This is a genomic window from Streptomyces sp. NPDC111802, from assembly GCF_055634335.1.
Genome location: NZ_JBVKCZ010000021.1, coordinates 1 through 115,343, shown reverse-complemented (window position 1 = coordinate 115,343; position 115,343 = coordinate 1). Strand labels below are relative to the sequence as shown.

At 70.7% G+C, this 115,343-nt stretch carries 93 protein-coding genes and 6 pseudogenes (1 of these 99 running past the window's edge); 55 read left to right on the top strand and 44 right to left on the bottom strand.

What is annotated here, in order from left to right; genetic code table 11:
• The 5 genes and pseudogenes from ACZ7NC_RS23870 to ACZ7NC_RS23850 form a co-directional block, all read left to right on the top strand.
• Nucleotides 1-269 carry the 3' portion of a ricin-type beta-trefoil lectin domain protein gene (locus tag ACZ7NC_RS23870; protein ID WP_471491042.1) on the top strand. 841 nt of this gene lie to the left of the window's left edge, so 269 of the gene's 1,110 nt are visible here — the last part of the coding sequence; the start codon falls outside the window, past its left edge; it ends in the stop codon at nt 267-269.
• A 228-nt stretch (nt 270-497) separates the two neighbouring features.
• Complete coding sequence (locus tag ACZ7NC_RS23865; protein WP_471491041.1) at nt 498-2,477, top strand: glycoside hydrolase family 31 protein; 1,980 nt, start codon at nt 498-500, stop codon at nt 2,475-2,477.
• Nucleotides 2,474-3,235: a beta-L-arabinofuranosidase domain-containing protein gene (locus ACZ7NC_RS23860; RefSeq protein WP_471491118.1), complete on the top strand. Its 762-nt coding sequence runs from the start codon at nt 2,474-2,476 to the stop codon at nt 3,233-3,235. The genes ACZ7NC_RS23865 and ACZ7NC_RS23860 overlap by 4 nt, the downstream gene beginning before the upstream one ends.
• Nucleotides 3,127-3,408, top strand: a pseudogene (locus tag ACZ7NC_RS23855) (beta-L-arabinofuranosidase domain-containing protein); the annotation flags it as partial. The gene ACZ7NC_RS23860 and the pseudogene ACZ7NC_RS23855, both read left to right, overlap by 109 nt.
• 64 nt (nt 3,409-3,472) lie before the next feature.
• Entirely contained in the window at nt 3,473-3,649 is a 177-nt protein-coding gene (locus ACZ7NC_RS23850; protein ID WP_471491123.1) for a hypothetical protein, read from the top strand.
• A 345-nt stretch (nt 3,650-3,994) separates the two neighbouring features.
• Here ACZ7NC_RS23850 and ACZ7NC_RS23845 read toward each other — a convergent pair whose 3' ends face one another.
• Both ACZ7NC_RS23845 and ACZ7NC_RS23840 read right to left on the bottom strand, forming a co-directional pair.
• Entirely contained in the window at nt 3,995-4,717 is a 723-nt protein-coding gene (locus tag ACZ7NC_RS23845; protein ID WP_471491040.1) for a FadR/GntR family transcriptional regulator, read from the bottom strand.
• A pseudogene (locus tag ACZ7NC_RS23840) lies at nt 4,708-4,883 on the bottom strand (aldo/keto reductase); the annotation flags it as partial. The pseudogene ACZ7NC_RS23840 and the gene ACZ7NC_RS23845, both read right to left, overlap by 10 nt.
• 336 nt (nt 4,884-5,219) lie before the next feature.
• Between ACZ7NC_RS23840 and ACZ7NC_RS23835 the strand changes: the two are divergent.
• Both ACZ7NC_RS23835 and ACZ7NC_RS23830 read left to right on the top strand, forming a co-directional pair.
• Nucleotides 5,220-7,451: an alpha-L-fucosidase gene (locus tag ACZ7NC_RS23835; RefSeq protein WP_471491038.1), complete on the top strand. Its 2,232-nt coding sequence runs from the start codon at nt 5,220-5,222 to the stop codon at nt 7,449-7,451.
• Nucleotides 7,452-7,739: 288 nt separating this feature from the next.
• On the top strand, nt 7,740-8,642 hold the full coding sequence (locus ACZ7NC_RS23830; RefSeq protein ID WP_471491037.1) for an expansin EXLX1 family cellulose-binding protein: 903 nt from the start codon (nt 7,740-7,742) through the stop codon (nt 8,640-8,642).
• Between the two features lie 9 nt (nt 8,643-8,651).
• On the opposite strand, the gene ACZ7NC_RS23825 is transcribed toward ACZ7NC_RS23830, so the two are convergent.
• Nucleotides 8,652-9,884, bottom strand: coding sequence for an NAD(P)/FAD-dependent oxidoreductase (locus tag ACZ7NC_RS23825; protein ID WP_471491035.1), 1,233 nt, complete (start codon nt 9,882-9,884; stop codon nt 8,652-8,654).
• Nucleotides 9,877-10,044: a hypothetical protein gene (locus tag ACZ7NC_RS23820; RefSeq protein WP_471491034.1), complete on the bottom strand. Its 168-nt coding sequence runs from the start codon at nt 10,042-10,044 to the stop codon at nt 9,877-9,879. Before ACZ7NC_RS23820 ends, ACZ7NC_RS23825 begins: the two co-directional genes overlap by 8 nt.
• A 219-nt stretch (nt 10,045-10,263) precedes the next feature.
• On the opposite strand from ACZ7NC_RS23820, the gene ACZ7NC_RS23815 reads away from it, so the two are divergent.
• Entirely contained in the window at nt 10,264-11,007 is a 744-nt protein-coding gene (locus tag ACZ7NC_RS23815) for an IclR family transcriptional regulator (RefSeq protein ID WP_471491117.1), read from the top strand.
• Between the two features lie 36 nt (nt 11,008-11,043).
• Here the strand turns inward: ACZ7NC_RS23815 and ACZ7NC_RS23810 are convergent, their stop codons facing one another.
• The 3 genes from ACZ7NC_RS23810 to ACZ7NC_RS23800 all read right to left on the bottom strand — a co-directional run bounded on the left by ACZ7NC_RS23810 (nt 11,044) and on the right by ACZ7NC_RS23800 (nt 16,710).
• Nucleotides 11,044-12,483 carry an NAD-dependent succinate-semialdehyde dehydrogenase gene (locus ACZ7NC_RS23810; protein ID WP_471491032.1) on the bottom strand — a complete coding sequence of 480 codons (1,440 nt, stop codon included), beginning with the start codon at nt 12,481-12,483 and terminating at the stop codon, nt 11,044-11,046.
• A complete protein-coding gene (locus tag ACZ7NC_RS23805; protein WP_471491031.1) occupies nt 12,480-15,245 on the bottom strand; it encodes an FAD-binding and (Fe-S)-binding domain-containing protein in 2,766 nt (921 codons plus the stop codon). Before ACZ7NC_RS23805 ends, ACZ7NC_RS23810 begins: the two co-directional genes overlap by 4 nt.
• Nucleotides 15,246-15,441: 196 nt before the next feature.
• Complete coding sequence (locus ACZ7NC_RS23800) at nt 15,442-16,710, bottom strand: aspartate aminotransferase family protein (protein ID WP_471491029.1); 1,269 nt, start codon at nt 16,708-16,710, stop codon at nt 15,442-15,444.
• A gap of 237 nt (nt 16,711-16,947) precedes the next feature.
• Here ACZ7NC_RS23800 and ACZ7NC_RS23795 point away from each other — a divergent pair, with 237 nt between their 5' ends.
• The 5 genes from ACZ7NC_RS23795 (at nt 16,948) to ACZ7NC_RS23775 (ending at nt 26,500) form a co-directional block, all read left to right on the top strand.
• Entirely contained in the window at nt 16,948-18,591 is a 1,644-nt protein-coding gene (locus tag ACZ7NC_RS23795) for a PucR family transcriptional regulator (protein WP_471491028.1), read from the top strand.
• A 359-nt stretch (nt 18,592-18,950) separates the two neighbouring features.
• The gene (locus ACZ7NC_RS23790; RefSeq protein ID WP_471491026.1) at nt 18,951-20,936 is read left to right on the top strand and encodes a beta-galactosidase; all 1,986 of its coding nucleotides are present in this window, start codon (nt 18,951-18,953) and stop codon (nt 20,934-20,936) included.
• Between the two features lie 16 nt (nt 20,937-20,952).
• Nucleotides 20,953-23,088, top strand: a complete 2,136-nt coding sequence (locus ACZ7NC_RS23785; protein ID WP_471491024.1) for an alpha-galactosidase — start codon at nt 20,953-20,955, stop codon at nt 23,086-23,088.
• A 44-nt stretch (nt 23,089-23,132) separates the two neighbouring features.
• Nucleotides 23,133-24,653: a glycoside hydrolase family 43 protein gene (locus ACZ7NC_RS23780; RefSeq protein WP_471491023.1), complete on the top strand. Its 1,521-nt coding sequence runs from the start codon at nt 23,133-23,135 to the stop codon at nt 24,651-24,653.
• A gap of 92 nt (nt 24,654-24,745) precedes the next feature.
• Complete coding sequence (locus ACZ7NC_RS23775) at nt 24,746-26,500, top strand: cellulase family glycosylhydrolase (protein WP_471491021.1); 1,755 nt, start codon at nt 24,746-24,748, stop codon at nt 26,498-26,500.
• 78 nt (nt 26,501-26,578) lie between these two features.
• Here the strand turns inward: ACZ7NC_RS23775 and ACZ7NC_RS23770 are convergent.
• Together ACZ7NC_RS23770 and ACZ7NC_RS23765 are read right to left on the bottom strand one after the other, a co-directional pair.
• Nucleotides 26,579-27,699: pseudogene (locus tag ACZ7NC_RS23770) on the bottom strand (CE1 family esterase); the annotation flags it as partial.
• 60 nt (nt 27,700-27,759) lie between these two features.
• Nucleotides 27,760-29,400: a glycoside hydrolase family 27 protein gene (locus ACZ7NC_RS23765; protein ID WP_471491019.1), complete on the bottom strand. Its 1,641-nt coding sequence runs from the start codon at nt 29,398-29,400 to the stop codon at nt 27,760-27,762.
• Between the two features lie 450 nt (nt 29,401-29,850).
• Between ACZ7NC_RS23765 and ACZ7NC_RS23760 the strand changes: the two genes are divergently transcribed.
• Together ACZ7NC_RS23760 and ACZ7NC_RS23755 are read left to right on the top strand one after the other, a co-directional pair.
• A complete protein-coding gene (locus ACZ7NC_RS23760) occupies nt 29,851-31,473 on the top strand; it encodes a glycoside hydrolase family 43 protein (RefSeq protein ID WP_471491017.1) in 1,623 nt (540 codons plus the stop codon).
• Nucleotides 31,474-31,526: 53 nt separating this feature from the next.
• Nucleotides 31,527-33,545: a glycoside hydrolase gene (locus ACZ7NC_RS23755; protein ID WP_471491015.1), complete on the top strand. Its 2,019-nt coding sequence runs from the start codon at nt 31,527-31,529 to the stop codon at nt 33,543-33,545.
• Between the two features lie 76 nt (nt 33,546-33,621).
• Here ACZ7NC_RS23755 and ACZ7NC_RS23750 read toward each other — a convergent pair whose 3' ends face one another.
• The 8 genes and pseudogenes from ACZ7NC_RS23750 to ACZ7NC_RS23715 form a co-directional block, all read right to left on the bottom strand.
• Nucleotides 33,622-34,338 (bottom strand): glycoside hydrolase family 12 protein, encoded by a 717-nt coding sequence (locus ACZ7NC_RS23750; protein ID WP_471491014.1) that lies wholly within the window; start codon nt 34,336-34,338, stop codon nt 33,622-33,624.
• Between the two features lie 37 nt (nt 34,339-34,375).
• Complete coding sequence (locus ACZ7NC_RS23745) at nt 34,376-36,574, bottom strand: glycosyl hydrolase family 95 catalytic domain-containing protein (protein ID WP_471491012.1); 2,199 nt, start codon at nt 36,572-36,574, stop codon at nt 34,376-34,378.
• A pseudogene (locus ACZ7NC_RS23740) lies at nt 36,571-36,801 on the bottom strand (Beta-galactosidase C-terminal domain); the annotation flags it as partial. The pseudogene ACZ7NC_RS23740 and the gene ACZ7NC_RS23745, both read right to left, overlap by 4 nt.
• Before the next feature lie 17 nt (nt 36,802-36,818).
• Entirely contained in the window at nt 36,819-39,017 is a 2,199-nt protein-coding gene (locus tag ACZ7NC_RS23735) for a 1,4-beta-glucanase (protein ID WP_471491011.1), read from the bottom strand.
• Nucleotides 39,018-39,138: 121 nt separating this feature from the next.
• Nucleotides 39,139-40,065 (bottom strand): carbohydrate ABC transporter permease, encoded by a 927-nt coding sequence (locus ACZ7NC_RS23730; RefSeq protein WP_471491009.1) that lies wholly within the window; start codon nt 40,063-40,065, stop codon nt 39,139-39,141.
• Nucleotides 40,062-41,117: an ABC transporter permease gene (locus ACZ7NC_RS23725; RefSeq protein ID WP_471491007.1), complete on the bottom strand. Its 1,056-nt coding sequence runs from the start codon at nt 41,115-41,117 to the stop codon at nt 40,062-40,064. Before ACZ7NC_RS23725 ends, ACZ7NC_RS23730 begins: the two co-directional genes overlap by 4 nt.
• Nucleotides 41,117-42,787, bottom strand: coding sequence for a type 2 periplasmic-binding domain-containing protein (locus ACZ7NC_RS23720; RefSeq protein WP_471491006.1), 1,671 nt, complete (start codon nt 42,785-42,787; stop codon nt 41,117-41,119). The genes ACZ7NC_RS23725 and ACZ7NC_RS23720 overlap by 1 nt, the downstream gene beginning before the upstream one ends.
• A gap of 504 nt (nt 42,788-43,291) precedes the next feature.
• On the bottom strand, nt 43,292-45,433 hold the full coding sequence (locus ACZ7NC_RS23715) for a beta-galactosidase (RefSeq protein WP_471491005.1): 2,142 nt from the start codon (nt 45,431-45,433) through the stop codon (nt 43,292-43,294).
• A gap of 317 nt (nt 45,434-45,750) precedes the next feature.
• Between ACZ7NC_RS23715 and ACZ7NC_RS23710 the strand changes: the two genes are divergently transcribed.
• The 3 genes and pseudogenes from ACZ7NC_RS23710 (at nt 45,751) to ACZ7NC_RS23700 (ending at nt 49,428) form a co-directional block, all read left to right on the top strand.
• On the top strand, nt 45,751-45,900 hold the full coding sequence (locus tag ACZ7NC_RS23710; protein WP_471491004.1) for a hypothetical protein: 150 nt from the start codon (nt 45,751-45,753) through the stop codon (nt 45,898-45,900).
• On the top strand, nt 45,897-48,179 hold the full coding sequence (gene yicI, locus ACZ7NC_RS23705) for an alpha-xylosidase (RefSeq protein WP_471491002.1): 2,283 nt from the start codon (nt 45,897-45,899) through the stop codon (nt 48,177-48,179). The genes ACZ7NC_RS23710 and yicI overlap by 4 nt, the downstream gene beginning before the upstream one ends.
• Before the next feature lie 356 nt (nt 48,180-48,535).
• A pseudogene (locus ACZ7NC_RS23700) lies at nt 48,536-49,428 on the top strand (DMT family transporter).
• A gap of 61 nt (nt 49,429-49,489) precedes the next feature.
• On the opposite strand, the gene ACZ7NC_RS23695 reads toward ACZ7NC_RS23700, so the two are convergent.
• Together ACZ7NC_RS23695 and ACZ7NC_RS23690 are read right to left on the bottom strand one after the other, a co-directional pair.
• Nucleotides 49,490-49,951, bottom strand: a complete 462-nt coding sequence (locus ACZ7NC_RS23695; protein WP_471491000.1) for a hypothetical protein — start codon at nt 49,949-49,951, stop codon at nt 49,490-49,492.
• Nucleotides 49,952-50,125: 174 nt separating this feature from the next.
• Nucleotides 50,126-51,241: a hypothetical protein gene (locus ACZ7NC_RS23690; RefSeq protein ID WP_471490998.1), complete on the bottom strand. Its 1,116-nt coding sequence runs from the start codon at nt 51,239-51,241 to the stop codon at nt 50,126-50,128.
• A 135-nt stretch (nt 51,242-51,376) separates the two neighbouring features.
• On the opposite strand from ACZ7NC_RS23690, the gene ACZ7NC_RS23685 reads away from it, so the two are divergent.
• From ACZ7NC_RS23685 to ACZ7NC_RS23670, 4 genes are all read left to right on the top strand, one after another.
• Nucleotides 51,377-51,751, top strand: a complete 375-nt coding sequence (locus ACZ7NC_RS23685; RefSeq protein ID WP_471490997.1) for a peptidase inhibitor family I36 protein — start codon at nt 51,377-51,379, stop codon at nt 51,749-51,751.
• Between the two features lie 299 nt (nt 51,752-52,050).
• Entirely contained in the window at nt 52,051-52,935 is an 885-nt protein-coding gene (locus tag ACZ7NC_RS23680; RefSeq protein ID WP_471490995.1) for an SDR family NAD(P)-dependent oxidoreductase, read from the top strand.
• 92 nt (nt 52,936-53,027) lie between these two features.
• Nucleotides 53,028-53,594, top strand: coding sequence for a TetR/AcrR family transcriptional regulator (locus ACZ7NC_RS23675; protein ID WP_471490993.1), 567 nt, complete (start codon nt 53,028-53,030; stop codon nt 53,592-53,594).
• A 92-nt stretch (nt 53,595-53,686) separates the two neighbouring features.
• Nucleotides 53,687-54,181 (top strand): peptidylprolyl isomerase, encoded by a 495-nt coding sequence (locus ACZ7NC_RS23670; RefSeq protein ID WP_471490991.1) that lies wholly within the window; start codon nt 53,687-53,689, stop codon nt 54,179-54,181.
• Nucleotides 54,182-54,279: 98 nt separating this feature from the next.
• Here the strand turns inward: ACZ7NC_RS23670 and ACZ7NC_RS23665 are convergent, their stop codons facing one another.
• Complete coding sequence (locus ACZ7NC_RS23665; RefSeq protein ID WP_471490989.1) at nt 54,280-55,995, bottom strand: IlvD/Edd family dehydratase; 1,716 nt, start codon at nt 55,993-55,995, stop codon at nt 54,280-54,282.
• Here ACZ7NC_RS23665 and ACZ7NC_RS23660 point away from each other — a divergent pair.
• The 3 genes from ACZ7NC_RS23660 (at nt 55,994) to ACZ7NC_RS23650 (ending at nt 58,018) form a co-directional block, all read left to right on the top strand.
• Nucleotides 55,994-56,200: a hypothetical protein gene (locus ACZ7NC_RS23660; RefSeq protein WP_471490987.1), complete on the top strand. Its 207-nt coding sequence runs from the start codon at nt 55,994-55,996 to the stop codon at nt 56,198-56,200. The genes ACZ7NC_RS23665 and ACZ7NC_RS23660 overlap by 2 nt on opposite strands.
• Nucleotides 56,200-57,276: a zinc-dependent alcohol dehydrogenase gene (locus ACZ7NC_RS23655; protein ID WP_471490985.1), complete on the top strand. Its 1,077-nt coding sequence runs from the start codon at nt 56,200-56,202 to the stop codon at nt 57,274-57,276. The genes ACZ7NC_RS23660 and ACZ7NC_RS23655 overlap by 1 nt, the downstream gene beginning before the upstream one ends.
• A gap of 262 nt (nt 57,277-57,538) precedes the next feature.
• Complete coding sequence (locus tag ACZ7NC_RS23650; protein ID WP_471490983.1) at nt 57,539-58,018, top strand: MarR family winged helix-turn-helix transcriptional regulator; 480 nt, start codon at nt 57,539-57,541, stop codon at nt 58,016-58,018.
• Nucleotides 58,019-58,028: 10 nt separating this feature from the next.
• Here ACZ7NC_RS23650 and ACZ7NC_RS23645 read toward each other — a convergent pair whose 3' ends face one another.
• The 6 genes from ACZ7NC_RS23645 to ACZ7NC_RS23620 all read right to left on the bottom strand — a co-directional run bounded on the left by ACZ7NC_RS23645 (nt 58,029) and on the right by ACZ7NC_RS23620 (nt 63,820).
• Nucleotides 58,029-59,768: a PP2C family protein-serine/threonine phosphatase gene (locus ACZ7NC_RS23645; protein ID WP_471490982.1), complete on the bottom strand. Its 1,740-nt coding sequence runs from the start codon at nt 59,766-59,768 to the stop codon at nt 58,029-58,031.
• Nucleotides 59,765-60,826: a SpoIIE family protein phosphatase gene (locus tag ACZ7NC_RS23640; protein ID WP_471490980.1), complete on the bottom strand. Its 1,062-nt coding sequence runs from the start codon at nt 60,824-60,826 to the stop codon at nt 59,765-59,767. Before ACZ7NC_RS23640 ends, ACZ7NC_RS23645 begins: the two co-directional genes overlap by 4 nt.
• Nucleotides 60,826-61,269, bottom strand: a complete 444-nt coding sequence (locus tag ACZ7NC_RS23635) for an anti-sigma regulatory factor (RefSeq protein WP_471490978.1) — start codon at nt 61,267-61,269, stop codon at nt 60,826-60,828. Before ACZ7NC_RS23635 ends, ACZ7NC_RS23640 begins: the two co-directional genes overlap by 1 nt.
• A complete protein-coding gene (locus ACZ7NC_RS23630; RefSeq protein WP_471490976.1) occupies nt 61,266-61,688 on the bottom strand; it encodes an STAS domain-containing protein in 423 nt (140 codons plus the stop codon). The genes ACZ7NC_RS23635 and ACZ7NC_RS23630 overlap by 4 nt, the downstream gene beginning before the upstream one ends.
• Complete coding sequence (locus tag ACZ7NC_RS23625; RefSeq protein ID WP_471490974.1) at nt 61,685-62,584, bottom strand: STAS domain-containing protein; 900 nt, start codon at nt 62,582-62,584, stop codon at nt 61,685-61,687. The genes ACZ7NC_RS23630 and ACZ7NC_RS23625 overlap by 4 nt, the downstream gene beginning before the upstream one ends.
• Nucleotides 62,585-62,647: 63 nt before the next feature.
• The gene (locus ACZ7NC_RS23620) at nt 62,648-63,820 is read right to left on the bottom strand and encodes a PP2C family protein-serine/threonine phosphatase (protein WP_471490972.1); all 1,173 of its coding nucleotides are present in this window, start codon (nt 63,818-63,820) and stop codon (nt 62,648-62,650) included.
• 155 nt (nt 63,821-63,975) lie between these two features.
• Here ACZ7NC_RS23620 and ACZ7NC_RS23615 point away from each other — a divergent pair, with 155 nt between their 5' ends.
• Nucleotides 63,976-64,455 carry a MarR family winged helix-turn-helix transcriptional regulator gene (locus ACZ7NC_RS23615; protein ID WP_471490970.1) on the top strand — a complete coding sequence of 160 codons (480 nt, stop codon included), beginning with the start codon at nt 63,976-63,978 and terminating at the stop codon, nt 64,453-64,455.
• A gap of 216 nt (nt 64,456-64,671) precedes the next feature.
• Here ACZ7NC_RS23615 and ACZ7NC_RS23610 read toward each other — a convergent pair whose 3' ends face one another.
• Nucleotides 64,672-65,070 carry an STAS domain-containing protein gene (locus tag ACZ7NC_RS23610; protein WP_471490969.1) on the bottom strand — a complete coding sequence of 133 codons (399 nt, stop codon included), beginning with the start codon at nt 65,068-65,070 and terminating at the stop codon, nt 64,672-64,674.
• 359 nt (nt 65,071-65,429) lie between these two features.
• On the opposite strand from ACZ7NC_RS23610, the gene ACZ7NC_RS23605 reads away from it, so the two are divergent.
• Nucleotides 65,430-65,894 (top strand): ATP-binding protein, encoded by a 465-nt coding sequence (locus tag ACZ7NC_RS23605; protein WP_471490967.1) that lies wholly within the window; start codon nt 65,430-65,432, stop codon nt 65,892-65,894.
• A gap of 160 nt (nt 65,895-66,054) precedes the next feature.
• On the opposite strand, the gene ACZ7NC_RS23600 is transcribed toward ACZ7NC_RS23605, so the two are convergent.
• On the bottom strand, nt 66,055-66,930 hold the full coding sequence (locus ACZ7NC_RS23600) for an RNA polymerase sigma factor SigF (RefSeq protein ID WP_471490965.1): 876 nt from the start codon (nt 66,928-66,930) through the stop codon (nt 66,055-66,057).
• Nucleotides 66,931-67,285: 355 nt separating this feature from the next.
• Between ACZ7NC_RS23600 and ACZ7NC_RS23595 the strand changes: the two genes are divergently transcribed.
• From ACZ7NC_RS23595 to ACZ7NC_RS23580, 4 genes are all read left to right on the top strand, one after another.
• Entirely contained in the window at nt 67,286-68,152 is an 867-nt protein-coding gene (locus tag ACZ7NC_RS23595) for a SigB/SigF/SigG family RNA polymerase sigma factor (RefSeq protein WP_471490963.1), read from the top strand.
• A gap of 161 nt (nt 68,153-68,313) precedes the next feature.
• Nucleotides 68,314-68,601, top strand: a complete 288-nt coding sequence (locus tag ACZ7NC_RS23590) for a DUF5133 domain-containing protein (RefSeq protein ID WP_471490961.1) — start codon at nt 68,314-68,316, stop codon at nt 68,599-68,601.
• An 87-nt stretch (nt 68,602-68,688) separates the two neighbouring features.
• Entirely contained in the window at nt 68,689-69,060 is a 372-nt protein-coding gene (locus ACZ7NC_RS23585; protein WP_471490960.1) for a PRC-barrel domain containing protein, read from the top strand.
• Nucleotides 69,061-69,205: 145 nt separating this feature from the next.
• Nucleotides 69,206-69,643 carry an ATP-binding protein gene (locus tag ACZ7NC_RS23580; RefSeq protein WP_471490958.1) on the top strand — a complete coding sequence of 146 codons (438 nt, stop codon included), beginning with the start codon at nt 69,206-69,208 and terminating at the stop codon, nt 69,641-69,643.
• 45 nt (nt 69,644-69,688) lie between these two features.
• On the opposite strand, the gene ACZ7NC_RS23575 is transcribed toward ACZ7NC_RS23580, so the two are convergent.
• Nucleotides 69,689-70,132, bottom strand: coding sequence for an ATP-binding protein (locus tag ACZ7NC_RS23575; protein ID WP_471490957.1), 444 nt, complete (start codon nt 70,130-70,132; stop codon nt 69,689-69,691).
• Nucleotides 70,133-70,464: 332 nt separating this feature from the next.
• Between ACZ7NC_RS23575 and ACZ7NC_RS23570 the strand changes: the two genes are divergently transcribed.
• The 12 genes from ACZ7NC_RS23570 (at nt 70,465) to ACZ7NC_RS23515 (ending at nt 85,941) form a co-directional block, all read left to right on the top strand.
• Entirely contained in the window at nt 70,465-71,148 is a 684-nt protein-coding gene (locus ACZ7NC_RS23570) for a class I SAM-dependent DNA methyltransferase (protein WP_471490955.1), read from the top strand.
• Nucleotides 71,149-71,206: 58 nt separating this feature from the next.
• The gene (locus tag ACZ7NC_RS23565) at nt 71,207-73,135 is read left to right on the top strand and encodes a SpoIIE family protein phosphatase (protein WP_471490953.1); all 1,929 of its coding nucleotides are present in this window, start codon (nt 71,207-71,209) and stop codon (nt 73,133-73,135) included.
• Between the two features lie 167 nt (nt 73,136-73,302).
• Nucleotides 73,303-76,185 carry a SpoIIE family protein phosphatase gene (locus ACZ7NC_RS23560; RefSeq protein ID WP_471491116.1) on the top strand — a complete coding sequence of 961 codons (2,883 nt, stop codon included), beginning with the start codon at nt 73,303-73,305 and terminating at the stop codon, nt 76,183-76,185.
• A 122-nt stretch (nt 76,186-76,307) separates the two neighbouring features.
• On the top strand, nt 76,308-77,813 hold the full coding sequence (locus tag ACZ7NC_RS23555) for a sugar ABC transporter ATP-binding protein (protein WP_471490952.1): 1,506 nt from the start codon (nt 76,308-76,310) through the stop codon (nt 77,811-77,813).
• Entirely contained in the window at nt 77,810-78,943 is a 1,134-nt protein-coding gene (locus tag ACZ7NC_RS23550) for an ABC transporter permease (RefSeq protein WP_471490950.1), read from the top strand. Before ACZ7NC_RS23555 ends, ACZ7NC_RS23550 begins: the two co-directional genes overlap by 4 nt.
• 86 nt (nt 78,944-79,029) lie before the next feature.
• Nucleotides 79,030-79,215 (top strand): hypothetical protein, encoded by a 186-nt coding sequence (locus ACZ7NC_RS23545; protein WP_471490949.1) that lies wholly within the window; start codon nt 79,030-79,032, stop codon nt 79,213-79,215.
• A gap of 86 nt (nt 79,216-79,301) precedes the next feature.
• Nucleotides 79,302-80,468 carry a substrate-binding domain-containing protein gene (locus ACZ7NC_RS23540; protein WP_471490947.1) on the top strand — a complete coding sequence of 389 codons (1,167 nt, stop codon included), beginning with the start codon at nt 79,302-79,304 and terminating at the stop codon, nt 80,466-80,468.
• Between the two features lie 71 nt (nt 80,469-80,539).
• On the top strand, nt 80,540-81,502 hold the full coding sequence (locus tag ACZ7NC_RS23535; RefSeq protein WP_471490946.1) for a cyclase family protein: 963 nt from the start codon (nt 80,540-80,542) through the stop codon (nt 81,500-81,502).
• A gap of 56 nt (nt 81,503-81,558) precedes the next feature.
• Nucleotides 81,559-82,176 carry a TOPRIM nucleotidyl transferase/hydrolase domain-containing protein gene (locus ACZ7NC_RS23530; RefSeq protein ID WP_471490944.1) on the top strand — a complete coding sequence of 206 codons (618 nt, stop codon included), beginning with the start codon at nt 81,559-81,561 and terminating at the stop codon, nt 82,174-82,176.
• A gap of 102 nt (nt 82,177-82,278) precedes the next feature.
• Nucleotides 82,279-83,247: a nitrilase-related carbon-nitrogen hydrolase gene (locus ACZ7NC_RS23525; RefSeq protein ID WP_471490943.1), complete on the top strand. Its 969-nt coding sequence runs from the start codon at nt 82,279-82,281 to the stop codon at nt 83,245-83,247.
• 35 nt (nt 83,248-83,282) lie between these two features.
• Nucleotides 83,283-84,125 carry a class I SAM-dependent methyltransferase gene (locus ACZ7NC_RS23520; protein WP_471490942.1) on the top strand — a complete coding sequence of 281 codons (843 nt, stop codon included), beginning with the start codon at nt 83,283-83,285 and terminating at the stop codon, nt 84,123-84,125.
• A 136-nt stretch (nt 84,126-84,261) separates the two neighbouring features.
• Nucleotides 84,262-85,941, top strand: coding sequence for an allantoin permease (locus ACZ7NC_RS23515; RefSeq protein ID WP_471490940.1), 1,680 nt, complete (start codon nt 84,262-84,264; stop codon nt 85,939-85,941).
• Between the two features lie 103 nt (nt 85,942-86,044).
• Here the strand turns inward: ACZ7NC_RS23515 and ACZ7NC_RS23510 are convergent, their stop codons facing one another.
• Both ACZ7NC_RS23510 and ACZ7NC_RS23505 read right to left on the bottom strand, forming a co-directional pair.
• Nucleotides 86,045-87,796, bottom strand: a complete 1,752-nt coding sequence (locus tag ACZ7NC_RS23510) for a serine/threonine-protein kinase (RefSeq protein WP_471490939.1) — start codon at nt 87,794-87,796, stop codon at nt 86,045-86,047.
• 136 nt (nt 87,797-87,932) lie between these two features.
• Nucleotides 87,933-88,832 (bottom strand): NAD(P)-dependent oxidoreductase, encoded by a 900-nt coding sequence (locus ACZ7NC_RS23505; protein WP_471490937.1) that lies wholly within the window; start codon nt 88,830-88,832, stop codon nt 87,933-87,935.
• A gap of 142 nt (nt 88,833-88,974) precedes the next feature.
• Between ACZ7NC_RS23505 and ACZ7NC_RS23500 the strand changes: the two genes are divergently transcribed.
• Nucleotides 88,975-89,571 (top strand): TetR/AcrR family transcriptional regulator, encoded by a 597-nt coding sequence (locus ACZ7NC_RS23500; protein ID WP_471490936.1) that lies wholly within the window; start codon nt 88,975-88,977, stop codon nt 89,569-89,571.
• A gap of 19 nt (nt 89,572-89,590) precedes the next feature.
• On the opposite strand, the gene amaB is transcribed toward ACZ7NC_RS23500, so the two are convergent.
• Nucleotides 89,591-91,120 (bottom strand): L-piperidine-6-carboxylate dehydrogenase, encoded by a 1,530-nt coding sequence (gene amaB / locus ACZ7NC_RS23495; protein ID WP_471490934.1) that lies wholly within the window; start codon nt 91,118-91,120, stop codon nt 89,591-89,593.
• 25 nt (nt 91,121-91,145) lie between these two features.
• Nucleotides 91,146-92,543, bottom strand: a complete 1,398-nt coding sequence (gene hglS, locus ACZ7NC_RS23490) for a 2-oxoadipate dioxygenase/decarboxylase (RefSeq protein WP_471490933.1) — start codon at nt 92,541-92,543, stop codon at nt 91,146-91,148.
• 189 nt (nt 92,544-92,732) lie between these two features.
• Between hglS and ACZ7NC_RS23485 the strand changes: the two genes are divergently transcribed.
• Together ACZ7NC_RS23485 and ACZ7NC_RS23480 are read left to right on the top strand one after the other, a co-directional pair.
• Nucleotides 92,733-93,689, top strand: a complete 957-nt coding sequence (locus ACZ7NC_RS23485; protein WP_471490931.1) for an Imm49 family immunity protein — start codon at nt 92,733-92,735, stop codon at nt 93,687-93,689.
• A 101-nt stretch (nt 93,690-93,790) separates the two neighbouring features.
• Nucleotides 93,791-95,122, top strand: a complete 1,332-nt coding sequence (locus ACZ7NC_RS23480; protein WP_471490930.1) for a cytochrome P450 — start codon at nt 93,791-93,793, stop codon at nt 95,120-95,122.
• 15 nt (nt 95,123-95,137) lie between these two features.
• Here ACZ7NC_RS23480 and ACZ7NC_RS23475 read toward each other — a convergent pair whose 3' ends face one another.
• From ACZ7NC_RS23475 to ACZ7NC_RS23455, 5 genes are all read right to left on the bottom strand, one after another.
• Complete coding sequence (locus ACZ7NC_RS23475) at nt 95,138-95,686, bottom strand: YciI family protein (RefSeq protein ID WP_471491114.1); 549 nt, start codon at nt 95,684-95,686, stop codon at nt 95,138-95,140.
• Between the two features lie 124 nt (nt 95,687-95,810).
• Nucleotides 95,811-96,314, bottom strand: coding sequence for a winged helix-turn-helix transcriptional regulator (locus tag ACZ7NC_RS23470; protein WP_471490929.1), 504 nt, complete (start codon nt 96,312-96,314; stop codon nt 95,811-95,813).
• Nucleotides 96,311-97,369 carry an LLM class flavin-dependent oxidoreductase gene (locus tag ACZ7NC_RS23465; protein ID WP_471490928.1) on the bottom strand — a complete coding sequence of 353 codons (1,059 nt, stop codon included), beginning with the start codon at nt 97,367-97,369 and terminating at the stop codon, nt 96,311-96,313. The genes ACZ7NC_RS23470 and ACZ7NC_RS23465 overlap by 4 nt, the downstream gene beginning before the upstream one ends.
• Nucleotides 97,369-97,875 carry an SRPBCC family protein gene (locus tag ACZ7NC_RS23460; RefSeq protein ID WP_471490926.1) on the bottom strand — a complete coding sequence of 169 codons (507 nt, stop codon included), beginning with the start codon at nt 97,873-97,875 and terminating at the stop codon, nt 97,369-97,371. The genes ACZ7NC_RS23465 and ACZ7NC_RS23460 overlap by 1 nt, the downstream gene beginning before the upstream one ends.
• Before the next feature lie 110 nt (nt 97,876-97,985).
• Nucleotides 97,986-98,276: a hypothetical protein gene (locus ACZ7NC_RS23455; RefSeq protein ID WP_471490925.1), complete on the bottom strand. Its 291-nt coding sequence runs from the start codon at nt 98,274-98,276 to the stop codon at nt 97,986-97,988.
• Nucleotides 98,277-98,526: 250 nt separating this feature from the next.
• On the opposite strand from ACZ7NC_RS23455, the gene mgrA reads away from it, so the two are divergent.
• The 3 genes from mgrA (at nt 98,527) to ACZ7NC_RS23440 (ending at nt 101,360) form a co-directional block, all read left to right on the top strand.
• On the top strand, nt 98,527-99,570 hold the full coding sequence (mgrA, locus tag ACZ7NC_RS23450; RefSeq protein WP_471490924.1) for an L-glyceraldehyde 3-phosphate reductase: 1,044 nt from the start codon (nt 98,527-98,529) through the stop codon (nt 99,568-99,570).
• Between the two features lie 208 nt (nt 99,571-99,778).
• A complete protein-coding gene (locus tag ACZ7NC_RS23445; protein WP_471490922.1) occupies nt 99,779-100,933 on the top strand; it encodes a S1 family peptidase in 1,155 nt (384 codons plus the stop codon).
• Nucleotides 100,934-101,033: 100 nt separating this feature from the next.
• On the top strand, nt 101,034-101,360 hold the full coding sequence (locus ACZ7NC_RS23440; RefSeq protein ID WP_471490921.1) for an antibiotic biosynthesis monooxygenase family protein: 327 nt from the start codon (nt 101,034-101,036) through the stop codon (nt 101,358-101,360).
• Nucleotides 101,361-101,390: 30 nt separating this feature from the next.
• Here ACZ7NC_RS23440 and ACZ7NC_RS23435 read toward each other — a convergent pair whose 3' ends face one another.
• The gene (locus ACZ7NC_RS23435; RefSeq protein WP_471490919.1) at nt 101,391-102,182 is read right to left on the bottom strand and encodes a DUF817 domain-containing protein; all 792 of its coding nucleotides are present in this window, start codon (nt 102,180-102,182) and stop codon (nt 101,391-101,393) included.
• A 74-nt stretch (nt 102,183-102,256) separates the two neighbouring features.
• Nucleotides 102,257-102,706: a hypothetical protein gene (locus tag ACZ7NC_RS23430; protein ID WP_471490918.1), complete on the bottom strand. Its 450-nt coding sequence runs from the start codon at nt 102,704-102,706 to the stop codon at nt 102,257-102,259.
• Between the two features lie 218 nt (nt 102,707-102,924).
• On the opposite strand from ACZ7NC_RS23430, the gene ACZ7NC_RS23425 reads away from it, so the two are divergent.
• The 3 genes from ACZ7NC_RS23425 (at nt 102,925) to ACZ7NC_RS23415 (ending at nt 104,754) form a co-directional block, all read left to right on the top strand.
• A complete protein-coding gene (locus ACZ7NC_RS23425) occupies nt 102,925-103,299 on the top strand; it encodes an SH3 domain-containing protein (protein WP_471490916.1) in 375 nt (124 codons plus the stop codon).
• 54 nt (nt 103,300-103,353) lie between these two features.
• Nucleotides 103,354-103,749, top strand: coding sequence for a peptidase M23 (locus ACZ7NC_RS23420; RefSeq protein ID WP_471490915.1), 396 nt, complete (start codon nt 103,354-103,356; stop codon nt 103,747-103,749).
• 78 nt (nt 103,750-103,827) lie between these two features.
• Nucleotides 103,828-104,754, top strand: coding sequence for a GNAT family N-acetyltransferase (locus tag ACZ7NC_RS23415; RefSeq protein ID WP_471490914.1), 927 nt, complete (start codon nt 103,828-103,830; stop codon nt 104,752-104,754).
• 18 nt (nt 104,755-104,772) lie between these two features.
• Here ACZ7NC_RS23415 and ACZ7NC_RS23410 read toward each other — a convergent pair whose 3' ends face one another.
• Nucleotides 104,773-104,946 carry a hypothetical protein gene (locus ACZ7NC_RS23410; protein WP_471490913.1) on the bottom strand — a complete coding sequence of 58 codons (174 nt, stop codon included), beginning with the start codon at nt 104,944-104,946 and terminating at the stop codon, nt 104,773-104,775.
• Nucleotides 104,947-105,245: 299 nt separating this feature from the next.
• Between ACZ7NC_RS23410 and ACZ7NC_RS23405 the strand changes: the two genes are divergently transcribed.
• Entirely contained in the window at nt 105,246-107,060 is a 1,815-nt protein-coding gene (locus ACZ7NC_RS23405) for an ABC transporter ATP-binding protein (protein ID WP_471490911.1), read from the top strand.
• A 171-nt stretch (nt 107,061-107,231) separates the two neighbouring features.
• On the opposite strand, the pseudogene ACZ7NC_RS23400 reads toward ACZ7NC_RS23405, so the two are convergent.
• The 3 genes and pseudogenes from ACZ7NC_RS23400 to ACZ7NC_RS23390 all read right to left on the bottom strand — a co-directional run.
• Nucleotides 107,232-107,593, bottom strand: a pseudogene (locus ACZ7NC_RS23400) (SpoIIE family protein phosphatase); the annotation flags it as partial.
• Nucleotides 107,594-107,693: 100 nt separating this feature from the next.
• Nucleotides 107,694-108,086 carry a VOC family protein gene (locus ACZ7NC_RS23395; RefSeq protein WP_471490910.1) on the bottom strand — a complete coding sequence of 131 codons (393 nt, stop codon included), beginning with the start codon at nt 108,084-108,086 and terminating at the stop codon, nt 107,694-107,696.
• Nucleotides 108,087-108,216: 130 nt separating this feature from the next.
• Nucleotides 108,217-109,905: a tetratricopeptide repeat protein gene (locus ACZ7NC_RS23390; RefSeq protein ID WP_471490908.1), complete on the bottom strand. Its 1,689-nt coding sequence runs from the start codon at nt 109,903-109,905 to the stop codon at nt 108,217-108,219.
• A gap of 282 nt (nt 109,906-110,187) precedes the next feature.
• Between ACZ7NC_RS23390 and ACZ7NC_RS23385 the strand changes: the two genes are divergently transcribed.
• Complete coding sequence (locus ACZ7NC_RS23385) at nt 110,188-112,713, top strand: SpoIIE family protein phosphatase (RefSeq protein ID WP_471490907.1); 2,526 nt, start codon at nt 110,188-110,190, stop codon at nt 112,711-112,713.
• A 155-nt stretch (nt 112,714-112,868) separates the two neighbouring features.
• Nucleotides 112,869-115,265 carry a SpoIIE family protein phosphatase gene (locus ACZ7NC_RS23380; protein ID WP_471490906.1) on the top strand — a complete coding sequence of 799 codons (2,397 nt, stop codon included), beginning with the start codon at nt 112,869-112,871 and terminating at the stop codon, nt 115,263-115,265.
• Nucleotides 115,266-115,343 lie beyond the last annotated feature (78 nt).

Here is a 115,343-nt window from a genome sequence, read left to right as displayed (position 1 = left end):
CCGCCTACACCGACGGCACCCTGCGCTCCATGGGCAAGTGCCTCGACGCCGCCGGCGGGGGCACCGCCAACGGCACCAAGGTGCAGATCTGGGCCTGCCACGGCGGCGCCAACCAGGTCTGGCAGCCCTACAACGGCGGCTACCGCAACCCCGTCTCCGGCCGCTGCCTCGACGTTCCGGGCTTCTCCACGGCCGACGGCACGCAGCTCCAGCTGTGGGACTGCAACGGCGGCTCCAACCAGAAGTGGACCACTCTGACCGCCGGATGACATGGCCCGGCGGGCGGGAAGCCGATGGACACAGGCTCTGCACCGAGCACCGAGCACCGAGCACCGAGCACCGAGCACCGAGGACCAAGGAGCAAGGAGCAAGGACCAAACGCCTCTTCGCTCTCTGACGCCCGCCCACGCCCACACCACCCTGGCCACCGCGGCCACCACGGTCACGGCCCGCACGAACACCCCCGTACACGGCCCCTGAGAGACAGAGGAAATGCCTTGTCCTACAGCAACCGGGCGGGCGGCCTGGAACGCCACACCGCCGAAGAAGTCCTCCGCATCGAGCCCTGGGGCCCGCACGCGGTCCGGGTGCGGGCCTCCTCGGGAGCCATCGATCCCGCCGCCCCCGGCGCGCTGGAGAGCCCCCCGCCCTCCCCGCGGGCCGAGCTGTCGGTGTCGGACGACGGCTCCGCCCGCATGGTCAACGGCCGCCTCGCCGTCGAGGCCGCAGCGGACGGCAAGCTGAGGTTCCTCGACGCCGCTTCGGGCCGCGAACTGCTCGCCGACAAGACCCCGTACCACCACCACGACGGTCCCCGCATCCACGCGGCGGGCGGCCGTACGGAACAGCACTTCGAGGGGTACGACGGTGAGCGGCTGCACGGCCTCGGGCAGCATCTGCACGGGCTCCTGGACCAGAAGGGCTGTGTGATCGACCTCGTCCAGGGCAACACCGTGGCAAGCATCCCCTTCCTGCACTCCTCGCGCGGCTACGGACTGCTGTGGAACAACCCCGCCACCGGCCGTGTCGAACTGGGCACCGACACGACCCGCTGGGTCGCCGACGGCGGCGGGCGCGTCGACTACTGGGTCACCGCGGGCGACACCCCGGCCCAGATCATCGACGCGTACACCCTGGTCACCGGGCGCCCGCCGCTCCTGCCCGAGTGGGCGTCAGGTTTCTGGCAGTCGAAGCTGCGCTACCGCACCCAGGACGAACTCCTCGCGGTGGCACGGCAGTACAAGGAACGCGGACTGCCCCTGTCCGTCATCGTCTGCGACTTCTTCCACTGGCCGAGCATGGGCGACTGGCGTTTCGAGGAGAGCGAGTGGCCCGACCCCGCCGCCATGGTCAAGGAGCTGACCGAACTCGGGGTGCGGCTCGCGGTCTCGGTGTGGCCGACCGTCGAGCCCGGCAGTGACACCTTCCACGAACTGCGCGCGTCCGGACACCTCGTGCGGGACACGGACGGCGGCCTCCTCACCTTCCCATGGCCGTCGCGCAGTGCCGAGGAGCCGATGCGCCCGATGGCGTACTACGACGCCACCCACCCCGGAGCGCGCGCCGCGCTGTGGCAGCGACTGCACGACAACTACTACGCGCTGGGCGTGAGTTGCTTCTGGCTGGACGCCTGCGAGCCCGACCTGAGCCGGGAGGTCGCCGAGCGCGCCGTCTACGCGGCCGGGCCGGCCGCCGAGGCCGCGCACCTCTACCCCGTCCTGCACACCCGTACGGTCGCCGAGGGCCTGGCCAAGGCGGGCGACGACCGGCCGCTGTCCCTTGTCCGGTCCGCGTGGGCCGGCAGCCAGAAGTACGGTGCCGCGCTGTGGTCCGGTGACATCCCCACCACCTTCGACTCCCTGTCGCGCCAGATCAGGGCCGGGCTGAACGTCGCGATGAGCGGCATCCCCTGGTGGAACACCGACATCGGCGGCTTCGGCGGCGGCAACCCGGACGACCCCGCCTATCGCGAGGTGCTGATCCGGTGGTTCCAGTACGGCACCTTCAGCCCCGTCATGCGCCTGCACGGCGACCGTGAGCCCAACCACCCCACGTTCTCCGCGGACATGAGCGGCGGGCCGAACGAGGTCTGGTCCTACGGCGAAGAGGCGTACGGCATCCTCCGGGAGCACCTGCTGCTGCGCGAACGGCTGCGCCCGTACCTGAGGGAGCTGTCCGAGGAGGCCCACCGCACCGGCGCCCCGCCGATGCGCCCGCTGTTCTTCGACTTCCCCGACGACGAGCGGGCCTGGGACGTGGACGACCAGTTCCTGCTCGGTCCGGATGTGCTGGTGGCGCCCGTGTACGAGGCGGGCGCGCGGACCCGCCGGGTGTACCTGCCGTCCGGGGCGCGCTGGCTCGACCCGGTCACCGGAAGCGTGGTGGAGGGCGGCACGACGCTCGACGCGGACGCCCCGCTGCAGCGCATCCCCGTCTTCGTGCGCGAGGGCGCAGCCGTCGCTGCTCGGCTGAGCTGACCGGTGGCCCCCCTCACCCAGGCGGAGTACGACCGGCTGCTGAGTGCCTACGGCGAGTAGACACGCGATGTGAACGAAGGAATGAGTACCCTCATGCAGGCAACTGGGAGAGCTCCGGTCTCGACGGCCACACCGTCGGGCACGCGCTGTCGGGCGCCGCCCTCATGAGCGCGGTGACGGGAAATCCCCGGCCCAGAGCCCTGGTCGAGCGTCTCGTTCAGGGCATCGTCGAGTGCCAGGACGCGCTGGGCACCCGCTACGTCGGGGGCATCCCCGACGGCGTGCGGTTGTGGCAGCGGGTGGCCGCGGGGCGGGTGGAGCGGGACTCGTTCGCGCTCGGTGGCGCCTGGGTACCGTGGTACAACCTGCACAAGCTCTTCGCCGGCCTGCTCGACGCCTACCGGCACGCCGGCTCGGAACTGGCTCTGACCACCGTCCGACGGCTGGCCGACTGGTGGGACCAGGTGGCGGCAGGGATGGACGACGACACCCACGAAGCCATGCTCCGCACCGAGTTCGGTGGGATGTGCGAGGCCCTGACGAACCTCGCCGACGTCACCGGCGAGGACCGGCACGCCGCCCTGGCACACCGGTCCTCGACCGGTCCCTGCTCGGCCCGTTGCGCGAGCACCGCGACGTTCTCGACGGGATGCACGCCAACACGCAGATCGCCAAGGCCGTCGGGTACCAGCGGCTCGGCGAGGTCGCCCGCGACCCCGGCCTGCGGGACGCCGCCCGGTTCTTCTGGCAGACGATGACCCGGCACCGGACGTACTCCTTCGGCGGCAACTCCGTACGCGAGCACCTGCACCCACGCGACGACTTCAGCTCCGCCCTGGAGTCGCCCGAGGGCCCCGAGACCTGCAACACGTACAACATGCTCAAGCTCAGCCGCGCGCTGTTCCTCGAACGGCCGGACGCGGAGGTACTGGACCACTACGAGCGCGCTACGGTCAACCACATCCTCTCGTCCGTGCATCCGAAGGGCGCGGCTGGTGTACTTCACACCGGTACGACCGGGCCACTACCGCGTGCTGTCGACGCCCCGGAACTGCTTCTGGTGCTACGTCGGCACCGGGCCGGAGAACCACGCGAAGTACGGCGAGCTGGTGTACACCGCCGAGGGCGACGACGTGTTCGTCAACCTCTTCCGCCAGTTGACGGATCAGTGATACCCACGCCTGGAGTTCGCCCCAGGCGATGGGGGGCTTGGAGGTGTTCGAGCACGAACGTCAGCTCGGGCAGCGCTCGTACGGCGGCGATGGCGGCGGGTAGTTGGTGCGGGAGGGTGAGCAGGTCGTAGGTAAGGTTCGGGGTTGCGACCGGGGTGAAGGCCCCGGTGTACGTCGGGCCGGTTCAGCCAGTCGGGGTCCCTTTCGCTCGGCACCAAGTGACGTACACCCACCAGGAGTTCACCACCAGGCGCCGCCCGTAGGACGGTCAGCGTGTCGGACAGGCGGTTCGAGGTGAGCACGTCTACCCGAGGGCTCGGGGCATGGGCAGGCGGCGCCCGCCCGTCACTTCCCCGCTGTTGTCCCGAAGGGGAGGGGTTCGCCTGAGCGCAGGTGTTCCCTCAGCCACTGCTCGGTGTTGCTCACGTGGAGCAGTGCGGCGGCCTGGCTGAGGGCGGCGTCACGAATGGACAGGGCGTTGAAGATCGCCTCGTGCTCGGCGAGGGTGCGGGCCGCGGCCTTGTCGTCGACCAGACCGCGCCAGATGCGGGCGCGCAGGGTGCGGCCGGAGATCCCCTCCAGGAGGGTGAGGAGGGTCTCGTTGCCCGTGGCCGCGACGACGGCGCGGTGGAAGGCGGCGTCGTGGGCGTTGAGCCGTTCGACGTCGTCGCGGGCCTCGCGCATGGCGTCCAGGTGCCGCTTCACCTCGGCCAGTTGCTCATCAGAAATCCGCGTGGCGGCAAGTGCCGTGGCCATCGGTTCGAGAAGCCGCCGTACCTCCATGAGGTCCTGCAGCGCGACCGAGTCGCCCTGCAGCAGCTCCACCGCACCACCGAGCCCCTCCAGGAGCAGGCTCGGCTGCAGGCTGGTCACATACGTGCCGTCGCCGCGCCTGACCTCCAGGACCCGCGCCACGGCCAGTGCCTTGACGGCTTCGCGGGCGAGGTTGCGGGACAGGCCCAGCTGCGCGGCCAGGTCCGGCTCCGGTGGGAGCTTCGACCCCGGAGGCAGGGCACCGGTCCGGATCAGCTCACGGATCTGCTCAATGGCCTTGTCCGTCAGAGACACCGCACATCCCTCCCCCACCGTGCCCCGCGAGCACGTCCGACCTGATCGGCCCCTGCGTGCGCGATTCGTCCCAGAGGCCGTCCGGGACGTGCTGATCATGGAGTTCCACGTTTCGTCCGACCTGTTGCGGAGTCCGCATGCCGAGGGTGACGTTGATGATACTGGGGCCCGAGTTGAAGACGCCGACCACGTCGGCGGCCGTCTCACGGGACTCGGAGTCCATCTGCGCGCTCAGCCCTGCAGGGCCGGTGCGAGGTAGTGACCGTCGACGAAGTGCTCGCGCAGGTGGTGAGGGCGCGCGTCCAGGGGCCCTGGCAAACATGCCATGTTTGGGCAGTCGCAAATCGCAATAACCAGGAAGCAAGTGGGGCTAATCACCTGACCGTTCGTCGCTTTTCATCCCTGCACGCCAGTTGACATCCCAGGGAGACATGACAGACGTTCATGCGTAACAAGCGGTGCCCTGCATTCCCCTGTCCCCTTCTGCACCAGGGATGTCTCCATGTCGAGTTCGATCAACAGGCGCAACTTCCTGGCCGGTGCCACCTCCGTGGCCGCGGCGGCCGTTGCCGGAGGTGTGTTAGGTGCGGGCGCCGCTCAGGCGGCGCCCAGCACCTACACGCCCGACTGGAACTCGGTCGACCAGCACCCGCCGGCCCCGGAGTGGTTCCAGGACGCGAAGTTCGGGATCTACTTCCACTGGGGCGCCTTCAGCGTCCCCGCCTACGACAACGAGTGGTACCCGCGCAGCATGTACCAAGCGGGCAGCAACGCCAACCAGCACCACATCGCGACCTACGGCCAGCCGTCGGCGTGGCCGTACCACAACTTCATCAACGGGGCTCAGGACCGGGCGGGCAACTTCGTGAAGTTCGCGCCGAAGCTGAAGTCGGCCGGCGGGAAGTTCGACCCCGACGAGTGGGTGCAACTGTTCGTCGACGCCGGCGCCAAGTTCGCGGGCCCGGTCGCCGAGCACCATGACGGCTTCTCCATGTGGGACAGCCAGGTCAACGAGTGGAACTCGGTGAAGAAGGGCCCGGGGCTGGACCTGCTGAGGCTCTTCTCCACGGCCATCCGCGCCAAGGGCCTGAAGCTCCTGGTGTCCATGCACCATGCGTACAACTTCACCGGCTTCTACGAACATGTCCCGGCCCAGACGGACAGCAGCCTCAAGAAGCTCTACGGGCAGCTGGGTTCGGCGGCGGAGAACCAGCTCTGGTTCGACAAGCTCAAGGAGGTCATCGACCGCGCCCAGCCCGACATCCTCTGGCAGGACTTCAATCTCGTTGCCGTCGACGAGACTCAGCGCCTGAACTTCCTGGCCTACTACTACAACCAGGCGAGCAGCTGGGGCCGTGAAGTCGTCGCGACGTACAAGGACGGCATGCACGGCAAGGGCGAGGTCTTCGACTACGAGCGCGGCGGCCCGGCCGACATCACCACCCCGTATTGGCTGACCGACGACAGCATCTCCAGCAGCAGTTGGTGCTACACCCAGGGCATCGGCTACTACACGATCCAGCAAATGCTGCACTCGTTCATCGACCGGGTCAGCAAGAACGGCAACGTGCTGCTGAACATCGCGCCGATGGCCGACGGCACCATCCCCCAGGCGCAGAAGGACATCCTGCTCGGTATCGGAGACCATCTGAAGCGCTTCGGCGAGTCGGTGTACTCGACCCGCGCCTGGACGCAGTACGGCGAGGGCCCGACGAAAATGGGCGGCGGCTCGTTCACCACTCCGCATGCCGGTACCGCGCAGGACATCCGCTTCACCCGTAACAAGGCCAACAACGTCCTGTACGCCACCGTCCTGGGCTGGCCGGGCAGCTCACTGACGATCAAGACCCTCGGCTCGGACCGGATCAACCTCTCGTCGCTGACCTCGGTCAAGCTCCTCGGCTCCACCGCCGGCACCTACACCGACCTGCCGACGCCGACCCAGAGTTCGTCCGGCCTCACGGTCACCCTGCCGTCCTCGGCGCCGTACAGTGCGGGCGCTTACGTCCTGAAGCTCGCTTTCTCCGGCACGATCCCGGGACTTCGGCCGCTCGCCGGAGCCGTCGCCTTCACGGACGTCAACTACACCGGCAGCGCCGGTGTGTTCACCGTCGGCGACTACACCGCGGCCGACCTGAACGCGGCCGGACTGGGCGCGGGCACGCTCTCCTCTCTCCGGCCGGCCCCCGGCTACCAAGTGATCGGCTACTCCGGAGACAACTTCAGCGGCACCTCCTGGACGTTCACCGCCGAGAGCCCCGACCTGCGGGTCACCGGCAACAACGACCAGATCACCTCACTCAGGGTCCAGTTCAACCCGGCGACGTACTTCCGGATCACCAACGCCACCAACGGGCTCGCCCTGGACAGCGGCGGCAACGTGGCCTCCGGGTCCAACCTCAAGCAGTGGACCTGGGACGGCAGCACCAACCTGCAGTGGCGGGCGGAGGCGGTCGGAGGCGGCTACTACAGGCTGGTCAACCGCACGAACGGCATGGTCGCCGACAGCTGGGGCGCCACCGCCGACGGCTCTCCGGCGAGACAGGCCCCCTGGAACGGCGGCATCAACCAGCAGTGGAAGATCACCCACCGGGGCGGCGACCGCTATTCGATCGCCAACCGCACCACCGGTCTGGTCCTCGACGGCGGCGGCAATGTCGACTCGGGCTCCGTCACCAAACAGTGGACGTACGGCAGCAGCTCCAACCTGCTGTGGACCTTCACGGCCGTCTGATCCTCGGGACGCGAGCGGCTGCGGCGGCATACTTCTCGTATGCCGCCGCAGCCCCCGTCACGCTGCCGCCCGGCTCGGCTCGCCACCGCAGACGGTGGCACGGCACCGGACCCTGGGGCGGATCCACCTTCCCGCCGGACGCGGCCACGCCTCAGTGAGAAATCGTCGGCAACCTTTTCGCCTTGTGCGGTCACTGAAGAGTGCACCATCGGCTCGATCTTTCCGAACGGACGGGTAATGAAGACAGCGAGGCAGGCCGCGAGGCAGCGCAGGCGCAGACGCAGGCTCATGTTGGGCAGCACGGTGGCGGTGACCGCCGCGGGCGTTCTCGCCTACCTGGTCATGGGGTTGCTCCCCGACCGGAAGGAAGAGGCAGGGCCTGCCGCCGCAACGTCCGTCGCCACCTCCCAGGTGAGGGCCACCACCCCGCCCGGGACGAGCACCCCGACCGCGTCGGCGACGCCGACCGCGACGCGCAGTTCGAGTCCGTCGGCCACTGCGACCACCGCGTCGGCACGACCGTCGGCCACCAGCACCCCAGAGTCCCCGCGAACGGCGTCCACCACGGCGTCGTCGGCAGGGCGGATTCGACCCGGCTCCACCTACACGGGGGTCGCCACCGCCTACGAGGCCGCCGACGGAAACGGCGCCTGTCTGTTCGGTCCGAGTCCCGACCTCATGATCGCGGCCATGAACACCACGGACTACGAGACGTCCAGGGCATGCGGCGCGTACGTGCTCGTCCGCGCGGCCAACGGCAAGTCCATCACGGTACGGATCACCAACGAATGCCCCCTGCCCTGCGCACCCGGGCAACTCGACCTCAGCCAACAGGCATTCGCCAAACTCGCCGACCTCAAGGTCGGCCGGATCCCCATCACCTGGAGCCTAGTGAGCCCCAGCATCTCCGACACGATCTCCATCAGATACAAAACCGGGTCCAGCCCCTATTGGTGCGGCATCCAGGCGATCGGCCACCGGAACCCGGTCGCGCGCCTGGAGGTCAAGACCGGCGACGGCTGGCGGCAGTTGCCCCGCACCGAATACAACTACTTCCTTTCCGCCAACGGCAGCGGGTGCGGCAACTCGATCAGGATCACGGACATCTACGGAGAACGACTGACCATCACCGGGATCGCGTTGCGGCCGAACGTCGTGCAACCGACCGAGGTGCAGTTCGCCCGGCACTGAACCTCCTGCTCAGGTCAGGCGATCCTTCGCCTTGTAGTAGGCGCCGCCGAACGGCAGGAACCAGGCGGTGCCGTTGTAGAAGGGGACGGGCACCTTCGGGAAGCCGAAGCCGCGCATCGGGTTGGCCTCGGGGTTGCCGTCCATCATCTCGGCGACCGCGCGGCCCATGTACGTGGCCATCTGGACGCCGTGGCCGCAGTAACCCATGGAGTAGTACAGGCCGTTGACCTCGCCCGCGTGGGGGATGCGGTCCCAGGAGAAGCCGACCATGCCGCCCCACACGTAGTCGATGCGCACCCCGGCGAGCTGCGGGAAGATCTCGGTCATCTCCCACTTGAGGATGTCGCCGCTCTTGATGTCGGAGGCCGGGTTGGAGGGGGCGAAGCGGGCCCGGCCGCCGAAGGCGAGGCGGTTGTCGGGGGTGAGGCGGACGTAGTGGCCGACATTCTTGTGGGCGACCAGCAGGCGGCCGTTCGGGATGAGCTCCTTGGCGCGCGCCTCCCCCAGCGGCTCGGTGACGATGATGAAGCTGCCGACGTTGATCAGCCGCTTGCGGAACCACGGCAGCGACTTGTCGGTGTAGGCGTCCGTCGCCGCCATGACCTGCTTGGCACGGATGGTGCCGTGCAGGGTCTCCACCAGGAAGCCGCCACCAGGGAGGCGGGTGAGGCCGGTGGCGGCGTTGCGCTCGTGGATCTCGGCGCCGGCACGCTCGGCGGCGTCCGCCAGGCCGCCGACGAACTTGCCCACGTGCAGGCCCGCGCTGAGCGGGTCGAGCAGGGCGCCGTGGTAGTAGTCCGAGCCGAGCTCGGCCCGCAGTTCGCTCTTGCTCAGCACGACCGTCTCGTGGCCGAAGTTCTCGGCCAGGTCACGCTGCTTGGCCCGCAGGCCCTTCACCGTCATGTGCGGGAACAGCAGGTACTGCTGGAAGACGAAGCCGAGGCCGCGCTTCTGCGGGGCCAGCCGGGTCACGTCACGGCCGCCGACGACGATGCTGCCGGAGTCGGGCTCGCAGAACCCGGCGATCATCATCAGGGTGGTGGTCTTGCCGGAACCGGAGGACCCGAGGAAGGTGACGAACTCGCCGCCCGCGATCTCCATGGAGACCGTGTCGACCGCGGTGACGCCGCCGTACGTCTTGCGAAGGTCCGTGACGGAGAGGGGCTTCCCGGTGCCGGTCCCCGGCGGCGGGGAGACCGCCGGGGACGACTGGGGGCCGGACTTCAGGTGCAGCTCAGGCATGCGTCCACTCCTGCCAGCGCTTTGTGACGGCCGACTCGTTCTTGATCCACCACTCGACGTCCAGGTCGAAACCGGACTCCAGGTGCTCGGGAGAGCTGGCCAGGTTGCCGGCGGCGGCCGGGGAGAGCTTCTTGTAGGCGGCGGGCACGACCGGGGCCATCGGTAGATCTCGGCGTAGTTGGCCTGGATGTCGGGCCGCAGCGCGAAGTCGATCAGCTGGTAGGCGGCGTCGGGGTTCGCGGCCACCGGTGTCCCAGTACTTGCGGACGGCGCCCTTGATGTTGTCGAGGGACTTGAAGGCGCGCTCCACATGGCTCTGACAGGGAGTCAAGAGATGAACACGGCGAATCCACACAACTGACGGGGGGACCGCATGGAGATGAAGAGCGTCACCAGGTCGCTGCGCATCCTGGAGGCCGTCGCCCAGCACCAGCCCGTCACCGTCGGGGAGTTGACGAAGCTCTTCGGCCTGCCGAAGTCCACCGTGCAGCGCACCCTGGTCACGCTCAACGAGGCGGGCTGGCTGCGGGCGAACCGCAAGGACACCACCCGCTGGGAGATCGGCGCCCGCGTCCTCGCCGGAGGACCCGCCGCCCTGCAAGGCTCAAGCCTGTTCGCCGCCGCCCGCGAACCCATGATCCGACTCCGCGACGCGGTGAACGAGACCATCCACCTGTCGGTACCCGACGCCCTGCACGGGATGGTGGTCGTCGACCGCGTCGACTGCGACCACGCCGTACGCACCTTCCACGCCATCGGCGACACCTCACCCCTGCACGCCACCGCCGCCGGGAACGCCGTCCTCGCCCATCTGGGGAAGTCCGAGGTCGACGAGGTCACCGCGGGGACGCTGGAAGGCTACGGCGAGGAGACCATCACCGACCCGGAGGAACTGCGAGCGGAGCTGCAGCGCGTGAGAGAGCGTGGCTACGCCGTCAACCACAACCAGTACCTACAGGGTGTCTGCGCCATCGCGGCACCCGTGCTGGACGCTGAGCGCGTACCGCTGGCCGCCGTGGCCGTCTCCCTGCCCGACTCCCGCTTCGAGCCCGGCCGGCTGCCCGAGATGGGAAGGCTCGTCACCGACACCGCGGCGGAGATCACCGCACGCCACCTGCGCTGAGGCCGCACCGAGGCGAGGTCGAACAGGGAGTAGCCGTCAGCTGACGGGCACCGCGAGGTACTGGTACTCCAGGAACTCGTCGATTCCCATCCTGCCGCCCTCACGGCCCAGCCCTGACTGCTTGACCCCGCCGAAGGGTGCGGCCGGGTTGGAGACGAGCCCCGTGTTCAGCCCCACCATGCCCACCTCCAGCCGCTCGCTCACCCGCAGGGCACGGTCGAGGCCCTCGGTGAAGACGTAACCGACCAGGCCCCAGGGGGTGTTGTTGGCCCGGCGGATCACCTCGCCCTCGTCGTCAAAGGTGAGGATCGCGGCCACCGGGCCGAAGATCTCCGTGTCCATCAGCCGGCTGCCGGGGTCGACGTCGGCGAGCACGGTCGGCGGGTAGAAGCAGCCCGGACCCTCCGGCGTACGGCCGCCGACGAGGACGCGTGCACCACGCTCCACCGCGTCGGCGACCAGCTCCTCGACCTTGGCACGCCCCGTCCTGTCGATCAGCGGGCCGACATCGACGCCGTCCCGGGTGCCGGGGCCCACGACGAGCGCGCCCATCCGCTCGGCCAGACGCCGCCCGAACTCCTCCGCCACCGACCGGTGCACGAAGAAGCGGTTGGCGGCCGTGCAGGCCTCGCCCATGTTGCGCATCTTGGCGACCATCGCCCCGTCCACGGCCTTGTCCAGGTCGGCGTCCTCGAAGACGATGAACGGCGCGTTGCCGCCCAGCTCCATCGACGTCCGTACGACCGCCTCCGCGCTCTGGGCCAGCAGCAGCCGCCCGACGGCCGTGGAACCGGTGAAGGACAGCTTGCGAATCCGCCCGCCGCGCAGAAGCGGTTCGCAGACCTCCCCCGCACGGGAGGTGGTGACGACGTTGAGCACGCCGTCCGGCAACCCGGCCTCCTTCAGGATCGCGGCGAGAGCCAGGCTGGACAGAGGGGTCTGCGGGGCCGGCTTGAGCACCATCGTGCAGCCGGCCGCGACCGCCGGGCCGATCTTGCGGGTGCCCATGGCGAGGGGGAAGTTCCACGGGGTGATCAGCAGACAGGGGCCGACCGGGCGGCGGGAGAGCAGCATGCGGTTGCGGCCGTCGGGCAGGGTGCCGTAGCCGCCGTCGATACGGACGGCCTCCTCGGAGAACCAGCGGAAGAACTCGGCCGCGTACGCCACCTCTCCCCTGGCCTCGGTGAGCGGCTTGCCCATCTCGGACGTCATCAGCTGGGCGAGCTCGTCGGTGCGCTGGATGATGATCTCGTAGGCGCGGCGCAGGATCTCGCTGCGCACCCGGGGTGCCGTACGGGCCCACTCCTGCTGTGCCTGCACGGCCGCTTCCTCGGCGAGCCCCGCGTCCTTGGGACCGGCGTCGGCGACGTGGCAGAGGATCTCGCCGGTGGCGGGGTCGTCGACGGGCATGGTGGCGCCGTCCGCGGCGTCCACCCAGGCCCCGCCGATGAACAACTGAGTGGGTGTGTCGGTCATGAGGTCTCTCCTGATTGATCGGATCGATCGACGGCGGGGTCGAGCAGTTCCGCGAGGTGCAGGGCGCGGACGCCCCGGTCTCCGGCGAGGTGGTCGATCTGGGTCGCGCAGCTGAAGCCGTCGGCCACGACGACGGTCGGGGTGGCCCCGTCCATGGCGTGGATGCCGTCGAGGCGCGGCTTCAGGGCCAGGTCGGCGACGGCCATCGAGGTGTCGTAGTGCTGTTCCTCGAAGCCGAAGTTGCCGGCGAGACCGCAGCAGCCCTCGGCCTCGCCGACCTTCCGTACGCCGAGGCGGGAGAGCAGGTCGCGGGGGTGGCGGCCCTTGAAGGTGGCGTACTCGTGGCAGTGGGTCTGCAGGACGACGTCGTCCGGCAGCGCGGGCGGGCGCCAGCCGGGTGTGGCGAGGTCGGTCAGGGCGCCGGTGAAGGTGTGGACGCGGGCCGCGACGCGCTGGGCGGCGTCGGTGCCGAGCAGTTCGGGAATGTCACGCTTCAACGCGGCCGCGCAGCTGGGCTCGGCCACGACGATGGGCCGTTCGTCGCCGTTGTCCAGACGGGCGACCGTGCGGGCCATGATGCGGCGCGCGACGGACAGCTGCCCGGTGCTCACCCAGGTCAGGCCGCAGCACAGGTCGTCCTGCGCCGTGCAGGGAACGCCGGCGTCGGCGAGTACGCGGCTCGCCGCCCCGGCCACCTTGGGGCGGAAGGCGCGGGTGAAGCTGTCCACGAACAGCAGCGTCTTCGCCGGTTCGCCGGTTCTCGCCGTGCGCAGGGCCCGGCGCAGTGCGCGGCGGGAGGCGAAGGCGGGGATCCGGCGTCTGGTGGTCACGCCGCCGAGACGTGCGAGCAGCTTCCCAAGGTGTCCGCGCAGCAACGTGTTCACCGGGCGGGCCACGCGTCCGACGAGCCTGGACGTCAGCGGCAGCCAGCCCAGGGAGTAGTGGGAGCGGGGTCTGACGCGGCCCTTGTAGTGCTGGTGCAGGAACTCCGCCTTGTACGTGGCCATGTCGACGCCGACCGGACAGTCGCTGGAACACGCCTTGCAGGACAGGCACAGGTCGAGGGCGTCACGGACCTCCGTGGAGCGCCAGCCGTCCCGGACGGTTCCGCCCCGCACCATCTCCTGGAGCAGGCGGGCCCGACCGCGGGTGGAGTCGGTCTCCTCCCCCGTGGCCCGGTAGCTGGGACACATCACGCCGCCCGCGTCGCTACGGCAGCGGCCGACGCCGACGCACCGGCGCACGGCACCGGCGAAGCCCTTCTCGTCGTGCGGGAAGGTGAACTCCGTGTCGATAAGCGGGAGTTGGTGCACGGCGAGGTCGTCGTCCAGGCGGGCCGGGGCCACGATGACACCCGGGTTCAGCAGTCCCTCGGGGTCGAAGATCTCCTTGAAGGCAGCGAACGTCCGGATGAGCCGGTCGCTGTACATGACCTCCAGCAGCTCGCCCCGGGCCCGCCCGTCGCCGTGTTCGCCCGACAGGCTTCCGCCGTGCTCCACGACCAGGGCGGCGGCTTCCGACAGGAACCGGCGGATGGCGGCGCGCCCCGTGTCCGTGGCGAGGTCGAAGTCGATGCGTACGTGGACGCAGCCCGCGCCGAAGTGCCCGTACAGCACGCCGGTCAGACCGTGCGCGGCCAGCAGCTTACGGAAGCCGCGCAGGTAGGCGGCCAGGTTCTCGGGCGCGACCGCAGCGTCCTCCCAGCCGGGCCAGGACTCCCCGCCGTCCACCAGGCGGGCCGCGAGCCCTGCCCCGTCCTCCCGTACCCGCCACAGCGAGCGTCGCTCGGCCGGGCTGTGCACGACCCGCCCGTCGGTCGTACGGCCCTGCGCCTTGAGCACGTCCAGCAGTTCGGCGGCGCGGGCGTCGACGGCCGCCTGATCGTCGCCGTCGAGTTCGACGTACAGCCAGGCCCGCCCTTCGGGGAGCCCCGTGACGGAGTTCGGACCACGCCGGGCACGCATGGTGGCGACGATCGCCTCGTCCATGCCCTCCACGGCGGTGGGGTTCCAGCGCAGGATCTCGGGGACGTCCTCGGCGGCGTCGACGACGTCGTCGTCGTAGCCGAGGGTGAGGAGCGTGGACGCCTGTGCGGTCGCCACCAGGCGGACCGTCGCCGCGGTGACGACCGCACAGGAGCTCTCGGTGCCCACCAGTGCGCGAGCCATGTCGAAGCCGTGCTCGGGCAGCAGATGGTGCAGTTGGTAGCCGGAGACCTGACGCGGAACGCGTCCGAGATCGGTGCGGATCGGCGCCAGATTGGCTTCGATCAGGCGGCGTACGTCCGTTTCGATGCGGGCGACTCGCTCGACCGCGTCCGTGTCGTGCGGGTCTGCCGCGCGCAGGCCGGTTCGGTCGGCGACCGCCCGCACTCCGTCGGCCGTCACGATCTCCAGCGCCTCGATGTGGCCACTGGTCCGCCCGCGCCGCACCGACCGGTTGCCGCAGGCGTCGTTGCCGATCATGCCGCCGAGGGTGCACCGGCTGTGCGAGGACGGGTCGGGGCCGAAGGTGAGCACGTGCGGTGCGGTCGCGCCGCGCAGCGCGTCCAGGATGACTCCGGCCTCGACTCGCGCGGTGCGCGCCGTCGGGTCGATGCCCAGGATCCGGTTCATGTACCGGGAGAAGTCCAGTACGACGCCGGGCCCGACGGCGTAGCCCGCCATGCTGGTGCCGCCACCGCGGGCGGTGACCGGAACGTGGGCCTCGCGGCAGGCCCGCAGCACCGCGACGACGTCGTCGGCGCTGCGGGGGAAGACCACGGCCCGCGGCGGGAGCCGGTAGTTGGAGGCGTCCTAGGCGTAGCGGCCGGTGGAGGCGGGGCCGGTCTCCACCCGTAGGCGAGCGCGGTCTCGGCGAGCCGTGCGACCAGCGGTTCCAGGGGCGTGGTGGCGTCCGCCATCGCCGCGCCGGGCGAGGTGGCGTCCGGCATCGCCGCGCCGGCCCCGGTGGGGTCCGTCATCGCCGCGCCGCTCCCGATGTGCCGACCTCCACCGCGGTCGCCCACGCCTGGAGGCCCTCGTCCACCGCCGTCTCGTCGATCACCAGCGCCGGGATCATCCGTACGACCTGGTTCCAGGCCCCGCACAGCAGCAGAAGCAGGCCCTCGTCAACGGCGGCGCGCTGCACGCGGGCGGCGGTCTCCGGGGCGGGGTTGCCGTCCTCGGTGACGAACTCGGTGGCCAGCATCAGCCCGAGGCCCCGCACGTCGCCGATGCCCGGCGTCCGGTCGGCCACCGCCTCCAGGCCGCGGCGCAGCCGGTCGCCCATCGCCTCGGCGTTCTCGACGAGCTTCTCGTCGCGTACGACATCGAGGGTGGCGCAGGCCGCGGCGCAGGCAACGGCGTTGGCGCCGTACGTGCCGCCCTGCGAGCCGGGCCATGCCTTGGTCATCAGCTCCTCCGAGGCGGCGATGCCGGACAGCGGGAAGCCGCTGGCCAGGCCCTTGGCGGTGACGAGGATGTCGGGCGTGACGCCGAAGTGGTCGTGCCCCCAGAAGCGGCCGGTACGCCCGACGCCCGTCTGCACCTCGTCGAGAATCAGCAGAAGGCCGTGGCGGTCCGCCCGCTCCCGCAGGCCCTCCATGAAGGCTCGGTTCGCGGGGATGTATCCGCCCTCGCCCAGCACCGGCTCGACGATGATCGCGGCCGTGTCGGCGGGCGAGGAGATCGTCTGGAGCGTGTAGTCCAGTTCCTTCAGGGCGAAGCGGGTGGCGGTCTCCTCGTCCCAGCCGTAACGGTAGGCCGACGGGAACGGCGTGACGACGACACCGCTCATCAGCGGCGAGAAACCGGAGCGGAAGCGGGTGCCGGAGGTGGTCATGGAGGCGGCGGCGACCGTACGACCGTGGAAGCCGCCGTGACACACGATGACGTTCGGCCGGCCGGTGGCCTGGCGGGCCAGGCGCAGCGCGGATTCCACCGCCTCACTGCCGGAGTTGGTGAAGAACAGGCTGTCCAGACCGGCCGGCAGCACCTCGCCGAGCTTGTCGACCAGCCGCCGCAGCGGCTCGTGCATGACCGTCGTGTACTGGCCGTGGATCAGCGTGCCCACCTGCTCCTGCGCCGCCGCCACGACCTTGGGGTGGCAGTGCCCGGTGCTGGTGACGCCGATGCCTGCGGTGAAGTCGAGGTAGCGGCGGCCGTCCTCGCCGTAGAGGTGGACGCCCTCACCCCGGACCGCCACCACGGGTGTGGCCTGGCGAAGGTGCGGCGACAGTGCGGTCATGTTCGTCTCCCGGCCTCGGCGTTCGGTCTGCTGCGGTATCCCGAGCATCTCCGCGGACCAGGGGTGCGCCAACGTGCGATCTGTCCGGCCGGGCCGCGACATCCGGACGTTGTGTCCGCCTCGCCGGGGGTATGCCGGGTGCCGATCGCTCACGGACCGCTCTTGCGCAGGTCAGCGACGCTTGTCACAGTGGCCGGGCACTCGCGCGCACTGAGCCGTGCTCGAGCAGGGGACCCCATGGAGACACCGGACACCGTGAACGACAACCACCCGGCCGGCCATGGCACCACCCGCGCGCTCACCGTCGCCGACGTCCTGGCCCTTCCCGTCCTGGCCGCCGGACAGCCCCAGGTCGTCACCGGTGTGCCCCAGCTGGACCGGCCGGTCAGGTGGGTCCACATCACCGAACTGACCGACCCCGCGTCCTTCCTCAAGGGCGGCGAACTCGTCCTGACCACCGGAATGCCCCTCCCCGAAGACGTGCCCGGCGTGCGCCGGTACGTCGACGAACTCGCCGACGTAGGGGCCGCGGCGCTGGTCATCGAACTCGTACGTCGCTATCACCGCCCGCCGGACGCCCTCGTCGACGCCTGCCGCCTGCGTGGCCTTCCCCTCGTCACGCTCGCCAAGGACGTCAACTTCCTGGAGGTCACCCAGGTCGTGCACGCCCTCCTGCTCGGCAACCAGGCGGACGCGATGCGCCGCACCCAGCGCATCCACGAGGCGTTCACCGCCCTCACACTGCGCGGAGCCGGACCGGAGGACGTGGTGCGTGCGGCGGCGGAGATGTGCGGCCGCACGGTCGTCCTGGAGAACCTGGTCCACCAGGCACTGATCTGCGAACCGTCCGGAGGCACGGTGGAGGAGGCGCTCACCGGCTGGGAACGGCGCTCCAGAGCCACCGGAGCCGACGACCACACGCCGGGATGCGGCCCGGCGGGATGGCTCACCGCACCCGTCGAGTACCAGGGCGAGCGCTGGGGCCGTGTGGTCATGCTCCCGGCCCGCACCGACGGCCCCGCCTTCGGGCCGGAGGACATCACCGTGCTGGAGCGGACCGCGATGGCGCTGACCGTCGCCCGACTCATCCACCCCACTCCCTGGGAACACACCGCACACCGCAACGCCCTGCGCGACCTGGTCGACCAGCGCCACCGCTCCGCCGAGGACGCCCGCGCCCGCTGCGCCGCACTTGGCCTGCCGACCGACCGAAGCCGGTACGTCGCGACCCTGGTGGACCTCCGCACAGGCCAAGGGGGAACCGAGCCCGAGGCCCGCCTGCTCCAGGAGCTGCGGACGGCGGGAGTCCCGGCGCTCGTCGGCGAACTGGCCCCCGACCGCCTCGGCATCCTGCTGGCTCTGCGTCCCTCCCAACCCTGGCGCCCGGTCGTCGAACGACTGTGCAGCACCACACTGAGCCTGGCCCCGCGAGCGGTCGTGACGGTCGGTACCGAGGTCACGGATCTCTCCGACACCGCCCGTTCCTTCCGCGAGGCGGCCCGCGTCGCCGAGGCCACCCCGCCCGGCCAGCCCCTCCCCCCGGACCGGTCCTTCCACGAGCTGTCCGACATCGGCCTGCGCCGCCTGCTCTACGCGCTCCGCGAGGACACCCGGATCCAGGAGTACGCCGAACAGCAGCTCGGGCGACTCATCGATTACGACACCCAGCACGGCACCGACCTGCTGACGACCCTGCGCCACTACCTCGAAGCGGCCGGCAACAAGACCACCGCCGCGCGCCGGGGCGGCCTGTCCCGCGAAACCATGTACCAACGTCTGCGCACCATCGAGCGTCTCCTCGACCGCGACCTGGAGTCCGGCGAACAGCGCACCGAACTCCACGCGGCTCTCACGGCGTTCGATGTGCTTCGAGCCCACTGACCGAGCCGCCGGTCGAACAGCCGCAACCACGCACCCACCGCGAGATCCTCGGCGCTGGTCGTGCGGCGCTCGCGGTCGCTCGTGAGCCGAGTGTTGAGCCGGCGCTGAGGCATGCTTGTCGAAGCGCTTCGACGATGCCATTCCCACTGACGGGCTGTCAATGCGCCTGCAGAAGAAAGAGTCTCGCGGTCGAGACCCTTGTTTGACCCGAAAATCGTCCGCTAACTTGCGGCTGAAGTGAAGCGCTTCGACAGCCGCCGCAGGAAGGCCGCCGCCATGGGTCATGAGGTGAACCGCGGAACCCTGCCGGGGGGCGGCCCGACAGAGCACGACTCCCTCTCCGTACCCGAGGAACCGTCATGACGACTCGCAGCATCACCGACCGCCTGGGCGGCCTGGCCTTCGGCGGGGACTACAACCCCGAGCAGTGGGACGAGCCGGTTTGGAAGGAGGACGACGAGCTGATGCGCAGGGCCAGGGTCAATCTGGCCACCGTCGGCGTCTTCTCCTGGGCGCTGCTGGAACCGGAGGAGGGCCGCTACGACTTCGCCTGGCTGGACGCCCACCTGGAGCGCCTGCACGCGAACGGCGTGGCCGTCGACCTGGCCACCCCCACCGCCTCCCCGCCGCCCTGGTTCACCCTGGCCCACCCGGACGCGCTGACGGTCCGGCCCGACGGCACCCGTCTCGTCCACGGCAGCCGGGACACGTACTGCCTCACCGCGCCCGCGTACCGCAACGCGGCCCGTCGGATCGCCGCGGTGCTCGCCGAACGCTACGGCGACCACCCCGCCCTCGCGCTGTGGCACGTGCACAACGAGTACGTCACCCTGTGCTACTGCGACCACACGGCCGCCGCCTTCCGGGTGTGGCTGCGCGCCCGTCATGGCTCGCTGGACGCCCTCAACGACGCCTGGGGAACGGCCTTCTGGAGCCAGCGCTACACCTCCTGGGAGCAGATCCTGCCGCCGCGTGCCACCAACTGGCACAAGAACCCCGGCCAGGCACTGGACTTCCACCGCTTCTGGTCCGACGAGGTCATCGCCGCCTACCGCGAGCAGCGGGACGCGATCCGCGCGCACAGCGACCGGCCGGTGACGACCAACCTGATGCTGCCCTCGTACCAGAACATCGACCTGTGGGCCCTCGCCCGGGAACTCGACGTGGTCACTTGCGACCAGTACCCCGGCGCACCCGGCCTGGCCGCCGCCGCCGACGTCGCCTTCCACGCGGACCGCGCCCGCTCCCTGGGCGGCGGCCGTCCCTGGCTGCTGATGGAGCAGGGCACCAGTACCGTCTACGACGGCGACCGGGTCCTCGCCAAGGACCCCGGTGACATCCTGCGGCACACCCTCGGCCATATCGCCCGCGGCTCGGAGGGCGCCCTCTTCTTCCAGTGGCGGCAGTCCCGGGCCGGCGCCGAGACCTGGCACTCGGGGATGGTCCCGCACGCAGGACCCGACAGCCGGATCTTCCGCGAGGTCACACAGACCGGGGAGGCGGTCGCCCGCCTCGGCGAGCTGGCGGGTTCGACGGTGTCGGCGCCGGTGGCCGTCCTGCACGACCCGGACGCCTGGTGGGCGCTCGGCGTGGACGGACTGCCCTCCACGGAGCTCGACTACCACGCGGCGCTCGCCCGGGCGCACCGCGCGCTGTGGGAGGCCGGGGTCACGGTCGACTTCGCCCACCCCGAACACGAGTTGAGCCGCTACCCGCTCGTCGTCGCACCGGCCCTGTTCCTCCTCTCCGACGGGGCCGCCGAGAATCTGCGCCGTTACGTCGCCGACGGCGGGACGCTCCTCGTCCAGCACGCGAGCGGCTACGCCGACGAACGCCTCCACGCCCGCCTCGGCGGCTACCCGGCCGCTCCCCTGCGCGAGGCGCTGGGCATCCGCGTCGAGGAGTACCGGCCCCTGCGGCGGGGCGAGCGGATCACCCTGTCGGACGGAACACAGGGCACCGCCTGGAGCGAGTCCCTGCGCACCGAGGGCGCCGAGCCGCTCGCCGCCTACACCCACGGGATGCTCACCGGCAGCCCGGCGCTGACCCGGCACCGCCTCGGCAACGGGCAGGGCTGGTACCTCTCGACCCAGCTCGAAGACCCCGACTACGGCGCCCTTGTCGCCCGGCTGCTCGACGAGGCCGGGGTGGGCCCCGAGCTGCCGGGCCTGCCCCCGCAGGTCGAGGCCGTCACCCGACGCACCCCGGACGGACGCCGCTGGCGCTTCCTGATCAATCACCGCACCGAACCCGTGCCGCTGCCCGAGCCCGCCCACGACCTGCTCACCGACGCACTCGCGCACGAACTGCCGCCCGGCGGTTGCGCGGTTCTGCGCGGGCACTGACCTCGAAAGGGCAGACATGACCAAGGGACAAGGGACCTTCCACTGGGGACACGAGGCCCTTCACCTCGAGATCGTCCTCGATGACGACGGCAGCCCGCGCCTCGCGTACCTCGGGCTTCCCGGCGAAGCGCGGAGAACTCCCGGTGCTTCCCAGCCCCTGGTGGAGGTGACGGCCGCGGGCCACGGCCGTGGCTGGTCGGGCGACCGCCTCGTGGGCACCGATCTCGGCGGGCGGCTGCGCCACCGGAGCCACCACGCGACCCACGACGGCGACTGGCACACCCTGACCGTGCATCTCCACGATCCGGAAACCGGGCTGGCCGCGGAGGTCACCTACCGCTCCCCGGACGGCATCCCCGTACTCCGCAGCGAGGTGACCCTGCGCAACGAGGGGCAGGCCACGCTGCACCTGGAGTCGGTCAGCTCGCTCGCGGTGGGCTGCCTCACCCCGCAGGACACGGCGGCCATCGACGCAGCGGACCTGCTGTGGGCGGACAACGACTGGCTCACCGAATGCCGCTGGCGGCGACAGCCGATGCGCCTGACCACACCGGCCCACAGCGGACGCGTGAGCAACGGGCACGGCAGAGCCGGCTTCACCCTGAACGGACAGGGCACCTGGTCCAGTTGCGGGCACCTCCCCATGGGCGGCCTGACGGACCGGATCACCGGCCGCACCTGGGTGTGGCAGATCGAGCACAACGGCGGGGGCTGGCGCTGGGAGTGCGAAGAGCGGGAAAAGGCGGCCTACGCGGCGCTGTTCGGACCCACCGACACCCACCACGGCTGGCGGCACCCCCTTGAACCCGGCGCCGTCTTCCGCACCGTACCCGCCGCCCTGTCCTTCAGCGCCGACGGCGGCCCGGACGAGGCGTTCGCCGCGCTGACCCGCTACCGCCGCGCCCAGCGCCGCCCGCACGCCGACCACCAGCGCCTGCCCGTCATTTTCAACGACTACATGAACTGCCTGATGGGCGACCCCACGACCGAGAAGCTGCTGCCGCACATCGACGCGGCGGCCGACGCGGGCGCGGAGTACTTCGTGATCGACGCCGGCTGGTACGACGACGACAACGGCGGCTGGTGGACCACCGTCGGCGCCTGGGAGCCCGCCGCCTCCCGGTTCGGCGGGGCGCGCGGGATCCACGAGGTGCTGGACCGCATCCGGGAGCGCGGCATGGTTCCCGGCCTGTGGCTGGAGCCGGAGGTGATCGGCGTCCGCAGCCCCATGGCCAAGTCCCTGCCCGACGAGGCGTTCTTCCGCCGCGACGGCGTTCGCGTCACGGAGGCCGGCCGGCATCACCTGGACCTGCGCCACCCGGCCGCCCGGGCCCATCTGGACCAGGTCGTGGACCGTCTGGTCGGCGAGTGGGGCGTCGGCTACCTCAAACTCGACCACAACATCGACCCCGGCTCCGGCACCAGCGCCCGCCCCGGCGAGACCCCGGGCGCCGGCCTGCTCGGCCACAACCGGGCGCACCTCGACTGGCTCGACGGCGTCCTCGACCGGTACCCGCACCTGGTGGTGGAGAACTGCGCCTCGGGCGGTATGCGCTGGGACGACGCCCTGCTGTCCCGGATGCAGCTGCAGTCCACGAGCGATCAGCAGAACCTCCAGCTCTACGCGCCCATCGCGGCCTCCGCGCCCACCGCTGCCACCCCGGAACAGGGCGCCGTCTGGGCGTACCCCCAGCCGGAGGACTCCCTCGACGAGGTGGCCTTCACCATGGCCAACGCGCTCCTCGGCCGGATCCATCTCTCCGGCCGCATTCCCGAACTCGCCCCGGAGGCCCGCGCCCTGGTCCACGAGGCGGTGGCGGCGTACAAGGCCATCCGCGCCGACCTGCCGGGGGCCGTGCCGTCCTGGCCCCTGGGCCTTCCTGCCTGGGACGACCCCTGGATCGCCCTGGCCCTGCGCACTCCCGCCACCACCTACCTCACCGCCTGGCGCCGCCCCGGAGCCGACGCCACGGCGACGCTTCACCTGCCCGACCTGCGGGACACCGCCGCCCGTGTCGACCTGCTCTACCCCTCGGTCAGTCAGGCCGTTTCCGCCTGGATGCCCGGCACGGCCGAGCTGAGCCTGACCCTGCCCACCGCGCCGTCCGCCGTCCTGCTCCGCATCACCCGCACGGATCCCGGCGCTCCCTGAACCACCCCACGCCCGCAGCACGAATCGACGAGAGGACCTTTCGGGTGCCCCCTCCGCGCCAGCCGGACGGACGCTTCACCAACCCCGTGAACCCCGTGATCCCCGGCTTCCACCCCGACCCGAGCGTCTGCCGCGTCGGCGACGACTACTACCTGGCCTGCTCCAGCTTCGAGTACTTCCCCGGGGTTCCCCTCTTCCACAGCCGGGACCTGGTGCACTGGACGCAGATCGGCAACGCCCTGGACCGGCCGGAGCAGTTGCGCCTGTCGGACGCGTGGTCCTCCGGCGGGATCTACGCCCCCACCCTGCGCCACCACGACGGCCGCTTCTGGCTGATCGTCACCAACTGCAGTGAGGGCGGCGGCAATCTGATCGTCACGGCCACCGACCCGGCGGGGCCCTGGTCGGACCCCATCCGGGCGCCGGGTGTCCCCGGCATCGATCCCGACCTGGTCTGGGACGAGGACGGCACCTGCTGGTGCACGGTCGCCGGGGTCTCGCAGGTCCGTATCGATCCGTCCACCGGGCAGACGTACGGGACTCCGCACCGGCTCTGGTCCGGCGGACCCGGCGCCAAGGCCCCGGAGGCGCCGCACCTGTACCGGATCGGCGACTACTGGTACCTGCTCATCGCCGAGGGCGGCACCGAGCGCGGCCACGGTGTCTCGGTCGCCCGCGGCCGTACGCCCAATGGCCCGTTCGAGCCGTGCCCGGCCAACCCGATCCTCACCCACCGCGGCACCGACCACCCCGTCCAGAACACGGGGCACGCCGACCTGGTCCAAGGCCCCGACGGCTCCTGGTGGATGGTGCTGCTCGGGGTCCGACCGGGCGGCGGCACACCGGGCTGGCACGTGCTCGGCCGGGAGACCTTCCTGGCCCCCGTGACCTGGGTGGACGACTGGCCGGTCGTCGGCGAGGTCGCCCTGGACCTGCCCGAGCTCCCGTGGCCGCTCTCCCCCAGTCCGGTCGAGGAGCGCCGGGACGACTTCGACCTCGCCGAACTGCGACCGTCCTGGATCTCCCTGCGCGACCGGTCCGCCGAGCACTGCACCACCAAGGAGCGCCCCGGATGGCTGACGCTCCGCGCGCGGGGCGGCTCCCTTGACGAACCCGACGTGGTGTTCACCGGCCGGCGCCAGCGGCATCTGTCGTGCCGGGCGCGGACTCTGGTCGATGTCGCGGAGGGAGGCGGTGGCCTCGCCGTACGGCTCGACGAGCGGCACCACTACGCGATCGAGGTGTCGGGCACGGAGGTACGAGTCATCGCGCGCGTCGGCCCCCTGCGCACGGTCGTGGCCCAACAGCCCGTGCCCGCCGGGCCGGTGGTCCTCGCCGTCACGATCACGGAACCGCCGTCTCCGCACGGACCGTGCACGGGACCCGACGTCGTCTCCCTCGGCGTCGAGCAGCCCGACGGCACGTTCACCGAGCTCGCGACCCTCGACGGCCGCTACCTGTCGACCGAGGTCGCCGGCGGCTTCACGGGCCGGGTCATCGGCATGTACGCCGCGGCAGGCACCGTCCACTTCGACTGGTTCGACTACGAGCCCCTCGACGGCTGAACCAGGCCCCGCCAGGTGGCGACGAGGGCCGGCTGACAGTCCTGACCACCACGGATCGGATCACCCGCACGACCGACCGAAAGGCATGACGCATGAAGGACATACGGCAACCCGCGCACCACCGCGGCCGCGGCCCAGGTCGCCTGGCCGCCCTGCTGCTGACGCTGGTCGTCATGTTGGGGCTGACCGGCGGCACCGCGCTGGCCGCGCCCGACGGCACGAAGAAGGCGTCACCGTCGGCGGCCAGTGTTCCGGCTTCCGCCATGGACGCCGTCGCGACGATGCAGCCCAGCTGGAACCTGGGCAACACCCTGGACGCCATTCCCAACGAGGATTCCTGGGGCAACGGGCAGACCACCAAGGCGACGTTCGAGAAAGTCGCCGCGGACGGGTTCCGCAGCGTCCGCATCCCGGTGACGTGGAGCGACCACCAGTCCGCCACCGCGCCGTACACCATCGACGCCACCTTCATGGCCCGCGTCAAGCAGCTCGTCGACTGGGCGCAGGACAGCGGCCTGTACGTCGTGCTCAACGTCCACCACGACTCGTGGCAGTGGGTCTCGAAGATGTCGACCGACCACGACAACGTGGTCGCCCGCTTCAACTCCACCTGGAAGCAGATCGCCGCGGCGTTCCGGGACGAGCCGCGCTCCCTGCTCTTCGAGGGCATCAACGAGCCGCAGTTCGAAAACGCCACGGCAGCGCAGAAGACCGAGTACCTGAATGAGCTTCAGGTCTCCTTCCACTCGATCGTCCGCTCCTCGGGCGGCGCGAACACGGACCGTCTGTTGTCGCTGACCACGCAGTCCGGCAGCGGCGACCAGGCCCACATGGACGACCTGTACCGCACGATCGACTCGCTGAACGACCGTCAGCTCGTGGCGCAGGTGCACTACTACAGCTGGTACCCGTTCAGCGTGAACATCGCGGGCGGCACCCACTACGACGACGTCGCGCAGAAGGGCCTGGAGGACTCCTTCGCCGCCATGCACAGCACCTTCGTCGCCAGGGGCATCCCGGTCTACATCGGCGAGTACGGTCTGCTCGAGTACCCCAATCACTTCCACCCCTCCCGCGTCGAGCGCGGCGAGGCGCTGAAGTACTACGAGCATGTGGGCTACGGGGCGCGCAAGTACGGCCTCACCACCGCCCTGTGGGACCCGTTCTCGTACCTGAACCGCGACACCCTCCAGTGGCGTGACCCGGCCCTGTTCGCGTGGATCAAGTCGAGCTGGACGACCCGCTCGGGCACGGCCTCCTTCGACAAGGTCTTCGTGCCGAAGTCCAGCCCGATCACGGCCAAGTCGCTCACCCTGAACCTCAACGGCACCAAGTTCTGCGGGGTGTGGCAGGGCAACACCAAGCTGACCGCGGGACGGGACTACACCGTCTCCGGCAACCAGCTGACGTTCACCGCCAAGGCGCTGACCCGCCTGGTCGGCAACCGGGCCTACGGCGTCAACTCGACTGTCCAGGCCCGGTTCACCAGTGGGCTGCCCTGGAACATCGACATCGTCACCAACGACGTTCCGGTGCTGTCGAACGCCACCGGCACCAACGAATCGTTCGCCGTTCCCACCCAGTACCGGGGCAACGACCTGGCGACCATGCACGCCACGTACGCCGACGGCAGCAACGCCGGCCCGACCGACTGGACGCCGTACCAGGAGTTCAACAAGGCGTTCTCGCCCGACTACCCGAACGGGACGATCATCCTGACCCCCGAGTTCCTCACCTCGCTCCGCGACGGGGAACCGGCGACGCTGGTCTTCCACTTCTACAGCGGCGCCAAGGTCACCTACCACGTCACCAAGTCCGGAAGCTCGGTCACCGGCACGGTCGCCTGACCCAGCGCGCCCTTGCCCTGGCCGCCCGCTCCCCCGGGCGGCCAGGGCACCGGCGGCTGCCCCGGAGCCCCTTGCCGCTCAGGTGGCGGAGCAGGTGGTGCCGTTGAGGGTGAAGGAGAGGGGCGTGGCGGTATCGCCGGTGTGGGCGGCCTGGAATCCGATGCCGACGGACGCGCCGGGGGCGATGCCGGCGTTGTGGGAGACGTTCCTGGCCGTCACCCTGCCGGAAGCGGGCGAGTAGTCCGCGTTCCAGCCGGAGGTGACGGTCTGGCCGTCGGGCAGGGTGAAGACCAGGGACCACCCGTCGATCGTGGCGGTGCCGGTATTGGTGATGGTGATGTCCGAGGTCAGGCCGGTGTTCCAGGCGCTGACGGTGTCGGTGACCCGGCAGGTCGCCGTCCCCGGCGGCGGGTTGGAGGTCTGGAACTGCGTGAAGAACTTCCACACCTCTGCCGGCAGCCACGTCCTGGAGCCGCTGTCACCCGCGGCCCCGTCCTGCGGAGCGGCGATGTGTCCTTCGTCGAACGCGGCCCAGGCGACGGGATGCCCGGCCGAGCAGCCCGAGTAGGTGGTGATCCGGTGCGTCAGGCTGCCCTGTGCCGGCTCGGGCGGGTTCTGGGCGGTGCAGTCGTTGTTCCTGACGAACCTGTCCCGCAGCGCCCGTCCGCCGGGGATGCCGAGGACGCTGTCCCGCAGGCCGTGCACCCCGAGGTAGGCGATGGGCTGGGTGCCACCGCTGCATCCACTGAGCTGACCGCCGCTCTGGACCGCGACCGCGCGGAAGACCGTCGCCCGGGAACACGCGAGCGCGTACGACATGGCGGCGCCGTAGCTGAATCCCAGAGCGAAGCGCTGTGTGGTGTCCACACACAGGTCCGCTTCGATCCGCCTGATCATGTCGTCGACGAAGGTGACGTCTTCCCCGCCGGAGTTGGCCCAGCCGTTGTCGAGGCCTTGGGGTGCTACGAAGATGGCGCTGTTGTTCGCCAGCCGCTGGAGCCCGTAGTAGGCCCAGGTGCCCGCTTCCACGGTGCGGCCCGTGGCGACGTCGGTCGAGGTGCCGCCCCACCAGTGGAACCCGAAGACCAGCCGGTGGGCGCGGTTGCGGTCGTAGCCCTCCGGGATCCGCAGGATGAAGCTCGGTTCTTGCCGTTGCTCTGGATCGTGTGCGTACCGCTCGTCAGAGTGGGGGCACCGCCACCACGGCGGGCCATAAGAGGGATCTTGTCCTTGTCATCATGCAACTCCCTTCTGTGGGCTCACATGCGGGTCCACTTCTGGTTGTTCTGGCCGTTGCAGGTCCACAGGACCAGCGGGGTCCCGTTGGCGGTGCCGGCCCCGTTGACGTCGAGGCACAGCCCCGCGTGGACGTTGCGGATCGACCCGTCGGAGCCGACGGTCCACTTCTGGTTGTTCTGGCCGTTGCAGGGCCAGGTGATGACCCGGGTGCCGTTGGCGGTGCCCTGGTCGTAGGCGTCCAGGCACTTGTCGCCGAAGACTCGGATCCCGCCGCCCGCCCACGTGGTCCACAACTGGTTGGCGGCCGAGTGGCAGTCCCAGATCAGTACCGTCGCCCCGGCCGCGGTGGAGGCGTTGTCCACGTCCAGGCAGCGGCCGGACGCGGTGCCGCGCAGCCGCGTGGCGGCGAGCGGGCTGCCACCACTCACCCGGAACACGGCCACGCCGTGCGCGGGGACGCTCGCCGAGATCTGCCCGGACGTGCTCGACGTGCCGCCGGTCCACAGGTCCGTGAGGGTGAACGGCCCGCCGGACAGGCCGACTTGTGCTGCTGTCGTGGTGACCGTCGCCGTGTCGCCTCCCCGGTTGAACAGGCCCACCGCGACCGAGCCGTCGGACAGGGGCTTGGCGAACACCTCGGTCGCGCCGTCGTCGCGCACTCTGCGCCCGCCCGCGCCCAGCGGATCCTGGTTCACCGCCAGCAGACGGGGGTTGCGCAGGACCGCGCTCACGTCGGCGGACATGGTTCGGATGTCGTTGCCGGCCATGAGCGGTGCACCCAGCAGCGCCCACAGGGCGAAGTGCGAGCGGGACTCGGTCAGTGACAGGCCGGGGCGGCCGACGACCAGCATGTCGGGGTCGTTCCAGTGCCCTGGACCAGACTGCGCGGCCAGCGGGGCGGTGACGTCCAGGACGTTGCCGACGCCCATCGGGTAGCTGTTGGTGTTGCCGTTCTGCCAGATGTCGAGCAGGTCCTCGGTCGTCCGCCACAGGTCGGCGACCTCGCCCCAGTTGTATGTGGCGCCGGTGATGGCGTGGAAGCTGTTGGGGTTGATGCTGTAGACGATCGGCCGCCCGGTGGCACGCAGGGCGTCGCGCATGAGCGTGAAACGCGCGACCTGCTCGTCGCGGGTGCCGCTGGAGGAACACCAGTCGTACTTGAGGTAGTCGACGCCCCACGAGGCGAATGTGGTGGCGTCCTGGACCTCGTGCCCCCTGCTTGCCGTCGACCCGGGATAGGCGCCGCTGGTCTGCGCGCAGGTGCGCTCGCCCGGCACCTGGTAGATGCCGAACTTCAGGCCCTTGCTGTGGATGTAGTCCCCGAGGGCCTTCATCCCGCTCGGGAACTTGGCCGCATTGGCCCGCAGGTTGCCCGCCGCGTCACGCTGCGGGTCGAACCAGCAGTCGTCGACCACCACGTACCGGTAGCCGGCGTCCCGCATGCCCGAGGACACCATCGCGTCGGTGGCCTGGCGAACCTGTGCCTCGGTGACCCCGCACCCGAAGCTGTTCCAGCTGTTCCAGCCCAACGGCGGGGTGAGCGCCGGGCTGCCGGGCGCGGCCGCGGCGGTGGAATGAGCGGAGGCCGTCACGGACGCGGTGACCGTCAACGCGGCCGCCGCTAGGAAGTGGAGCAGTCGTCTGCAGGATCGTGCGGGCACCAGGGCTCCTTTACCGTGTCACGTTCATGACATCGCAAGAATGAGGATCGGGGCGTTCGAAATTTCGAGCGCCATTCGGAAAGTCAGGGCCTCACGGATACTAGAGAGGCGTCCGAACATGTCAACACCAACCGCCTTCTCCGTTCCGCCACGCATCTCGGCGACGTAAAAGTGACCCAACCGATCTGCGACATTCGGACAACCGACCCATGACAGCGGGGTAGTCGAGGAGCTTCGAATGTTTCGATGCGCCTGACGAATCATGCGAGAGGTATTGACGGGGCCCGCCAGCCTCCTATCATCCTGGTTGCCCGAAGAGCCGATCCATGTTCGATATCACGAACCAGATGGATCAGTCCGGTCCCTTCGCGCCGCATGAACGAGGGTCACGCAAACGAGGGCCGCCAAAGGAGAACTGCAGCCATGGATATGTCATGCCCTCATCAATCCATGTCCCGTCGCCGCGCGCTGGCCGCCACCACCGGCCTGGTCACAGGCATGTTCCTTCCTCTGGCCGGAGCCTCCCGCACCGCCGCCTCCCCTCCCGCCCAGGGGCCGGCCCTCACGGCCGCCGCGCAGTACACGAATCCGGTGATCTGGCAGGACTTCGCGGATATCGATGTCATCCGCGTCGGCGGCACCTATTACGCCTCGGCCTCGACCATGCACTACTCGCCGGGCGCGCCCGTCCTGCGCTCGTACGACCTGGTGAACTGGGAGATCGCCGGCCACTCGGTGCCTGTCCTCGACTTCGGCGCCAGGTACGACCTGAACGGTGCCCGTGGCTATGTCAGAGGGATCTGGGCGTCGTCGCTCGCCTACCGTCCGAGCAACAGGACCTTCTACTGGCTCGGCCAGATCGACTTCGCCCGGAGTTACGTCTACACCGCCACGGCCGTCGAGGGGCCGTGGAGCAGGCTGACGACGATCAGCACTCCCTACTACGACGCGGGGCTGTTGGTCGACACTGACGACACCCTGTACGTGGCGTACGGGAACACCACCATCAGCGTGGCCCAGCTCTCGCCCGACGGCCGCAACCAGGTCCGCACACAGCAGGTGTTCACCACACCGTCGAGTGTCGGCACCCTTGAGGGCTCCCGCTTCTACAAGATCAACGGGCAGTACTACATCTTCCTGACCCGCCCCGCGAACGGGCAATACATCCTGAAGTCGTCGAACGGCCCCTTCGGTCCCTACACGATGCGGCAGGTCCTCCTCGACCTTCGCGGGCCGATCCCCGGCGGTGGCGTTCCGCACCAGGGCGGGCTGGTGCAGACACAGAGCGGCGCCTGGTACTACATGGCCTTCGTGGACGCATACCCGGGCGGCCGGATGCCCGCCCTGGCCCCGGTGACCTGGACCTCGGACGGCTGGCCCGTCGTACAACTCGTCAACGGCGCCTGGGGCACCTCGTATCCCAGCCCGGCCGTGCCCGCTCCACCCCGCCAGGTCACCCCCATGACCGGCGTCGACACCTTCGACGGTACGACCCTCAAGCCGAGGTGGGAGTGGAACCACAACCCGGACAACACCAAGTGGTCGGTCAGCAACGGACTGACCCTGCGGACCGCGACCGTCACCAACGACCTGTACTGGGCCCGCAACACCCTCACCCACCGCATCCAGGGACCCACCTCCACCGCCACGGTCCAGCTCGACCACTCCACGATGCGGGACGGCGACCGGGCCGGACTCGCGCTGCTGCGTGACTCCTCCGCCTGGATCGGCGTCAAACGCGACGGCGGCGCGACGCGGGTGGTGATGGTCAACGGGCTCACCATGGACGGCAACTGGAACACCACCGGCACCGGCACCGAGGTCGCGAGCGCGCCCGCCTCGGGCGGCCGGATCTGGCTGCGCGCGAGCGCGGACATCCGACCCGGCTCGCCACGCCCCGGCACCTTTTCCTACAGCACCGACGGCAGCAACTTCACCCGCCTCGGGCCCGCCTTCTCCATGGGCAACGACTGGCGGTTCTTCATGGGCTACCGATTCGCCCTCTTCAACCACGCCACGCAGGCGCTCGGCGGCGCGGTCCGCGTCTCGCGGTTCGAGCTGTCGACGCCCTGACCCGATCCCACCGACCGCACCACCCAACCCCCCGCCAACCGTGGAGGAGAACCATGAACCCGCTAACGCGGCTCGGCCGTCGCCGAGCGTCGGTGTTATCCCTGCTGGCCGTCGGCGCCCTCGTGACGTCCGGCGCCGCGACCGCCGCACCCGACGCCGTCCGGGCTTCCACTCTCGGGGCCCAAGCGGCCCAGTCCGGACGGTACTTCGGGACCGCCGTGGCCGCCGGAAGGCTCGGCGACGGCACGTACACCGCGATCCTGGGCCGCGAGTTCAACTCCGTCACGCCTGAGAACGAGATGAAGTGGGACACGACCGAGCCGTCCCGCGGCTCGTTCAACTTCGGCCCCGCCGACCAGATCGTCAACGGCGCGGCGTCCCACGGTCAGCGCGTACGCGGCCACACCCTGGTCTGGCACTCCCAACTGCCCGGCTGGGTCAGCTCCATCAGGGACGCGAACACGCTGCGCGGCGTGATGAACAACCACATCACCGGCGTGATGAACCGCTACAAGGGCCGGATCCAATCCTGGGACGTCGTCAACGAGGCCTTCGCCGACGGCGGCAGCGGCCAGCACCGCCCCTCGGTGTTCCAGAACCTGCTCGGCGACGGCTTCATCGAACAGGCCTTCCGCACCGCGCGGTCGGCCGACCCGTCGGCCAAGCTCTGCTACAACGACTACAACATCGAGAACTGGAGTGACGCCAAGACCCAGGGCGTCTACCGCATGGTGCGCGATTTCAAGGCGCGCGGCGTGCCCATCGACTGCGTCGGCTTCCAGTCCCACTTCGGCACCGGCGGCCCGCCGTCGAGCTTCCAGACGACGCTGTCCAGCTTCGCCGCCCTCGGTGTGGACGTCCAGATCACCGAGCTGGACATCGCGCAGGCTCCGCCGGCCGCGTACGCGAACACGGTGCGGGCCTGTATGAACGTGGCGCGCTGCACCGGCATCACCGTCTGGGGCATCCGCGACAGCGACTCCTGGCGCAGCGGGGAGAACCCACTGCTGTTCGACCGCAACGGCAACAAGAAGCCCGCCTACCAGTCAACGCTCACCGCGTTGGGCGGCAGCCGCGCGGCACAGCGGACGGACGCCCCTTCGACCCGGGCCGCCGCCGCACTCCCCTCCTCCTTCCGCTGGAGTTCGAGCGGAGCACTGATCTCCCCCAAACCGGACGCGACCCACAGGATCGCCGGGATCAAGGACCCGTCGGTCGTCTACCACAACGGCAAGTACCACGTGTTCGCGAGCGTCGCCAGCTCCTCCGGGTACAACCTGGTGTACCTGAGCTTCAGTGACTGGTCGCAGGCCGGGTCGGCGACCCACCACTACCTCGACCGCACCGCCATCGGCGCCGGGTACCGGGCCGCGCCGCAGGTCTTCTACTACGCGCCGCAGGGCCTGTGGTACCTCGTCTACCAGACCGGCAACGCCTCGTACTCCACCAACCCCGACATCAGCAACCCCAACGGGTGGAGCGCCCCGCGCAACTTCTACTCGTCGATGCCGGACATCATCCGGCAGAACATCGGCAACGGCTTCTGGGTCGACATGTGGGTGATCTGCGACAGCGCCAACTGCTATCTGTTCTCCTCCGACGACAACGGGCACCTGTACCGCTCCCGGACGACCGTCGGCCAGTTCCCGAACGGTTTCACCAACACCGTCATCGCGGCGCAGGACTCCAAGTACGCCCTGTTCGAAGCGAGCAACGTGTACAAGGTGCAGGGCAGCAACCAGTATCTGCTCCTCGTCGAGGCCATCGGCTCGGACGGCCGGCGTTACTTCCGCTCCTGGACCTCGGGCAGCCTCGCCGGCTCGTGGTCACCTCTGGCCGCGTCCGAGGGCAACCCGTTCGCCAAGTCGAGCAACGTGACGTTCCCCGCCGGTACCTGGACCCGGGACATCAGTCACGGCGAGATGATCCGCGCCGGCAACGACCAGACGCTCACGATCCCGGCCTGCAAACTGCAGTACCTGTATCAGGGCAAGGACCCGAACGCCGGCGGTGACTACAACAGCCTGCCGTGGCGGCTGGGCCTGCTCACCCAGACCAATTCGACCTGCTGACCGGCTGACCGGCTGACGACGTGGGCCCCGCAGCTCGTGCGGGGCCCATGCCTCTGTTCTCGGCCCTGATGTCGGGTCAGCCGCCGCTGACGGTCAGGTTGTTGGTGTTGAAGTTGAGTCCGCCGGACGACGAGGTGATCTCATAGCCGAACTGGACGTCGCCGATGATCTCGTTGCCGGGCATCCAGCCCTTGGTGTAGGCGATCCACTGGAGGATCGGCTTGACGTCCACGGTGCCGGAGTTGGAGTCGGACGTACGCAGGAACGAGAACACCTGGTTCGACCCGTTGGTGCCCTTGTAGACGTTCCAGTTGTGGCCGCCGACTGTGACGTTGCCCTGGTAGGTGCCGATCGGGCCGACGGCTCCGTTGTAGTTGACCCAGAGCATGATCTCGTACTGGTGGTCGTTGTCCCAGATGTCGTACGACGTGTTGTACGCGCCGGACGACGGAACGCTGACGTTGTAGTTGCTGGTGAGCCAGCCGAGGGAGTCGATCGTCTTGTTGATCGCCTTCGTCGAGTTGGCGTAGGACTTGATGCCGCCGGTGTTGGGGTGGTTGGCCCAGACACCCCAGCTGGTCCCGGAGTTGGCCCAGATGCACTGGCTGCCCGCCCCGGAGCCCCAGATGTTGTTGTACAGCTTGTAGCCGTCCAGGCTGGTGCTGCCGTACTGGTCGCAGGTGTTCCAGACGGCGGCGGAGGCGGGAGCGGAAGCGAGGGCGACGGTGGCACCGAGAGCCATCGCCGGCGCCAGCACCGCCATGTTGACCTTGCGTATCGCGCTTTTTACCATGGTGTCCCTTCCACGGGTGGGGGGAAATGTGGGGGTGCTACCACGCCCCCAGACTGAGGACGTGGTCCTCTCCGGCGACGAGATCGATCGGCTGCGCGTCACCGGAAGAAGTCCTGAATTCGATACGGACGGTGCGAGTCGGCTTCAGAACCGCCGTCGCTCCGTCGGGCGCCCAGGTCAGATCGACCTCGGCGCCGAACCGCGTGCGTACGCCCGTGAGTCGGCCCGCCGGGAGACCGGGCGGCAGCGCGGGCAGGAGGACCAGTCGGTGGGGGGTCGACTGGAGAAGCATCTCGATCAGTACGGCGGGCAGGGTGTGCGCGGCGTCGGCGTTGTAGACGTGGCGGTTCGGGTAGTGGGCGCTCATCAGGGAGGCGTGGAAGAAGTCGCCGTCCAGGACCTGGTCGAGGGCGTGGCCGACCCGGTCACCATCGCGCAGCCGGGCCGCGATCAGCGCGTGGTGGAGGTGGCCGTGCGCGGAGTCGTTCTCGGCGCCGCGCAGTTCGAGGGCGCGATGGGCGGCGGCCGCGAGGGCCGGGGTGTCGTACGGGGTGATCTCGTCGAGCGGCCAGACGCCGTAGAGATGGCTGAGGTGGCGGTGGTCGTAGGTGTCCGCCAGGCCGGGCCAGGCCCATTCGGCCAGGGCCCCGTCGGCGTTGATCCGGTGCGGGGGCAGCCGGTCGGCGAGGGCGCGCCAGCGGTCGGCGTGCTCGGGGTGGTACCGGGCGGCCGTCAGGAGCGCGTGGCGGGCCGCCGAGAGGTCCATGGCGGCGTTGATCGTCACCCAGCTCGCGTTCGCCGGGCGGTTCTCGGGTGAGTAGGAGGGGACGACGACGAGCCGGCCGCTGTCGTCGGTGCGGGTGAGGAAGTCCTCGTAGAACAGGGCGACTTCGGCGAGGGCGGCGGCAGTGCGCGGATCGCGGGTGCCGTGGGTCTCGTCGTGGTCGACGAGGGGCTTGAGCAGCCAGTCGGCGCCCGCGGTCCACAGGTGCAGGGGGTACTCGCGGCTGAAGTGGTACGAGTGGCCGGACTCACCGTCGGTGTGGGCGGGTGCGACCACGCCCCGAGTGCCGAAGACGGCGCGGGCGTTGTCGCGCCAGTCGGGCAACTGGCGTTGGATCAGCGCGGCGTGGGCCTCGGTGACCTCGGGCAGGCCGGCGGCCGCGGCGGAGGCGGTCTGGAGGTTGAGGTTGGCGTCGTTGGTGAACGCCCCCGACCAGGCCGTGTTCCAGTCGCCGGTCCACAGGCCGGTCAGCCGGGGCGGGAAGAGGCCGCTGGCGGAAAGCAGGTGGTAGCGGCCGGCCGCGAACAGCCGCTCCAGCAGGGCGGGTTCACGCGGGCGCTTCAGCAGCTCGGAGCCCGGCAGGGCCCGTTCGGCCGGGTCGGCGGCGAGGTCGAGGGTGACGCGCCCGTAGGCGGGGCGGTGGAGGGCGGCGTGGCGGTCGAGGAGCTCGTCGTAGTCCATGGGCAGGTCACGCAGGGCGCGGCCCTCCGCGGTCACGTCCAGTTCCCCGGTGTGCCGGCGGACGCGGGTGAGGAGCAGTACGGACCGGGCTCCCTCGATGTGCGCGAAGGGCGGGGCGAGGGTCGTCGTGCCGCCGGTGACGACGACGAGCGTGACGCCGGTGAAGGCGCGGTCGCTCTCCGGGTAGCGGGCGCGCAGGCTCAGCAGGGCGCCCTCGGGGGCGACGACGGCTCCGTGGCCGACGGCCAGTCCGACGGGGGCGCCGGGGAGCCGCGGGTCGAGGGAGATGTCGAGGGTGAGGCCGGGCGCCGTCATGTGCTGGACGATCACGTCGTCGGCTCGGGAGACGAAGACCCGGCTGGTCCAGCCGGCCGAGGTCGCCCGTACGACGCCCGTCGTGAAGTCGATGTCGCGGCGGTAGTCGCCGCCGTCGTCGGCGGGCCGGACCAGGCTGATCTGGAAGGCGGGGTGGAAGGGCTGCGCCCACTGGTGCGGACGGCTGTCGGTGAAACCCTCCGCGGCGGTACGGTCACCTGCCAGGAGGCGGTCCTGGAGCGCGGGGAGTTCGGCGGCAAGCCGGGGCGGCCGTCGGTGCACGCCGTCACCGCTCGGCCGTACCAGGGTGTGATGGGTGACGACGACCCGCTCCGCGTTCGGATCACCGAACACAAGGGCGCCGTGATGGCCGTTGCCGCTCAGGAAGCCGTCCTCCCAGCGGGCGGCCGGGTGCGGCTCCCAGGTGCCGTGGACGGACCCGTTGATCGCTGTCATGGCCGGAGCACCGCCACGCCGTAGCGGCCGAGGGTGACCCGTTCGGTGACGGCCGTCCCCGTCAGGGGGTCGTGGTGGGTGCCGGCCTCGACCTGCTCGGAGAGGCCGTCGAGCACCTGCCGGACGCCCGCGCCTGCGCCTGCGGTGATCCGGGCCGGCAGGTCGCGCGGCGCCTCCGGCTCCGGGAGCGTGGAGACGTACCAGGCCCGGCCCTTGCGCAGTGTCGCCTCACTCAGCTCGGGCATCAGACGGGCTCCCCGTACTGCACGCCGCGTCCGTTGGTGGCGAGGTAGACCCGGCCGTGGATGCGCGGATCGCCGGTGATGGCCGCCCCGGTCCAGCCCCATCGGTGCTGGTCGTCGTTGATCCGCGTCCAGGTCCTGGCCTCGTCGTCGGAGCGGTAGATGGCGTTGAAGTCCTCGATCGCGCCGGCCATGTAGATTGCCGGGTAGGAGGCGCCCTCTGCGGCCTTGCCGAAGCCCAAGGTGTGCGAGGCGCGGCAGCTGCCGACCTTGGTGAAGCTCGCGCCGCCGTCGGTGGAGCGGTAGAGCCCGTTCGCCTTGGCGCTGAGCCACAGGTCACCGGAGCGCCCTGGGGCCGCGGCCAGCTGGAACCCCGCGTCGCCCGAACTCAGGCCGGTGGCCCGGGCGGTGAAGGTCAGACCGCTGTCGGTACTGGCGTAGAGCGTGCCGACGGTCGTGTCGTAGGCGTAGAAGCACCTCGGGTCCACGGGGTCCGCGACCAGGACGGCGCCCTTCGGGAGGGAGGCGACCTCGGACCAGGTGGCGCCGTTGTCCGCCGAGCGGTGCGCCGGATACACGGTGCCGTCCCAGTGCGCGAGGGACCACAGCAGCACGGTGCCGTCGGCGTTGGTGACGATCGGTCCGGAGGCGTCCTTGGCGACGGTCGGCTGCGACGCGAAGGGGATCCAGGTCTTTCCGCCGTCGTTCGACCAGGCGCCGTTGCCCTGGTCGCCGGAGCCGGTGCGCACGACGTACGCGGGCTTGGCCGCGGCCTGGGCGAGTCCGGTGGAGGACCCGAACACCGGGTTCGTGGCCATGCCGCGCGACGGCGAGGCGGTCAGCCGCTCGTGGTAGAGCACGCCGATGTCCCGCGATCCGCTGATCAGGTGGGCCTCTCCCGTCGGAGGCGACAGGATCTGCACCACGGACGCCTCCTCGAGGCCGCGGATCTGCGGAGCCCAGCGCTTGAGGTCGCGCGTGCCGTACAGGGTCGCACCGGTGCCGTAGACGACGTGCTCGGAGTCGAACGGGTCGAGGCCGACGGCCTGGATCCACCAGCCGAACTTGGGCTCGTCCTTGCCCCACTTGAGGTAGGGGGTCTCGGAGACGTCGAGGACGGCCTCGTCCTTCAGGGACTTCCAGGTGCGGCCGCCGTCGGTGGAACGGAAGACGGTGTCGATCTCGGCCCAGCGGTTGTTGGTGGACACGATGAGCGTGCCGGGCCGTCGGGCGTCAACGGCGACACCGCCGTAGCCGAAGGAGTCCGTCCCGCCGTCGCTCGTCGCCCCGCCGGGCTTCACCGGGGTGACATCGGTCCACTTGCCGTTGGCGGTACGCAGTTTGTGTACGCTGCCGTCCGACTGCCCGTTGGGGCCGGGGGCGTTGGCGTACGTCACGTACAGCTCACGGGTGAGTCGGTCGTACGCGGCGCGGATCGGTACCTTGGCGGCGGTGCCGGTGGGTTGCCCGGGGACGGGTTCCCAGCTCGTGCCGTCGGACGTGCGATACAGGTTGGGGGTACCGTCGGAGTCGCCCCAGCCGGCGTAGACGCTGCGGCCCGCGGCGACGAGGAGGGTGATGCCCTGGCCCGTGGCGCTCGGGGTGGCCGGGAAGCTCACCGCCTTCCAGGTGGCGCCCCGGTCGGTCGACTTGAGCAGCCCGTCGTGCCGGGTGCCGAGCCACAGGGTGTCGCAGTTCCGTGGGTCGACCAGCAGCCGTTCACCGCATCCACGCCCGTCCTCGTTGCCGCCGAACTGCACGGTGAGGTCGGTGCGTTTCCAGGTGGCACCCCGGTCCTCGGAGCGCAGCACGGCTCCGTTGCCGGCCCAGGGCTGGGTGTACGTGCCGAGGGCCAGGTACAGCCGGTTCGGGTGGGTCGGGTCGACGGCCATGGCCTCGACGCCGAGGAGGTTCCAGTCGTCCCAGCCGAGGTGGTCGGTCAGCGGGATCCAGCGGTCGGTCCGGTCGTCCCAGCGGTAGGCGCCCCCGATATCGGTCCGGGCGTAGGCGAGCCCTCGTACCGACGGGTGGAACAGCACCCCGGTGATGAACCCGGTGCCGCCCATGACGGCGTTGCGCCAGCGGTAGGCGGGGGCGGACTCCGCGGCTCGGGCGGGTCCGGCGAGAACGGGGAGGCTTGTGAGCGCGGCGGCAGCGGTCCCGGCTAGAACGGCTCGCCTGCTGGGGGGAGACGTGTGCATGACATACCTCGTTCTGAAAGAAGAGGGGAGAGGAACCTGCTCAGGGGCGCGGGGAACTGCGCGACCAGCCACGACGAAGCCGCAGACGGCACACAACGGAGAGCTCAACGGCGAGAATCCGTCAGCCCTTGATCGCTCCGGTGAGCATGCCCTTCTTGAAGTGCCGCTGGACGAAGGGGGAGGCAACCGCGACGGGGATCAGCGCGAGGACCATGACGGCCATCTGCAGTCCCAGGGAGGAGAGTTGGCCGGTGCGGACCGCCTGCTGGAGGCCGGTCGGCGCCTCGGTGTTCTTCTGGACCAGCTGGATGAGCACGTTCTGCAGCGGCATCATCTCCTGGTCGGTGAGGTAGATGGAGGCGTTGAACCAGGCGCTCCAGTAACCAACCGCGTAGAACAGGGAGATGACGGCCAGCACCGCACGCGACAGCGGCATGATGATGGTCAGCAGAATGCGCAGGTCGCCGGCCCCGTCGATGCGGGCGGACTCCGTGAGTTCGGGGGAGATCCCCATGAAGAAGGCCCGCAGGACAAGGACGTTGAAGACGCTGACCGCGCTCGGCAGGATCAGGGACAGATAGGTGTCGGTGAGGCCGAGCGCCTGCACGAGGAGGTACGTCGGGATGAGGCCTGCCCCGAAGAACATGGTGGCCATGATGGTCATCAGGAAGTACCGGTGCCCGAGGCTCCCCGGCCGGGAGAGGCCGTAGGCGCCGAGGACCGAGACCGCCATGGAGAACAGGGTGCCGAAGAAGGTGACCCCGACCGAGACCATGATCGCCCGGCTGACCTGGCCGCCGCTGAGGAGTTCCGTGTAGTTGACGAAGGTGATGCCGCGGGGGATCACGACCAGGCCGCCGGCCTGGTCGATCACCGGTTTCGGGGAGAGGCTGGTGACGATGACGATCCACAGCGGCCCGACTACGCCGAGGCAGCACAGGAGCAGCAGGCCGCCCTTCGCGGTGAGTCCGGACTTGCTGGGCGGCTCCTCCCACACCGGCCGGGGCGGCGCCTTGAGGCTGCGGATGAGCGTGGTGTTGAGACTCACTTCTTGTACACCCCCTGCTCGCCCAGGAGGTGCGCGAACTTGTTCGCACCCAGGACGAGTGCGACGCCGATGAGCCCCTTGACGAGGCCGACGGCGGCCGCGTAACTGAAGTCGCCGTTCTGGATTCCCATGTTCCATACGTAGGTGTCGAGGACCTCACTGGCTCCCGCGCCGACCGCGTCCCGCTGGAGCAGGTACTGCTCGAAGCCGACGCTCAGCGCGTCGCCCACCCGCAGGACCAGCAGGAGCGCGATCACCGGGCGCAGTGCGGGCAGCGTCACGTGCCACATGCGCCGCCAGCGCCCGGCGCCGTCCATGGCGGCGGCCTCGTACAGGTCGGTACTGACGGCGGACAGCGCGGCGAGGAAGACGATGATCCCCCAGCCGGCGTCCTTCCATACGGCCTCGGCTGTGACCAGCCACTTGAACAGGTCCGCGTTGGTCATCAGGTCGAAGCCGCTCACGCCGTGGTTCTCCAGGGTCTGGGCGATGATGCCCGCGCCGCCGAAGATCTGCTGGAACACGGTGATCACAAGGACCCAGGAGAAGAAGTGCGGCAGGTACATGATCGCCTGTGCCACGGCCCTCACCCGAGGCCGGATCACGCTGTTGATGAGCAGCGCCAGGGCGATGGGCACGGGGAAGAACAGCACGAGCTGGATCACGAACAGGACGAGGGTGTTCTGCGTGGCATCCCAGAACAGCGGGTCCTCGGCCATCCGCACGACCTGGTCCAGGCCGACCCAGGGGCTGTGGAAGATCGCCGTGATCCCGTTGCCGGCGATGTACGGGTCGTACTCCTGGAAGGCGATGACGTTGCCGAGCAGCGGCACGTAGTGGAAGACGACCAGCAGCGCGATGAGGGGCAGCGTCATCAGGATGAGCGCGCGGTCGCGGTGCCACCGGACCCGGAACGGGATCTTGCCGGCCTTGCCCGTCCCGCGTGGCGCCCGCCCCTTCGTCGCCTCCACGGCGGCGACCGCGGCCGCCGGCTCCTCGACGGCCGCGGGAGGACGGGTCCCGTCCGGCCGGCTCCCGGTGGTGAGCGACATCAGTTGCCACTGCCGTTCTTGTCGAGGAGCTCCTTGTACCAGTCGCGCAGCTTGTCACCGCCGGAGGACTTCCAGTTGGCGATGAAGGCCTGCACGTCGGACATCTTCTTGTTGCCGCGCACGTAGTCGATCTGCAGCTGCTCGAGCTGGCTGGAGAGGTTGGCGTAGCGGGCCGGCTCGATGATGGTCATGCCGAAGGTGGAGGTCTTCTTCATGAAGGCACCCATCCGCTGCTGCCACTCGACCTGCGCGCGGGCGACATCGGGGAGGTCGGGGTGGGCGACGTAGGGCGCCGGGGCCGCCAGCATCCCCCAGGCGTTGATCACCTCACTGTTGCCCTGGTCGGTCTTGACCGGGGCGCCGTCCTTGACCGAGTAGTGGCTGCCCTCGACACCGTAATCGACGAGCATCCGCTCCTTGGTGCCGTAGGGCGCGGCCGCGAAGTTGGCGGCGGCCAGGGCGTTCTCGACCGTTTCCTTCGAGGCGCCCTTGCGGATCATCGACCAGATGGTGGCGGGCGCGGACGCGTACGTCGTCGGGTTGCCGCCGTCGGCGCCGAAGAGGTCCATGCCGTCGATCTGGAACTTGGGGTTGGCCTGGGCCTGTTCGGCGGCCTTGACGTACCAGAAGGACATGTCGCTGGCGCAGACCAGGATCTGTCCGGCGGTGAACCGCTGGCCCATGTCGCCGGTGCGCGCCTTGTCGTCGGGGTGGACCACGCCGGCGTCGAACAGCTTGCGGACCCACGCCAGGGATTCGAGGTACTCGGGACGCTCGATGCTGTACCGAAGCTTGCCGTCGTCATCGATGTTCCAGCCGGGCGTGACGCTGAAGATGTTCCCCGCGATCCAGGAGATGTCACCGCAGGCGTACACCTTGGCCTTGGCGCTGGTGGCGTCCTTGGCCCAACTGAGGAACTGGTCGGCGGACTTGGGTGCCGGGTAGCCCTCCTTCTCGAAGATGTCCTTGCGGTAGTAGGGCACGATCATGCTGGCCGGGGCGGCGGGCATCGGAATGCCGCGCAGCGCGCCGCCGAAGATGCCCATCCGCCAGGCGTCGGACGGTATCGCGGCGAGGTTCGGGTACTTCTTGGCCTTGTCGCCCGCCAAGTAGGGGCCGAGGTCCATGAACTTCGCAGCGACCGCGCTCGAGATCTTGTTGTTGTTCAGCTCCCAGCTGGGCACGACCACCATGTCGGGCAGGGAGCTGGAGGCGAGGATGGCTCCGAGCTTCTCGCCATAGGTCATGCCGTTCTGGTTCTGCCAGGTGATCTTGGTGCCTGCCGCCTCGTCGAGCGCCTTGTAGTAGGCACACCCGGCCTTCGGCGGGGTGCCCCACAACGGCGACATGATCTTGACGGTGGCGCCAGTGCCGAGCTTGTCCGGCACCGAAGCGGCGAGGGCCGCGAGGTCGACCTTGCCGGTGTAGCCGGCCGCCGAACCGTTCTTCGACGGGAGGTCCGGATCGGCGAACTTGCTGGCGACGTATGTCGGGAGCAGCTTGTCAGCGGCCTTGCCCGAGGTGGCGCCCTCGCGCGACCCGCTGTCCGAACCGCCGCAGGCGGTGAGCAGCGGCATCCCCCCGGCCACCACTGCGGTGGCGACCGCCGAGGAGGCGAGGAAGCTTCTCCGGCTGGGTCCTGAGGAGGCGGGGGCGGCATTCGGCGTCATTGCGTCAACCCTTCATGGCGCACCTGGACACCCGGCGGTGGGCCGTCGGCTGCGGTGTCTTAAGTGGATCTGGCTGAACTGAAGCGGACATCCAACCACTGCGACGCGATTCGCAGTCGAAGCGCTTCGATGTTGCTGTGAGGTTAAGTGAACGCCCATGGGCGCACAAGGGTCGCTTCCAAGATTCCTTCGAGCTACGGGAGGGGACACTCTGTATGCCCTGCTTGATGTAAGGGCGCCGCACTCTCGACACTCGCCCTGACGTCTTACGGGCATCGAAGCGCTTCGAAGGACCTGCTGCTTTACCTCAAGGGGGTCCCATGTGTCCGCGCAGACGCCGCACACACATCACCGCAATTCCGCGATCCGCGGCTGCCGTTCGCGAAGCGCATCGACGCCCCTCTGTCGCGGCTCGCCCTCGACGCCTTACTCACCGGGCCAGGAGGCCTTGCACGGCGTCGCCTGGTTGGCTCGTTGTCGACCTGGAGGGCCTGTTTGCGGAGGTCACCGGTCCTCGGCGGCAGACCCCGGTGCGGCGGCGAGGACGCGCACGTCCCAGGCACCGAGGCGGACGGACGTACCGGCCGGGGCCACGCTGCCGTCCAGGGCGTCGGTCAGGTCCACCGGGGCCTGGGCGGTGGCCGGCTGCCAGCTCCAGTTGTGGACGACATGGACGCGCCGGCCGTCGGGGGCGGTGCCGGTGGCGACGGTGACGGAGTCCGGCAGGTCCTGCCAGCCGCTGCGCGGGGAGGGCGCGAGCCACTCGGCGAGCGCGCGGGCCAGATCGCGGCCGGGCACGGTGCCCACGCATGTGACGCGGCCCGCGCCGTGGCGGCGGATGGTGACGGCGGGCCAGCGCCCGAAGTGCGGGTGGTCGTACTCGGCCAGGACGTCGGCGTCCTCGACGGCCAGGCCCTCCACCCAACGGGTGGCCACCGCGTCGTCCGGCAGCTGGAGCGGGCTGTCCGGTGCGGTGCGCAGCGGCAGGTCGGCGTGCAGGTTGCTGAACTCGTCGTACCGGACGCCCGCGGCCCGCACCAGTCGCGCCGGTTTCACCTCGTGGCGTGCCCTCGCCTCATGGTCGCCGTAGCCGGTGCGGGGACCGAGGACGAGGTGGCCGCCCGCCTCCGCGTAGGAGCCCAGCCAGTCGAGCATCCCGTCGTCCGCCACGTACAGCGCGGGAGCGATGAGCACGGGGTGCAGTTCGGCCGCCGACTCCGGTGCCAGTCCTGGGCGTTCGCCGCGCGGGTCGTGCAACTGACGGGCGTGCAGGATCCGTACCTGGCGCCCCGCCTCGAACGCGCCCCGGTAGAACGGCTCGAAGATGCCCTCGTAGGCACCCCCGTCCGGACCGCCGTCGGGGCCTGCGAGCGGCGGGTGCTTGCGCATCAGCCACTTGCTCGGCGTCGAGTACACCATCGCGATGTCCGCGTCCGGTGCGAGCCCGGCGACCAGGTCCCCGGCCCGCTCGAACTCGGCGCCCAGGCGGGCGAGTTCACCGTAGACGCGGCCCGGTCGTCCGCTGTGCGGGAGGATGCCGCCCCAGTACGTCTCGGTGCCGAAGTGCAGTGTGTGCCAGTGCCAGTACTCGATCATGCGGGCCCCGCGCGCGACCAGCGCCCACGCGGCCTGCCGCCACTGGCCGTCGAAGGCGGGCCGGTTGTCCGAACTGCCGCCGATGGCCTGGGCGTTGGTCTCCGTGATCAGGAACGGCTCCTGGCGCGAGGAGTAGATCCGGTCGGCGCTGTGGTGCAGCGCCCACGCCCCGTACGCCATCCACTGCTGCGGCAGCTTCTCGCGCGGCGGCTCGGGCATCGTGAGACTGTCCTGCATGTCGTAGTACGGGTTGCCCGCGGTGACGTCCAGGGCGTCGGTCATCTCGTCGTCCTCGAGCCCCGGGGAGCCGTAGGCGAGGCACGTGGTGACGAACTGGCCGGGCCTCGCGTACTCGCGCACGATGCCCGCCTGCCAGGCGATGAACTCGGTGGTCTGACGCGCCTGGAACGCCTGCCAGGCCAGGTCGTACTGCGGTTGCGCGTTGCCCTCCGGGGTCCACAGGTCGGCCCACGTGGACAGCCGGTGCGACCAGTACACCAGCCCCCACTCGCGGTTGAGGTTCTCCACATCGCCGTACCGCTGCCGCAGGTCGTCCACGAACCGCTGGAAGACGCCGTGGTTGTGCGGCAGTCGCGGGCCGGGCTCGTTGTCGACCTGGAAGCCGATGACCGCGGGGTGGGCGGCGTAACGGGCCACGATCGCGCGGATCACCCGCTCCGCGTGGAAACGGAAGGCCGGGTGCGTGAAGTCGACCTCCTGCCGGGCGCCCCACGCGGCGCGGCGCCCGGCGGCGTCCTCGGCGGCGATCTCCGGGTACTGCCGGGCCAGCCACGGCGGCACCGCGTAGGTGGGAGTGCCGAGGACGACGGAGATGCCGCGCTCGTGGGCGCCGTCGAGGACGGGTTGCAGCCAGTCGAGTTCGAACCGGCCGTTCTCCGGTTCCCAGGTGGACCAGACCGACTCGCCTACGCGGATGACGGTGAACTTCGCCTCCGCCATGAGATCGAGGTCGGCCTTGAGCCGCTCGTAGGGCTGGTACTCGTGGTAGTAGGCGGCGCCGAACAGGACGCGCGCGGGGAGATCGGTCATGCGAGGCCCTCGAGAGACGTGCGGCAGGGACGGGGAGGTGGTGGGTGGTGGTGGGCGGTCAGCGGCTCGCAGCCGATCCGGCGACGCCGACCGGTGAAGGCGACGTCGTCTGTGGTGACTCATGGCAGCAGCCCCTTCGGCGGGTCGTCGAAGCGCTTCACACGAGAACGCAAGTTAATGACGAATTTCCGGCGAAACAAGAGGCGGCAGGCGATGGAACCTTCTTTCCTGCCGGGCATTGACATCGCATCTCAGGCGGTGACAGCGTCGAAGCGCTTCACCAATCGATGCCTCTCCAGCTCGTTGATGGGCTCCCGTTGGACCAGCGCGTGCGTGGCTACTACGCCTGGTCGGGCCTCGCCCACGTCGACTTCGAGACGCTGACCCGAACGCCCAAGGACAGCTACCACTGGTACCGGGGCCTGATCACCGCGCACCGCGCGCGGATGGAGGAAACCACCCCATGAAGTTCACCGACGGCTACTGGCTGATGCGTCCGGGCGTCACCGCGCACTACGCCACCGAGGTCGCGGACGTCCGGGCCGACGAGCACCGGATGACCCTGTACGCGCCGGTGAAGCATGTGCGCGGCCGCGGTGGCATGCTCAACAGCGCGCTGCTGACGGTCGAGTGCTGGTCGCCGGCCGAGGGCGTGATCGGGGTACGTGCCACCCACCACGCCGGTTCGGTGCGCCGGGGGCCGGAGTTCGCGCTGCCCGGCGCGCAACCGGACGCGGGAAAGGTGTGCCGGGACGGCGCGGTGGTCGAGCTCAGTGCGGGCGAACTGTCGCTGCGGGTGGACACCTCCCGGCCATGGCACCTGGAGTTCACCGCCGACGGGCGGACGCTGACCTCCCTGGGCGAGCGCGGCACCGGCTTCGTCACCGACGCCGCCGGCCGGCACTTCATGCTCGGGCAACTCACCCTGGGCGTGGGCGAGTCGGTGTACGGGCTGGGTGAGCGGTTCACGCCGTTCGTCAAGAACGGGCAGACGGTGGACATCTGGCAGGCGGATGGCGGCACCAGCAGCGAGCAGGCGTACAAGAACATCCCGTTCCACCTGACCAACCGCGGTTACGGCGTCTTCGTCAACCACCCCGGCAAGGTCAGCTACGAGATCGGCTCCGAGTCGGTCGGGCAGGTCCAGTTCAGCGTCGAGGACCAGTCTCTTGAGTTCTTCGTCGTCCACGGCCCGACCCCGAAGCAGATCCTTCAGCGCTACACCGCGCTCACCGGCCGCCCCGCCCTGCCCCCGGCCTGGGCGCTCGGCCTGTGGCTGACCACCTCCTTCACCACCGACTACGACGAGGCCACCGTCAACCGCTTCGTCGACGGCATGGCCGAGCGCGGCATCCCGCTGAGCGTCTTCCACTTCGACTGCTTCTGGATGCGCGGCTACCAGTGGTGCGACTTCGACTGGGACTCCGACACCTTCCCCGACCCGGCCGGGATGCTGGGCAGGCTCAAGCAGCAGGGACTGCGGATCTCCGCCTGGATCAACCCGTACATCGCGCAGAAGTCGGCGATGTTCGACGAGGGCATGCGCGAGGGCCATCTGGTGCGGCGCCCGGACGGCAGCGTGTGGCAGTGGGACCTGTGGCAGCCCGGTATGGCCCTGGTGGACTTCACCAACCCGGCCGCCCGCGACTGGTACGTCGGCAAACTCAAGACGCTGCTCGACCAGGGCGTGGACTGCTTCAAGACCGACTTCGGCGAGCGCATCCCCACCGACGTCGTCTGGCACGACGGCTCCGACCCGGAGCGAATGCACAACTACTACACCCACCTCTTCAACCAGGCCGTCTTCGAACTGCTCCGAGCCGAGCGAGGCGAGGGCGAGGCGCTGCTGTTCGCCCGCTCCGCCACGGCGGGCGGCCAGCAGTACCCGGTCCACTGGGGCGGCGACTGCGAGTCCCACTTCAACGCCATGGCCGAGTCGCTGCGCGGCGGACTCTCCCTCGGCCTGTCCGGCTTCGGTTTCTGGAGCCATGACATCGGCGGCTTCGAGGGCACCCCGACCCCGGCCGTGTTCAAGCGCTGGGTGCAGTTCGGGCTGCTCTCCTCGCACAGCCGCCTGCACGGCAGCAAGTCGTACCGTGTGCCGTGGGACTACGGCGAGGAAGCCGTCGACGTCACCCGCGAGTTCACTCTGCTCAAGCACCGCCTCGCGCCGTACCTCCAGCGCGCCGCGCAGCAGGCGCACACCACCGGTGTCCCGGTGATGCGCGCCATGGTGCTGGAGTACCCCGACGACCCGGCCGCCGCCACCCTCGACCGGCAGTACATGCTCGGCGACGACCTGCTCGTCGCGCCCGTCTTCACCGACGACGGCACAGTCGAGTACTACGTCCCGGAAGGCACCTGGACCAACGTGCTGACGGGCGCTCAGGTCACCGGTCCGCGCTGGGTCCGTGAGCAGCACGGCTTCCACACCCTGCCACTGCTGGCCCGCCCGGACTCGGTCATCGCGCTGGCCGCCGACGACCAGCACCCGGTTTCCGCCTGGGCGGACGGCGTCGAACTGCGGGTGCACGCCTTCGCCGACGGCGCCGAGCGGACCGTGGTGATCCCCGGCACCGACGGCCCCGGTGAGACGGCCCGCTTCCACCTGCGCCGCCGGGGCGACCGCCTGCACGTGACCACCGACAGCCCGCACCCGTGGCAGGTGCGGATCGGCGGCCCGGACGCCACCGTGCACACCCGGCCCGCCGGCACTTCGGAGGCCGACCTGCCGTATCCGACCTGAACCCGACAGCCGGGGTGGCGATTCGCGGCGGCGTAGGAGGCGAGGATGGCTTCAGCGCGCCGTGCGGCGGGTTGCCGAGTCTGAACTGCGGTACGCGCGGAGGGAGTTCCTCGCCCTCCCGGTCGTCGAGGGAACCGGGTGGGTCAGGCGCCGGTGGCCTGACCCACCCGGCCGAGGCGACGGCACGCCGCGATCTGGGCGCGTTCGCTGCTCAACATGCGCCGCAGGCTCCATGCGGTCGATGATCAACACCCCGCAACGAACGACTCCGATCGCGCCACCACCTTCCTCCAGGTGACCATGGCAGTAGGAAGCCAGCCAGCGTCGCGCGCCCGTCGGCCCGGGAGGTGGCCACGCTGCACACGACGCTGTCCGTCGTCTTCGCGCTCTGCGCGGCATTCAGCAACGCCGTCGCGACGGTGCTGCAACGCAAGGCGGCGCTCACCGTGCCGCGCTCCCAAGGTTTCCGGGCCGGGCTGATGCTCGACCTGCTGCGTCGGCCCATCTGGCTGGCCGGCATCCTCGCGGTGATCGCTGCCGCCGTTTGTCAGGCGTTGGCGTTGGCGACCGGGCCGCTGACGATCGTGCAGCCGTTGTTCGTGCTGGAACTGCCGCTCACCCTCATCGTCGCCTCACTGCTGATGCAACGGCACCTGTCAGGCATGGGCTGGCTCGCCGTGATGGCGGTCGTGGCAGGGCTGGCGGTCGCGCTGGCCGCCGCAGCTCCCACCGGCAATCGCACGCAGGTTCCATTGGATCGCTGGATCCCCGCGCTCGCCGTGTGCATGGGCTTGGTGTTCGCCCTCGCTCTCGCCGCCCTCCGACGGCCGGAGGGGCGCGCCCGCGCCGCCTGTCTGGGTGCCGCCGCGGCCATCAGTTATGCCATGACCGCGGCGCTGATGAAGTCCTCCACGCACATCCTCGACGATCAAGGGCCGGCCGGCTTCTTCGCCGCCTGGCAGACGTACCCTTCGCCGCGACCGGCGTGTGCGCGCTGTTCCTGCTGGAGAACGCCATGCAGGCCGGTCCGCTGGTCGCCTCCCAGCCCGCGCTCACCCTCGGCGACGCACTCGTCAGCCTCGCGCTCGGCATCACCCTGTACGAGGAGACCGTCCGCACCGGATGGTGGCTGCTGCCCCAGCTCCTCGGCGTGGCCCTGATCGCCACCGGGGTTCTCGCGCTGGCTCGGATTCCCTTCACTCAGGCGGTGGTGGCGCCGGAGGAGGAACAACAGGGACAGAGGGGTTAGCGGCGAACGGCCACGTGCACAGCACACGGCGACCTGGCCACAAGGTCGCTCAGCCGAAGCGTCAGCCGGCGAACACCCTGCCCTCCTTCACGACGTAATGCGTCGGCTCGGAGCAGCCGATGGACGGTGTGATCAGCAGGCTCACCGTCAGCGGCGCCGGCTCCGTGCTCGCCGTGGAGAACTCGCAGACAGCGCCACTGCCCGTCAGCGGGTACCAGAACCACCCGTCGACCTCGCCCACGGTGACTCGGTCGGACTCCTTCCAGGCGCCCCCGCTCTGCGTGTAGACCTGAAGCCGTACGGAGGCGGCGTATTGGTCCTGCGTGGAGCGCTGGGCGGTGAGCGTGATCTTGTAGTCGCTCCCGAGGACGGACGAGGCGATCTGCCGCGTCTGCGGCGCCGCGGTGCCGGCGTTGGAGGTTCCGGCAGAGGCGGTCCCGAGGACCGCCGCCATCGCGAAGGTGACGGCCGCCGTCGCGGCGTATCGGGTGCGGGTGGTGGTGGCGTGCTGGGTGCGGGCCATGCTCATGTGTTCCCCCGTGGAACCGAGTTGTACTGGATGGTCTGTTTTGGTTCGTACGGTGGTAAAGACCATTCATGTCCCCGGAGGGTTGTACGTGGCCTTCTTGTACGGGTTCACGCGACCATGGCCAATCGGACGGACTGTGCTTGCGACATCGTCATCGTCGCCGGAACGCTAGTGCAGGCGGCGCACCGCCTGGGCCTCGGCGCGTTCCACGGCGCTGCGGCCGTGGGTGTGGACCAGGGCCAGGTGGAACAGGGCCGGGGTGACGGGGGCCCAGCGGTGGAGGCGGTCCGGGCGCAGGAGGTAGCGCACCACGTCCGCCGGGCGGAACGGTACGTACTCGATGCTCTGGTGCTCCCATCTGTCGGCGACTCCGTGTGAGATGCGGGATCGCAGGGCATCGCCGGTCAGCCCTGCGAGGTGTGCGGTGAAGTGGACGCTCCACTGGCGGCGTTCGACGTCCAGCACGAAGGCCAGCATCGTCAGTGTGTACTCGTGCGGCTCCAGGGAGAGTTCCTCGCGCATGCCGCGGCGCGCCACCTCGTGCAGATCAGGTGCGTTGCGGCCGGCCGAGTCGATGTGGCGGGAGAGTCCCTCGTTCACCGACGAGCCCCACAGGCCCGGGCCGGAGCGCACGGCCTCGGCCCGTCGGCTGACGACGAGCAGATGATCGGCTGTGACCACGGCTATGTTCACGCCGAAGCTGCACTGCAGGAAGGCGGGGGCGTCCAGCGGGTGGTCGGGGTCGAGGTACCGCCGACGTGGCGTGGTTCCGTCGGGAAGTCTGCGGTCGAGCTGCTGCGCCGCCAGGAAGGTGAAGTAGTCGGTGGGGCGCAGCCGCAGTCGGACTTCCGGGTGCTCTTCGAGCGCGGTGCGGGAGATCTCCAGACCCTCCACGGCGTACCGGGGACCGTTCCAGGTGCGCACGCGCGTGCCGGACGCCTCCGCCCGCTCCTCCTCCGCCTCGATCTCCGCCCGCCACGGCGCCATGTCCGCGGGCAGGACCACCTCTTCCTCCAGCACTTGGACTCTGACCGATTCGGACGCGATGGCCTGCTCGCCGTCGCCCTCGACGACGAGAGCCGTGGTGTGCAGCGGCCCGATCGAGAAGGTCGACCACGAGGTCGACGGGGCTGCGTCCTCACGGTACGTCAGGCTGCGCACCCTGGTGGCGAAGCGGCGGCGTAGCCTGAACCAGGCGTCCTGAAGGGGCTGTTGGAACAGGATCGCCACGATGACGCCGCAAACGGCCCCGACAATCCCGTTCACAAGATCGATTCCGGTCACAGAACCGGAGCGTATAGCCTCCCGGCGGGCCCCCTCGGCCAAGTCCCCCTATTTGCAGGGCTCGCCACGCTCTCCGGGCTACCCGCCGCTGGTGACTCGTGCCGCCACAGGTCGCGAAGCAGCGCGATCTCGGCCATGATCGCCCTCTCGCCCTCGCCCGCCCAGGCGGCGCCAACCTGGTACAACGGCCCTGCCCCGGCAGGCTGTTCGTACGGGGCGCTGTGTGTCTACCGCGACATCAACTTCCAGCAGGGCGGCTGGGGCGTCGCCCAGTTCTTCTACAGCAACGCCGAGTGGAAGCAGACCTCCAACGCGTACATCGCGGACAACGACTCGTCCTGGTTCAACAACGGCACACCCGACTACCCCAGTTCTGTACGCGTCATGACCTATCCCGACCTCCCGGGCAATGCCTCGACCAGCTTCTGCCTGGACCGCGGCTGGGGGAACACCTGGGACCTCGTCGCCAACGACAGCGGCGAATCGAACCGGTGGGTCGGCAGCTGCTGACACCGCGGATCATGAAGAAAGGGGCCCGGAGCGTCCACCCGGACGCCGCTGGTTGATTCGGGGCCCTCAACGGTCGGCCTTCGAGACCCGGTTGTGGTCTTGGAGGCCGGCTGTGTCGTACGGGAGGAATGGGGCCCGAGTTGGCCTCCGACGCCGCTTCGAGCACCTCGCGGGCGGCCTGGGCCACAGGGTCCGTGCGCTGCCTCGCCCTGCCCCTCACTGAAGCGGATAACAAATCCGGATCTGTTATTGTGGCGTCAACCGGATAGGTCATCCACATACGCAGAACGGATCGTGCGATGAAGCAGACAGCAGTGGTCACCGCAGGAACGGCGGGAATCGGGTTGGAGACCGCCATAGGCCTCGCCGATGCCGGCCTCGCGGTCACCGTGGTGGGGCGCAACGCCGAGCGCGGTGCCCGTGCGATCGAACGGATCAATGCCACCGGACCGTTGCACTCCGCGCGATTCCTGGCCGCCGATCTCTCCTCCCTCGACGACGTTCGCGATCTCGCCGGCAGGATCGCCGCCGGCGGTCCCCTGACCGTGCTGGTCAACAACGTCGGGGCGATGTTCCCGGACCGGCAGGACTCGGTCGACGGGATCGAGGCGTCGTTCGCCGTCAACCACCTTTCGCCGTATCTGCTGACCGAGCTGCTGCTGCCCGCGCTGCGAGCCGGTGCGCCGAGCCGGATCGTGAACGTCACCTCGGGCGCGATCGGGGTCGCCAAGCGCGTCTTCGAGGCCGTCGAGCCGCCGGGTGGCTACTACGGCTTCCACTGGTACGGCCGCGCCAAGCTCGCCAACCTCGCCTACACACTGGAGCTGGCCGGCCGGCTCGACGGCACGGACGTCTCGGTCTTCGCGGCGGACCCGGGCGGAGCCGCGACCGACATGACCAACAGCACCATGCGCGATCCGAAGATCGTCTCGCCGGGGCTGCGGCTGCTGTGGCCGCTGGTCCGGCGTAAGTTCGAACGCTCGACCTCGGGCCCGGCGTCCGTGGCGGCCCGTCCCTCGGTCTTCGCCGCGATCGACGACTCGCTGAGCGGCAGGACCGGCGTCGTCATCGGACCCCAGGCGCAGCCCGTGCCTCCGGTCCGCCCGGCGACGGATCCCCGCATCGCCGAGGCGGTACGGAAGCTCAGTGAGCGCCTCGCTCCCATCCCCGGCGCCGACCGGTAGTTGACCGGTAGTTGGCCGTACCGAGAAGCGGGCGGCTCATCCGGATCATGCGCCCCGGCAATGCGGATGAGTCATCCAGATAGACTTCCGCCATGACGACCAGCCCCCTGCGCAGGGACGCCGCTCGCAACTGGGAGCGGATCGTCGCCGTGGCGCGCGAACTCGTGGACGAGGGCACGCCCCTGCAGCTCAACGACATTGCCCGGCGTGTGCAGATGGGTGTCGGCACCGTCTACCGCCACTTCCCCACCGCCGAGGCGCTTCTGGAAACGGTCGCCACTCCCACCCTGGAGGCGCTCGTCGCCCATGGCGAGGGGGCGCTGGCCGACGACGACCCCAGGCGTGCCCTCGCCGGCTTCCTGACCCGCACCATCGAGGCTCAGGTCACCGACGCCTCCCTGCCCCCGGTCGCGGCCGCGCCCACCGACGCGCTGCCTCGCACCACCGAACTCAAGCAGACCCTTTGGTCGGTCGGGGGCCGCTTGCTCGAGCGGGCCCATGGCGCCGGGGTGGTGCGCACCGACCTGACCTCCGCGGATCTGGTCCCGCTGATGTGTGGGGTCGCCTTCGCCGCCCATGTCCATGGCGAACCCGAGGCTCGTGTCGACACCGCCCGCCGCTATCTGACGGCGCTACTCGAAGGCCTGTACATCCGTTGAGGGACCGATTCGTCCCTTCTCGGTGCGCGGAGTGGTGATCGCCACGCCGGGCCTGTTCGACCTGACGCCGTCTCTGATGGAGAATCCGCAGCATGAGCGAGAACGTTTTCTTCAAGATTTCGGCCAATGGCGAGGACATGGGCCGCATCGTCTTCCGGCTGTATGACGACGTCGTGCCCAAGACCGCACGTAACTTCCGTGAGCTGGCGACGGGCCAGCACGGCTTCGGCTACAAGGGTGCGCCCTTCCACCGGGTGATCCCGGAGTTCATGCTGCAGGGCGGTGACTTCACCAACGGCAACGGCACCGGCGGCAAGAGCATCTACGGTGAGAAGTTCGCGGACGAGAACTTCCAGCTGAAGCACGACAAGCCGTTCCTGCTCAGCATGGCCAACGCGGGGCCGGGCACCAACGGCTCGCAGTTCTTCATCACCACCGTCGCGACGCCGTGGCTGGACGGCAAGCACGTCGTCTTCGGTGAGGTCGTCGAGGGCGAGGACGTCGTCAAGGCGATCGAGGCCCTCGGCAGCCGCTCGGGCACGACCAGCAAGAAGATCGTCATCGAGGACAGCGGAGTCGTCGCGTAACGACCCCGTTCATGTTCGGCGGCCCACGACGGGGCCGCGTATCAGTTCCGCCGGGCCCGTGATCATGGGCTCGGCGGATCTTTCTTTCTCCGTCGAGGTCAGTGCGACTCGCGGCCCACCTCCGAACCGCTGGATCCCACGAGGAAGTCGAGATCGGCGCCGGTGTCGGCCTGGCGGACATGATCGACGTAGAGGCGCTCCCAGCCCCGGCGCGGGTTGGCGTAGGCGGTGACCGTGGCCTCGCTGGGGCTTCTGCGAGCGAGCTCGTCCGCGGATACGTCGATGTCGATGCGGCGCGCTTCGACGTCCAGGGTGATGTGGTCCCCGGTATGTACGAGGGCGAGGGGACCGCCTGCCGCCGCCTCGGGGGCCACGTGCAGGACGACCGTGCCGTACGCCGTACCGCTCATCCGGCCGTCGCAGACGCGGACCGTGTCGCGGACGCCCTGTTCGAGCAGCTTCTTCGGCAGCGGCATGTTCGAGACCTCGGGCATACCGGGGTAGCCCCTGGGTCCGCAGCCGCGCAGGACGAGGACGGAGTCGGCGTCGACGTCGAGTTCGGAGTCGTCGATGCGGGCGTGGAAGTCCTCGATGGAGTCGAAGACGACGGCCCGGCCGCGGTGACGCAGCAGGTGCGGGGAGGCGGCGGCCGGCTTCACGATCGCTCCGTCGGGGGCGAGGTTGCCGCGCAGGACGGCGATGCCGCCCTCGGCGACGAGGGGTTCGGTGCGGGTGCGGATGACCTCGCCGTCCCAGATCGGGGCGTCGTCGAGCGAATCGACGAGCGGCTTGCCCGTGACGGTGAGGGCGTCGGGGTCCAGGAGGTCGCGGACCTCGCGCAGGACGGCGAGCAGGCCGCCGGCGCGGTGGAAGTCCTCCATGAGGAAGCGGCCGGCCGGCTGGAGGTCGACCAGGACCGGGACGCGGGAGCCGACACGGTCGAAGTCGTCGAGGCGGAGGTCGATGCCCAGGCGGCCGGCGATGGCCAGGAGGTGGACGACGGCGTTGGTGGAACCGCCGATGGCGGCGAGTGCGACGATCGCGTTGTGGAAGGACGCCTTGGTGAGGATCGTTCCCGGTCGGCGGTCCGCGGCCACCATGTCCACGGCCAGCCCGCCCGTGCGGTGCGCGGCCTCCAGCAGACGGCTGTCGGGGGCAGGGGTGCCGGCCACGCCGGGGACGACCGTGCCAAGCGCCTCTGCGACCAGGGCCATCGTGGAAGCGGTGCCCATGGTGTTGCAGTGGCCTCGGCTGCGGATCATCGCCGACTCGGAGCGTGCGAACTGCTCCTGCGAGAGCGTGCCCGCCCGGACCTCCTCCGACAGTCGCCACACATCGGTGCCGCAGCCCAGCGGCGTACCGCGGAACGTCCCGGTCAGCATGGGCCCGCCGGGCACGACGACGGCGGGCAGGTCCACCGACGCGGCGGCCATCAATAGGGACGGGATCGTCTTGTCGCAGCCGCCCAGCAGCACCACGCCGTCGATCGGGTTGGCCCGCAGCATCTCCTCCGTGGCCATCGCGGCCATGTTGCGCCAGAGCATGGCCGTGGGACGGACGTTCGTCTCGCCCAGCGACACCACCGGCAGCTCCAGCGGGATGCCGCCCGCCTCGTACACGCCGTCGCGCACTGAGGACGCGACCTCGTCGAGGTGGGCGTTGCAAGGGGTCAGGTCCGAGGCGGTGTTGGCGATGGCGATCTGCGGCCGGCCAGTGAAGGCGTCGCCGGGGACGCCTCTGCGCATCCACGCCCGGTGGATGTAGGCATTGCGGTCCTGTCCCTCGTACCACTGTGCGCTGCGCAGCCTCAGCATGGGACCTCTTCCGGCTGTCGGTACGGAGGTCTACAGTCTGGAACGCCATGGAGCATACGCAGACGTACGGCTGTTCGGCAGACCACGGTTCTCGGAGAGTGTTGGACTTGAGGAGCTGACCCGGGTGACCCCGCCGGCCGCCCTCGTCTCGGCCCGCGACGAGATCGACGCGCTGCTCGGTCCACTCGGCGAGCCCCACTCCTGATGCGCGCCTTCGTCCTGACCGCCCCCGGCGCGTACGAGGTCCTGGACCTCCCGGCGCCGGTGGCCGCGCCCGGTGAAGTCGTCGTCGACGTCGAGCGGGTCGGCGTGTGCGGCACCGACATGGAGTTCTTCACCGGCGACATGGCCTATCTCCACCAGGGGCACTCCAGCTATCCGATGCGGCCCGGTCACGAGTGGGCCGGGCGGGTGGCGGCGGTCGGGGACGGTGTCGACCCGGGATGGATCGGGCGCCGTGTCATGGGCGACACGATGCTCGGCTGCGGCGGCTGCCGCCGCTGTGTGCGCGGCCGTCAGCATGTGTGCGACAAGCGGCAGGAGGTCGGCATCCGCGGGGCGCGGCCCGGTGCCCTGGCGGAGCAACTCGCGGTACCGGCCACCTCGTTGCACGCTCTGCCCGACTCGGTCGATGCCGCGCTCGGGGCGCTCGTCGAGCCCGGCGGCAATGCCCTGCGCGCGGCACGGGCGGCGGCACCGCACGCCGGGGACCGTGTTCTGGTGCTGGGGCCCGGGGCCATCGGCCTTCTCGTCGCGATGTTCCTGCGGGCGGCCGGCGCGGAAGTCCATCTGCTGGACCGGCCCGGCAACTCCCCCGCGTTCGCCCGCTCCCTGGGCTTCGAGCAGGTGTGGGACGAGCGCTCCCTTCCTCAGCTGCCCTTCAACGCGGTCGTCGATGCCTCGAACGCCGCTCATCTGCCGCAGCGGGCATTGGAGTTGGTCGAACCGGGCGGTCGTGTCGTGTACATCGGGCTGGCCGGCGAGCCGAGCGGGATCGACACCCGCCGGCTGGTCCTCAAGGACGTGACCGCGGTCGGCGTGCTGTCCGCCTCCCCCGCCCTGGACGCCACCATCCAGGCCTACGCGTCCGGAACGGTCGACCCCAGGCCCCTCATCGCGGCCACGGTCGGCCTCGACGAGGTCGGCCCGGTTCTCGCGGGCGAACGTCCGCAGGGCGCCGGAGTCGGTCCCAAGATCCACGTGAATCCCCGGGGAGTTCCGGAAGCGGCAGAAGCTACGCCGACGAAAGGGAAGGAATGCCCCGATAAGACCCTTTCGTAACGTCGCCGCATCGACGTCCCCAGCACGTGATCCCCGCCCCCCTCCGCTGCCCCACGTGGAGCCGCTATGGGCCGAACTCGCCGCCCCCTCCGCCGTTCTCATCCCTCGCCTTGCGAACGGGATTCGGCACTCATAGCGCATGGCAGGCCCGGTCTCGCATCCGTCGCCGTCGCATCTGTGTACTCTCGACCGCTTCGGGTAGGGCCCTTGCACTGATGAATCCAAACCGGAGTCGACGGTGAGACTCGAAGGATGACGGACCATGCGCCGCGAACAGGATCCCCAGATCCCCTCCCACCTCGTCGGCGAGCAGATCGTCGAAGTCGTGGAGGACCTGGTGGCGCTGTGGTTCTCGGCCGTCGAGGACGTCCGTCCGCGCCTGTCTCCGCGTCAGATACGCGCCTTGCGGACCGTGCGCCGACGGCCCGCGCTCAATCTCACCGCCCTGGCCGAGCACCTGCGTGTCGGGCTGCCCACCGCCAGTCGGCTCTGCGACCGGCTCGAAGCCGCCGGACTGCTCCGGCGCAGCGTGCGGCCCGGCGACCGGCGCGAGGTGCGGCTGGAGGTGACGGACCGGGGGCGGGTGTTCCTGGCGGATGTCACCGAGGGGCTTTCGGTGCGTCTGGCCACCGCCCTCGACGGCTTTCCACCCGAGCGGCTCGAACAGGTTCTGCGCGCCTTTGCCGAGGCCGGACTCCCCGTCGGCACCGAGCCGGGGGCGAACACCGGGAACGAGAACTGACGTGGCAGGCTCAGACCCCGGGCACCCGCTCCGAACGCCCGTCGTCGTGCACATGGCACAGCAACAGGCATACGTCGTCGTCGTGTTCGGAGTCGTGCAGCAGCGGATGCAGAAGCCGGTCGGCCGACCCCTCCAGATCCTCTTCGAGTTCGCCCGGCCCGAAGCCGCCCAGCGCCTCGGCGAGCCGCTCGATGCCGGGGTCGATCCCGTGGGCGCGGCGCTCCACCAGCCCGTCGGTGTACAGCGCCAGCGTCGATCCGGGCGGCAGCGGCGCCGTGTGGTCGGCGATCTCCTGTCTCAAGGGGATGCCCAGCATGGCGCCGGGTTTGGCGTCGAGGGTGTGCACCTGGCCGTCGGGGGCGCGCAGGACCGGTGGCGGGTGCCCGGCGGCGGCCCAGGTGAGGGTGCGGTCGTGGGGGTGGAAGCGTGCGATGACCGCGGTGGCGTAGAGGTCGAGGCGCAGACGGTGCAGGAACAGATGCAGCCGGGTCAGGAGTTGGCCGGGGCTGCTGCCGTCGACGGCGTAGGCGCGCAGGGCGGTGCGCAGCTGGCTCATCATCACCGCCGCGTGCAGCCCGTGTCCGGTGACGTCTCCGACGACGGTGATCAGGCTGCCGTCGGGCTGGCGGAAGGCGTCGTACCAGTCACCGCCGATGTTCAGGCCCCGGGTGGCCGGGAGGTAGCGCGCGGCCAGGCTCAGGCCGGGTGTGGTGGGCAGGTCGGTGAGCAGGGCGCGTTGCAGGGTCTCGGCGATGTCGCGGTTGTGTTCGAAGCGCCGGGCGTTCTCCAGGGCGATGCTGGCTCTTCGGGTCAGCTCGATCAGCATGACGGCGTCGTCGGCGTCCCAGCGCTCGTCGGGTGCGGACAGGGTGAGGACGCCCTGTGGCGCCCAGCGGGTGAGCAGCGGGATGCACAGCAGGGGCCGGGCGGGGTCGAGGGCCGAGGGCGGTTGGTCGTCGACGCCGGCCAGATGGCCGGGGTGGTCGGCGGCGTACTGGGGGCGGCCGCGCCGGGCCGCGAGGACGGCGGCGGCCGCATGGGGACCGCTGCGCAGGGCGTCGTCCATGTCGTCGAACAGCCATACGTCGACGGAGCGGGCGTAGCGCGGCACCAGCAGGGCGGGCAGCAACCGCACGATGGCCTCGTGGTTGAGGGAGGCCGTCAGCGCGGCGCTGGCATCGGCGAGGAAGGTCAGTCGGCCGCGGGCGTTCTCCGCCTCTTTGCGGGCCTTCTGCTCGGCGTCGAAGAGCTCGCGCTGGGCCCGGCCGGCGGCGTCCAGCTCGGCGTGGAGCGCCAGCACGCCCTGGTTGGTCTGGTGGAGTTCCTCCCGGTGGAAGGCGACCATCGCCTCCTGCTCGTCGAGGCGCTCCAGCAGCAGGGCCGCGTCCTCGTCGGCGCCGAACAGGGCCTCGGCGAGTGTGGTCGGGTCGTCGATCGCGGGCTCACCGGAGAGGTCCGCGTCCTCGGCGCAGGATACCGACGCCTGCCACGGGGGACGCAGGTCGTCCGGGCGGCGTGCGGCCGAGTCCACCTCGACGCGGAAGACGCCGCCACCGGGGGCCGGGGTCACCGCCACGCCGACCCGCCACTCGCCTCCCTTGGTGAGGCACTGCCGTAGCTGTGCGGTCAGCGCGGTCACCAGACGCGCGCGCTCGACGGTGGTCACTCCGCTCGAGACGGCCAGGCGGGCCGTGCCGATGCGGGCCTGCGCGGCGTCGGTGATGGTGTGGACGTGCCAGGTGCGGTTCATGGAGAGCGGTCCGAGGGGCAGGGGCTCAGCACGACGACGGCGGTGTCGTCGCGTACCGGCCGGGCGGAGCTGCTGGCGTCCCGCACGATCGAGGCGGCGATCACGGCGGGGTCGAGGGACGACTGGGCGTGAACGACGGGGCCGGGACTCCAGCGGCTCGGCAGGCCGTCACTGTGCAGGACCAGGAGGCTCCCGTCGGTCCAGGTCTCCTGGTGCTGCGGAAGATGCGTGGGGAGGTGGGCTCCTACGATGCCGGGGCGTGAGACCAGGCCCCGCCAGGTGTCGCCGTGGTGCAGCCGTGCGCCCACGTTGCCCACTCCGGCGAACGACAACTTCCCTGCGGCCATGTCGAGTTGGGCGATGGCCACGGCCGCGCCCCTGGTGGCGCCCAGGGCTGCGTGCATGCGCCGCAGCAGGTCGGGCGGGGGCAGGTGCGGCGCGTTCCGGAGCGCCTCCACCGCGGCGGAGGAGGCTCGGGCGGCCTCGGGACCGTGGCCGAGACCGTCGGCGAGCATCAGCGTCACGCGGTCGGCCGTCCGTATGGACGCCCAGGCGTCGCCGGAGAACTCCCCGCCCGCGAGCGGGACGTTGACTCCGCCCGCCCGCACCGGGAGCGGGCCGCCGCTGTCGTGGCCGGTCCGAGCGGCGATCCTGGCCATGGCGATGGTTCCGCGCCCGGGTGCGCTGTGCAGGCCGAAGCCGTCGGCGGCGCGCAGGCAGGTGCCGAGGCCCGCGCCGAGGGAGCCGGCGGTCGAGTAGCCGTCGCGCAGTGCCGCGCCGGTGTCGGACATGCCGGGCCCGTGGTCGACGGCCATGATCTGCACCAGCGGGATCCTCTCGTCGGCGTAGGCCGGGACGGGCGGGCCCACGAGGTCGAGGAGTATCCGTCCGCCACCGGCGTGCTTCAGCAGGTTGGTGGCGAGTTCGGTGGCCACGAGCTCGGCGGCGGCGACCCGGTCCTCGGGCAGCCTGGCACGGTCGGCCGCGTCCCGGGCCGCCATACGGACATCGCGTACCCGGGTCGAGTCGTGCACCGGCACCTCCCAGACGCGCGGCATCAGGGCGCCTCGCGCGGACGGGGCGGCCTGGAGATCCAGGACGTCACCGTCACGGTGGTGCCGACGCCGCGACGGCTGTCGATGGAGAACTCGTGGACCAGGCGCCGGGCACCGCCCAGGCCCATCCCCAGTCCCTCTCCTGAGGTGTAGCCGTCGGACAGGGCCTGGTCAAGGTCCGCGATGCCGGGGCCCTCGTCGCTGAAGACGAGCCGCAGTCCCCGTATCCCACCGCTGGTCACCTCGGTGCACTCCATCCGGCCCCCGCCGCCGTGGACGAGGGCGTTGCGCGCCAGCTCGCTGGCCGCGGTGACGAGTTTGGTCTGCTCGACCAGACCGAACCCGAGCTGGGCCGTCACCTGCCGCACATGCTGCCGCGCCCGGACCAGGTCGAGGTCCGAGTGGATCGGCAGGCAGGCGGAGACGCTGCCGGTGCTGTGGGTCACGGGCGCTCCCGGCGGGCGCGCCCGTCACGGGGCAGGGCCGACACCTCGGCGCCGAGCAGGAGCATGGCCTCCTCCGTGCTGAGAGCGGTGCGCAACCCCGGCAGGGTCAGGCCGAGTTCCACCAGCGTGATGGCCACCGCCGGGCGCATCCCCGCCACCACGGTCTGCGCGGCCAGCAGCCGGGTCATGGCCGCGACGTCACTGAGGACACGGCCCATGAAGGAGTCGACGATCTCGACACCGGAGACGTCGATGACGACACCGGTGACCGCGCTGTCGGAGACGGTCTCGCCGATGTCCTGCCGGAGCCGTTCGGCCGTGCTGTCGTACAGGTCCCCTTGGAGGGTGACCAGGAGGATCCCGCCGAGACGCAGTACGGGCACATGCCCTTCGTGCGGGTAGGTGGCGGCGCCGGTCACTGGGGCTCCGCGGGCGAGGCCGGGTCCGGCACGATGTGCGCGCCGTGCTGCTGCAGCGCGTAGGCCAGGGCGTCCGCGAGGCTGGCGCGGGTGAGCACCGAGCTCAGGTCGATGCCGAGGTGGACGATGGTCTGCGCGATGGCCGGCCGGATCCCGGAGACTATGCACTCCGCCCCCATCAGCCGCGCCGCCGCCACGGTCTTCATCAGGTGCTGCGCCACCAGGGAGTCGACGGTCGGCACTCCGGTGATGTCAAGGATCGCGATCCGGGCGTGCTGTTCCACGACGGCGTCCAAGAGCGTCTCCATCACCACCTGGGTGCGGGCGCTGTCGAGCGTACCGATCAGCGGTACGGCGACGATGCCTTCCCACAGCTTGATCACGGGGGTGGCGATCTCGAGCAGTTCGAGCCGCTGGCGGTTGATGAGTTCCTGCCCGGCGGTCGTCGTCGCCTCCAGCATGACCAGGCGCAGCGTGCCCATCAGCACGATCAGGGCCGTCACGCACTCCCGCCGGTGCTCGGAGGGCGCGTCGGCGAGTTCTTCGAGCAGCAGGTCGGTGACGAGCGGTCGCAGCGCGTCCATCTCGGCCGAGATCTGCCCGGCGGTCGCGCCGGCCCGAGCCCGGGACTGCGCCGTACGGGTCAACTGCTCGCGCACGAACGTGAATCCGTCCGCCTCCGAGTCCTCCACGCGCCCCGAGGCGGCCACCGCGGCCAGGGCCTCGACCACGGCCCGGCCGGCTTCCACCGCCTCGTCCCGGGAGACGGTGAACACGGTGCGGAACACCGCCGCGTCGGCCCAGCGCTGGGCGATCTGCTCCCGGCGCCCTCGCAGGAAGTCCGCGACCACCTCCACCGGGCCGAATCGGTCCTCTGCCGTTCGCTGCTCCGGCACTTGCTTCCCTCCTCCTACATTGCGCGCCGCCCCGACCGTACGGGGCGGCGCCGGACACTTCGGTCAGGGCTCCTGGGGCGGCCCGAACCAGTCGAGGCACACGACGAGCGCGTCGTCGTCGGCCATGGGTGTGCCGCGGTGACCTGCCAGTTCTCGCAGGACGGCACGGGGGACCTCGGCCGCCGGCAGCAGGCTGGTGGACACGATGGCGCGGGCCAGCGAGCGCTCCCCGTAGCGCTCACCGCCGGGCGCGGCGACCGCGTGCACCCCGTCGCTGGCGAAGACGAGCCGGTCACCGGGCTCGATGTCGATCTCGTGGGAGACGTAGTCCGACTCCTCGAACATGCCGAGCGGGAGCTGCGCCTCCAGGTCGACGGATGCGGCGGTACGGCCGCGCAGCCGCAGCATCTGCGGGGAGCCGGCGTCGACGACCCGGAGCCGGCCCCTGCGCAGGTCGAGGTCGAGCAGGAGCACGGAGAGGTAGGCGTCGCCGCGGTACTGGGCGTAGACGGCCTGGTCGGCGAGGGCGGCCTGGTCCTCGATGGACAGGCCGGCACGCCGTGCGTTGCGCAGCGCGTTGATGCCCAGGTTGGTCAGGAGGGCGGCCTCGATGCCCTCGCCCATGCCGTTGGTGATGTAGAGCATCAGGCCGTCGGCGCTCGCGGACCAGTCGAAGTTGTCGCCGAAGATGGCGTAGGCGGGCTCCAGTTGGGCACCCAGCGCGTACTCGGGGCGCGCGCAGGACCGGCCGGGCAGCAGCTGCCACTGCATCTCGGCCGCCAGGGTGAGCCGGTCGGTGCGGCGCGCCCGGAGGTACAGATCGGTGTCCCGGTCGGCGACGATCACCTCGTGCCCCAGTACCTGAGCCACTTCGGCCAGTTCGTCCAGACACTCGGCCGCCCGGTCGGCGGAGGGCATCGTGACCGCCAGCACCCCGAGCCGGTCGCCGCGCACGGTCACCGGCAGGTGCAGGCGCACCTCGCCGTCGGTGAGCTTCTCGACGAACGGTTCCTGGGAGCCGAAGGCCCGTCCGGCGGGGCCGACGTGTGCAGGCACGGACTCGGGCGGGCCCGGAGCCATGAGGACGCGCTGGAGCGTGGCCAGGCTGTAGTCGGCCAGGAAGAGCTGGACGCTCTTCGCCCCGTACTCGTCGCACAGCACTTCACGGACCGCGTCCACCAGCCGGTGCGGGGCCGCGGCGCGAAGCGCCCGCTCGGCTGCCACGAATCTGTTCACGATGTTGGATACGCCATTCCTGTCACAGTGACGGCGCCGGACCCGCGCTGCCGCGGACGCCGTCCGTCGGTCCTTCGTGCCGATATCTAGTGTTCTGTACGTATTGCCCGAACCGGTGAGCTGACAGTGCCCGTGAAGCCTGAAAGAGTGGGAGCGTGACTTCCTCCTACTCGCAGCCGCGCCCGGACGAGGTGGCGCGTGTGACCTCCGAGGCCGCCGAGTTGTTGGAGGTCCTGTGGGGCCGCGCCTCGACGGCGCCGGTGTCCGCCTCCCAGATCCGCGTGCTCTTCATCCTGGAGCACAGCGACGGGATCAACCTGCGCATGCTGGCCGAGGCCCTCGGCTCCACGCCGCCGTCGACCAGTCGGCTGTGCGACCGGCTCCAGGCGGTGGGGTTCGTCGAGCGGGAGCCGAGCGCCGCCAGCCGCCGCGAACTGCGTCTGCACCTGAGCCGTCGCGGACGGACCTTCCTGACGGAGTTGCGCGCACGCCGTGAGGCCGCCCTGCAGTCCGTACTGGAACAGATGCCCGTCTCGAAGCGGACCGCGCTGCTGGAAGGCCTGGAGGCGTTCTGCGCCGCGGCCTTCGCGGAGATCCACGAGGGCGACGAGGCCTCCGACGTCCGGAGTGCGTGAGTCCCATCCCCGCCCCGGGGCGTCGGCGGGGCGGGGCCGGTTGCGCATCGCCGCTCGGCGACGCGGGCCGTCATCCTTGCTGACCGGCACGTTCCACACCCCTCCCCGCGCTTGACCCGCTCACTCTGTTGCCTCATGGCCATAGTTGTCAAACGGCAACTGTTGTCCTTGCGGGCGCGGACGGGATCGATGAACTGCCTCTCCGGCAGGCGGCCTTCACTCCTCCGCTCGGACGGGCGGCTCGACGCCGGGCCCCGCGTCCGCCACGGCCAGCGCCTCCTCGGCGCTCGCCACGATCGGCACGGTGATGCTGACACCGGTCAGATCCATGATCCGGCGGACGGCCGGCGTCGGGGAGATGACGTACACACCGCCCGAAATCTCTCGTACCTCCTGATAGGCGCGCAGGACGATGTTCATGCCGGACGAGTCCATGAAGGGAACGCCGGCGATATCGAGCATGAAGTGCTTTCGGCCGTGGTGGAGCTGGTTGGCGAGGTGGTGCTGCAACTCGGTGGCCGTATCCATGTCCAGGTCACCCTCGACCGTGAGGAGTACGGCGTCCTCACGGGGCACTTCCACCTTGATCGACAAGGGATTCTGGGCAACGGACACAAGTACCTCCCACAGGCATTGGCGATCAGGACGAGTGCCCCGACGGGCGGATTCGATGCGTCACGGAGCGAAAAATTCCGTGCCGGTCCCGTCGGCGCGTTCGCCCGCCTACCCCTTAATCCCCGCAGCACACAGAGCCGGTGCGAGGCAGCGGTATGTGGTCACGCTTCTGGCTGCTTTTGCACGGGCGGGGCCCGGACGGCGGTTTGGCCGCCGGTCGACTGGTCACGCGATGAGAGAGAAAGCACACGCTTTTGTGGAGGAGGACGGGAACTCGGGCCTGCGGGGTCCCTCAGGGACCCACGGCGGGCTCTCGGTCTCCTCGTTGTGTGACGTCGCCTGTGTCAGGGAGCGAAAGGATGAGCGAGAAGTATCGGACCGGCGCCACCGCGGATTCGGCGGGCCGTCTGTGCGGAGCGCCGCGCAGTCCGGCCGAGGCACGCGGAGCCGTGCGGCGCGTCCTGTCCGAGCAGTCGCGCGTCCGGGGCGTCATGTGCACGCCGGACACGCTCTCGGACGCGCTGCTGGTGGCGTCGGAGCTGACGACCAACGCGATGCTGCACGGTGGCGGCGTCACCGGCTTCGATGTGAAGGTCGTGGGCCGGGATCTGTACGTGTCCGTCAGCGACCGCGAACGGCGACGACCCGTCGCCCAGGACCCCGTCGACCACCACGGACGACACCGCCTCGGAGGCCGCGGCTGGCCGATCGTCTGCCGACTGTCACGTGCCGTGCTCGTGTCCGACATTCCAGCCGGCGGCAAACGGGTCACCGCGGTCATCGCCATGGCGGCGGAGCATCGGCGGTCTACCGACAGACACTGACGCGGACCGGGGGGCCGCGGCCCGGCGGAGGTCGTAGGCCGGAACCCGGGTACGTCCACGCGTGACGCTGCTGCAAAGGCGCTGAGACGTGCGGGTGGGCCCGCGGCCGGTCGGCTGCGGGCCCACCCGGTAGGCACCGTTGAGGGCTGCTGTTGAGGGCTCAGGCCACCCCTGGCTCCAGCAGCCCGGCGCGCAGTTGCTTGATGATGCGGCTGATGAGCCGGGAGACATGCATCTGGGAGACGCCGATCCGTTCGGCGATCTGTGCCTGGGTGAGCTCCTCGACGAAACGCAGATGGATGATCCGGCGTTCGCGGTCGTCCAGCCCTGCGATCAAGGGCGCCAACGAGTGGAAGTCCTCGACGAGTTCCAGCGACGGATCCTCCTCACCGAGGAGATCGGCCAGCACGGACTCGCCGTTCTCGGCGTCACCGGTGACGGCCGCGTCGAGGGAGGCGGACTGATAGCAGTTGGAGGCCTTGCGGGCCTCGATCACCTCTTCCTCGGACAGCGACATCAGTTCCGAGAGCTCGCGCGTGGTGGGCGTACGGCCCAGCCGGGAGCTGAGCTCCTCCGTCGCCTTGGCCAGCTCCACCCGCGCCTCCTGCAACCGGCGCGGCACATGGACCGCCCAGCTCGTGTCGCGGAAGAAGCGCTTGATCTCGCCGACGATGTACGGGACGGCGAACGTGGTGAACTCGACCTCGCGGGACACCTCGAAACGGTCGATGGCCTTGATCAGCCCGATGGTCCCGACCTGGACGATGTCCTCCAGAGAGTCCCCGCGGGCGCGGAAGCGCGATGCCGCGTACCGCACGAGTGAGAGGTTCATCTCGATCAGGGTGTTGCGCACGTACTGGTGCTCGTGCGTGCCCTCCTCGAGCATGACCAGTCGGTCGAAGAACTGCCGCGACAACTCGCGTGCGTCCTGCGGCCTCACCCTCGTCGGATCCTCGATCAGCGGCAGCGCCGCCTCGTCCGTCGTGACCGTCTCCTGTGCCGTGGCCGTTGCCTGCGCCACCGTCACGGCTGCCATGCCGCCCTCCCCGGTTACCGGAACCCATTGCCTCCCCCCGTGTGCCCGAGTTCGCGCGGCTCACTCCCCCTGATTCGCTCGGACTTCGCCGAGGTGGGGAGTTCTGGCGTGAAGTCACCACTCCCCGTGGCCGATTCCGGGCACCCGGCCGCGGAGGCCCCGGATCGGCGCGGAGCATTCCGTCATCGCCAGTGCATCCGAGGCCGTTTGCGGCGGAAGTCGTGGGGCATGCGGGAGTTCGTGCTTCGGAACAGAGGCGCACCGGTGCGACGGATGTGATCGCTCCGGGGCCTACGAGCCCTGCACCGTTTCCCACGGAGTTTGCCTGAGAAAGTCGTTCAGGAGCTGTTCTCTCATGCTGGTTGAAACGTCCGCACATGGTTCCGACAACAACTCTGCCCGCCCCCGCGTGTCCGGCGGACGCGTCCACGACGACGCCCCCGACACCGCGGCCGACTTCGACCGTCTGGCCGCACTGCCCGACGGGCCAGAACGAGAGGCCGTACGCGACGAGCTGACCAAGTCGTGGCTGCCCATGGCGCACCGCATCGCGGGCCGGTTCCGCAACCGCGGTGAGTCGCTGGAGGATCTGCGCCAAGTCGCGGCGCTGGGACTGGTCAAGGCGATAGACCGCTACGAGCCCGGACGAGGGGCCTTCGAGAGCTACGCCGTGCCCACCATCACCGGCGAGATCAAGCGGCACTTCCGCGACCGGATGTGGGCCCTGCGGGTCCCCCGCCGCGTCCAGGAACTGCGCAACAAGGTACGCATCGCACGCCGCGAACTCACCCAGACCTCCGGCGGTTCCACGCCCTCGGTCACCGAGATCGCCGCATACACGGGGCTCACCGAGGACGAGGTGAACGCGGGTCTTGAGGCACTGGACAGCTTCAGCACCCTGTCCCTGGACGCCGAGATGTCCGCGAGCGACGACGGTTACAGCCTCGCCGACACCATCGGCAGCTGCGAGGAGGCGTACGACGTCGTCATCGACCGAGAGGCGGCGAAGGAGGGGCTGCGCCGACTGCCCGAGCGCGAGCGCACCATCCTGTACCTGCGCTTCTTCGAGGACATGACGCAAAGCCGCATCGCCGATCAGCTCGGCATCTCCCAGATGCATGTCTCTCGCCTCATCAGCCGGTGCTGCGCACGGGTTCGGGACGAGGTCCTCGACCAGGACAGGTGCTCGGAGCACCGCGGCGACGACGGCCGGTCCGGGTGACGCGGGAGGGGCCGGACTTCCGGCGCACCGCACCCCCGGTCCTGGCCTCCCCGACGGCCCAGACCGTCCCGCCGAGCCCGGCCGTTCCGACGGTTCCGGCCTCCCCGGCCTTCCCGATCGGCGGCGGGCACGAAGACCACTTATCCCAGGAGCGGATACCCATGCTGACGCCCCATCCGGCAATGCTGCGCAGGCTCGTCGAAGAGTACGAGTCGCTCATGGCCGACGAGGGCGACGGTGCGGCCGGCCAGGGCGGGCGTGACCTGCGCGCACAGGACCTGGCCTACACGTTGTGCGTGTCGACGGGAACGCGCGAGGTCGGCCAGGCCCTGAAGATGGCCCGCCGCCTGCTCGCCGCCGCGCACGACCCCGTAGTACCGGCGAAGCGGCCCGCGGGCATCGCCGACAGGGGCGAGCCACCGGCGCAGGAGTCGGCGATCGTCGGCTGAACCGGGCCTGGGTGCGAAGAGCGCGGGAAGCGCGGGCGAGCGGAGCGGCGCGGTGGAAGACCGCAACGGCAGGAAGGTGGAAGCGATGTGAGCACCGACAGAATCTGGTCGTACCCTCCCGGGAGCGGTCACCAGGACGGGCTGACGCTCACCGGGTTCACGGTCCAGGCGACCGACGGGGTCATCGGCCATGTGGATCGCCAGGCCGACGACACTCCCCTGCGACACCTGGTCGTCGACACGGGCGCGTGGGTGTTCGGCCGAAGTCTGCTGATTCCGGCGGGCACGGTCACCGGCATCGACATGGAGGCCCGCACGATCGCGGTGGGGTGCACCCGGGCGGCGGCCAAGGCGGCACCCGGTTTCACGACGGACCGCGAGACCCTCGATCCCGCATACTTGTCGGCCGTTGGTGCCTACTACGCCGCGTTACCCCATGATTCGGGCACACGCGGGTAGGCGAACCCATGGAGACGGACGACGAGGAGCGGAGTCGACAGCGTGCGAGGAATGGTGAAGTGACAGAAGCCACAGCCCTCTTGGTGCACGCCCGCGATGCTCGGGTAACAACGAGCATCCCGCGGGCGGCGAACGAGCGACCGTGATGCCGGCCGAGCGCCGTCCTGCCAGGGACAGCCGGACGGCGCACACCGGGTCGGTCCCGATCACCAGCGCGGCGGCGGCACGCAGTTACGTGCGGTCGGTCGTGGAAGCGCACGGGCATGACTCGTCCGGCCCGACGGCTGAGACAGCCGTGATCGATCTGTTGTTGGTCGTGTCGGAACTGGTCACCAACGCCATCCGGCACGGCCGCGGCCTCGCGGGGTTCGAGGTGAACCCCGTTCCGGAGGGGGTGCGGCTGAGCGTGCACGACTACAGCGAGACCGTCCCCACCGCCGCGTACGGGCCCGGCACGCTGCCCCAGGCGCACGAAGGCAGCGGATACGGATGGCCGCTGATCATCCGCCTGGCCCGCGAGATCCGCATCGAACACCGCCGCGAGGGCGGCAAGACCGTCAGCGTGCTGGTGCCACTGACCTGAGCGTTCGCTCATGGGCCAGGTGCGCGGCGCGGGTGAGCGGGTGACTCACCAGGGCAGGAACGCGTGCACGTCCTTGCCGTCCTCGCGCACCACCACGCTGACCTGGTCGCACAGGGTGTGGATCAGATACCAGCCGATTCCGCCGCCGCTGCCGGTGCCCGGGTGGAACGGGCGCGGCGCCGGCGGGGTGACGCTCGTGTCGCTGAACGTCACGTGTACGCCGTCGAAGGTCCTGCGCATCATCAGCCTGAGCGGCCCCGGAGCGTACTGGATCGCGTTGGCGGCCAGCTCGCTGACGACCAACAGGATGTCGTCGCGGTACTCAGGGGTCGCCGGCGGCGCGGACCGCGCGAGCGTGGTCAGGAACTCCTCCGCGCTGAGGCGCGCTCTCGTCACATCGCCGAACCCCCCGTCAAACCTGGCCTCCCAGTCCTGAATCTTCTCGGAGGACGGTGTATCGCCGCCGCTCCCACGCGATTCGGTCGCCATCACACCTTCTTCGGCCCGTCTACCGTCGGCCGCGGTGACTCGTCTCGTGCTGCTTCCACCGCTGCTGGTTCCCAGCCAGCGCGCGGATACGCGTCCGAAACAGGTAGGAACCTGCGGGACACCGCAGGAGAATGAGGCCACAGAGGCTGCTACGCAGGTCGGAACCGGGCTCGGCCCGAAAGCCGGTCCGGCTGTGACCACGAGGAGTGCCTCGCGACGGTGACTGATGTCCGTGGCCGGCGTCCGTGACTGCCGTCCTCGCCCTGTTCAGACCGGAGCCACGCCTCTATAACTATGACAAAATCGCCTATAGGCGTCGAAGGAGAGTCCCTGTGAGCAGCCCCGACGACGAGGTCGGCTACGGGAGCGTCCAGCTCGACCGCACAGGTCAGGCCGAGGCCTTCGACGCCATCGGCGAGCGCTACGACGAGGCCTTTCCGCACAAGGAAGGGCAGGTCGCGTCCGCCGAGTGGCTCGTCGGCGCCTTGCCCGCGGGGTCCCGCGTAATGGACCTGGGGTGCGGCACCGGGGTCCCCACCGCTCTGCAGCTGACGAAGGCGGGGTTCGAGGTCGTCGGTGTCGATCTGTCGGAGGGGATGCTCGCGCTCGCCCGCAAGAACGTGCCGAACGGGCGGTTCCATCGGGCGGACATCGCGGATCTGCGGCCCGAAGGCCCCTTGGACCTCGGCCGCTTCGACGCGGTGACGGCCTTCTTCTCCCTGCTGATGCTCCCGCGCGCGGAGATCCCCCTCGCCCTGCGCACCGTCCACCACCTGCTGGTTCCGGGCGGGCTGTTCACGCTGTCGATGGTGGAAGCGGATGTGGACGACTTCTCGATCCCCTTCATCGGCGAGACGATCCGGGTCTCCGGCTATCTGCGGGACGAGCTGCGCGAGGTCGTCGAGGCGGCGGGCTTCGAGATCTCCGACGAGTCCTCATACACGTACGCTCCGGCGACCGCGGACGTCCAGCCCGAGGTGCAGATCTTCCTGCGGTGCAGACGACGGAAGGCCTGACGCCTTGTGATCCACCCGCCACGGCGGGGGCCCGCAGCGCGGGAAGGACGTACAAGTGATGACGAAGCGCCTCGGAGCCGGCGAGGGCGCCGACGGACAAGCGGCGGGCGGACAGGGACACGCCGCGACGCCGGGTGCGCTCCCGCACGGGTCGCCGCCTCCCGCTTCGTCACCGTCGAGGGCCTCGGGCGAGACCGCCGGCGATGAGGCCGGTGACGCGAAGCCGCGCGGGCCGGAGGGGAAAGCTTCTGCCGGACACCCCCAAGGTCCCGCCGAACACCGGGGAGACGCCGGACCGGATCCCACCGGACCGCAGACCGACAGGCTCCGCTATCTGGACGCGGCGACCCGGCGGATCGCCCGCGGTATCGATCTGGACGAGACGTTGCACGAGCTGTGCCGGGCGGCGGTCCCGGCGTTCGCCGACGCGGCGTTCGTCCATCTGTACGACCCGCTTCCGGTCGGGGACGAGGCCACCGCCATTCCCGCCGTTCTACGCCTGCACACCACGGACCGCATCTCCCCGCTGGACCCGGATGCGCCGCGCGTGGAAGCGACGGAGGTCGTACGCCCCGCTGCCGACGGTGTGCTCGCCAAGCTGCTGGAGGGCGGGCGACCCGTGTTCGGGGACACCCCGGATATCACGTCCTCGGCGGCCGAGTTGCTCGGCGGTGCCGACCCGCCGCGGGTCGCCGCACCGCCCGGACGACGGCTGATCATCGCTCCGCTGCACGGCCGCAGCCATGCCCTGGGCAGCGTCGTCCTGCTGCGCGGCCCCGGCCGGTCCGGCTTCACCGGCGACGACATGCTCGTGGCCTCCCAGCTCGCCACGCACACCGCCCTCGGCATCGACAAGGCGACCCTGTTCGCGCGTGAGGCCTCGGTCGCCGACGCGCTCCAGCGCACGATGCTCCCGCCGTCCCTGCCCGAGCCCCCCGGGGTCCGGCTGGCCAGCCGCTATCTGCCGGCCTCCCGGACCGCGCAGGTCGGCGGCGACTGGTACGACGCGATCCCGCTGCCCGGCAACCGGGTCGCGCTGGTCATCGGCGACGTGATGGGCCACTCGATGACATCGGCCGCGATCATGGGCCAGCTGCGCACGACGGTGCAGACCCTGGCCCTGCTCGATCTGCCCCCCGACGAGGTCCTGCACCATCTCGACGAACAGGCCGGACGGCTGGGCACCGAGCACACGGCGACGTGCCTGTACGCCATGTACGACCCCGTCCTGCACCGGCTGCTGGTCTCCAACGCCGGCCACCTGCCGCCGATGCTCCTCCACCCCGACGGCCGCGGGGAGATTCTGCGGGTCCCGCCCGGAGCGCCCATCGGCGTGGGCACCGGCGGATTCGAGTCCACCGAGTTGCACGCGTCGGCCGGAGCGGCGCTGCTGCTGTACACCGACGGCCTGGTCGAGTCCCGCGACGCGGATGTGCTGAGCGGGATGGAGCGGCTGCGGGCGAGGCTGCAGGCGGCCGCGTCGAGGTACGGGTCCCCGGCGCTGGAGGTGCTGTGCGACGAGGCGCTCGGCACGGTCGGGGCGGGCGACCGGGACGACGACATCGCGCTGCTCGCCGCCCGGTTCGAGGGCATCGAGCCGGAGAAGGTCGCGTACTGGTATCTGGCCCCGCGCCCCCAGACCGCGCGGCAGGCTCGTCGGCTGACCCGCAGAACGCTGCGGCAGTGGGAGCTCGACCCCCTCGCGGAGTCCACCGAGCTCCTGGTCAGCGAGGTGGTGGCGAACGCCGTACGTTTCGCTTCCCGGCCGATCACGCTACGACTGCTGCGCACGGACGTGCTCCGCTGCGAGGTCGGCGACGACTCGCCGCTGGTGCCGAGGATGCGGCACGCCCGCCTGAGTGACGAGGGGGGCCGCGGGCTGTTCCTGGTCGACCACCTGGCACTGCGCTGGGGGGCGACGCGGATGAGCTCGGGCAAGGTGGTGTGGTTCGAACAACTGCTGCCGGGCGATCCGGGCTCCGACTGACCTGGGCCCCACCCCGTCGCCCTCACCGGGGCTGACCGACTCCCCGCCCGATCACCCCGCGTACGGAGCCCTGCGCATCGTGACTCGCGTCCCCAATGCCCGTATTCTCATCAATGCCAGATTCTTCCGATGAGCGCATGGTCGAGGGCTCGAATGAGGCGAAGCGGGTGGTCCGGTCCGGCGGCGATCCGATGCTGACGGGGCGTGCGACAGGTGGCACGGGCCCCGCGCGTTCCCGTGAGCGGTTTCTCCAGGGCGAACAGGTCGCGGAGGGCGTACGGCCCCCGATCCTGGACTCCTGGCAGCGCTCCCGGGCCCTGGGACTGTCGCCGAACCAGTCCGAGCTGCCGTTCCGGGAGGACTACGAGGCCGACGGCCGGATCGTCCGCGCCGCCATACCCGTGCTGGACCGGCTGCAGTCCAGGTTCGACGGCAGCGAGATGAACATCTCCGTCGCCGACGCGAACGGAACGGTTCTCCTGCGCCGTTTCGGAAAGGCGTCGCTGGCCAGGAGCCTCCCGCCGATCCAGAGCGTCCCGGGGTTCGTGTTCGCCGAGCGGTTCGCCGGTACCAACGGCATCGGTCTGGCCCTGGCGGAGCGGCAGCTCATCCGCGTCTACGGTGCCGAGCACTTCGCCGAGCGCTCCCAGGGCAGCGCCTGCCGTGCGCTTCCCCTGCGCGATCCGCTCTGCGGGCGCGTCGAGGGCGTCCTGTGCCTCGGCTATCCACGCGACGCCGAGGACCCGTCGCTGGACCTGGTGATCCGCAAGGCGGCCGACGCCATCGAGCGGCGCCTGCTGCGGCAGAGCTCCACCCGGGAGCGCGCTCTGCTGCGGGCGTACCTGGACGCGGGGACGCAGGCGGCCGCCGGTCTTCACCACGGCGTCGACGTGGCCGAACTCGCTTCCGAGCTGCGCCCCGGAGACCGGGCGATCCTCATGGAGGAGGCCGCGGAGCTGCTCTCCCGCGCGCAGCGGGCCGCCGTCGATGTCCCCCTGCCGGACGGACGCTCGATCACGCTCGTGAGCCGTCCGATGACCTGTGCGTCCGGGGTGGAGGGCTTCGTCGTCGAGGCCGTTCTCCCCGGTCCCGCGCCCCGCGACACCGGCGCCATCCCGCACCAGGTCGACGAGGCGCTGGGCCTGCCCGCTGTACCTGCCCCGGCGGTGGCCTCACGGCCCGAGGCGGTATCGGTCGTCGCGACGCCCGGGGGTCTGTCCGCCGTGCCGCCGTCCGGACACCGTCCCGACGCGGCCCTCGACCGGGTCGCCGTGGGCGCCGAGGGCGTCACGACGGCCGGCCTCGACGGCGACAGGGGCGATCACCACACTCCCCCTGCCCCGGCCAGAGGGCTCGTACTGGTGGGGGAACCGGAGGTGGGGACGTACGCCCTCGCGGCGCGGCAGCGTCTGGAGCTGCTGTCCGAGGCAGGTACGCGCATCGGCAGCACCCTGGACGTGCGCCGTACCGCCCAGGAGCTCGCCGAGACGGCGGTGCCGCGACTGGCCGACTTCGTCACCGTCGACCTGCCGGATGCCGTCCTGCGCGGCGAGGAGTCCGCCGCTCCCCCCGACGAGCTGCTCCGTACGGTGGTCCACGGCGCCCATGGCGGCTGTCCCTTCTGGCCGGTCGGCAAGCAGGTCCGCTACGGCTCGACCACGCCGCAGCTGCGGTCACTGACGGTCGGGCAGGCGGTGATGGAGCCGGACCTGACGGCCGCCGCGGGTTGGCTCGCGCAGGACCCCGAGCACTCCGAACGGCTGCTGCGCCAGGTGCGCTCCCTCATCGCCGTGCCCCTGGTCGCCCGCGGTGTCGTCCTGGGCGTCGTCAGTTTCTACCGCGCACAGGACTCCGCCCCGTTCGAGGACGACGACCGGTCGCTGGCCCAGGAGCTCGCCGCGCGTGCGGCGCTGTCCCTCGACAACGCCCGGCGCTACACCCGGGAACGGACCCTGGCCCTGGCCCTCCAGCGCAGCCTGCTCCCGCAAGGCCTGCCCGACCACAACGCCGTCGACGTCGCGCATCGCTACCTGCCCGCCGAATCCGACGTCGGTGGGGACTGGTACGACGTCATCCCGCTCTCCGGCATGCGCATCGGCCTCTTCGTCGGCGACGTCGTGGGCCACGGCATGCTCTCGGCCGCCACCATGGGGCGGCTGCGCACCGCGGCGCGCAGCTTCGCCGAACTCGACTTCCCTCCGGACGAGGTGCTCAGCCACCTGGACAATCTCGTGGGCCGCCTCGACCGGGAGGACCCCGAATCCGACGGCGCCGGCATCATCGGCGCGACCTGTCTGTACGCCGTCTACGACCCGACCTCGCAGCGGTGCACCATGGCCCGGGCCGGCCACCCCCCGCCCGCGGTGGCCCGGCCCGACGGCACGGTGTCCTTCCCTGACCTGCCCGCCGGACCTCCGCTCGGCCTCGGGGGTCTGCCGTTCGAGGCCGCCGAGATCGATCTGCCCGCGGACAGCCGGCTGGTGCTGTACACCGACGGTCTCATCGAGGACCGCAAGCGAGACGTGGACGTCGTCCTCGATCAACTGCGCGGCGCCCTGGCCCACGCGGCACGCACACCGGAGGAGACCTGCGAGGTCATCCTGGACACCGTCGCGCCCGCCTGCCCCTACGACGACATCGCGCTGCTCGTCGCCCACGCCCACGCCCTGAAACCCGATCGGATCGCCACCTGGGAGGTGTCAGCGGACCCGGCCGTCGTCAGCGAGGTCCGTGCCTCGGCGATGCGGCAGCTGGCCGACTGGGGGCTCGACGAGGCCGCGTTCGCCGCGGAACTGATGCTGAGCGAGCTGGTCACCAACGCCATCCGGCACGGCTCCGGGCCCATCCAGGTACGGCTGCTCCATGACCGCACCCTGATCTGCGAGGTCTCCGACACCAGCGACACCGCTCCCCATCTACGGCGGGCGGCCACCACCGACGAGGACGGCCGGGGGCTCTTCCTCGTCGCTCAGCTGTCACAGAGCTGGGGGACGCGCTATACGCCGCAGGGCAAGGTCATCTGGGCCGAATGCGGGCTGCACGGGGTGTGAGCAGCCGCTGACCCGTTGAGGCCACACGAGGCCGGTGAATATCCGAAAAATAGATATACGTCCAGCTAATATCGCTCGTGGAAGTCGGGAAGAACCCGCCAGGCCGACCACCGGAGTTGTCCGTGGAACCTCTGGTCCGTGTCCGTGGGCTCGCCAAGCGGTTCGGCGGGACCGTCGCGCTGGCCGGGGTCGACCTCGACGTCCACGCAGGCAGCGTCCTCGCCCTGCTCGGTCCCAACGGAGCCGGAAAGTCCACGCTCATCAAGGTGCTCGCCGGTGTCCACCGAGCCGACGCGGGGCGGATCACGGTGGACGGGCACCCGCTCGGCAGCCACGACGCCGCACGCGCCATGTCGTTCATCCACCAGGACCTCGGTCTGGTGGAGTGGATGACGGTCGCCGAGAACATCGCGCTGAGCACCGGCTATCCGCGCCGCGCCGGGCTGATCTCCTGGCGGCGGACCCGGGAGCGCAGCGCCGAGGCCCTTGAGACCGTCGCCGGGCATCTCGACCCGGACGCGCCGATCGCCCTGCTCGCCCCGGCCGAGCGCTCACTGGTCGCCATCGCGCGAGCGCTCGCGGCACGGGCGAGGCTCATCGTCCTCGACGAGCCGACGGCACGTCTGCCGGCCGCGGACTGCGCCCGGCTTTTCCGCGTCCTGCGCACCCTGCGCGACCGCGGCCACGGCATCCTCTACGTCACCCACCGGCTGGACGAGGTGTACGAGGTCGCCGACACCTTCGCCGTCCTGCGCGACGGCCGGCTCGTCAGTCACGGTCCGTTGGCGGGCCGCGGCCAGGCCGGCCTCGTACGCGACATCACCGGCGCGGAGCCGGCCGACCACCGCCCCGCCCCCGCCCCCGCGCCCGCCGACGATTCGGCCGTGCTGACCCTCGACGGCGCTCGGACCACCGGCACGGGAGCGGTCGGCCTGGAGGTCAGGGCCGGCGAAGTTCTGGGCCTCGTCGGCCTCACCGGTGCCGGATACATGGACCTCGGGCGAGCCGTCGCGGGTGCCCGGCCGCTCCTCGGGGGACGCGCGCTTCTCGGCGGACGGCCGTACCACCCCCGGGCCGTGGCCGACGCCGTCGCGCTCGGTGTCGCCCTCGTGCCCGGCGACCGACAGCTCGAAGGCTGCCTCGCCGAGCTGACCGTACGGGAGAACCTCCTGGCCAACCCCCGAGCGGGCGGTGTGCCGGCGCTGCGCTGGATCGGCCCGCGCCGCGAGCGCCACGAGGCCGCCGCCCTGATCGAGCGGTTCTCGGTGCGTCCCCGCGACAGCGAGGCTCCCATCGCCACCCTGTCCGGGGGCAACCAGCAGAAGGTCATGATCGGCCGGTGGCTGCGTATGGGCCTGCGTCTGCTCGTCCTCGAGGAGCCGACGGCGAGTGTGGACGTGGGCGCCAAGGCCGCGATCCACCGGCTGCTGGACGAGGCGCTGGCGGCCGGTCTCGCGGTCCTTCTCATCTCCACCGACTTCGAGGAGGTCGTGGGGGTGTGCCGGCGCGCACTGGTGTTCGTCCGCGGGTCCGTCACGGCGGAGCTGAGCGGCGCCTCCCTCACCGTCGCCGGGCTGACCCGGGCGGCTTCGGCCATGCCTCCCGCCGACCCGGCGACGAAGCGGTGACTCCCCCGCCCGGGCCGCGGCCTCGTCGACCGGGCCCGCCGAGCCGATCCGGTCGCCGGGACGGAGCGAGCCTCCCGGCCCGGCTTCGCGGTGGCCCGGCCGGACATCTCGTCGGCGCCTACGGCCTCCTGGCCCTCACCGCCCTACTCGTCCTGACCTTCTCCCTCACCCTGCCGCGCACCTTCCCCACCCGGGACACCGTCGACTCGATCCTGGCCACCCAGTCCATCCCGGCGATCCTCGCGCTCGCCGCGATGGTCCCCATCGTGACCGGCGCCTTCGACCTCTCCATCGGATACGGCCTCGGCCTGGCGCACGTCCTGGTGATGCAGCTCATCGTCGACGGGGGATGGCCCTGGCCGCTGGTGTGTCTCACGGTGATCGTCGGAGGCGGTGTCGCCGGCGTCCTCAACGGCGTCATCGTCGAGTTCGGCCGGATCGACTCGTTCATCGCCACGCTCGGGACCGGCAGCATGATGTACGCCGCGACCGGCTGGATCACCGACGGCAGCCGGATCGTCCCCGGCCCGCAGGGCCTCCCGGCCGCCTTCACCGACCTGTACAACTCCACGTTCCTGGGCCTGCCGGTGCCCGCCTTCTACGTGCTGGCGCTCACGGCCCTCCTCTGGCTGGTGCTGGAGCGGCTGCCGCTCGGCCGGTACCTGTACGTCGTCGGATCGAACCCGCGCGCCGCCGACCTGCTCGGCATCCCGATCCGGAAGTACACGGTGTACGCCTTCGCCACATCGGGGCTGCTCGTCGGCTTCGCCGGAGTGCTGCTCGCGGCCCAGCAGCAGATCGGCAATCCGAGCGTCGGCCTCGACTATCTGCTGCCCGCCTTCGTCGGCGCCCTGCTCGGCTCCACCGCGATCAAGCCCGGCCGTCCCAACGCCCTGGGCACCCTGGTGGCCGTAGCCGTGCTCGCCGTCGGCCTCACCGGCATCGGCCAGGCGGGCGCCGACTTCTGGACGGTGCCGTTGTTCCACGGCGGCACCCTGCTGCTCGCCGTAGGCCTCGCCGGGTACGCCGCCCGCCGCCGCCTGCGCGTCGGCACCGCCCCGCCCCGCGACTCCCCCGCCGTGCCGCCCGATCCGTCGCCGAACGGCGGCACGCCGCCCGGCACCGCCTGACGCAGGCCCGCAAGCATCACGACCACCACCCCCGTTCGCACCCGCACACTCGCACCCGATCACGCATCCCTCCGCCAGGAGCCTCCGTGCACCACACCCCCAAGGCCTCACCCGGCATCCCCAGGGCCAAGTACGCAGCCACTGCCGCCCTGCTGACCGTGGTTGCCGTCCTGGCCAGCTGTGAACGCGTCGGCTCCGCCCCGTCCCGCGACTCCCCCGCCGTGCCGCCAGATCCGCCGCAGAACGGCGGTACGCCGCCCGGCACCGCCTGACGCAGGCCCGCAAGCATCGCGACCACCACCCCCATTCGCACCCGCACACTCGCACCCGATCACGCATCCCTCCGCCAGGAGCCTCCGTGCACCACACCCCCAAGGCCTCACCCGGCATCCCCAGGGCCAAGTACGCAGCCGCTACTGCCCTGCTGACCGCGGTTGCCGTCCTGGCCGGCTGTGAACGCGGCTCGCAGAGCGGGCGGGAGGACCTGCCTACCGGCCCGAACGGCTGTCCCGCGGCCCACGCCAGGGCCCGGACCGCCGTCGACCGGGCACAGCGGACCGACGTCACCTGGAACGGACCGACCACCGGCCCCACGGCCGTGTCCGGCCGGACCATCGTCTACGTCGCCCAGACCATGACCAACCCGGGAGTGGCGGGCGCCGCCGAGGGAGTGCGGGACGCCGCGGGCGTCATCGGCTGGAACGTCCGGGTGATCGACGGCGGCGGTACCCCCGCGGGCATCCAGGCGGCGATGAGCGAGGCGTTGGCCCTCAGGCCGGCGGGCATCGTGATCGGCGGCTTCGACCCCAACGCGACGTCGCAGCAGGTGACTCGGGCGGACGCGGCCGGAATTGCGCTCATCGGCTGGCACGCGGTCGCCGCCCCTGGCCCCAGCCGACGCCCCCCGCTCTTCACGAACGTCACGACCAACGTCGAGGAGGTGGCCAGGATCAGCGCGCGGTGGGTGATCGCCCAGTCCAACGGCACCGCGGGTGCGGTGATCTTCACCGATGCCTCGATCCCCTTCGCCCGGAACAAGTCGGAGCTGATCAGGAAGGAACTCGCCACCTGCTCTGGGGTGAAGCTGCTGGCGTACGAGAACATCCCGATCCCGGACGCGAGCACCCGCACGCCCCGCGAGGTCTCCTCCCTGCTGTCCCGCTTCCAGGACCGGTGGACCCACTCCGTCGCCATCAACGACCTCTACTTCGCCGACGCCGCACCGGCCTTGCGCGCGGTCGGCCGGAAGGGGGCCGGCCCGCCCTTCAACATCGGCGCCGGGGACGGCGATCCCTCCGCCTTCCAGCGCATCAACGGCGAGCAGTACCAGGCGGCGACGGTGCCCGAGCCGCTGTCGCTCCAGGGCTGGCAGATCATCGACGAGTTCAACCGGGCCTTCTCCGACCGTCCGGAGAGCGGGTACGTGTCCCCCATCCACATCAGTACGGCCGACAACACGGACGGGGCGACGGCATGGGATCCGTCGGGATACCGGGAGGCGTACCGGAAGATCTGGGGCAAGTAGCCGCACCGTACGGAAATCGCCCTCCCCGAGCCGGGCCCATCCCCTCCCAGCCCTGGAGCAGTGACCATCACATGACCGGCAACCCGCCCGACGCCCCGCCTCCTTCAACGCCGGACAACGGCCCGCACGTTTCGCGCGAGGAGTTCGACGTCCTCTTCGAGAGGGTCCGCACCTGGGGGCGCTGGACACCCGCAGACCGTGGCGCGTGGAACCGGGTCACGCCCGAGCACGTCCGGCGTGCCACCGCCCTCGTCCGCAGCGGCACCACCGTCCCCATGGCCCTGCCCTGGAACACGGTGCCCGGCCCGGACAACGCCAGGCCCGCCCTGCACTACATGTCCGACCTCGGGGACGTGGAGCCGCCCGAGCCGTCCTGCCACAAGGACTTCATCGCCGTCGACTACCACGGCAAGAGCGTCAGCCACCTCGACGCGCTCTCGCACATCGCCTATCGCGGACAGCTCTACGACGGCCGCGGCGCCCGCGAGGTCGTCGACGCGACGGGCGCCCACTTCGGCGCGGTCTCGTCGCTCGGCCCTCTCGTCACCAGGGGCGTCCTGATCGACCTGCCGGCCGTCCTCGGCACCGACTGGCTCGAGCCCGGCACCGCCGTGCACGCGAAGGACGTACTCGCCGCCGAGAAGGCACTCGGCGTGACCTTCGGCGAGGGCGACGCGGTCCTGCTGCGCTCCGGACACTTCCGGCGCCGCGCCGAACTCGGCCCCTGGAACCCCGACGAGGCCGGCGCCGGTTTCCACGTGGACGCCGTACCCCTGCTGGCCGAGCGCGGCATCTCGCTGCTCGGCGGCGACGGCGACAGCGACGTACGGCCCTCCCCGGTGGAGGGCCTGCACTCCCCCGTCCACGCCCTCGCCATCACCGCCATGGGCGTACCGCTCCTGGACAACCTCGACCTGGAGCCGCTGTCCTCCGCGTGCGCGGCGGAAAGCCGGTACGAGTTCCTGCTCGTCGTGGCACCGCTGAACGTACCCACCGGCACGGGCTCGCCCGTCAACCCGGTCGCGGTGCTGTGAAAGGTGCCGCGCAAATTGCCTGGCGTGCCGGCCGGGCACCGGCGGAGACTCGTCCCATGGCTGACATGGGGGCGTTTCGGGATGCGGTCACCGGGTGGGCGGCCGGAGGCCCCGGCGACCCCGCGCGAGAGCTGGCCGCGCGGCTGGCGGTGCGGGCGGCCGTGCTGCTCGAAGGCCCGAGTGACGTGGCGGCGGTGACTGCGCTGGCCGAGCGTCGCGGCCGGGATCTGGCGGCCGAGGGGGTCTGTGTACTGGCGATGGGCGGCGCGATGAGCGTCGGGCGTTTCACCAGCCTCCTCGGGCCACCTGGCCTGGGGCTTCGGCTCACCGGACTGTGCGACGAGGGCGAACGTCGCTACTACGCCCGTGGCTGGGAACGGGCCGGCGTCACGCACCAGGAATTCTTCGTCTGCGCGGCCGACCTGGAGGACGAACTGATCCGCGCGCTGGGCGCCGGCCGGGTCGCGGAACTCGTCGAGGCGGAGGGCGAGTGGCGTGCCCTGAGGACCTTTCTGTCCCAGCCCGCCCAGCAAGGGCGCACCTCACAGCAGCAGTTGCGACGCTTCCTCGGCACGAAGAAGGGCCGCAAGATCCACTACGGTCGCGTCCTCGTCGAGGCCCTCGAACCCGACCGCGTGCCGGCGCCGCTCGACGCTCTGCTCGCCGGCCTCTGACCGCTCGGCGGGGCCACGGTCGTGGCGGGGGCGTTGAAGCGGCCGTGAGTTTTTTCATGATCTCCGTGGTGCCCGGTGCCGAGGGTTCCTAGGGTCGGTGCCATGACCACCTTGAGCCCTGATGCCGCAGCGGCCTCCGAGCCCCGCCGTACCGTGACCGCCGCCGTCGTACAGGCGGCCGCCCCGCTGTTCGACACGTCGGCCGCGCTGCGCCGGGCCGAGGAGCTCGTCCGGGAGGCGGTCCTGGGGCGAGGGGCGGAGGTGGTCGTACTGCCGGAGGCGTTCCTCGGGGGTTATCCCAAGGGGCTGGACTTCGGCATCACCGTCGGGAGCCGCACCCCGGCCGGCCGGGAGGTGTTCCGCCGCTACCATGCCGCCGCCATCGACGTTCCCGGTCCCGAGGTCGACACCCTGGCCGCGCTGACCGGGGAGTTGGGCTGTCACGCCGTCATCGGTGCGGTCGAGCGCCGGGGCGGCAGCCTGTACTGCGTCGCCCTGTTCTTCGGACCCGACGGCTATCTGGGCCTGCATCGCAAGCTCATGCCGACCGCCGCCGAACGCTGTCTCTGGGGTCAGGGCGACGGTTCCACCCTGCCGGTGGTCGACACGCGCACGGCCCGCCTCGGCTCGGCCATCTGCTGGGAGAACTACATGCCCCTGTTCCGTACGGCGATGTACGCCAAGGGAGTCGACCTGTGGTGCGCACCGACCGTGGACGACCGTGACGCCTGGCAGGCCACCATGCGGCACATCGCCCTGGAGGGGCGCTGCTTCGTCCTGAGTGCGTGTCAGTACCTGCGCCGCGACGGCCTGCCCGCCGACCTCCATCCCGTCCAGGGCGACGAGCCGGACACCGTCCTGATCGGCGGCGGCTCGGTCATCGTCTCCCCGCTCGGCGAGGTCCTCGCCGGTCCGCTGCGGGACGGCGAAGGGATCCTGACCGCCGAGCTCGACCTCGACGAACTCGGGCGTGCCCGCTTCGACTTCGACCCCGTCGGGCACTACGCGCGACCCGACGTCTTCGCTCTCCACGTCGACACGTCTCCGCGCGCCGCCGTCGTCGAGGAGTGACCGGGGGCCAAGCGCACATCGTTAGCCTGCTCCCCATGGCCCACGACTTCACGCCCGCACCACGCGACGACACCCCCGAGGAGTCCCGACGCAGGCGCCTGAGCCGGACGTTCGACGAGGACGCTGAGCTGTACGACCGGGCCAGACCCGGATATCCGTCGGAGCTGTACGACGACCTCCAGGAACTCGCCGGTGCCGGACCCGGCAGCCGGGTGCTGGAGGTGGGCTGCGGGACCGGCCATGCGACGGTGCCGCTGGCCGAGCGGGGTTGCCGGATCACGGCCGTCGAGGCGGGAGCGCAGATGGCCGCGGTGGCCCGCCGCAAGCTGGCCGGGCACGCGGGGGTGGAGGTGGTGACGGCGGAGTTCGAACGCTGGTCGCTGCCTCAGGAGCCGTTCGACACGGTCGTATCGGCGACGGCGTTCCACTGGATCGACCCGGCCGTGCGGGTGGCCAAGGCCGCCGACGCGCTGAGGCCCGGAGGCGCGCTCGCCGTGGTGCGCACCCAGCATGTGCGGGGCGGTACGGAGGAGTTCTTCGTCGAGGTGCAGCGCTGCTACGAGCGCTTCGATCCGGCGACGCCGCCCGGCCTGCGGCTTCCCGCGTCCGCCGACGTCGACGGGTCGGACCACGCGCGGGAGGTGGCGCGCGACGGCCGGTTCGGTCCCACCGTCTTCCGCCGCTACGAACAGGATCTCACCTACTCGACGGCCGACTATCTGGAGCTGCTGCGCACCTACTCCGGCCACCGGGCTCTTCCGGAAGCCGCCAGGGACGGGCTGTTGAGGTGCGTCGCGGGGCTGATCGACGGGCGGTGCGGCGGGCGGGTGACCAAGCGCTACCTCATCGAGCTGGGGGTGTCACCGCGTCGGCGGTGACGACCGACCCGACCACAGAAACAACGTGTTCACGACAAGGCGAATCCGGTGGTAACAACTGCTTTCTAGCGTGACCGGCCGTGGGATCACCCCACTTCATCGAGCACCCGCACCCAGCCCCACCGGGAGGCGTGGCATGAGCACCACCGAGTCACGGCAGACGAAGTCAGCATCGACAGACACGACCACGACGGGCACGACCACGACGCAGACGTCAGCCGAGCAGGCGGTCCAGGAGACCCTGGAGGACTACACCCTCCGTTTCGCGCCCCGCAGTTACCGCCGCTGGAGCCCCATGGTCGTGGCCACCACCGCCCTCGGCGGCATCGCCTACATGGCCGACTTCTCCATCGGCGCCGGCATCGGCCTGGCCCACGGCACCGGCAACGCGCTGATCGCGATCGCCGTCGCCGCCGTCGTCATCTTCGTCACCGGCTTTCCGCTGGCGTACTACGGCGCCCGCTACAACATCGACCTCGACCTGATCACCCGCGGCTCCGGCTTCGGCTACTACGGCTCCGTCCTCACCAGCGTCATCTTCGCCAGTTTCACCTTCATCTTCTTCGCCCTCGAAGGCTCGATCATGGCGCAGGGCCTCAAGCTCGGCCTCGGGCTCCCGCTGTGGCTGGGCTACTTGGTCTCCACGCTCATGGTCATCCCGCTGGTGATCTACGGCATGAAGGCGCTCAGCAAGCTGCAGGTGTGGACGACCCCGATCTGGCTGCTGCTGATGGTCGGCCCGCTGGTCTATCTCGTCGTCACCGATCCCGGCACGGTCGACCGCTTCCTCGCCTACGCCGGCACGGACGGCGACGGCGGCGTCAACACGGCCTCGGTGCTGCTCGGCGCGGGTGTGTGTCTCTCCCTCATCGCGCAGATCGGCGAGCAGATCGACTACCTGCGTTTCATGCCGCCCAAGACCGAGGAGAACAAGCGCGGTTGGTGGACCGCCGTGGTGATGGCCGGGCCCGGCTGGGTGGTGCTCGGGGCGCTGAAGCAGGCCATCGGCGTCTTCCTCGCCGTGTACATCCTCGCCGAGGTGGGTCCGGCCGCCGCGCCGGAGCCGATCCAGCAGTTCCGCAGTGCGTTCGACGCGATGATGCCGTCCTGGATGGTCGTCCCGCTGGCCGTGGCCCTGGTGGTCATCAGCCAGATCAAGATCAATGTGACGAACGCGTACTCCGGCTCGCTGGCGTGGACGAACTCCTTCACCCGGGTGACCGGGAACTATCCCGGGCGCATGATCTTCGTCCTGGTCAACCTGACCTTCGCGCTGGTCCTGATGGAAGCCGACATGTTCAGCTTCCTCAACAGCATCCTCGGCTTCTACTCGAACTGCGCCATCGCCTGGGTCGTCACCGTCGCCACCGACATCGGCGTCAACAAGTACCTGCTGAAACTCTCCCCGCTCCGGCCCGAGTTCCGGCGCGGCATGCTCCACGCGGTCAACCCGGTGGGGGTCGTGGCGTTCGTCGCCGCCTCCGGTCTGTCCATCGCCATGTACTTCCATGTCCTCGGCGACACCCTTCAGCCGTACTCCCCCGTCGCCGCGGCCGTGATCGCCTTCGTCCTCACCCCGCTCATGGCCGTCGTCACCAAGGGCAGGTACTACCTGCGCCGCACCGACGACGGCATCGCCGAGCCCTACCTGGACGCCGACGGCAACCCGAGCGCGCTCACCCTCGACTGCCATGTCTGCCACCAGCCCTACGAGCGCCCGGACCTGACCGCCTGCGCCACCCATGACGCGGTGGTCTGCTCGCTGTGCCTGAGCACGGACAAGGTGGGAGACCACGTGCTGCCGGCCGCAGCCTGACCGCGCCCCGTCGGGACGGTCCGATCCCACCGACCGGGGGGCGTCCCGGAATGGGCGCACGCCTCCCGGTCGGCACGGGCGGTCTCGGGGCCCGACGGGTGGGTCAGCCCTCTGCCGGTGACACGTCGGTGACCTTGCCGTGGGTGTCGGCCTCCAGATAACCGGCCTGGCCGTAGTCGTCGGTCAGGTAGACGGCGATTCCGGCCGGGGTGTCGAAGATGTCGTTGGGCTGCCTCACCATGACGTAACGGGTGTCCGGGTCGTCGACGTTGAGCTTCTTGTCCGCCTCGGCGAGCAGCGCCGGAACCGCGTCCCAGTTGAAGCCGTCGAGGCTGACCGGCTGCTCGCCGCCGGCCAGGGAGCCCTTGATGATGCCCTGCTCCACGCCTCGTCCCGGCCGGTAGGTGTAGGAGTCGTACTTGGTGTCGCTGCCGTCCACCATCACCTGGGCCGACACGAAGTCCTGGTAGACGGTGAAATCGCCGAACCTGTCCCGGCCGGTCTCCTCCTCCAGGGCCTTGATGGCGGTGCGGATCCCGTCCGGGGTGAGCAGGTCGGTGCTCTGCGGATCCTTCGAGCGCTGTGCCGCCGGGGCCGCGGCCGTCGAGGACGCGGTCCGCTCCGGGGCCGCGGTGGTGGATGAGCCCCGCGCACCGGAATCGTCCTGGCCGCCTCCGAGGGGCAGCAGCCACCACATCAGCACCAGGGCGCCGGCGAGGGAGGTCCCGGAGACGCTCAGCAGGACGGCCCGTCCGGGGGTGCGACGACGGTCCGCCCGCACGGGCGCGGTGACCGGCTGGGGTGCGCCGTACCCGGGTCCGGGGTGGAGCGGCGGCCCGAAGCCGGCGGGGGCGGCCGTCGGGGGTGGGGTGCCGAACGGGACGGACGTGGCCGACGTGGTCGACGAGGCGGAGGCCCCCGGGATCGAGGGCGAGGTGTCGGCGAAGGGGGGCGGCGGGTTCAGCGGGTAGGAGGTGGGCCGGTCCCGTGCGGGTATCGGACCGGTCGGCCACGACTCGATCTCCGCCAGCCTGCGGTCCAGTTCGGCGGCGGACGGCCGTGCCTCCGGCTCCCGCACGAGCACGCTCATCAGGGCGTCGCCCAGAGCACCGGCCCGTACCGGCGGCGGCACGTCGTCGCTGAGGACCGCGGCGAGGGTGGCCAGGGTGCTGCCCCGGCGCAGCGGGTGGTGGCCCTCCACCGCGGTGTACATCATCATCGCCAGCGACCACAGGTCGGAGGCGGCGCCGCCCTCGTGCCCCGAGATGCGTTCGGGGGCCATGAAGTCGGGCGTACCGATGATGGAGCCGGTGGCGGTGAGGCTGGACGTCTCCCGGATCGCGGCGATGCCGAAGTCGGTGAGTACGGGACGGCCGTCGGGACGCAGCAGGACGTTGGCGGGTTTGACGTCCCGGTGCTGGATACCGGCGTCGTGCGCGGCGGCCAGCGCGGCCAGCACTCCCCTGCCGATCCGCGCGGCCTCGGCCGGCTGCATCGGCCCCGTCTCCAGCCGGTCGGCCAGTGACCCTCCGCTGACCAGCTCCATCACGAGCCACGGATAGGTGCCGTCACCGCCGTCGACTATGTGGTGGATGGTGACGACGTTCGGATGGTCGATCCGGGCCAGCGCCCTGGCCTCGCGCAGCACACGCTCGCGTAGCATCCGCGCGCCGTCGGGGTCGTACTCGGCCAGGTCCCGGTCGGGCGGGCGGACCTCCTTGACCGCCACCAGCCTGTGCAGCACCAGATCCCTGGCCCGCCAGACCGTACCCATCCCACCGCCGCCGAGACGGGCCTCCAACTCGAAGCGCCCGTCGACGACTCGTCTGCCGGGACGTCTGTCTGCCTCACTCATGGGCGGGAGCTTAATGGCCACCGCCTACACCGTTCGCCCGCCCCGATCACGGGCCACACCGCATCCACCGGCCACGAAGTCGTCGGTGTGGCTGTCGTAGCCGACATGAGGCTGTTCACCTGCGCGCCCGCGCCGCTCATGCTCGTCCCTCCGGCTGTGGGAACGGACCGTCGGTGCGGGCTTCGATGGCGTGCAGGACGGCCACCATGTCCTGGTCGCCGTGTCCTTGGGCGACGGTCTCGCCGAAGAGGGTGTGGCAGATGTCGAGGAGGGGCGAGGCCAGGCCGGTCTTGCGGGCGGCCTCGGCGATCAGGCGGTTGTTCTTCAGTACGTCCGCGGCGCCCGCCTGCACGGAGAAGTCCCGGGCCAGCAGCTTCGGCGCCTTCATCCGGGAGACGGCGCTGGCCATCGGTCCCGCGTCCAGGACGTCCAGGAAGAGCCGTCGGTCGAGCCCGTGCCGGTCGGCGAAGTGGAACGCCTCGGTCAGCCCGGTCACCTGCGCGATCAGGAACAGGTTCACGGAGAGCTTCATCAGCAGGGCGCCCGGTACGGCACCGCAGTCGAACGTCTCGCGGCACATGGGGGCGAGCAGCGGACGCACCCTCGCCACGGCGTCCTCGTCGCCCGCCAGCATCGCCACCAACTGCCCCTGCTCCGCGGGGACACGGGATCCGGACACCGGTGCCTCGGCATAGCTCCCGCCCGCGGCCCGGACGTCGTCCCGCAGACTGCCCGAGTACTCCGGCGAGGTCGTGCCCATGTGGACGAGGGTGTGTCCGGCGACCCGTGGCGCGAAGTCCGGTGTGCCGCGCAGGAGGACCGCGTCGAGGGCGGTCTCGTCGGCCAGCATGAGGATCACGACGCCGGCCCGCTCGAAGACCTCGGCCGCACTCGCGGCGACGTCGGCCCCGGCGGCGCGCAGGGGCTCGCAGCGCTCGGGTGTGCGGTTCCACACGACGAGGGGTGTCCCGGCGCGGGCGAGGTTGAGTGCCATGGGGCGGCCCATGACCCCCAGGCCGATGAAACCCACGTACACGATGCACCGCCGTTTCCGGCTCGCGCGGACATCGAGCCGTCGCCGCTTCCGACTATGACAGCGGTCATAGTAGCCGCTGCTATGACCGCGGTCATAGGGTGAGACGGGAAGAGGGAAGAGGCCGAGGTACGAGGAGGTCGCAATGGCGGTGTCCGAACGGGGGCCGCGCGAGCGGATGGTCTTCAGCGCGGCCCAGCTCATCCGGCGTGACGGGGTCGCCGCGACGGGGATACGTGAGGTCGCCGCGCATGCCGCCGCGCCTCGCGGCTCGCTCCAGCACTACTTCCCCGGCGGCAAGGAGCAGTTGGTCAACGAGGCGTTGGGGTGGGCGGGCCGGTATGCGGGCAACCGTGTCGCCCGCTTCCTCGCCGCGCTGGACGAGCCGACGCCCAGTGGGCTGTTCGCGCAGATGGTGCGCCAGTGGACCGACGAGTACGAGACCGTCGGGTTCGCGGGCGGCTGCCCCGTGGCGGCGGCCACGGTGGACTGCGCGGAGTCCACCGAGTCCACGCGGGAGGCGGCGGCCGCGGCGTTCGCCACCTGGACCGGGCCGGTGACCGGGGCACTGGTGGACATGGGAGTGCCGAAGGAGCGGGCCGGCGCGCTCGCCACGCTCATGATCAGCGCGCTGGAGGGGGCGATCCTGATGGCGCGGGCGGAGCGGGACGTACGGCCGTTGACGACGGTGGCCGGAGAACTCTGCCCGCTGCTCGACGGCGCGGTGCGCAAGACTGGTTGATCCACGGCCCGCCGCGCCCTCAGAGGAAGCTGACGCCCTGGGCGAGAGGGAGTTCGCTGGAGTAGTTGATGGTGTTGGTGGCCGAGCGCATGTAGGACTTCCAGGCGTCGGAGCCGGACTCGCGGCCGCCGCCGGTGTCCTTCTCACCGCCGAACGCGCCGCCGATCTCCGCTCCGGAGGTGCCGATGTTGACGTTGGCGATGCCGCAGTCGGAACCGGCTGCGGACAGGAAGATCTCGGCCTCCTGCTGGTCACGGGTGAAGATGCTGGACGACAGCCCCTGCGGGACGTCGTTGTGCAGCGCGATCGCCTCGTCGAGGGTGTCGTAGGTGAGGACGTACAGGACGGGGGCGAAGGTCTCCTCCCGTACGACGTCGGTCTGTTCGTCGACGCGGACGAGGACCGGCTCCACGTAGGCGGCCGTCGAGGCTTCGTCGGTCAGGCGACGATTGCCGCCGACCAGGATCTTGCCGCCCTGGGACTGCACGCGGGTCAGGGCGTTTCGCATGCGTGTGTGGGCCTCGGTGGAGATGAGCGGGCCGACGAGTGTGGTGTCCTCGAAGGGGCTGCCGATCGGCAGTTTGCGGTAGGCCGCGGTCAGCCGCTCGATCAGGGTGTCGGCGATGTCGCGGTGGACGATGAGGCGGCGCAGGGTGGTGCAGCGCTGGCCCGCCGTGCCGGCCGCGGCGAAGACGATGCCCTGGACGGCGAGGTCCAGGTCGGCGGACGGGGTGACGATCGCGGCGTTGTTGCCGCCGAGTTCCAGCAGGGTGCGGCCGAACCGGGCGGCGACGCGCGGGCCGACCTCGCGGCCCATACGGGTGGAGCCGGTGGCGCTGACGAGGGCGACACGGGGGTCGTCGACGAGCTTCTCGCCGACCGCACGGTCGCCGAGCAGAAGGCGGTGCACGTCGCGCGGCGCGCCGACCTCCTCCGCGGCGCGGGTCAGCAGACGGTGGCAGGCCAGGGAGGTCAGCGGGGTCAGCTCCGAGGGCTTCCAGACCACGGTGTCGCCGCAGACGAGGGCGACGGCGGTGTTCCACGACCACACGGCGGCGGGGAAGTTGAAGGCGGAGATGACGCCGACCACGCCGAGCGGGTGCCAGGTCTCGGCCAGTCGGTGGCCGGGCCGTTCGGAGGCGATCGTACGGCCGTACAGCTGGCGGGACAGACCGACCGCGAACTCGCAGATGTCGATCATCTCCTGGACCTCGCCGAGCGCCTCGGAGCGGATCTTGCCCGCCTCGATGGTGACGAGGTCGGCCAGCTCGCTCTTGTGCTCGCGCAGCAGCTCGCCGAGCCGGCGGACGAGTTCGCCGCGGCGCGGTGCGGGCGTCGTGCGCCAGGTCAGGAAGGCCGTACGGGCTGCCGCGACGGCCTCTTCGGTGTCGGCGTCGGTGGCGGCCCTCAGTCCGAAGAGGTCCTCGCCGGTGATGGGGGTGCGGGCCTGGAGGTCGCCGCCCTCGGGGACGGCGACGCCGATGCGCTCCAGGGCCGTGCGGGCGCGGGTGCGGAGGTCGTCCGTGGTGGGCAGTGCGGCGCTGGTCATGGTGGTCCCTTGGAGGTGTGAGGGGTCAGCTGAGGGTGTCGGTGAGGTCGAGTTCGCGGGCGACTCGGGCGAGGGAGCCCGCCTGCTGCCGTGCGTAGAGGGCGTAGGGGTCCAGTACGTCGCGGCCGATGGTGCCGGAGAGCCGGGCGGCGTCGTAGGCCGTGCCTTCCCGGTCGTTGTCGCGGGTGCCCTCGCCGCTGAGGTTGGACTGGAAGATTCCGGCGGCGGAGCGGGGCAGGAAGTCCTCGTAGACGATGGGCTCGGCGTGCACCCAGCCCTGCCGCAGGAGTTCGTCGACGGTGGTGGGCGGGCGGCTGCCGTCGCGCGGCCGGTCGTCGGCGAGGCGGTAGGTGAAGTAGGCCAGCCCCTTGGCGGCAAGTTCGGTTTCGCTGCCGGGCATGTGGCGCTCCCACAGGGCGCGTGCGATGTCCCCGCGGGCTGCCGTGGGGTCCGCGGACGCCTGTTCGTCGACGCGGCCGAGGAGTTCGTCGTACAGGGCGCGGCCTTCGCGGGTGAGGGCGATGCCGCGGGCCTCGACCTCGCCGAAGCGCACGCGCAGGGAGCCGCTCTCGACGCTGCCGTCGGCCAGGCGCATCGGGCGCGGCTCGGCGAGAGCCCGGAAGGAGGTCTGCCGCAGCAGGACGTCGGGGCCCTTCCAGGCGGGCGGGCCCTGGATGGTGTCGATCATCTCGATGCCGCGGTCGGTCATCCGGCGGTACAGGTCGTCGATGTCCAGGACGCGCGGAGTGAGGTGGTTGATGTGGGTGCTGCGCACGCCGCCGATGTCCGCGGCGACGGCGGAGATCCGCTCCAGGGTCCGGTACCACGCCCTGTCGACCGGCTCCCCCGACAACTCGAACGCGGATACGGCGAGTTGGAGGAACCGCTCGGCGTCGTCCTCGGGCAGTTCACGCTCGGCGGCGGCGCGGTCGGCCAGAGTGAGCAGGTCCGGTGGGAACAGCTCGCGGGCGGCGAGGAAGGCTTCGAGACGGGCGCGCAGGTCGGCGTCGAAGAAGCGGGGGTCGGCCGGGGTGAGCATGGAGGTGAAGACGCGGAAGGGATTGCGTGCGAGTTCCTCGCCGTCGACCGGGCGGAAGGCGGTGGAGACGACGGGGACCGCGCTGGCGGCGGCCTCCCGCAGGTCGTAGAAGCCGACGGGGTGCATGCCGAGAGCGCCGAAGACACGGGCGACCTGGGCCAGTTCGCGGGGTGTGCCGACGCGGATCGCTCCGTGCCGCTCGGCGGTCACCCGGCCGATGGAGCCGAGGCGTTCGGCATCGGCACCCTGTGCGCGCAGGACGTCCTCGTTGACCTCGCGCGAGACGTCCACGAGCGTGGCGTAGGCGGGAACCTCCTGCCCGTACATCTCCGACAGCCGCGCCGCGAACGCGGCTCGCAGTTGCCACTGACTGATCGTCGACATGGTTCGGCCTTTCGATCGGGGGGTGCCGAGTACGGGAGGGATGTCGATCAGCTGTCTGTGCGTCATCGTGCAGCAACGCCGCCGTCGACGTCCATCGGCGATGGCCTGGACGAGTGCACGACCTGGGCGGTCCCCGCGTTCCGATAAGGTGCCGAGTTCCGCTCTGAAGATCGCGAAAGGACGACAGTCGTGCAGGAAGTGGCGTGCCACGAGGTCAGTGAGCAGCGGACCGCGCAGGCACTGGACGACATCGGCCCACGCATCAGGGGACGTTGGCACTCGATGCGCTACGACGGCCCGTCGCTCGGGAAGCTGCGGATGACGCGTGACGACCTCCTCGACCACGTCGCCGCGCGCAGCCTGCGGGACCCCGCGCTCGACGAGGCCGCGCGAGCCGCCCTGCGCACGGCGGCGGAGTGCTCCTTGGGCATTCTGAGCGTCGGCTGTTTCCCCGACGGTGATCAGGAGATCCTCCTGCCGCTCATCGACGAGACGCTCAGCAGCGAGGACGTCTCGTTCGGCGACGCCGCCGAGGAGGCCCCCACGGCACGGACGTGGCTCGACACGTTCGCGCTGTGCGTGGTCAGCGGCTCGGTCTGGGAGTGGCAGCGGGTGATCGGGCTGCTGCTCCGGGGCGACTACGCGCCGGAGATCCGCGACGGGGTGCCGTACGCGAAGCCCGTCTCGACGTCGGATCCGGCGGGCCTCGCCGCGATGGACGCGCTGTGCGGCTATCTGACCGAGGCACGCGGGCACCTGCCCCGCGACTGGCCCACCGTGCCCCTGCGCAAGCCGGACGGCGACGAACGAGCCGAAGCGGCACGGCAGTTGGACGCGGTCGGTGCCCTGCCGCCGGACCTGCGGCTCCTCCGGGTCCTGCTCGACGACGACCGGGAGGCCTTCGAGCGGGCTCTCGTCGCCCGGGTCGTCGAGCACCGGCAGAGCGTGGGCCCCGATCCCGCCCCCAGGACGCTGCTGCCGATCGGGGCCCTCGCCCTGGCCGCCCTCGCGGTCCAGGCGCACGGGTGGGTGCCGGCCGTCCGGTCCGGCTTTCTGCCGCACGGCCTGCTCGGTTCGCCGGAGGCGCTGCGGCGGGCGGCGGACGCGGGCGAGGACCCGTCGGGCCTTTGGACGGCCGTCAAGTAGCCCGTTTCGGCGAGCTGTTCGCTGTCACCATGCGTGCTCACTCCCGTACAGTCCGTGCCACCGGCACGCGTCGCCGGCACGGGTCGACCAGGAGAAGGAACATGGACACCGAAGCCACGCTCGGCTCCCTCCCGCACACTCCGGGAACGCCGCGGCCCGTGCCCGAGGCCGAGCCCGAGCTGCTGAAGCGGTGGCGTGCGCGGGGAGGCGAACTCATCGAGCTGCTGGCCCAGGTGCGCGAGCAGGTCGGTGGTGTCGCCGCGTTCCGCCTCGGGCCGGCCCCGACCGTTCTGGTCACCGAGCCGCAGGCCGTGCAGCATGTACTCGCCCGCCACCCGGAGCAGTACGTCAAGCGCTCGCACCGCGCTCGACTGCTGGTCGGCGACGGTGTCCTCTCGGCGAGCGGTGAGGCGTGGAAGCGGCAACGCCGTCTGCTCCAGTCGCAGTTCACCGGCACCGGGATGCGCCGCTACGACCGGCGGATCACTGGGGCGGCCCGGGTCACGGCCGAGCGCTGGGCGGCGTACGCGCGTACCGGACAGGCCCTGAACGTCGGGCAGGAGATGCGTCGCTTCGCCCTGGACGCCATCTGGCGCTCGCTCACCGGCCACCCCGTCGACGACGAGACCGCGCGCGAGCTGGAGGCCGTGGAAGCCGTGGGAGCCGCCCTTCCGACGCTGCCCGCGAACGCCGAGGACGCCCGCGAGGCCGTGGCCGCCGATCTCGCCCGGATCGACGCGGTCGCCCGGCGCGCGATCGAGGCCGCCCGGGCCGGGGACGCAGGCCCCGACGGTCCGGGTCTGCTGCACGTCCTGCTCGACGCCGCCACCGAGCGGCCGGAGTACACCGACCGGCTGATCCGCGACGAGTTGGTGACGCTGCTGGCGGCCGGTCACGAGACCACGGCCAGCACCCTGACCTGGCTCTATCTGCTCCTCGACCAGTACCCTGCCGCCCGCGAGGAGGCTCTCGCCGCCGGCGTCGAGGGCTCGGAACAACGCCGCCAGGCCATCCAGGCCCTGGTCCACGAGACGCTGCGGCTCTACCCGTCCGCGTGGATCCTGCCCCGCCACGCCGCCGAGGAGGACACCCTCGCCGGCTACACCGTCGAGGCGGGCACCGACATCCTGGTCTGCCCCTACCTCACCCACCGCGACCCCGAACTGTGGCCGGATCCCGAGCACTTCGACCCGCGGCGCTTCCTCTTCCCCGACGGCCGTCCTGCCCAGCCGGGCGCCTACCTCCCCTTCGGTATCGGCCCCCGCACCTGCCTCGGCATGCAGTTCGCGCTCCGCGAGTCGACCGTCCTGCTCGAACACCTGCTGCCGGCCCACACCGTGGCCTTCGCCTCCACCCCGGCGAAGGCGAAGTACGGCATCACCGTCCGCCCCGACGGCCCCACCCCCGCGACCCTGCGAACGCCGCTCGCCTGAAGCGGGCCGCGGCCTTCAGCGCCTGCCGCCGAACTCCCATTCGTGGACCTCGACTTCGGCGTACAGGTCCGCCGTCAGCACCGCACCTGCCGTCGCCGCGTCCGTCGCCCGCACCAGCGCCGCCGTACCCAGCCAGGCGGTGCCGTCGTCGGACAGCAGCGGTCCGTAGGCGATGAGGTCCTCGCGCTCGGGCGGCTCGGCCGGGTCGGCGGACGGGTCCGGGCCGAGGCCCAGCACCAGATACCGGTTGCCGCCGCTGCTGCCACCGGGGAAGTCCCACATGGTGCGGCCCAGCATGTTGCGCCACCGGCGCAGCAGCACGTCCCGGTACACGCCGGCCTGGTGGTTGGGCTCGTCGAGGGCGAACGCGCGGGCGGCTGCGGGATCGGGCAGGTCGACGATGTGCACGCTGCCGGTCGGTGTCTCACCGTCGGTCGCGAACGTCGGGCCTCGGGCGATCATCTGCCGGGCGAACACGTCCATGTACGACCAGTGCCGCTCCAGCAAGCGCTCGCGCAGTGCCACGGAGCCGGCCCGGTCACGGTGGTAGCAAAAGAACTCCATGCCCGCAGTCTGGGCCATTGCCTCACCCGTTGTGGCAGCGTCCGCGGTCATGCCCTCGATTCCCGCGTGGACGTCGAGCGCCGGGAAACGCCAGGAGCCTGCCCGCCCACCACCGCGCCCACCGTCACTCCCGCGAGAACCGGTGCCGCACGTCGAGCCGGGACTTGAGCCGGTCCGGATAGCCGGGGCCCATCCGCGCGGTGGTGTCGTCGGCGTGCATCGGCTCGCCGCAGGCGGAGCAGACCACCTCCGCGTGAGCGTCGTGGCCGCAGGCATCGTGGTGCAGGGTGATCGGAGGCCCTTCGGGACCCGCGAGCCACCGGTCGCCCCAGTTGGCCATGGCGGCGAGGACCGGGAAGAGATCCCGGCCCTGCTCGGTCAGCAGGTACTCGTGGCGCGGCGGCTCGCTCTCGTAGAGCCGTCTCTCCAGCAGCCCCGCCTCGACCAGGCGACGCAGCCGGTCGGTGAGCGTGTTCCGGGCGATCCTCAACTCGCCCTGGAACTCGTCGAATCGGCGGCTGCCGTAGAACGCCTCCCGCAGGACGAGCGGGGTCCAGGCGTCACCGACGACGTCCAGGGTCCGCGCGATCGAGCACGGCCAGTTCGCGAAGGACGTACGCGCGCTCACGCCCGCCCTCCGACCTCGTGGACCAGCTCGATCGCCCGGCCCAGCGTGTCGAGCCGGGCCGCCAGATCCTCCCCTGCCGGGTACAGGCGTACGGTGTCCACGCCGGCGTCGCGCCAGACGCGCAGCCGCTTCCGCACCATCTCCTCCGTGCCGATCAGAGTCGTCGCGAGCACCATCTCGTCGGTCACCAGCGCGGCCGCTCCGTCCCGGTCCCCCGCCTGCCAGCGCTGCCGTACCTCCGCGGCCACGTCCGCCCAGCCCTGCCGGCTGTAGGCGCGGTTGTAGAAGTTGGTGGACGCCGAGCCCATGCCGCCGAGGCTGAAGGCCAGTTCCTTCTTGCGGCCGGCCACCATGGCGCTCAGCGCCTCCTCGTCCGGGGCGAAGGCCACCTCGGCGCCCTGGCAGATGTCCAGATCCGCACGGCCGCGCCCGCCACGCGCCAGCCCCTCGTCGAGGTGGGCGAAGTAGGCGTCGGCCGCTCCCTCGGGCACGAAGCTGGTGCCGAGCCAGCCGTCGGCGACCTCGCCGGTCAGCCGGAGCATGGCCGGTGACAGGGCGGCCAGGTAGATCGGCACGGGGTGCTCGGCCCGCATCGACAGCCTCATGGGTACGGCGTCCCCACCGGGCAGCGGGATGCGGTACTCGGTGCCGGAGTGGTCGATCTTGCCGCCGCTCAGGACCTGCCGCACGATCTCCACCGTCTCGCGGACGCGGGCCAGCGGGCGGGCGAAGGGCACGCCGTGCAGCCCCTCCATCACCTGGGGGCCCGAGGGGCCGAGGCCCAGCAGGAAGCGTCCCTGGGACAGATTGGACAGGGTGATCGCGGTCTGCGCGAGGGCGACCGGAGTGCGCGTGCCGACCTGCATGACGCCGGAGCCCAGCAGCATGCGCTCGGTGCGGGCGGCGTAGTAGCCGAGGGCGGAGGGCGCGTCGGAGCCCCAGGCCTCGGCGACCCAGCAGATGTCGAGGCCGAGTTTCTCCGCCTCGACGACGAAGTCCGCCTGCCGTGTCCAGGTGCCGAGAGCGGCCGCCTCGATCGTCGTCGCGGTTCTCATCACGCCTCCGCCAGCTTCTTGATGTGACCGAGCGTGGCGTTCATGTTGCGCTCGAACTCACGCATCCGTACGAACACGATCTTCTGTTCCTTGTCCGGCATCGCGTCGATGGCGAAGGACAGGCCGGAGCGGCCTGGTCCCATCTGCATCCACTCGGACAGCATGGTTCCGCCGTCCTCGGGGTCCAGCCGGAAGCGCCAGACGGCGCTGGGACGGGAGGGATCCTCCACGGCCCAGGCGAGGACGTGCGGGGACTCGCACTCGATGACGTGCGAGGTGGTCTCCCACTCCCCGAACGACGCGTGCCTGCTCCGGCCGACGAACCGAGCGCCCACGGCGGGCCCGGACGCACCGTCGAGCCAGTGGACGGACTGCAGCTCCTCGCTCATGCCCGGCATCAGCGTCACATCCGAGACGATCTCCCACACCCGGCCCGGGGGCGCGTCGATCCACGCCCGCACTTCGACCGTGGGCGTGTCCGCGTAGCGTGCGCCCGTCCACTCCACCTCGCACCAACCCCTTCCCCGTTGAAGGTCTGTGACCTCCAGAGTTGCGTAACGAGACTTACATCGTCAAGAGAACCGACACCAACTGACGGCACCGGGAGCCTGCTCGGCTACACCCCGGCGCCGCCCGTCTCCGTGTGCCAGACCGCCTTCTTCACCTGCTCCTCGATGTCGCTGCGCCTCTCGCCCTGTGCCTTGGCGTACTCGGCCACGGCGATCTGCAGGTCCCGGGCCAGGTCCCGCCAGGCCCGCAGTGCCGTGTTGTACGTCTCGGCCTGCCGCGGGCTCCAGCCGCCCTGTTGGGTCGGCGGTCCGTACATGTCCCGCAGCTCCTCCACGCGGCTGTGCGCCTGCTCTGCCGCGCGCTCCTTCGCCACCAGTTCTTGGAAGATAGTCGTCACACAAATGGAGCATAGGCGGGCATATCGCTTATCGCGCGCCGAGCAGCCGGAATACTCAGGCCGACAGCGGCACGACAGCCCTCTTCGCTCCTGCATTCATCGCGTTCACTGCATGCAGTGCATTCAGAAACAGCGTCGCTGAATCCGATGAGAAGGATGCGTTGGACGTCAGAATCATGCAGGAGCAAAGTGAGCACGTCCCTCACCAGGGACCGAACCACCCCGACTGCACCTTGCGGAGAACCACTCGATGAACCACGTCGCGGATCCCGAGCGCTACGACGGCACGATGCGATACCGGCGCACCGGACGCTCAGGACTCGACCTGCCCGTGCTGTCCCTGGGGTACTGGCACAACTTCGGTGACGACAAGCCCTTCGAGTCGCAGCGCGAGATCGCCCTGCGCGCGTTCGACCTCGGCATCACCCACCACGACCTCGCCAACAACTACGGCCCGCCCTACGGTTCGGCGGAGATCAACTTCGGCCGTCTGATGAAGCAGGACCTCGCGCCCTACCGGGACGAGCTGGTGGTCTCCACCAAGGCCGGCTGGGACATGTGGCCCGGCCCCTACGGTCAGGGCGGCGGCTCCCGCAAGTACGTGCTGGCCTCGCTCGACCAGTCGCTGCGGCGGACGGGGCTGGAGTACGTGGACATCTTCTACTCCCACCGGCTCGACGCCAGTACCCCGCTGGAGGAGACGATGGGCGCGCTCGACACCGCCGTCCGTCAGGGCAAGGCGCTGTACGTCGGTATCTCCTCGTACGACGCCGAGCGCTCCCGGCAGGCGGCCGCGATCCTGCGGGAGCTGGGCACTCCGCTGCTGATCCACCAGCCGTCGTACAGCATGCTCAACCGCTGGATCGAGACCGAGGGCCTGCTCGACGCGGCCGAGCAGGAGGGCTTCGGAGTGATCGGCTTCACCGCGCTCGCCCAGGGCCTGCTGACCGGGCGCTATCTGGACGGCGTGCCCGAAGGCTCGCGCGCCACGCAGGGCAAGTCGTTCGACGAGACGTGGCTGTCGGACGACATGCTGCGCAGGCTGCGCGCGCTCAACGACATCGCGGCCCGGCGCGGGCAGACCCTCGCCCAGCTGGCGCTGGCCTGGGCCCTGCGCGACCCGCGCGTGACGTCGCTGGTCATCGGCGCCTCGCGCACCGAACAGCTGGAGCAGAACGTGGCCGCGCTGGAGAACCTCGACTTCACCGACGAGGAACTCGCCGACATCGACAAGTACGCCACCGACGGCGGCGTCGACCTGTGGCAGACGGCCAGGACCGGCAACCTCGGCTGAGCACGGACGGAGCGGCCCTTCGAGCACTCCGGGCACCGGCGAGGCACCAACACCGGCACGGCACCGGCACCCGGAGTGCGGCCATTTCATCGCTTTGGTATGGACCTGACACGCCGTCATGGCTATGCTCTGCCCGACCCTGAATGAGAGCGCTCTCAGATTGCGGTTGTTCCACCCCACCTTGCTGGAACGACGAAGGGCAACTCCCTTGAGACGCACCAGACTCATGTACACCGGCCTCGCCGCACTCCTCGCCCTCGGCGGCTGGACCGCGGGCGGCACCGGACGGGCCTCGGCGGACGACTCCCCCACGGCGGCCGAACCCACCTCCGCCGGTCTGCTCCAGGCGATGCAGCGCGACCTCGGCCTGTCGAAGGAGCGGGCCGAGGCCCGGCTGGCGGCGGAACGCACCGCCATGAACCTCACACCGAAGGCACGCGAGGCGGCCGGTTCCTCCTACGGCGGCTCCTGGTTCGACGCGGAGAGCGAGCGGCTCACCGTGGCCGTCACATCGGACACGCCGCCCGCGACCGTGGGGAAGGTCCGCGCCACCGGAGCGAGCGTGCGCACCGTGGCGCACAGCGCGCGGGAGCTCGACGCGGCCAAGGCACGCATCGACCGCCTTGCCGCACCGTCGGGCGTGAGCAGTTGGCACGTCGATCCGATGGCCAACACCGTCGTCGTGAACGTCGTCCGCGCCAAGCGGGCTGACAACGATGTCCGCCAGTTCGTCTCCCGGGCCCGAGCGGCGGGACCCGTCACCGTCGAGACGGTCGGCGCGGCCCCACGCACCTTCGCGGCGGGCACGGTCGGCGGCGACCCGTACTACACGGGCAACGTCCGCTGCTCCATAGGCTTCTCGGTGCACGGCGGATTCATCACGGCCGGGCACTGCGGTCAGCCGGGGGCCGGCGTCCGGGGCTGGGACGGCAGTTACATCGGAACGTTCCAGGGCTCCTCGTTCCCGGACAACGACTACGCGTGGGTGAGCGTCGGCAGCGGCTGGTGGACGGTGCCGGTCGTCCTCGGCTGGGGCACGGTCCCCGACCGCCTCGTGCGCGGCTCGGCCGAGGCCCCCGTCGGTGCCTCCGTCTGCCGGTCCGGCTCCACGACGCACTGGCACTGCGGCACCGTGCTGGCCAAGAACGAGACGGTCAACTACAGCCAGGGCGCGGTGCACCAGATGACGAAGACCAGCGTGTGCGCCGAGCCCGGCGACTCGGGGGGCTCCTTCATCAGCGGTGAACAGGCGCAGGGCGTCACCTCGGGCGGCTGGGGCAACTGCTCCGGCGGCGGGGAGACCTGGTTCCAGCCCGTCAACGAGATCCTCGGCCGCTACGAGTTGACCCTGCACACGGCCTGACCCACAGCTGTGAGGGCGGTCCGGGCGGTGACCGGCACCGGACCGCTCCTCGCACGAGCCGCCGCGCGTGTGCCGGCGGCCGTGCGGCAGGATGAGCACCATGAGCGTAGTCAAGATCAATGTACTGACCGTGCCGGCCGAGCAGCGCGAGACGCTGGAGAAGCGCTTCGCCTCGCGTGCGCACGCCGTGGAGGGCTCCGACGGGTTCGAGTGGTTCGAACTCCTCCGGCCGGTCGAGGGCACCGACACCTACCTCGTGTACACGCGGTGGCGCGACGAGGAGTCCTTCCAGGCCTGGATGGAGGGTCCCATGAAGACGGCCCACCAGGGCGGTGGCGAGGGCGGCGAGCGTCCCAAGCCGGCGGCCAGCGGGTCCACCCTGTGGTCGTTCGAGGTCGTGCAGCAGGCGGGGCCGAAGAGCGAGTAGCGATGGGCGGCGGGGGCTCGTCCCCCGCCCTCACCCGGTCCCGGTACGACGCGACCGGGCGACGGCCGCCAGCACGAAGGTGACGCTGATCAGCAGGGACCAGGCGCCGAACTTCTCCACTCCCACGGGCTGCCAGCCGTCGAGTTGGTACGGGTAGCGCCAGGCGCCCACGTAGGTGGCGAGGTTCTCCGCGACCCAGAGGAAGAAGCCGATCAGGACGAACGACAGCGCCAGGGGCATGCTTCGGCGTACGCCGCGCACCGTGAAGCGCACCGAGCTGCCGGCCGTGACGGCGAGGAGCAGGGCGGCCAGGACCCAGCGGGCGTCGGGGAGCCAGTGATGGCTGAAGAAGTTGATGTAGATCGCCGCGGCGACCACGGCCGTCGAGCGCGGCCGGTAGCGGACCGGCTCCAGGTCGAACAGGTGCCAGGCTCGGCAGACATAGCTGCCGACAGCGGCGTACAGGAAGCCCCCGTACAGCGGGACGCCCGCGAACTTCAGTACGGCCGGCTCGGGATAGCTCCATGAGCCGAGGGACACCTTCACCAGTTCGAAGGCCAGGCCGATGACGTGACAGACGGCTATGACGCCGATGTCCCGCCCGTTCTCCCAGCCGCGCAGCCAGAACAGCAGCGTCAGCAGCACGCCGTAGACGACGAGCAGGTCGTAGCGCGCGACGGGGAGGCCGGGCAGCAGGGTGGACGCCGCCACGCCGGACATCAGGGCGATGGCGAAGGCGCAGGACCGGGTCTGTAGCCACGCGAAGTCGAACAACTGACGCAACGCGGCAGCCAAGGGGCCGGTGATGCTGGCGGTGTACATGATCCAAAGGACGAGCCCACGGCCCTCTTGGTTGCCCGCCCCGCCACCGGCCCAGGGGTGGAGCGGTCCGGCGCTCAGTACCAGTTCGTGTTCGTCAGGATGTGACCGTCACATGTCAGCAGGGCGCGCGAGACACGGCCGCTGAGGTTGTTGCCGATCTTCGTGTAGGCGTAGTCGATGCCCGGGTCGACGGTCTCCGAGACCCAGCCGTCAGCGCGTCCGGCCCCGGAGTTCGAGCGCTCCAGCACGGCGGCGCAGTTGGCGCGGGAGTTCTCGATGCGGGCGAACGAGCCGCACCGGTCGGAGTAGAAGTACTTCAGCGCCATGCCTTCGGCGGTCATGGTCGGCCCGACCTGCCGGAAGCTGCCGGCACAGCCGCCGACGGTCGGGTACTGGCCCTCGAAGCCGTAGGCGCCGTAGTTGCCGCCCGAGAACGACTCGGCCTCGGCGGTGAGCGGCGTGAGCGCCAGCAGCGCGGCGGCGCCCGAGGCGGCCAGCAGGGTCCGGAGCGATCGGCGGCGCATGCGATTCCTCTTTCATGAGGTGGTGGAGTCCTGGTCCTGGCGGTGCCGCCGGCCGTCGTCCGGTCGGGCACCGCTCGTCGTCAGGACCGTACGAGCCGCGCCGGGCGAGCGGTACCTGACAAATATCAGGGTCCCTTCGACCGCCCGTTTGCCTAGGGTTCCGAACGTCGGCCAGGTGCCGTGCAAGTGACCTGTCGGAAAAACAGGGGGAATCCACCATGCCCACTCGTACCTTCGCCCGGGCCGCGCTCGTCGGCGTCGGGGCGCTCGCTCTGCTGGGGCCGCTCACGGCCGCCACCGCGGTCGCGGCCTCCGACGCGGACCAGGGCGGCGCCCGCATCATGGCCGCGCCGTACGTCGTCGTGCCGTACGAGACGGTCAACGTCCGCTCCGGCCCGGCTCGTTCGTACGACAAGGTCGGCAGTGTCACGGCGGGCCAGCCGCGTGGCGCGTACTGCTGGGTGCGCGGCGAGACCATCAGCGACCACGGCTACACCAACAACGTGTGGGTCAAGCTCGTCGAGGGCTACGTGAGCGCCGTCTACCTCAAGGGCAACGAGTACGGCGACCTGCCCGCCTCCGCGACCTGCTGACCGCAACCACCACTGACTTCAGCCGCGCACTTTCTTTCCATCAGGGGGACACACATGAAAACAGCGCTGCGTCGTTGCGCCACCGTTCTGGCGGTGGCCGCGCTCTCCGTCGGCACCCTCGCCGCCACGGCCGAGGCCGCGCCCGCGCCCGCAGGACCCGCCGTCGCGGCGGCCAACAGCGGCGACCCGAGTCTGACCGACGTCTACATCTGGGCGACCGACGTCAATCTGCGCAGCCAGCCGACGAGCGACTCGCCGCGGCTCGCGGTGCGTTCGCAGTACTGGCTGGACGCGGTGTGCCAGACGCAGGGGCAGTACGTCCATGACCCGGCCGTCGGCGGGAACAGCTGGTGGACCGCGGTGCAGGAGTTCGCCGGCAGTGACATCGCCTGGGTGAGCAACCTCTACATCCGGGGCGGCGAGAAGATCGCCGGAGTGCCCGACTGCTGACGGCCGACGTCCGCGGGAGGGTGGGCGGCCGCGGAAAATCCGTTGCGGCCGTCCTCACCTCCCCCGGACCCTGAGCCCATGCCCTACGCCCTTCGTCCGGCCCGCCTCGCCGACGCGCCCGCCGTCACCGGACTGCTCAATGACATCGACCGGATCGAGATAGGCCGACCCGAGACCGATCTGCACACCGTCGAGGCCGATCTGAAGCGGCCCGACATCGCTCTGGACCGCGACTCGTGGCTGGTCTTCGACGGCGACCGGCTGGTGGCGTACGGCCTGCTGTGGGACGAGTCCGGAGGCGAGCGCGTCGACGTCGACCACTATGTGCTCCCCGACCATCAGCGGGCCGGGGAGCTCATCTTCGATGCGCTGGAGACCCGTTCCCTGGAGAAGGCCCGCGCGAACGGTGCGGCCAGGGCAGTGGTCCATCTGCATCTCAACACCGAGCCCACGCTCGACACGGCACTGATCGAGAAGCGGGGCTGGCACGTCGTACGGCGTTATCACGTGCTTCAGCGCCCGCTGGACGCCGCGGCGGACCACCTGCCGGAGCTTCCGGCCGGCGTACGGCTGCACCCGTGCGCCGACGAGGCCGACCGCGCGCGGGTTCACGCGCTGTACCAGTCGAGCTTCGCCGAGCACTTCGACTTCCAGCCGCGTACCTACGACCAGTGGCTGCATGACGTCGACGCGGACGTCCTCGACTGGTCCCTGGTGTGGATCGTCGGCACTGACGATCTGGGGGACGCAGGGTTCCTCATCTCACGCGACGACCGTGAGGCCATGGGCTGGATCCGCAGCATCGGCGTCCTGCGCGAGGCCCGTGGCTCCGGGCTCGGCGGACTGCTGCTGCGGCACGCGTTCGGCGCGTTCGCCGCGCGCGGACGCGACACGGTGGGACTCGGCGTGGACACCGCCAACTCCACCGGTGCTCCCGCGCTGTACGCCCGGCACGGGATGGCCGTCCACTACGCCGTGGACACCTGGGAGACGACCCTCGGCTGAGGCGGGCCGCAACCCCTGTCAGCGACCCCCGGCGTCCCGCTGGGCGCTGCTTCTTCGGGCGTTGTTGTACAGGCGCAGCAGGTGCTTGGCGACCGCGCACGGGACGGTGTCGGCATGGCACTGCCGACAGGTCCGCATGTGGTGCTCGTAGTCGGTGCGTGCCTGCTCCAGGGCATCGCCTTGAGTCGACATGAAGGGTCCTCCGAGGTGACGGTGGAAAGGTGCCGAAAAGGGGAGAAGCGGGCACCGAAGTGACTGCTCGGTAACCCTGGAGAAAGTTGACCACGTTACTCGCGGTAGTCAAAAGTCGCGCCCCCACCGCCCCGCACCTCCCCCGTACGCCGCCCCCCGGTCGGAAAACGCGTGGACTCCGCAGCCACTGTCGCGGGACACTGCGTATTCATATCGACACTCAACGTAGTCACTTGCGGCGATGCCCCCTGCCCGCGGTAGCGCGCAGCGGGCTGCCGCACCACATCACAGGGGGTGGGATGGGAACGCCTGAGCCTCGCAGGGTTCTGCCGGGCAAACGCTCTGTGCTTCTCGCACTTCGTTACTACGGACGGGAGTTGGCCCGGCTGCGGTGGCTGACGGTACCCACCATGCTGCTGTCGGCGTTCGGCAACATCGGAATCAACTACATCGCGCCGCTGATCGTCGCCAAGCTCGTCGGCGCCATCGCCGGCGACAAGGACGTCACCGTCGCCTCGACGCTGCCCTACATCCTGGGCTTCGTCGCTGTCCTCCTGCTCGCGGAGACGCTGTGGCGCATCGCACTGCACTGTCTGAACCGCCTGGACGCCCTTGGCGTCGAGCATCTGTACGTGATCGGGATGGACGAACTGTTCGCGAAGGACGCCGCGTTCTTCCACGACAACTTCGCCGGATCGCTGACCAAGCGCGTCCTGAGCTTCGCCTCCCGCTACGAGGACTTCGTCGACACACTGACCTTCCAGATCGTCGGCAGCTTCGTGCCGCTGGCGTTCGGGGCGGTGGTGTTGTGGCGCTACGACCCACTGCTGGTCGTCGGGCTCCTGACGATGGTCGCGGTCACCGCGCTGTGCGTGGTTCCCCTCATCCGGCGCCGGCAGGCGCTGGTCGACCAGCGTGAGGAGGCGATCGCGAGGATGTCGGGACATGTCGCCGACAGTCTGATGAACATGGACACGGTGCGGGCGTTCGCCGCCGAGGAGGGCGAGGCCGCCGAGCACCGCTCCCGGGTCGCGGAGTCGCGTCGGCTCATGCTGCGGTCGTGGGACTACGGCAATCTGCGCATCGACACACTGGTCGCTCCGATGTCGGTGCTGACCAGCGCGCTGGGCCTGCTGCTCGCGGTGACGCTCGGTGGCGGCGGGCACGGGGTGGAGGCGATCGTGGTCGCGTTCACCTACTACACCAACGCGACGCGGATCATGTTCGAGTTCAACCAGATCTACCGTCGGCTGGAGAGCTCGATGACGGAGGCCGCGCAGTTCACCGAACTGCTGCTGACACCGCCGACCGTGCTGGACCCGCCGTCGCCGGAGCCGCTGCTGCCGGCGCCCGCCGACGTCCGCTTCGAGAAGGTGAATTTCAGCCACGCCGGAGGTCGGCCGCTGTTCGAGGGCCTCGAGCTGGATGTGTCCGCCGGGACGAAGATCGGCCTCGTGGGCCGGTCCGGGGGTGGCAAGACCACCCTCACCCGGCTGCTGTTACGGATGACCGACATCGACGGCGGCCGGATCCTGATCGGCGGTCAGGACATCAGCCAACTGCGCCAGGCCGACCTGCGGGGTCTGATCGCCTACGTACCGCAGGATCCGGCGATGTTCCACCGCACCCTGCGGGAGAACATCGCCTTCGCCCGGCCGGGCGCCGACGACGCCGAGATCCGCCGCGCGGCCGAGGCGGCGCATGTCACGGAGTTCGCCGACGCGCTGCCGGACGGCTTCGACACCATGGTGGGCGAGCGCGGGATCAAGCTGTCCGGCGGTCAGCGCCAGCGAGTCGCCCTCGCCCGCGCGATCCTGCGCGACGCACCGATCCTGCTGCTCGACGAGGCGACCAGCGCCCTGGACTCGGAGAGCGAGATCCTCGTCCAGGAGGCGCTGTGGCGGCTCATGGAGGGCAGGACCGCGCTCGTGGTGGCGCATCGGCTGAGCACGGTCGCCACCATGGACCGACTCGTCGTTCTCGACCGCGGTCAAATCGTCGAGCAGGGCACCCACGACGAACTGCTCGCCTCGGACGGCGCCTACGCGAAGCTGTGGCAGCACCAGTCGGGGGGTTTCCTCGACGACAGCCCCGCACGGGCGGAGTTGCCCTGACCGGGAACGGCCCGGCCCCGGGCGGCGAAGAGCGTTCCGCTGCCCCGGGCTCGCCCGAGCCCGACCAGGACCCGGAGCAGAGCCGACGGATCGGACGTCGTAGGGGGCGAGGGGCCAGCCCGACCCTGAACAGCCCCTGTCGTTCGGTGAGCCAGGTGTGTCACCGGGTGTCGAGTGGATCAGCCGCCGCAGGGTCTCCGGAGCCAGCTCGCCCGCGGCGGTGGCCCGCATGATGTAGTCGGTGAAGTGCTCAAGGCCGAACATCCCCCCATCCCGGGTCCGTGACTCGGTGACCCATCGGCGGATCGGCGTCCCGCTCCATGGCGTCGACGAGCAGCCACTGATCCCGGATGAGCAGCGGCGCGGGATGTCCGCAGTTGGTCCAGCGCAACAGGCCGCTCACCAGGTCCAGTTGGGCGAGGACGCCGGTGCAGAACGGCCAGCGACACCGCGGTGGTCAGTCCCGAGGCCAGGTTGTGGCCCATGGCGTCGAGGACGGCGGCGTGCAGGGTGGTCTCGGTGAGGGAGTCGTCAGCAGGCTCACACCGGGGCCGGTGACCTGCCCGGCGACCGCGGCGGGCCGGGCCGACCGCGGGCCCGGCGCCACCGCCGTGGGGAGGAGAACGCCTTCGGTCAGTGCTCCTGGAGCACGGAGAGGACGTTCCCGGCCGGGTCCGTGAACCACGCGATGGCCGCCGGGCCGCCCTCGCCGACCCGGACAACGCCCTGCTCGTCGTGGTCGAATCCGGGATAGCGCTCCAAGGACACACCGCGCCGCTCCAGTTCGGCGACGGCGGCCGTGATGTCGTCCACGGGGAAGTTGAGGATCGTGAACGTGGCGGGGGTGTGCGACTGCTTGGGGTAGACGAAGACCTGTGCGCCGCTGCCGAGCTTGAGGATCAGCACGCGCATGTCCCCCTCCCCGGTCTCCTCCACCTCCAGGCCGAGTGTCTCGCCGTAGAAGCGGCGGGCCTCGCCGAGGTCGTCGACCGAGAAGCCGCTGAACGCCTGCGATTGTCCGAGCATGCCGTGTGTCTCCTTCGCGGGGAGCTGTCCTGACGTCTCAGGGCACACCACGCACGCCGAGGGCCGGACGCACGCCACGCGTCCGGCATCCGGATGGTCGTGCGCCCTTCACCCGCAGGGTGCGACGCCCTCATCGGCGTTCGGCGCAGCAGTCGTCCTCGGCTGTGCCAGGGGTGCTCGTGCCGATCCGGCAGAAGCAGGAGGCCTCGATCGGTACGTCCGCCAGCGCGGCGGCGAGGTGCAGTTGCTGGGCCACCATCTGCGCCTCCCCGGTCCGGCCCAGACGCAGCAGGCACTCGTGCAGGCCGTGCAGGGACCAGACGTTGCCGGGATGCTGCAGAGCGCGCGGGAGGGAGCCGTCGAGGCCCAGGTCGGCCCGGTAGACCGCCTCGGCCTCCTCGATGCGGCCCTGTTCGAGGAGGAGGGCGCCGTAGGCATGCCTGGTGGGCTGCATCCAGCCCCACGGTTCGTCGTAGGGGAGGTTGTCGTCCAGGTCGATGGAGCGGCGCAGCGCGGTGAAGGCCGCGTCGTAGTTGCCCTTGCGGTATTCCAGTTCACCGTCGAGCATCGCCGAGGCGATCGCCAGGATGTCGGCGCAGGTGTTGTTGAACAGCATGCGGGTCTCGGGGACCCGGGCGACCGCCGCATGAAAGAGCAGGCGTTCCGCTTCCGCCTCCGGGATGCGGTGGGTGGCGGACAGGGCGACGCCGCGGGCGTAGTGGAGCATCGCGGTCGTCATGGCGTACAGCTCGGGGTCGGTGGGCAGCGGCCGGTCGAGGATGTCGTCCCAGCGGCCGAAGCGGATCAGGGCGTGGACGCGCATGGCGAGGAAGGCCTCGAGCCAGTCGGCCATGGGCGGGCTCGGCACGCGCAGGAGGTCCTCGGGGATGGACGCCTCGAGCTGTGCCGCGGTCCGGAGGGCCACCACGGACTGGCCGAGGAACATCGCACCGTAGATCTTGAAGTGGTAGTTGTGCGAGCGGTACAGGGTGTAGAAGTTCATCGCCCCGGCTCGGGCGTGGTACTTCTCGTCGGCCTCGATGGCCGCCGTGTTGTCCGAGACGACCCGCCGGTAGTCGCCGCAGAGTACCTCCAGGTGGGAGGGCATGTGGAGGAGGTGCCCGGCGTCCGGTACGAGTCCGCGCAGCCGGTCCGCGACGGGCAGGGCCAGCTCCGGGGCCGGGGACATCTCCATCAGGTGGATGTACAGGTGGACCAGCCCCGGGTGGTCGCGTCCGGCGTCGGTGGCGAGGGCCCGGTCGAGGACGTCCTTGGCCTCCAGGGTGCGTGCGCCTTCGGCCGGTTCACCGCTCCTGAGGTCCCACAGCTGCCAGGGGGTGAGGTTCATCAGCGCGTCGGCGTACAGGGTGGCGATGTCCGGGTCGTCGGGGGCGAGATCGTAGACCAGGCGCATGCTGTCGGCGTAGGAGACGTTCCAGACCGAGCAGTCCTCCACCGCCTTGGCCTGCGGATAGCGGGCACGCAGTGCGCCGATCAGGGCCCGTTCGACGGGGGTGCCGGTCGCCGCCTTCTCATGGGCCAGCTCCACGGCGGCGTGAGTGCGGTCCACGGTGCGCACGAGGTCCTGGTCGTCGAAGAACTCCCAGGGCTTGTTGTAGTTCGGGCCGAGCGCGTAGGCGATGCCCCAGTGGGCCATGGCGCAGTCGGGGTCGGCCTCGGCCGCGGTCTCGAAGCAGACGACGGCCTCCTCGTGGTGGAAGGCGTACGTCCAGGCCAGCCCGCGGTCGAACCAGAGCTGGGCGTGGGCGGAGGACGTGGTGACGGTGCGGGTGTGGGTGCCGAGGTCGTAGTACTCCATGGCGTCTGCTCTCCTGCCTGTGGCGTGCCCACCGGATCGTGACCGAGTCCTTCTGCCAGCATCCGCCCTGCCATCCGCTGTGGTGCCGTTTCGCTGTCGGATGTCGGGAACGCGTTTCCGGGACGGCCGTGACGCCGGCAAGCGATGCCCCTCCGATCCCCCCGATCCCCCGTCCCCATGATCGACGGCACCTGATTCGCGCCGCCCAGGTGCGGGCGGGGTGCGTCGTGGCGCATTCTTGCTGTGTCGCGGGCGTGACGGCGTACTGACGAGGTAGGGCCGATGACGGTGAGCGCCGAAGGCGCAGAGCGGACGCCCGGCGGGCTGGCGGCGCTGCTGATCGATGCCTCGGCCGAGGCGATCAGCGCGGCGGCCGGCCACGCGGGAGGGGTCTATCTGCGCTCAAGCACGCCCGGACTGCTCCGTCTGGCGGTGCTGGAGGGGGTGCCGGGGCCGTTGTTCCGGCCGTGGTGGCGGCTGCATGTGGACCGCCCGTTCCCCGTCGCGGACGCCTATCGGCTCGGGGTTGAGGTGGTGCTGCCGAACGCTACGGAGACGATGCGCCGCTATCCGCAGTTCGCCGCCGGTCTGCCGTTCCAGTTCGGATCCGTGCACGTCCCTGTCACGAGCGGGTCGTCCGTCTTCGGGGTGCTGACGGTGCTGCGGCCCTCGGCGCCGGACGCCACGGAGCTGCTGCCGGTGCGCGAGCGCATGGCGCAGGTGGCGAAGGAGCTGGGCTCGGCGCTGCGGGGCCTGGAGAAGGGGGACGGGCCCGCGGTTTCCTGGGACGACGGGCCCCTGTGCGTCCGGCCGCCGGCCCGGCGTCGGCCTTCCGGATATCTCGGCCGGTTCGCCTGGGACCCGGTGACGGGTTCGGTGAGCGCCGAGGAGCGGCTGAACGTCGTGCTCGGTACGGTCCCCGGCGAGGCCCACGCCAGCGTGCAGGCGTTCGCGGAGGCCGTCGCCCCGAGGGACACGGAGCGGATTCTCGCGGCCCTGCGGGAGGCGGCCGGTGGCCGGCCGCCGGCCCTGCCGCTGTACGTACGTGCGCCCAACGGCGCACTGCGGCTGGTCGAGATCTGGGGGCCCTACGACGACGCGGCCCCCTTCGGCATGGCGCCCGTGCGAGGTGTCGTCCTGGATCCGGGGGAGAGCGCGGTGGCCGAGGTGGCAGCCGATCTGCTGCCGGACGGCATCTTCTGCCTGGACCGGCTGGGAGCGGTCGTCTACGCCAATCCGCACGCGGCACAGCTGCTGCGCCGCTCACGTACCGAACTGCTCGGCCGGATCCTGTGGGAGACCGTGCCGTGGCTGAACCAGCCCGCCGTCGAGGACCATCTGCGGGTGGCTCTGCTGTCGCCGGAGCCGGTGCACTTCCACGTCCGCAGACCGTCGGCCCAGGAGCATGATCCCGCCGCCAGCCCGTTCGGGGGCGACTGGCTCGCGCTGTCCCTGTATCCCGGCCCCGACCTGCTGACCTGCACCATCCGCCCGGGGCACGGCGTGGCGGACCATCCGTCGGACCTTCCCGACACGCAGGTCACACCGGAGCCGGCCGGCGCGACGTCGCTCGCTCCGCTGTACCGGCCCATCGTCCTGGCCATCGCGCTCACCGAGGCGGTCACCCCGCGTCAGGTGTCCGCCGTCGTGATGCGGGAGCTGCTGCCCGTGTTCGGCGGCCGCCGGCTGGCCATCTACCTGCTCCAGGAGCGGCATCTCCATCTGGCCTGGGAGACGGGCTTCCCCAAAGGGTTCCTCGCCCCGTTCGAAGGTGTGGGGCTGGACGAGGGCCTGCCGGGGGTGGAGACGCTGACCACCGGACGCCCGCTGTTCTTCGACTCGATGCAGCAGCTCGCCGACGCCTATCCGGGTATCGCGCTGGACGCCACGGAGGGCGCCCGCGCCTTCCTGCCGCTGATCGCCTCCGGGCGCCCCGTGGGCTCCTGCATCCTCGGTTTCGACGGGCCGCGCAGCTTCAGCTCCGAGGAACGCGCGGTGCTCACCGCCATGGCCGGGTTGATCGCGCACGCCCTGGAGAAGGCGCAGCGCTACGAGAGCGAGGCCGCGTTGGCCCGCGGGCTCCAGCAGGCGCTGCTCCCCCGGCGGCTGTCCCAGCACCCGCTGCTGGAGACCGCCGGGCGCTATCTGCCGGGCACCCAGGGCATGGAGGTGGGCGGCGACTGGTACGACGTCGTGCCCGCCGGCGACGGGCTGGCCCTGGTCATCGGCGATGTGCAGGGGCACGGTGTGCAGGCGGCGGCGACCATGGGTCAGATCCGCAGCGCCGTGAGGGCCTTCGCGCTCGGCGACCGGCCGCCCGACGAGGTCATGAGCGGTACCAACCATCTGCTCATCGACCTCGACACGGGCCTGTTCGCGAGCTGCTGCTACATCCGGCTGGACCCCGCGACCGGTCTCGCCCAGGCGGCCGTCGCCGGGCACCCGCGTCCGCTGCTGCGCCGCCGCGACGGCCGTACGCAACTCCTGGACCTGCCGGGCGGGGTCGTGCTCGGCGTGGATCCGCAGGCCCGGTATCCGGTGGAGGAGCTGCGGATGGAGCCCGGTGCCGTGCTGGCGCTGTATACGGACGGGCTGGTCGAACGGCCCGGCGTCGACATCGACGAGGGCATCAGCGCGCTGCGGGTGGCGCTGGCCAAGGCCGGTGCCCCCGGCGCTCGCCTTGGCGGCCGCTCGCTGGCCGGCATGGCGGACCGGCTCACCGCGACGGCCCGGCACATGGCGGACCGCCCGGATGACATCGCCCTGCTGCTCGCGACCCGGCGGGCCACGCCGCTGCGCGGGAAGTGAGGGTGCCCACCATCGGCGTACCCCCGTCGGGGATACGGGAGTTGCCCGGATTCCACCGATCACGCCGGTGATCGAAGTGTGAGAGAGGAAACAGCTTCTGTCACGGTGTGTGACGTCTCTCGCCTCCGGGGGCCCGGCAGTGTAGACATGGGCACATGGTCCGACTATCGGGTCGATCCGGGGCCCGGTCGGCCAGTCGTCCCAGCGGTCCGCGCACCTGGCGTGCGCCCGACCGCGGCAGCCTCGTGCCCGAGCGGGGCGTACCACGCGATCCGGAGGGCCAGCACAAGGGCCCGCTCGCCTGGTTGCGGTCGTCGGTCGGCGGTCGCAGCGTCGCCGGGCAGGTGTTCCTGCTGCAAGTGGTGATCGTGCTGCTGCTGGTGGTCGCCGCGGTGGTGGCCCTGGTGCTTCAGGTGCGCTACGACTCCACTCAGGAGGCGCGCAACCGTTCGGTGGCGGTGGCCGAGGCGTTCGCGAACGCGCCGGGCACCCGGGAGGCGCTGCGGAGCCCTGATCCCACGGCCCTGCTCCAGCCCCGGGCCGAGGCGGCGCGCGAGGCGACCGATGTGGACTTCATCGTCGTCATGAACACCGACGGCATCCGTTACACCCACCCCAAGCCGGACCGCATCGGCAAGCACTTCGTCGGGAACCTGGAGCCCGCGCTGGAGGGCAAGGTGGTGACCGAGCAGATCACCGGCACCATCGGCCCGCTCGTCCAGGCCGTCGTCCCCATCAACGATCCCGACGGAAAGGTCGTCGGCCTGGTGTCGGCCGGGATCACGACCGCCACCGTGGGCGGCACGGCCGACCGCCAACTGCCCCTCGTCCTGACCGCCGCGGCGGTCGCGCTCGCCCTGTCCACGGCCGGCACCGCGCTGGTCAGCCGACGCCTGCTGCGGCAGACGCACGGCCTGGGGCCGGATGAGATGACCCGGATGTACGAGCACCATGACGCCGTCCTGCACGCCGTGCGGGAGGGCGTGATCATCGTCGGCGACGAGGGCAGGCTGCTGCTCGCCAACGACGAGGCGCACCGCCTGCTCGACCTGCCCGAGGACGCGGAGGGGCACCGCGTGCTCGACCTCGGCCTCGCCCCCGACACGGCCGAACTGCTGGACTCCGGCCGGATGGCCACGGACGAGGTGCACCTGGTCAAGGACCGGCTGCTGGCGGTCAACCAACGCCCCACCCACCTCAGGGGCCGGCCCTCCGGCAGCGTCGCCACGCTGCGCGACTCGACCGAGCTGCGCGCCCTGTCCGGTCGCGCCGAGGAGGCCCGCGAGCGTCTCGACATGCTGTACGACGCCGGGGTGGGCATCGGCACCAGCCTGGACGTGACCCGTACCGCCGAGGAACTGGCGGAGCTGGCGGTGCCCCGGTTCGCGGACTACGCCACCGTCGACCTGTTCGACGCCGTACTCGGGGGCGGGCAGCCGGAGGCGGGCACCCGGCTGCGGCGCACGGCGTGCAGCGGGGTACGCAAGGACGCGCCGCTGTACCCGGTGGGCGAGCAGATCCGGTTCGTCGACGCCTCGCCGCAGGGCCGCGCGCTCAAGGACGAGCAGGCCGTCGTAGAGCCGCGGCTGGAGGAGGCGCCGGGCTGGCGTGCCCAGGACCAGGAGCGCTCGGCGCAGGTCGTGCAGTTCGGCATCCACTCGCTGATCGCGGTGCCGCTCAGGGCGGGGTCCCTGGTGCTGGGCGTGGTGAGTTTCTGGCGGTCCCGGAAGTCCGGTCCGTTCGACGCCGACGAGCTGGCGCTGGCGGAGGAGCTGGTCGCGCGGGCGGCGGTCTCCATCGACAACGCCCGCCGGTACACCCGCGAGCACAGCATGGCGGTGACGCTCCAGCGCAGCCTGCTGCCGCGCAGTCTGCCCGAGCAGAACGCCCTGGACATCGCCTACCGGTACCTGCCGGCGCAGGCCGGGGTCGGCGGCGACTGGTTCGACGTGCTGCCGCTGTCCGGCGCCCGGGTCGCGCTGGTGGTGGGGGATGTCGTCGGCCACGGGCTGCACGCGGCGGCGACGATGGGACGGCTGCGTACGGCCGTGCACAACTTCTCCGCCCTGGACCTGCCGCCCGACGAACTGCTCGCGCTCCTCGACGAGTTGGTCGCCCGCATCGACCAGGACGAGGCTGAGGAGTCCGACAGCGCAGCGGTGACCGGCGCGACCTGTCTGTACGCGGTCTACGACCCGGTGTCGCGGATGTGCACGGTCGCCCGGGCCGGTCATCCGCCGCCGGCCGTGGTCCGGCCGGACGGCACCGTGGAGTTCCCCGAGGTGCCCGCCGGTCCCCCGCTCGGCCTGGGCGGGCTGCCGTTCGAGACGGCCGAACTGGAGCTGGCGGAGGACAGCCGGCTCGTGCTGTACACGGACGGGCTGGTGGAGGACCGGGAACGGGACATCGACGAGGGTCTGGACCTGCTGCGGGACGCGCTGGCCGGGGCCGGCCGGTCGCCGGAGGAGACCTGCCAGGCCGTACTGGAGGCCCGGCTGCCGGCCCGGCCGAGCGACGACATCGCGCTGCTAGTGGCCTGCGCCAGTAGTTGATCGTTAGTTGTTGTGTGACTTCTGCTGCTGGTGCGTCAGTTCCTCGTCGGGGTCCGAAGCTGGAGCCGTTGCTGCTGT

Coding starts and splice junctions, on each gene's coding strand:
- ACZ7NC_RS23835 (WP_471491038.1), top strand. CDS start 5,220: ATGTCGAGTTCGATCAACAGGCGCAACTTCCTGGCCGGTGCCACCTCC.
- ACZ7NC_RS23830 (WP_471491037.1), top strand. CDS start 7,740: ATGTTGGGCAGCACGGTGGCGGTGACCGCCGCGGGCGTTCTCGCCTAC.
- ACZ7NC_RS23825 (WP_471491035.1), bottom strand. CDS start 9,884: ATGCCTGAGCTGCACCTGAAGTCCGGCCCCCAGTCGTCCCCGGCGGTC.
- ACZ7NC_RS23820 (WP_471491034.1), bottom strand. CDS start 10,044: ATGGCCCCGGTCGTGCCCGCCGCCTACAAGAAGCTCTCCCCGGCCGCC.
- ACZ7NC_RS23815 (WP_471491117.1), top strand. CDS start 10,264: ATGAAGAGCGTCACCAGGTCGCTGCGCATCCTGGAGGCCGTCGCCCAG.
- ACZ7NC_RS23810 (WP_471491032.1), bottom strand. CDS start 12,483: ATGACCGACACACCCACTCAGTTGTTCATCGGCGGGGCCTGGGTGGAC.
- ACZ7NC_RS23800 (WP_471491029.1), bottom strand. CDS start 16,710: ATGACCGCACTGTCGCCGCACCTTCGCCAGGCCACACCCGTGGTGGCG.
- ACZ7NC_RS23795 (WP_471491028.1), top strand. CDS start 16,948: ATGGAGACACCGGACACCGTGAACGACAACCACCCGGCCGGCCATGGC.
- ACZ7NC_RS23790 (WP_471491026.1), top strand. CDS start 18,951: ATGACGACTCGCAGCATCACCGACCGCCTGGGCGGCCTGGCCTTCGGC.
- ACZ7NC_RS23785 (WP_471491024.1), top strand. CDS start 20,953: ATGACCAAGGGACAAGGGACCTTCCACTGGGGACACGAGGCCCTTCAC.
- ACZ7NC_RS23775 (WP_471491021.1), top strand. CDS start 24,746: ATGAAGGACATACGGCAACCCGCGCACCACCGCGGCCGCGGCCCAGGT.
- ACZ7NC_RS23760 (WP_471491017.1), top strand. CDS start 29,851: ATGTCCCGTCGCCGCGCGCTGGCCGCCACCACCGGCCTGGTCACAGGC.
- ACZ7NC_RS23755 (WP_471491015.1), top strand. CDS start 31,527: ATGAACCCGCTAACGCGGCTCGGCCGTCGCCGAGCGTCGGTGTTATCC.
- ACZ7NC_RS23750 (WP_471491014.1), bottom strand. CDS start 34,338: ATGGTAAAAAGCGCGATACGCAAGGTCAACATGGCGGTGCTGGCGCCG.
- ACZ7NC_RS23745 (WP_471491012.1), bottom strand. CDS start 36,574: ATGACAGCGATCAACGGGTCCGTCCACGGCACCTGGGAGCCGCACCCG.
- ACZ7NC_RS23735 (WP_471491011.1), bottom strand. CDS start 39,017: ATGCACACGTCTCCCCCCAGCAGGCGAGCCGTTCTAGCCGGGACCGCT.
- ACZ7NC_RS23725 (WP_471491007.1), bottom strand. CDS start 41,117: ATGTCGCTCACCACCGGGAGCCGGCCGGACGGGACCCGTCCTCCCGCG.
- ACZ7NC_RS23720 (WP_471491006.1), bottom strand. CDS start 42,787: ATGACGCCGAATGCCGCCCCCGCCTCCTCAGGACCCAGCCGGAGAAGC.
- ACZ7NC_RS23715 (WP_471491005.1), bottom strand. CDS start 45,433: ATGACCGATCTCCCCGCGCGCGTCCTGTTCGGCGCCGCCTACTACCAC.
- yicI (WP_471491002.1), top strand. CDS start 45,897: ATGAAGTTCACCGACGGCTACTGGCTGATGCGTCCGGGCGTCACCGCG.
- ACZ7NC_RS23695 (WP_471491000.1), bottom strand. CDS start 49,951: ATGGCCCGCACCCAGCACGCCACCACCACCCGCACCCGATACGCCGCG.
- ACZ7NC_RS23685 (WP_471490997.1), top strand. CDS start 51,377: ATGATCGCCCTCTCGCCCTCGCCCGCCCAGGCGGCGCCAACCTGGTAC.
- ACZ7NC_RS23680 (WP_471490995.1), top strand. CDS start 52,051: ATGAAGCAGACAGCAGTGGTCACCGCAGGAACGGCGGGAATCGGGTTG.
- ACZ7NC_RS23675 (WP_471490993.1), top strand. CDS start 53,028: ATGACGACCAGCCCCCTGCGCAGGGACGCCGCTCGCAACTGGGAGCGG.
- ACZ7NC_RS23670 (WP_471490991.1), top strand. CDS start 53,687: ATGAGCGAGAACGTTTTCTTCAAGATTTCGGCCAATGGCGAGGACATG.
- ACZ7NC_RS23660 (WP_471490987.1), top strand. CDS start 55,994: ATGGGACCTCTTCCGGCTGTCGGTACGGAGGTCTACAGTCTGGAACGC.
- ACZ7NC_RS23665 (WP_471490989.1), bottom strand. CDS start 55,995: ATGCTGAGGCTGCGCAGCGCACAGTGGTACGAGGGACAGGACCGCAAT.
- ACZ7NC_RS23655 (WP_471490985.1), top strand. CDS start 56,200: ATGCGCGCCTTCGTCCTGACCGCCCCCGGCGCGTACGAGGTCCTGGAC.
- ACZ7NC_RS23650 (WP_471490983.1), top strand. CDS start 57,539: ATGCGCCGCGAACAGGATCCCCAGATCCCCTCCCACCTCGTCGGCGAG.
- ACZ7NC_RS23645 (WP_471490982.1), bottom strand. CDS start 59,768: ATGAACCGCACCTGGCACGTCCACACCATCACCGACGCCGCGCAGGCC.
- ACZ7NC_RS23640 (WP_471490980.1), bottom strand. CDS start 60,826: ATGCCGCGCGTCTGGGAGGTGCCGGTGCACGACTCGACCCGGGTACGC.
- ACZ7NC_RS23605 (WP_471490967.1), top strand. CDS start 65,430: ATGAGCGAGAAGTATCGGACCGGCGCCACCGCGGATTCGGCGGGCCGT.
- ACZ7NC_RS23600 (WP_471490965.1), bottom strand. CDS start 66,930: ATGGCAGCCGTGACGGTGGCGCAGGCAACGGCCACGGCACAGGAGACG.
- ACZ7NC_RS23595 (WP_471490963.1), top strand. CDS start 67,286: ATGCTGGTTGAAACGTCCGCACATGGTTCCGACAACAACTCTGCCCGC.
- ACZ7NC_RS23590 (WP_471490961.1), top strand. CDS start 68,314: ATGCTGACGCCCCATCCGGCAATGCTGCGCAGGCTCGTCGAAGAGTAC.
- ACZ7NC_RS23580 (WP_471490958.1), top strand. CDS start 69,206: ATGCCGGCCGAGCGCCGTCCTGCCAGGGACAGCCGGACGGCGCACACC.
- ACZ7NC_RS23575 (WP_471490957.1), bottom strand. CDS start 70,132: ATGGCGACCGAATCGCGTGGGAGCGGCGGCGATACACCGTCCTCCGAG.
- ACZ7NC_RS23565 (WP_471490953.1), top strand. CDS start 71,207: ATGACGAAGCGCCTCGGAGCCGGCGAGGGCGCCGACGGACAAGCGGCG.
- ACZ7NC_RS23535 (WP_471490946.1), top strand. CDS start 80,540: ATGACCGGCAACCCGCCCGACGCCCCGCCTCCTTCAACGCCGGACAAC.
- ACZ7NC_RS23530 (WP_471490944.1), top strand. CDS start 81,559: ATGGCTGACATGGGGGCGTTTCGGGATGCGGTCACCGGGTGGGCGGCC.
- ACZ7NC_RS23525 (WP_471490943.1), top strand. CDS start 82,279: ATGACCACCTTGAGCCCTGATGCCGCAGCGGCCTCCGAGCCCCGCCGT.
- ACZ7NC_RS23520 (WP_471490942.1), top strand. CDS start 83,283: ATGGCCCACGACTTCACGCCCGCACCACGCGACGACACCCCCGAGGAG.
- ACZ7NC_RS23515 (WP_471490940.1), top strand. CDS start 84,262: ATGAGCACCACCGAGTCACGGCAGACGAAGTCAGCATCGACAGACACG.
- ACZ7NC_RS23510 (WP_471490939.1), bottom strand. CDS start 87,796: ATGAGTGAGGCAGACAGACGTCCCGGCAGACGAGTCGTCGACGGGCGC.
- ACZ7NC_RS23500 (WP_471490936.1), top strand. CDS start 88,975: ATGGCGGTGTCCGAACGGGGGCCGCGCGAGCGGATGGTCTTCAGCGCG.
- amaB (WP_471490934.1), bottom strand. CDS start 91,120: ATGACCAGCGCCGCACTGCCCACCACGGACGACCTCCGCACCCGCGCC.
- hglS (WP_471490933.1), bottom strand. CDS start 92,543: ATGTCGACGATCAGTCAGTGGCAACTGCGAGCCGCGTTCGCGGCGCGG.
- ACZ7NC_RS23480 (WP_471490930.1), top strand. CDS start 93,791: ATGGACACCGAAGCCACGCTCGGCTCCCTCCCGCACACTCCGGGAACG.
- ACZ7NC_RS23475 (WP_471491114.1), bottom strand. CDS start 95,686: ATGGAGTTCTTTTGCTACCACCGTGACCGGGCCGGCTCCGTGGCACTG.
- ACZ7NC_RS23465 (WP_471490928.1), bottom strand. CDS start 97,369: ATGAGAACCGCGACGACGATCGAGGCGGCCGCTCTCGGCACCTGGACA.
- mgrA (WP_471490924.1), top strand. CDS start 98,527: ATGAACCACGTCGCGGATCCCGAGCGCTACGACGGCACGATGCGATAC.
- ACZ7NC_RS23440 (WP_471490921.1), top strand. CDS start 101,034: ATGAGCGTAGTCAAGATCAATGTACTGACCGTGCCGGCCGAGCAGCGC.
- ACZ7NC_RS23435 (WP_471490919.1), bottom strand. CDS start 102,182: ATGTACACCGCCAGCATCACCGGCCCCTTGGCTGCCGCGTTGCGTCAG.
- ACZ7NC_RS23430 (WP_471490918.1), bottom strand. CDS start 102,706: ATGCGCCGCCGATCGCTCCGGACCCTGCTGGCCGCCTCGGGCGCCGCC.
- ACZ7NC_RS23425 (WP_471490916.1), top strand. CDS start 102,925: ATGCCCACTCGTACCTTCGCCCGGGCCGCGCTCGTCGGCGTCGGGGCG.
- ACZ7NC_RS23420 (WP_471490915.1), top strand. CDS start 103,354: ATGAAAACAGCGCTGCGTCGTTGCGCCACCGTTCTGGCGGTGGCCGCG.
- ACZ7NC_RS23415 (WP_471490914.1), top strand. CDS start 103,828: ATGCCCTACGCCCTTCGTCCGGCCCGCCTCGCCGACGCGCCCGCCGTC.
- ACZ7NC_RS23410 (WP_471490913.1), bottom strand. CDS start 104,946: ATGTCGACTCAAGGCGATGCCCTGGAGCAGGCACGCACCGACTACGAG.
- ACZ7NC_RS23405 (WP_471490911.1), top strand. CDS start 105,246: ATGGGAACGCCTGAGCCTCGCAGGGTTCTGCCGGGCAAACGCTCTGTG.
- ACZ7NC_RS23395 (WP_471490910.1), bottom strand. CDS start 108,086: ATGCTCGGACAATCGCAGGCGTTCAGCGGCTTCTCGGTCGACGACCTC.
- ACZ7NC_RS23390 (WP_471490908.1), bottom strand. CDS start 109,905: ATGGAGTACTACGACCTCGGCACCCACACCCGCACCGTCACCACGTCC.
- ACZ7NC_RS23385 (WP_471490907.1), top strand. CDS start 110,188: ATGACGGTGAGCGCCGAAGGCGCAGAGCGGACGCCCGGCGGGCTGGCG.
- ACZ7NC_RS23380 (WP_471490906.1), top strand. CDS start 112,869: ATGGTCCGACTATCGGGTCGATCCGGGGCCCGGTCGGCCAGTCGTCCC.